This window comes from Mesorhizobium sp. LNHC209A00, assembly GCF_000502915.1.
Taxonomy (GTDB): domain Bacteria; phylum Pseudomonadota; class Alphaproteobacteria; order Rhizobiales; family Rhizobiaceae; genus Mesorhizobium.
This window is the reverse complement of record NZ_AYWT01000002.1, coordinates 286,343-400,271: the sequence shown is the minus strand read 5'-3', so window position 1 is coordinate 400,271 and position 113,929 is coordinate 286,343. Positions and strand designations below refer to the sequence as shown.

The 113,929-nt window shown below is 63.6% G+C and carries 104 protein-coding genes, 1 tRNA gene, 6 pseudogenes and 1 riboswitch (2 of these 112 cut by a window edge); of the genes and pseudogenes, 36 read left to right on the top strand and 75 right to left on the bottom strand.

Features of this window, described 5'->3' with window-relative positions; translation table 11 throughout:
- Positions 1-139 carry the 5' end (the start) of an amidase gene (locus X739_RS160685; RefSeq protein WP_023772299.1) on the bottom strand. It extends 1,361 nt beyond the left edge of the window, so only the first 139 of its 1,500 coding nucleotides appear in the window; the start codon lies at positions 137-139; the stop codon falls past the left edge of the window.
- Positions 140-276: 137 nt separating this feature from the next.
- Between X739_RS160685 and X739_RS160690 the strand changes: the two genes are divergently transcribed.
- The 4 genes from X739_RS160690 (at position 277) to msrB (ending at position 3,041) form a co-directional block, all read left to right on the top strand.
- Positions 277-816 carry a sigma-70 family RNA polymerase sigma factor gene (locus X739_RS160690; protein WP_023772300.1) on the top strand — a complete coding sequence of 180 codons (540 nt, stop codon included), beginning with the start codon at positions 277-279 and terminating at the stop codon, positions 814-816.
- On the top strand, positions 813-1,535 hold the full coding sequence (locus X739_RS160695) for an anti-sigma factor (protein ID WP_023772301.1): 723 nt from the start codon (positions 813-815) through the stop codon (positions 1,533-1,535). Before X739_RS160690 ends, X739_RS160695 begins: the two co-directional genes overlap by 4 nt.
- Before the next feature lie 219 nt (positions 1,536-1,754).
- Positions 1,755-2,312, top strand: coding sequence for a fasciclin domain-containing protein (locus X739_RS160700; protein ID WP_023772302.1), 558 nt, complete (start codon positions 1,755-1,757; stop codon positions 2,310-2,312).
- A gap of 225 nt (positions 2,313-2,537) precedes the next feature.
- Entirely contained in the window at positions 2,538-3,041 is a 504-nt protein-coding gene (gene msrB / locus X739_RS160705; protein ID WP_023781801.1) for a peptide-methionine (R)-S-oxide reductase MsrB, read from the top strand.
- 117 nt (positions 3,042-3,158) lie between these two features.
- On the opposite strand, the gene X739_RS160710 is transcribed toward msrB, so the two are convergent.
- Both X739_RS160710 and X739_RS160715 read right to left on the bottom strand, forming a co-directional pair.
- A complete protein-coding gene (locus tag X739_RS160710) occupies positions 3,159-4,715 on the bottom strand; it encodes a DHA2 family efflux MFS transporter permease subunit (RefSeq protein WP_245273793.1) in 1,557 nt (518 codons plus the stop codon).
- Between the two features lie 125 nt (positions 4,716-4,840).
- Positions 4,841-6,031 carry an HlyD family secretion protein gene (locus tag X739_RS160715; RefSeq protein ID WP_023793114.1) on the bottom strand — a complete coding sequence of 397 codons (1,191 nt, stop codon included), beginning with the start codon at positions 6,029-6,031 and terminating at the stop codon, positions 4,841-4,843.
- Between the two features lie 127 nt (positions 6,032-6,158).
- Here X739_RS160715 and X739_RS160720 point away from each other — a divergent pair, with 127 nt between their 5' ends.
- Together X739_RS160720 and X739_RS160725 are read left to right on the top strand one after the other, a co-directional pair.
- Positions 6,159-6,878 (top strand): TetR/AcrR family transcriptional regulator, encoded by a 720-nt coding sequence (locus X739_RS160720; protein WP_023793113.1) that lies wholly within the window; start codon positions 6,159-6,161, stop codon positions 6,876-6,878.
- 12 nt (positions 6,879-6,890) lie between these two features.
- Entirely contained in the window at positions 6,891-7,703 is an 813-nt protein-coding gene (locus X739_RS160725) for a tetratricopeptide repeat protein (RefSeq protein WP_023793110.1), read from the top strand.
- 18 nt (positions 7,704-7,721) lie between these two features.
- Here X739_RS160725 and X739_RS160730 read toward each other — a convergent pair whose 3' ends face one another.
- From X739_RS160730 to rpmH, 10 genes are all read right to left on the bottom strand, one after another.
- Entirely contained in the window at positions 7,722-8,423 is a 702-nt protein-coding gene (locus X739_RS160730) for a hypothetical protein (RefSeq protein ID WP_023772308.1), read from the bottom strand.
- A gap of 186 nt (positions 8,424-8,609) precedes the next feature.
- A complete protein-coding gene (gene yihA / locus X739_RS160735) occupies positions 8,610-9,269 on the bottom strand; it encodes a ribosome biogenesis GTP-binding protein YihA/YsxC (protein ID WP_023772309.1) in 660 nt (219 codons plus the stop codon).
- Entirely contained in the window at positions 9,266-9,904 is a 639-nt protein-coding gene (locus X739_RS160740) for a CatB-related O-acetyltransferase (RefSeq protein ID WP_023793107.1), read from the bottom strand. Before X739_RS160740 ends, yihA begins: the two co-directional genes overlap by 4 nt.
- Positions 9,905-10,025: 121 nt before the next feature.
- Positions 10,026-10,328, bottom strand: a complete 303-nt coding sequence (locus X739_RS1000000169905) for a hypothetical protein (RefSeq protein WP_023793104.1) — start codon at positions 10,326-10,328, stop codon at positions 10,026-10,028.
- Between the two features lie 171 nt (positions 10,329-10,499).
- Complete coding sequence (locus tag X739_RS160745; RefSeq protein ID WP_023772312.1) at positions 10,500-11,060, bottom strand: fasciclin domain-containing protein; 561 nt, start codon at positions 11,058-11,060, stop codon at positions 10,500-10,502.
- 196 nt (positions 11,061-11,256) lie between these two features.
- Positions 11,257-13,227, bottom strand: coding sequence for a protein-L-isoaspartate(D-aspartate) O-methyltransferase (locus tag X739_RS160750; RefSeq protein ID WP_023793102.1), 1,971 nt, complete (start codon positions 13,225-13,227; stop codon positions 11,257-11,259).
- Between the two features lie 134 nt (positions 13,228-13,361).
- Positions 13,362-13,580, bottom strand: a complete 219-nt coding sequence (locus tag X739_RS160755) for a hypothetical protein (protein ID WP_023772314.1) — start codon at positions 13,578-13,580, stop codon at positions 13,362-13,364.
- Positions 13,581-13,948: 368 nt separating this feature from the next.
- Complete coding sequence (yidC, locus tag X739_RS160760) at positions 13,949-15,769, bottom strand: membrane protein insertase YidC (protein ID WP_023793099.1); 1,821 nt, start codon at positions 15,767-15,769, stop codon at positions 13,949-13,951.
- 14 nt (positions 15,770-15,783) lie between these two features.
- Positions 15,784-16,137 carry a ribonuclease P protein component gene (gene rnpA / locus X739_RS160765; protein WP_015314390.1) on the bottom strand — a complete coding sequence of 118 codons (354 nt, stop codon included), beginning with the start codon at positions 16,135-16,137 and terminating at the stop codon, positions 15,784-15,786.
- A gap of 14 nt (positions 16,138-16,151) precedes the next feature.
- Positions 16,152-16,286, bottom strand: a complete 135-nt coding sequence (gene rpmH / locus X739_RS160770) for a 50S ribosomal protein L34 (RefSeq protein WP_008833937.1) — start codon at positions 16,284-16,286, stop codon at positions 16,152-16,154.
- A gap of 277 nt (positions 16,287-16,563) precedes the next feature.
- Here rpmH and X739_RS160775 point away from each other — a divergent pair, with 277 nt between their 5' ends.
- The gene (locus X739_RS160775) at positions 16,564-18,051 is read left to right on the top strand and encodes a HAMP domain-containing sensor histidine kinase (RefSeq protein ID WP_023781793.1); all 1,488 of its coding nucleotides are present in this window, start codon (positions 16,564-16,566) and stop codon (positions 18,049-18,051) included.
- 252 nt (positions 18,052-18,303) lie between these two features.
- Positions 18,304-18,380 (top strand) — tRNA-Arg (locus X739_RS160780).
- Between the two features lie 80 nt (positions 18,381-18,460).
- On the opposite strand, the gene X739_RS160785 is transcribed toward X739_RS160780, so the two are convergent.
- The 5 genes from X739_RS160785 to X739_RS160805 form a co-directional block, all read right to left on the bottom strand.
- The gene (locus X739_RS160785; RefSeq protein ID WP_023793096.1) at positions 18,461-20,119 is read right to left on the bottom strand and encodes an FAD-binding dehydrogenase; all 1,659 of its coding nucleotides are present in this window, start codon (positions 20,117-20,119) and stop codon (positions 18,461-18,463) included.
- Positions 20,120-20,158: 39 nt separating this feature from the next.
- Positions 20,159-21,145: a Gfo/Idh/MocA family oxidoreductase gene (locus tag X739_RS160790; RefSeq protein ID WP_023793093.1), complete on the bottom strand. Its 987-nt coding sequence runs from the start codon at positions 21,143-21,145 to the stop codon at positions 20,159-20,161.
- A gap of 122 nt (positions 21,146-21,267) precedes the next feature.
- A complete protein-coding gene (locus X739_RS160795; protein ID WP_023793092.1) occupies positions 21,268-21,843 on the bottom strand; it encodes a YceI family protein in 576 nt (191 codons plus the stop codon).
- Between the two features lie 69 nt (positions 21,844-21,912).
- Positions 21,913-22,485: a cytochrome b gene (locus tag X739_RS160800; protein ID WP_023793089.1), complete on the bottom strand. Its 573-nt coding sequence runs from the start codon at positions 22,483-22,485 to the stop codon at positions 21,913-21,915.
- A gap of 59 nt (positions 22,486-22,544) precedes the next feature.
- Positions 22,545-23,435 (bottom strand): LysR family transcriptional regulator, encoded by an 891-nt coding sequence (locus tag X739_RS160805; RefSeq protein ID WP_023772321.1) that lies wholly within the window; start codon positions 23,433-23,435, stop codon positions 22,545-22,547.
- A 96-nt stretch (positions 23,436-23,531) separates the two neighbouring features.
- On the opposite strand from X739_RS160805, the gene X739_RS0133790 reads away from it, so the two are divergent.
- Positions 23,532-24,785, top strand: a complete 1,254-nt coding sequence (locus X739_RS0133790; protein ID WP_023793086.1) for an aldo/keto reductase — start codon at positions 23,532-23,534, stop codon at positions 24,783-24,785.
- Positions 24,786-24,875: 90 nt separating this feature from the next.
- On the opposite strand, the gene X739_RS160810 is transcribed toward X739_RS0133790, so the two are convergent.
- The 7 genes from X739_RS160810 to infC all read right to left on the bottom strand — a co-directional run bounded on the left by X739_RS160810 (position 24,876) and on the right by infC (position 31,366).
- On the bottom strand, positions 24,876-25,478 hold the full coding sequence (locus X739_RS160810; RefSeq protein ID WP_023793084.1) for a nucleotidyltransferase family protein: 603 nt from the start codon (positions 25,476-25,478) through the stop codon (positions 24,876-24,878).
- A 38-nt stretch (positions 25,479-25,516) separates the two neighbouring features.
- Entirely contained in the window at positions 25,517-27,925 is a 2,409-nt protein-coding gene (gene pheT / locus X739_RS160815; protein WP_023793082.1) for a phenylalanine--tRNA ligase subunit beta, read from the bottom strand.
- A 43-nt stretch (positions 27,926-27,968) separates the two neighbouring features.
- Entirely contained in the window at positions 27,969-29,081 is a 1,113-nt protein-coding gene (pheS, locus tag X739_RS160820; protein WP_051410561.1) for a phenylalanine--tRNA ligase subunit alpha, read from the bottom strand.
- A gap of 129 nt (positions 29,082-29,210) precedes the next feature.
- A complete protein-coding gene (rplT, locus tag X739_RS160825; protein WP_006201247.1) occupies positions 29,211-29,612 on the bottom strand; it encodes a 50S ribosomal protein L20 in 402 nt (133 codons plus the stop codon).
- A gap of 20 nt (positions 29,613-29,632) precedes the next feature.
- Entirely contained in the window at positions 29,633-29,836 is a 204-nt protein-coding gene (gene rpmI, locus X739_RS160830) for a 50S ribosomal protein L35 (RefSeq protein WP_006201248.1), read from the bottom strand.
- A gap of 183 nt (positions 29,837-30,019) precedes the next feature.
- Positions 30,020-30,667: an isoprenylcysteine carboxylmethyltransferase family protein gene (locus X739_RS160835; protein ID WP_023793079.1), complete on the bottom strand. Its 648-nt coding sequence runs from the start codon at positions 30,665-30,667 to the stop codon at positions 30,020-30,022.
- A gap of 162 nt (positions 30,668-30,829) precedes the next feature.
- On the bottom strand, positions 30,830-31,366 hold the full coding sequence (gene infC, locus X739_RS160840) for a translation initiation factor IF-3 (RefSeq protein WP_023772325.1): 537 nt from the start codon (positions 31,364-31,366) through the stop codon (positions 30,830-30,832).
- 220 nt (positions 31,367-31,586) lie between these two features.
- Here infC and X739_RS160845 point away from each other — a divergent pair, with 220 nt between their 5' ends.
- The 4 genes and pseudogenes from X739_RS160845 (at position 31,587) to X739_RS160855 (ending at position 34,979) form a co-directional block, all read left to right on the top strand.
- Positions 31,587-32,372, top strand: coding sequence for an alpha/beta hydrolase (locus X739_RS160845; protein ID WP_023793076.1), 786 nt, complete (start codon positions 31,587-31,589; stop codon positions 32,370-32,372).
- Positions 32,373-32,374: 2 nt separating this feature from the next.
- Positions 32,375-33,517 carry a benzoate/H(+) symporter BenE family transporter gene (locus X739_RS160850; protein WP_023793073.1) on the top strand — a complete coding sequence of 381 codons (1,143 nt, stop codon included), beginning with the start codon at positions 32,375-32,377 and terminating at the stop codon, positions 33,515-33,517.
- A 117-nt stretch (positions 33,518-33,634) separates the two neighbouring features.
- A pseudogene (locus X739_RS24540) lies at positions 33,635-34,121 on the top strand (DUF2852 domain-containing protein).
- A 99-nt stretch (positions 34,122-34,220) separates the two neighbouring features.
- Complete coding sequence (locus X739_RS160855; RefSeq protein WP_023781769.1) at positions 34,221-34,979, top strand: M48 family metallopeptidase; 759 nt, start codon at positions 34,221-34,223, stop codon at positions 34,977-34,979.
- Between the two features lie 6 nt (positions 34,980-34,985).
- Here X739_RS160855 and X739_RS160860 read toward each other — a convergent pair whose 3' ends face one another.
- Positions 34,986-35,204, bottom strand: coding sequence for a hypothetical protein (locus tag X739_RS160860; protein ID WP_023772330.1), 219 nt, complete (start codon positions 35,202-35,204; stop codon positions 34,986-34,988).
- A 111-nt stretch (positions 35,205-35,315) separates the two neighbouring features.
- Between X739_RS160860 and X739_RS160865 the strand changes: the two genes are divergently transcribed.
- The 5 genes from X739_RS160865 to X739_RS160885 all read left to right on the top strand — a co-directional run bounded on the left by X739_RS160865 (position 35,316) and on the right by X739_RS160885 (position 40,626).
- Positions 35,316-35,975 carry a phosphoribosylanthranilate isomerase gene (locus tag X739_RS160865; protein WP_023781768.1) on the top strand — a complete coding sequence of 220 codons (660 nt, stop codon included), beginning with the start codon at positions 35,316-35,318 and terminating at the stop codon, positions 35,973-35,975.
- Between the two features lie 33 nt (positions 35,976-36,008).
- Positions 36,009-37,259 (top strand): tryptophan synthase subunit beta, encoded by a 1,251-nt coding sequence (trpB, locus tag X739_RS160870; RefSeq protein WP_023772332.1) that lies wholly within the window; start codon positions 36,009-36,011, stop codon positions 37,257-37,259.
- 61 nt (positions 37,260-37,320) lie between these two features.
- The gene (gene trpA / locus X739_RS160875) at positions 37,321-38,160 is read left to right on the top strand and encodes a tryptophan synthase subunit alpha (RefSeq protein WP_023772333.1); all 840 of its coding nucleotides are present in this window, start codon (positions 37,321-37,323) and stop codon (positions 38,158-38,160) included.
- Positions 38,161-38,208: 48 nt separating this feature from the next.
- Positions 38,209-39,135, top strand: a complete 927-nt coding sequence (gene accD / locus X739_RS160880) for an acetyl-CoA carboxylase, carboxyltransferase subunit beta (RefSeq protein WP_023772334.1) — start codon at positions 38,209-38,211, stop codon at positions 39,133-39,135.
- A 165-nt stretch (positions 39,136-39,300) separates the two neighbouring features.
- On the top strand, positions 39,301-40,626 hold the full coding sequence (locus tag X739_RS160885; protein ID WP_023772335.1) for a folylpolyglutamate synthase/dihydrofolate synthase family protein: 1,326 nt from the start codon (positions 39,301-39,303) through the stop codon (positions 40,624-40,626).
- Between the two features lie 224 nt (positions 40,627-40,850).
- Here X739_RS160885 and X739_RS160890 read toward each other — a convergent pair whose 3' ends face one another.
- From X739_RS160890 to X739_RS160945, 13 genes and pseudogenes are all read right to left on the bottom strand, one after another.
- Positions 40,851-41,132 carry a cupin domain-containing protein gene (locus X739_RS160890; RefSeq protein ID WP_023781767.1) on the bottom strand — a complete coding sequence of 94 codons (282 nt, stop codon included), beginning with the start codon at positions 41,130-41,132 and terminating at the stop codon, positions 40,851-40,853.
- A gap of 132 nt (positions 41,133-41,264) precedes the next feature.
- Entirely contained in the window at positions 41,265-41,588 is a 324-nt protein-coding gene (trxA, locus tag X739_RS160895) for a thioredoxin (protein WP_015314366.1), read from the bottom strand.
- Positions 41,589-41,662: 74 nt separating this feature from the next.
- Entirely contained in the window at positions 41,663-45,169 is a 3,507-nt protein-coding gene (addA, locus tag X739_RS160900) for a double-strand break repair helicase AddA (protein ID WP_023793064.1), read from the bottom strand.
- Positions 45,166-48,300 (bottom strand): double-strand break repair protein AddB, encoded by a 3,135-nt coding sequence (addB, locus tag X739_RS160905; RefSeq protein WP_023772339.1) that lies wholly within the window; start codon positions 48,298-48,300, stop codon positions 45,166-45,168. The genes addA and addB overlap by 4 nt, the downstream gene beginning before the upstream one ends.
- Complete coding sequence (locus X739_RS160910; protein WP_023793061.1) at positions 48,297-49,025, bottom strand: nucleotidyltransferase family protein; 729 nt, start codon at positions 49,023-49,025, stop codon at positions 48,297-48,299. Before X739_RS160910 ends, addB begins: the two co-directional genes overlap by 4 nt.
- Positions 49,022-50,533, bottom strand: a complete 1,512-nt coding sequence (gene tsaE, locus X739_RS160915) for a tRNA (adenosine(37)-N6)-threonylcarbamoyltransferase complex ATPase subunit type 1 TsaE (RefSeq protein WP_023772341.1) — start codon at positions 50,531-50,533, stop codon at positions 49,022-49,024. Before tsaE ends, X739_RS160910 begins: the two co-directional genes overlap by 4 nt.
- 8 nt (positions 50,534-50,541) lie before the next feature.
- The gene (locus X739_RS160920) at positions 50,542-53,085 is read right to left on the bottom strand and encodes a PAS domain-containing sensor histidine kinase (protein WP_023793058.1); all 2,544 of its coding nucleotides are present in this window, start codon (positions 53,083-53,085) and stop codon (positions 50,542-50,544) included.
- Between the two features lie 187 nt (positions 53,086-53,272).
- Complete coding sequence (gene ahcY / locus X739_RS160925) at positions 53,273-54,673, bottom strand: adenosylhomocysteinase (RefSeq protein WP_015314360.1); 1,401 nt, start codon at positions 54,671-54,673, stop codon at positions 53,273-53,275.
- A 191-nt stretch (positions 54,674-54,864) separates the two neighbouring features.
- Entirely contained in the window at positions 54,865-55,161 is a 297-nt protein-coding gene (locus tag X739_RS160930) for an HPr family phosphocarrier protein (RefSeq protein ID WP_015314359.1), read from the bottom strand.
- On the bottom strand, positions 55,158-55,559 hold the full coding sequence (locus X739_RS160935) for a PTS sugar transporter subunit IIA (RefSeq protein ID WP_010912939.1): 402 nt from the start codon (positions 55,557-55,559) through the stop codon (positions 55,158-55,160). The genes X739_RS160930 and X739_RS160935 overlap by 4 nt, the downstream gene beginning before the upstream one ends.
- A 164-nt stretch (positions 55,560-55,723) precedes the next feature.
- A complete protein-coding gene (locus X739_RS160940; protein WP_023772344.1) occupies positions 55,724-56,170 on the bottom strand; it encodes an HPr kinase in 447 nt (148 codons plus the stop codon).
- Positions 56,171-56,194: 24 nt separating this feature from the next.
- A pseudogene (locus X739_RS01000000165805) lies at positions 56,195-58,055 on the bottom strand (sensor histidine kinase).
- 82 nt (positions 58,056-58,137) lie between these two features.
- Positions 58,138-58,839 carry a response regulator transcription factor gene (locus X739_RS160945; protein WP_010912942.1) on the bottom strand — a complete coding sequence of 234 codons (702 nt, stop codon included), beginning with the start codon at positions 58,837-58,839 and terminating at the stop codon, positions 58,138-58,140.
- A 343-nt stretch (positions 58,840-59,182) separates the two neighbouring features.
- Between X739_RS160945 and X739_RS160950 the strand changes: the two genes are divergently transcribed.
- The 3 genes from X739_RS160950 to X739_RS160960 all read left to right on the top strand — a co-directional run bounded on the left by X739_RS160950 (position 59,183) and on the right by X739_RS160960 (position 62,419).
- Positions 59,183-60,793 (top strand): phosphoenolpyruvate carboxykinase, encoded by a 1,611-nt coding sequence (locus X739_RS160950; protein WP_023772346.1) that lies wholly within the window; start codon positions 59,183-59,185, stop codon positions 60,791-60,793.
- Positions 60,794-60,878: 85 nt separating this feature from the next.
- On the top strand, positions 60,879-61,316 hold the full coding sequence (arfB, locus tag X739_RS160955) for an alternative ribosome rescue aminoacyl-tRNA hydrolase ArfB (RefSeq protein WP_023772347.1): 438 nt from the start codon (positions 60,879-60,881) through the stop codon (positions 61,314-61,316).
- Between the two features lie 473 nt (positions 61,317-61,789).
- A complete protein-coding gene (locus X739_RS160960) occupies positions 61,790-62,419 on the top strand; it encodes an alpha-ketoglutarate-dependent dioxygenase AlkB (protein WP_023772349.1) in 630 nt (209 codons plus the stop codon).
- Between the two features lie 59 nt (positions 62,420-62,478).
- Here X739_RS160960 and X739_RS160965 read toward each other — a convergent pair whose 3' ends face one another.
- From X739_RS160965 to X739_RS160995, 7 genes are all read right to left on the bottom strand, one after another.
- Positions 62,479-63,963, bottom strand: coding sequence for a nucleotidyltransferase family protein (locus tag X739_RS160965; protein ID WP_023772350.1), 1,485 nt, complete (start codon positions 63,961-63,963; stop codon positions 62,479-62,481).
- Positions 63,963-64,640, bottom strand: coding sequence for a glycosyltransferase family A protein (locus X739_RS160970; protein ID WP_023772351.1), 678 nt, complete (start codon positions 64,638-64,640; stop codon positions 63,963-63,965). The genes X739_RS160965 and X739_RS160970 overlap by 1 nt, the downstream gene beginning before the upstream one ends.
- A 1-nt stretch (position 64,641) precedes the next feature.
- Positions 64,642-65,394 (bottom strand): glycosyltransferase family A protein, encoded by a 753-nt coding sequence (locus X739_RS160975; RefSeq protein WP_023772352.1) that lies wholly within the window; start codon positions 65,392-65,394, stop codon positions 64,642-64,644.
- Entirely contained in the window at positions 65,391-66,437 is a 1,047-nt protein-coding gene (locus X739_RS160980) for a hypothetical protein (RefSeq protein WP_023793050.1), read from the bottom strand. The genes X739_RS160975 and X739_RS160980 overlap by 4 nt, the downstream gene beginning before the upstream one ends.
- 32 nt (positions 66,438-66,469) lie before the next feature.
- Positions 66,470-66,901: a PqqD family peptide modification chaperone gene (locus tag X739_RS160985; protein WP_023793048.1), complete on the bottom strand. Its 432-nt coding sequence runs from the start codon at positions 66,899-66,901 to the stop codon at positions 66,470-66,472.
- Positions 66,902-67,042: 141 nt separating this feature from the next.
- The gene (locus tag X739_RS160990) at positions 67,043-68,143 is read right to left on the bottom strand and encodes a hybrid-cluster NAD(P)-dependent oxidoreductase (RefSeq protein ID WP_023772355.1); all 1,101 of its coding nucleotides are present in this window, start codon (positions 68,141-68,143) and stop codon (positions 67,043-67,045) included.
- A gap of 78 nt (positions 68,144-68,221) precedes the next feature.
- Entirely contained in the window at positions 68,222-69,469 is a 1,248-nt protein-coding gene (locus X739_RS160995) for an aromatic ring-hydroxylating dioxygenase subunit alpha (RefSeq protein WP_023793045.1), read from the bottom strand.
- 112 nt (positions 69,470-69,581) lie between these two features.
- Positions 69,582-69,784: riboswitch (cobalamin riboswitch) on the bottom strand.
- A 494-nt stretch (positions 69,785-70,278) separates the two neighbouring features.
- Between X739_RS160995 and X739_RS161000 the strand changes: the two genes are divergently transcribed.
- The 4 genes and pseudogenes from X739_RS161000 to X739_RS161010 all read left to right on the top strand — a co-directional run bounded on the left by X739_RS161000 (position 70,279) and on the right by X739_RS161010 (position 71,163).
- A complete protein-coding gene (locus tag X739_RS161000; RefSeq protein WP_023793043.1) occupies positions 70,279-70,479 on the top strand; it encodes a DUF680 domain-containing protein in 201 nt (66 codons plus the stop codon).
- Positions 70,480-70,547: 68 nt separating this feature from the next.
- Positions 70,548-70,655 (top strand): annotated as a pseudogene (locus X739_RS1000000171330) (DUF680 domain-containing protein); the annotation flags it as partial.
- Between the two features lie 15 nt (positions 70,656-70,670).
- Complete coding sequence (locus X739_RS1000000171325; RefSeq protein WP_245273792.1) at positions 70,671-70,844, top strand: DUF680 domain-containing protein; 174 nt, start codon at positions 70,671-70,673, stop codon at positions 70,842-70,844.
- Between the two features lie 70 nt (positions 70,845-70,914).
- The gene (locus tag X739_RS161010; protein WP_023793039.1) at positions 70,915-71,163 is read left to right on the top strand and encodes a DUF680 domain-containing protein; all 249 of its coding nucleotides are present in this window, start codon (positions 70,915-70,917) and stop codon (positions 71,161-71,163) included.
- A gap of 78 nt (positions 71,164-71,241) precedes the next feature.
- Here X739_RS161010 and ugpC read toward each other — a convergent pair whose 3' ends face one another.
- The 5 genes from ugpC to X739_RS161035 form a co-directional block, all read right to left on the bottom strand.
- Positions 71,242-72,354 carry a sn-glycerol-3-phosphate ABC transporter ATP-binding protein UgpC gene (gene ugpC, locus X739_RS161015; RefSeq protein WP_023772360.1) on the bottom strand — a complete coding sequence of 371 codons (1,113 nt, stop codon included), beginning with the start codon at positions 72,352-72,354 and terminating at the stop codon, positions 71,242-71,244.
- 29 nt (positions 72,355-72,383) lie between these two features.
- Complete coding sequence (locus X739_RS161020; protein ID WP_031251946.1) at positions 72,384-74,048, bottom strand: alpha-glucosidase; 1,665 nt, start codon at positions 74,046-74,048, stop codon at positions 72,384-72,386.
- A gap of 4 nt (positions 74,049-74,052) precedes the next feature.
- Positions 74,053-75,207 (bottom strand): carbohydrate ABC transporter permease, encoded by a 1,155-nt coding sequence (locus X739_RS161025; RefSeq protein ID WP_023772362.1) that lies wholly within the window; start codon positions 75,205-75,207, stop codon positions 74,053-74,055.
- A 1-nt stretch (position 75,208) separates the two neighbouring features.
- Entirely contained in the window at positions 75,209-76,222 is a 1,014-nt protein-coding gene (locus X739_RS161030) for a sugar ABC transporter permease (protein WP_015314337.1), read from the bottom strand.
- A gap of 173 nt (positions 76,223-76,395) precedes the next feature.
- Positions 76,396-77,751, bottom strand: a complete 1,356-nt coding sequence (locus X739_RS161035) for an ABC transporter substrate-binding protein (protein ID WP_023781746.1) — start codon at positions 77,749-77,751, stop codon at positions 76,396-76,398.
- A gap of 363 nt (positions 77,752-78,114) precedes the next feature.
- On the opposite strand from X739_RS161035, the gene X739_RS161040 reads away from it, so the two are divergent.
- Entirely contained in the window at positions 78,115-79,137 is a 1,023-nt protein-coding gene (locus tag X739_RS161040) for a substrate-binding domain-containing protein (protein WP_023793031.1), read from the top strand.
- A 45-nt stretch (positions 79,138-79,182) separates the two neighbouring features.
- Here the strand turns inward: X739_RS161040 and X739_RS161045 are convergent, their stop codons facing one another.
- Entirely contained in the window at positions 79,183-80,103 is a 921-nt protein-coding gene (locus X739_RS161045) for a LysR family transcriptional regulator (RefSeq protein WP_023793029.1), read from the bottom strand.
- 99 nt (positions 80,104-80,202) lie between these two features.
- Between X739_RS161045 and X739_RS161050 the strand changes: the two genes are divergently transcribed.
- The gene (locus X739_RS161050) at positions 80,203-80,736 is read left to right on the top strand and encodes a membrane protein (protein ID WP_023793027.1); all 534 of its coding nucleotides are present in this window, start codon (positions 80,203-80,205) and stop codon (positions 80,734-80,736) included.
- Here the strand turns inward: X739_RS161050 and X739_RS161055 are convergent.
- The 16 genes and pseudogenes from X739_RS161055 to puuE form a co-directional block, all read right to left on the bottom strand.
- Positions 80,708-82,147: a S8 family serine peptidase gene (locus X739_RS161055; RefSeq protein WP_023793024.1), complete on the bottom strand. Its 1,440-nt coding sequence runs from the start codon at positions 82,145-82,147 to the stop codon at positions 80,708-80,710. The two genes, X739_RS161050 and X739_RS161055, sit on opposite strands and share 29 nt — an antisense overlap.
- On the bottom strand, positions 82,137-82,805 hold the full coding sequence (locus tag X739_RS161060) for a hypothetical protein (protein WP_023793022.1): 669 nt from the start codon (positions 82,803-82,805) through the stop codon (positions 82,137-82,139). Before X739_RS161060 ends, X739_RS161055 begins: the two co-directional genes overlap by 11 nt.
- Positions 82,802-83,368 (bottom strand): sigma-70 family RNA polymerase sigma factor, encoded by a 567-nt coding sequence (locus X739_RS161065; protein WP_023772366.1) that lies wholly within the window; start codon positions 83,366-83,368, stop codon positions 82,802-82,804. Before X739_RS161065 ends, X739_RS161060 begins: the two co-directional genes overlap by 4 nt.
- A gap of 181 nt (positions 83,369-83,549) precedes the next feature.
- A complete protein-coding gene (locus tag X739_RS161070; protein ID WP_084056131.1) occupies positions 83,550-84,389 on the bottom strand; it encodes an alkaline phosphatase family protein in 840 nt (279 codons plus the stop codon).
- An 81-nt stretch (positions 84,390-84,470) separates the two neighbouring features.
- Positions 84,471-84,721: pseudogene (locus X739_RS1000000167635) on the bottom strand (peptide ABC transporter substrate-binding protein); the annotation flags it as partial.
- Between the two features lie 8 nt (positions 84,722-84,729).
- Complete coding sequence (locus X739_RS161075; RefSeq protein WP_023772370.1) at positions 84,730-86,385, bottom strand: ABC transporter ATP-binding protein; 1,656 nt, start codon at positions 86,383-86,385, stop codon at positions 84,730-84,732.
- On the bottom strand, positions 86,385-87,209 hold the full coding sequence (locus X739_RS161080; protein WP_023772371.1) for an ABC transporter permease: 825 nt from the start codon (positions 87,207-87,209) through the stop codon (positions 86,385-86,387). Before X739_RS161080 ends, X739_RS161075 begins: the two co-directional genes overlap by 1 nt.
- 10 nt (positions 87,210-87,219) lie before the next feature.
- A complete protein-coding gene (locus X739_RS161085) occupies positions 87,220-88,179 on the bottom strand; it encodes an ABC transporter permease (RefSeq protein WP_023772372.1) in 960 nt (319 codons plus the stop codon).
- 16 nt (positions 88,180-88,195) lie between these two features.
- The gene (locus X739_RS161090) at positions 88,196-89,782 is read right to left on the bottom strand and encodes an ABC transporter substrate-binding protein (RefSeq protein ID WP_023772373.1); all 1,587 of its coding nucleotides are present in this window, start codon (positions 89,780-89,782) and stop codon (positions 88,196-88,198) included.
- A gap of 154 nt (positions 89,783-89,936) precedes the next feature.
- Positions 89,937-91,922, bottom strand: a complete 1,986-nt coding sequence (locus tag X739_RS161095) for a CocE/NonD family hydrolase (RefSeq protein WP_023793017.1) — start codon at positions 91,920-91,922, stop codon at positions 89,937-89,939.
- Between the two features lie 32 nt (positions 91,923-91,954).
- On the bottom strand, positions 91,955-92,248 hold the full coding sequence (locus X739_RS1000000167050) for a type II toxin-antitoxin system MqsA family antitoxin (RefSeq protein ID WP_245273781.1): 294 nt from the start codon (positions 92,246-92,248) through the stop codon (positions 91,955-91,957).
- A 44-nt stretch (positions 92,249-92,292) separates the two neighbouring features.
- Positions 92,293-92,601, bottom strand: coding sequence for a type II toxin-antitoxin system MqsR family toxin (locus X739_RS161100; protein ID WP_023793014.1), 309 nt, complete (start codon positions 92,599-92,601; stop codon positions 92,293-92,295).
- Between the two features lie 39 nt (positions 92,602-92,640).
- Complete coding sequence (locus X739_RS161105) at positions 92,641-93,234, bottom strand: nucleoside deaminase (RefSeq protein ID WP_023793012.1); 594 nt, start codon at positions 93,232-93,234, stop codon at positions 92,641-92,643.
- Positions 93,234-93,737 carry an ureidoglycolate lyase gene (locus X739_RS161110; protein WP_023772376.1) on the bottom strand — a complete coding sequence of 168 codons (504 nt, stop codon included), beginning with the start codon at positions 93,735-93,737 and terminating at the stop codon, positions 93,234-93,236. Before X739_RS161110 ends, X739_RS161105 begins: the two co-directional genes overlap by 1 nt.
- Entirely contained in the window at positions 93,734-94,597 is an 864-nt protein-coding gene (locus X739_RS161115) for a bifunctional allantoicase/(S)-ureidoglycine aminohydrolase (protein WP_023772377.1), read from the bottom strand. Before X739_RS161115 ends, X739_RS161110 begins: the two co-directional genes overlap by 4 nt.
- Before the next feature lie 9 nt (positions 94,598-94,606).
- Positions 94,607-96,025 carry an allantoinase PuuE gene (gene puuE, locus X739_RS161120; RefSeq protein ID WP_023793009.1) on the bottom strand — a complete coding sequence of 473 codons (1,419 nt, stop codon included), beginning with the start codon at positions 96,023-96,025 and terminating at the stop codon, positions 94,607-94,609.
- A gap of 202 nt (positions 96,026-96,227) precedes the next feature.
- Here puuE and uraH point away from each other — a divergent pair, with 202 nt between their 5' ends.
- The 4 genes from uraH to xdhC all read left to right on the top strand — a co-directional run bounded on the left by uraH (position 96,228) and on the right by xdhC (position 101,422).
- The gene (gene uraH / locus X739_RS161125) at positions 96,228-96,602 is read left to right on the top strand and encodes a hydroxyisourate hydrolase (RefSeq protein ID WP_023772379.1); all 375 of its coding nucleotides are present in this window, start codon (positions 96,228-96,230) and stop codon (positions 96,600-96,602) included.
- 3 nt (positions 96,603-96,605) lie between these two features.
- A complete protein-coding gene (gene xdhA / locus X739_RS161130) occupies positions 96,606-98,087 on the top strand; it encodes a xanthine dehydrogenase small subunit (RefSeq protein WP_023793006.1) in 1,482 nt (493 codons plus the stop codon).
- On the top strand, positions 98,087-100,450 hold the full coding sequence (gene xdhB, locus X739_RS161135) for a xanthine dehydrogenase molybdopterin binding subunit (RefSeq protein ID WP_023793004.1): 2,364 nt from the start codon (positions 98,087-98,089) through the stop codon (positions 100,448-100,450). The genes xdhA and xdhB overlap by 1 nt, the downstream gene beginning before the upstream one ends.
- 63 nt (positions 100,451-100,513) lie before the next feature.
- Positions 100,514-101,422 carry a xanthine dehydrogenase accessory protein XdhC gene (gene xdhC / locus X739_RS161140; RefSeq protein ID WP_023793001.1) on the top strand — a complete coding sequence of 303 codons (909 nt, stop codon included), beginning with the start codon at positions 100,514-100,516 and terminating at the stop codon, positions 101,420-101,422.
- Here the strand turns inward: xdhC and X739_RS161145 are convergent.
- The 3 genes from X739_RS161145 to X739_RS161150 all read right to left on the bottom strand — a co-directional run bounded on the left by X739_RS161145 (position 101,419) and on the right by X739_RS161150 (position 104,649).
- Positions 101,419-102,666 carry an LLM class flavin-dependent oxidoreductase gene (locus tag X739_RS161145; protein WP_023772382.1) on the bottom strand — a complete coding sequence of 416 codons (1,248 nt, stop codon included), beginning with the start codon at positions 102,664-102,666 and terminating at the stop codon, positions 101,419-101,421. The genes xdhC and X739_RS161145 overlap by 4 nt on opposite strands.
- Complete coding sequence (locus X739_RS01000000165795; RefSeq protein ID WP_348625744.1) at positions 102,663-103,535, bottom strand: LLM class flavin-dependent oxidoreductase; 873 nt, start codon at positions 103,533-103,535, stop codon at positions 102,663-102,665. The genes X739_RS161145 and X739_RS01000000165795 overlap by 4 nt, the downstream gene beginning before the upstream one ends.
- Positions 103,536-103,728: 193 nt before the next feature.
- Positions 103,729-104,649: a LysR family transcriptional regulator gene (locus tag X739_RS161150; protein ID WP_023772384.1), complete on the bottom strand. Its 921-nt coding sequence runs from the start codon at positions 104,647-104,649 to the stop codon at positions 103,729-103,731.
- Positions 104,650-104,781: 132 nt separating this feature from the next.
- Here X739_RS161150 and X739_RS161155 point away from each other — a divergent pair, with 132 nt between their 5' ends.
- The 5 genes and pseudogenes from X739_RS161155 to X739_RS1000000171315 all read left to right on the top strand — a co-directional run.
- A complete protein-coding gene (locus tag X739_RS161155; RefSeq protein ID WP_023792998.1) occupies positions 104,782-105,999 on the top strand; it encodes a urate hydroxylase PuuD in 1,218 nt (405 codons plus the stop codon).
- A gap of 2 nt (positions 106,000-106,001) precedes the next feature.
- Entirely contained in the window at positions 106,002-107,315 is a 1,314-nt protein-coding gene (gene guaD / locus X739_RS161160; RefSeq protein WP_023792995.1) for a guanine deaminase, read from the top strand.
- Positions 107,316-107,391: 76 nt separating this feature from the next.
- Positions 107,392-107,895, top strand: a complete 504-nt coding sequence (locus tag X739_RS161165; protein ID WP_023772387.1) for a heme-degrading domain-containing protein — start codon at positions 107,392-107,394, stop codon at positions 107,893-107,895.
- Positions 107,892-108,518: pseudogene (locus X739_RS1000000171320) on the top strand (DUF4147 domain-containing protein); the annotation flags it as partial. The gene X739_RS161165 and the pseudogene X739_RS1000000171320, both read left to right, overlap by 4 nt.
- Positions 108,519-108,867: 349 nt before the next feature.
- A pseudogene (locus tag X739_RS1000000171315) lies at positions 108,868-109,272 on the top strand (MOFRL family protein); the annotation flags it as partial.
- Between the two features lie 9 nt (positions 109,273-109,281).
- On the opposite strand, the gene X739_RS161170 reads toward X739_RS1000000171315, so the two are convergent.
- The 4 genes from X739_RS161170 to X739_RS161185 all read right to left on the bottom strand — a co-directional run.
- Positions 109,282-110,826, bottom strand: coding sequence for a UdgX family uracil-DNA binding protein (locus X739_RS161170; RefSeq protein WP_023792993.1), 1,545 nt, complete (start codon positions 110,824-110,826; stop codon positions 109,282-109,284).
- Positions 110,827-110,828: 2 nt separating this feature from the next.
- Complete coding sequence (locus X739_RS161175; protein WP_023772390.1) at positions 110,829-112,064, bottom strand: putative DNA modification/repair radical SAM protein; 1,236 nt, start codon at positions 112,062-112,064, stop codon at positions 110,829-110,831.
- A gap of 85 nt (positions 112,065-112,149) precedes the next feature.
- Positions 112,150-113,535, bottom strand: coding sequence for a glutamine synthetase family protein (locus X739_RS161180; RefSeq protein WP_023792990.1), 1,386 nt, complete (start codon positions 113,533-113,535; stop codon positions 112,150-112,152).
- A gap of 31 nt (positions 113,536-113,566) precedes the next feature.
- Positions 113,567-113,929, bottom strand: partial view of an aspartate aminotransferase family protein gene (locus X739_RS161185; protein WP_023792988.1) — the final stretch only. 1,017 nt of this gene lie beyond the right edge of the window; 363 of the gene's 1,380 nt are visible here — the last part of the coding sequence; its start codon lies off the right edge, out of view; its stop codon occupies positions 113,567-113,569.

The window sequence follows — 113,929 nt, the reverse complement described above, 5'->3', positions numbered from 1 at the left end:
TGGCATTGATTTCGGGGCGGGTCGCCTCGGCGCGGGCGATTGCCGCTTCGGTCACCTCGATCGCCGACAGTTCCCCCTTGCGCACCAGACCTGCAAGGCCGGTTGCGTCTTCTTCCCAAAGGATTCGTTCAACCGACATGCGCGCTCCCCATTGCCCGCCAAGCTAGTCAGCGGCAATTCCCTTGGCAATCGCAGCCTGCGCCTGGACGCCGAACTTTAGGTGCACAGCATATTTCCGGCGTTGCAAATACAGCGCAATTGCCTAATTTGGCGCGCATGACGCCGCAGGACATTACCAAGCTGATCGTCCGGACTTCGATGAAGGATCGGGCAGCGTTCGATCTGCTTTACCGGCACACCAGTGCGAAACTTTTCGGCGTATGCCTTCGTGTATTGAACGACCGGGGAGATGCTGAAGAAGCGCTGCAGGAAGTCTTCGTCAAGATATGGACCAAGGCGGATCGCTTTGCTGTCTCCGATCTGAGCCCGATCTCCTGGCTGGTGGCAATCGCGCGCAATCATGCGATCGATCGCATCCGAGCGCGGCGCAAGCCGGCCGTCGATATCGATGCCGCGCTCGACGTGGCCGATCCGGCGCCGGGACCTGAAGCGATGGTGGTGGCGGGCGACGAATCCGAGCGGATCCATCATTGTCTCGATGAGTTGGAGAAAGACCGGGCGGCGGCCGTCCGGGGTGCTTACCTCAAGGGCGAAAGCTATGCCGAGCTGGCGGAACGCCACGGCGTGCCGTTGAACACGATGCGTACCTGGCTGCGCCGCAGCCTGATGAAGCTCAGGGAATGTCTGGAAAGATGACGCTGGCAGAGGACAACGGACCGGAACGAGGAGGCGACGACCTGTTCGCAGCCGAATACGTTCTTGGCGTGCTGCCGGACGAAGAGCGGCAGATCGCTTCCAGGCGCATCGAAGCCGAGACCGATTTCGCACGGCTTGTCGACGGCTGGGAAGTTCACCTCTCGCCGATGGCATCAGCCTATCCGGAAATCGAGCCCGCCGCTTCGGTGAAGCCGGCGATCGACCGCCGGTTGTTTTCGTCGGCATCGGCAACGTCAACTGAAGCACGCGCCAGCCTCTGGTCCAGCCTCGCCTTCTGGCGCGGCCTTGCTGTGGCGGCTGTTGCCGCGCTGGCGCTCTACGTCGCCGTTCCCTATGTCAACCGGCCGGCTGAACAGCCGCAGGCTCGGCTGGTCGCTTCGCTGGCCGCCGACGGCAGTGACGTCAAATATCTCGCCGTCTATGATTCCGAACGGCATGAAGTCAGCCTCTCGCATGTTTCCGGCGCGCTCGCCGCCGGCAAGGACTTCGAACTCTGGATGATCGAGGGCAAGAACGCGCCGATCTCGATGGGCGTCATCCCGGCTGGTGGGACGGCGCATATTGGCGTCTCGCCTACCACGCAGCGGAAACTCGCGCAGGGCGCCGTGCTGGCCGTTAGTCTCGAACCGGCCGGCGGCTCGCCGACCGGGCAGCCCACCGGGCCGGTGGTTGCCGCGGGCGATTTGAAGGGCATCTGATCGAGCTTTCGCACTGGGGCGCCAATAGAACATGCTCAGTCTATCTTCCATCCGCATATGTCCAAATGACCCAGTAGGCCGGTGAATTGCCGTGCCAAAGTTTTTTCCACAGCGAAACAAATCAAAAATCAGCGAAATATTCTGAAACTCACGCATCTGTGTTCCGTATCTCCTTGCGTCCCCAAAAATGGGAAGAGAAACCCAAGGAGTTTTGATACAATGCGCAGATTCGCCACCCTTTTGCTCGCCGGCACGATCGCTGTCTCCGCCCTTGCCACGGCTGCTTATGCTGAAAACCCGATGGTCGGCGGCGCCGCCATGTTTGCCAACAAGACCATCGTCGACAATGCCGTCAATTCGAAGGATCACACGACGCTGGTCGCCGCCGTCAAGGCGGCCGGTCTTGTCGAGACCCTGCAGGGCGGCGGCCCGTTCACCGTCTTCGCGCCGACCAATGAAGCCTTCGCCGCGCTGCCTGCCGGCACGGTCGAGACGCTGCTCAAGCCCGAAAACAAGGACAAGCTCGTCAAGATCCTGACCTGCCATGTGATCGGCGCCAAGGCGATGGCGGCGGATGTGATGTCCATGGCCAAGGCCGATGGCGGCACGCACAAGGTCAAGACGGTCGGCGGCTGCGAGCTGTCGCTGAAGGCCGACGGTGGCAAGGTCACCGTCACCGACGAGAACGGCAATGTCGCCAATGTGACCATCGCCGATGTCGAACAGTCCAACGGCGTCATCCACGTCATCGACAAGGTTCTGCTCCCGAAGATGTGATCGGGCGGAAGATGTAACGAGGCGCTTGCCGCGGGCGAACCTGCTGCAAGAGCTCTCCGTTGATTGCGTTTTCTCGCTCACGTGATCCGCAATCGACACGCGTGCTCCGCGCCGTCCACGATCAAAAGTGGACGACGCGGAGTGTCGTTTGGGGCAACCGTCACCGGCTTTTGACTTTCGGGCGGCGGCATAGTTTGGCAAAACAGACGACAGGAGGAACTGGTCATGAATCGTCGCGACTTTCTTTTGAGCGGCGCCGCCGCCATCGGCGCCATTGGGGCCGCGGCGGCAATGCTGCGCATGGGCAGCCCGCAGGCCGCGCAGGCCGCCGAAAAATTCGAGGTCACCAAGACCGACGATGAGTGGAAAGCCATCCTGTCGCCGGCCGCCTTCAACGTGCTGCGCAAGGAAGGCACTGAATATCCAGGCACCAGCCCGCTGCTCAACGAACACCGCAAGGGCATCTTCGCCTGCGCCGGCTGCGACCTGCCGGTTTATCCCTCTGAGACGAAATTCGACTCCGGTACCGGCTGGCCGAGTTTCTGGCAAGAGATCGCCAATGGCATCGGCAAGACCGAGGACCGGTCGCTGGGCATGACCCGCACCGAAGTGCATTGCCGCCGTTGCGGCGGCCATCTCGGCCATGTCTTCGACGACGGTCCGGCGCCGACCGGCTTGCGCCACTGCATCAATGGGGTGGCGCTGACCTTCAAGCCCGCCACCGCCTGACGACCCAAGGCAATAAAAAACTCCGGGCTTTGCGGCCCGGAGTTTTTTGCGTGGTCAGGGCTTTTCGGGCGTGGACTGGAGGAGCTTCCCGAAAACCGTTGCCACGATTCCTTTGCTTCAGTGCCCGCCGCCTCCGCCACCACCTGGCGCGGCCGGCTTCTTGATCAGCATGGTGAAGAAACCCAGCGTCCCGAACAGCACGGTCAGCAGATAGAACACGTCCATGAAGGACAGCAGCGCCGCCTGTTGCTGGACCATGCCCGACAGCTTGGAGATCGCGGCACTGGTGGCGTCGAGGCCGGTGGTCTGCTCGAAATTCAGCGTCATGTTCTGCAGCTTGGTCTGCGCGGCGGCACTGCCCCACTGCACATGCTCGGAGAGCCGGGCATAGTGGAAGGCATTGCGGTCGATCAGCACCGTGTTGATGACGGCGAGGCCGACGGCGCCGCCGAGGTTGCGGGTCAGATTGAACAGTCCCGACGCATTCTTCAACCGGTCCGGCGGCAAGGTGCCGAGCGCGATGTTGTTGATCGGCACCATGCACAGCATCATCGAACAGCCGCGCAGGATCTGCGGAATGAGCAGCTCGTAGAAATCCCAGTCCGCGGTCAGGTGCGTCATCCACCAGGTACCGGTGGCGAAGCCGAACAGGCCGATCATCATCATCAGCCGCAGGTCCATCTTGCTCGACAGGATGCCGGATATGGGCGCGGTGACGAACATGGCCAGGCCGCTGACGAACAGCGCTTCGCCGATCATCATCGAGTCGTAACCGCGGATGCGACCAAGAAAAACCGGATAGAGATAGGTCAGGCCATAGAGACCGATGCCGATGACAAAGGAAAACAGCGAGCCGAAGGCGAAGTTGATGTTGCTGAACGCCCTGAGATCGACGATCGGCTCCTCGGCGGTGAAGACGCGCCAGAAGAAGATCACCGCGCCGATGGTCATGACGATGGCGCAGATGAAGACGCCCTGGTCCTGCAGCCAGTCATTGTTCGGGCCTTCTTCAAGCACGTATTCCATGCAGCCGAGGAAGGCGGCCATGCCGGCAAGGCCCCACCAATCGAACTTCGAGAACAGCTTGAGATTGGGCTTGTCGAAATCGATCAGCGACCAGGCCGCGGTCGCTACCAGGATGCCAGGCACGACATTGACCAGGAACAGCCAGTGCCAGGAAAAGGCGTGGCTGATATAGCCGCCGACGGTCGGGCCGATGGTCGGCGCCAGCGTCGCCACCAGGCCGATCATCGGCGAGACGATGGCGCGGCGCGAGGGCGGGAAGATGGTGAAGGCCGCGGCGAAAACGCTCGGGATCATGCCGCCGCCGATGAAGCCCTGCACGGCGCGGTAGACGATCATCTGGTCGATGTTGGTGGCGGTCGCGGCAAGGGCGCTCGCCGCGGTGAAGCCCGCCGCCGCGACGGTGAACAGCACGCGCGTCGACAGCATCCGGCTGAGGAAGCCCGACAGCGGGATCATGACCACCTCCGCGATCAGATAGGCCGTCTGCACCCACGGGATCTCGTCGGAGCTGGCGCTGAGACCGGCCTGGATCTCGGCCAGCGAGGCCGAAACGATCTGGATGTCGAGGATCGCCATGAACATGCCGAACACCATCGCCAGGAAGGCGATGACGCGGCGTGTCGAGATCGTGTCGGGGGCAGCCGGCATTGCCGGCGGCGATCCTGCGGTGATGGTTGCGGTTGCCATTTCCTGGCCCTCCTTGGGGCCTCGTTGAGAGCAGACCGGGCGGCTCGGTGCATCAGTCAGCCACCAAGCCGCCCTCCGAAAAGCGATCAGTTACTGGTGACGGCAGGCGCGGTACGGCTGTCGACGGCGACGACGACGCTCAAGCCCGCGCGCAGCTTGCCCGTCTTCAGCGCATCGGCCGGCACGTCGATGCGGACCGGGACGCGCTGCACCACCTTGGTGAAGTTGCCGGTGGCGTTTTCCGGCGGCAGCAGCGAGAACACTGCGCCCGAGGCCGGCGCCAGCGAGGAGACAGTCCCTTGGATGGGCTGGCCGTCGATAGCGTCGACCGAGATGTTGACCCTTTCGCCGGGCACGAGCCTAGCAAGCTGCGTCTCCTTGAAGTTGGCGACGATGTATAGCTTGTCCATAGGGACGACCACGGCGAGCTTCTGGCCGGGGCTGACCAGATCGCCCTGTTCTACGGAGCGGTTGCCGACAACGCCGTCATAAGGCGCCTTGAGCACCGTGAAGGAGAGGTCGCGCGCGGCCTTGTCACGACCGAGCTGCAGGGATGCCAGCGTGCTGGCGGATTCCGCGCGCTGTGCCTCGAGCACACCGATATTGGCCTGCGCGGCGGCGATCTGCGCGTCGGCGCCGACGAGCGCGGCATTGGCCTGGTCGAGCGCGGTCTGGGCGTCGTCCAGCTGTGCCTGCGTGCCGACATGGGTCTTGACCAGTTGCGCGGCGCGCTGCTGGGCGCGGCCGGCATTGTCGGCGGCGGCCCGATCTGCGACCTTCTGCGCCTGCGCCTGCTGCAGGGAGGCCTGCGCGGCCTTGGTCTGCGCGTCGATGCGGTCGAGTGTCTTGGCCAGCGTGGCGATCTGCGCCTCGGCCTGGGCAACGGCGATCTTGTAGTCGCCGGCGTCGATCGTCAGAAGCGGATCGCCGGCCTTGACCTTCTGGTTCTCGCTGACCAGGACCTGGTCGACATACCCGGAAATCTTGGGCGAGACGAACGCCATGTCGGCCTGGACATAAGCGTCATCCGTCGAGATCATGAAGCGGCCCGAGATCCAGTAGTCATAGCCATACCAGGCGCCGCCGCTCAGAAGGGCAAGGCCGATGATCGGCAGCAGGAAAGAGCGCACCGAGCGCTTCTTCTTGGCCGGAGCTTCTTCCGCCGGCGGCGGTGCGATGACCGGCCGGAGGGGAATTTCAGGGGCTTCCGTCGCCGGCGCGACCTTGGCATGGGGGAAAGGGCGGACTTCTGCTGATGTTGGCGCGGTCGAGGACATGACAACTCTCTAAAGTTATAATACTGAACCGTTCGGTTCGATCAGGCCGTTGACATAGCGCGTAAAGAAGACCATATCAAGGGGCAATCGAACCGGTTGGTTCGAATTATTTCGAGGTCTGACTTTTATGGTTGAGATTGTGCGCAACACCGAAACCGATCCGTGCGAAGACCTGCTGGACGGTCTGCGCCGCGGCCGCCCGGCCGCGGGACAGGATCCGGCCAAGCGCAGCCAGATCATCGATGGCGCCCGTCGTGTCTTCATCGAAAAGGGCTTCGAGGCCGCCTCGATGAACGATATCACCCGCGAGGCCGGCGTCTCGAAGGGCACCATCTACGTCTACTTCGCCAACAAGGAAGAGCTGTTCGAAGCGCTGATCGAGGAAGAGCGCGGCACCATCTTCAAGAACATGTACGACATGCTCGATCGCGCCGACGACTTGCGCCAGACGCTGGTGAAGTTCGGCAAGGTTCTGTCGATGAAGATCACCTCGGCCAGGGTCATCCAGGCGCAGCGTACGGTGATCGGCGCCTCCGACAGGATACCCGACATGGGCGCTCGCTTTTACGAACGCGGACCCAAGCGCGGCCATGACAAGGTGGTGACGTTTCTCAACGCCGCCATCGAGCGCGGCCTGCTAGAGATCGACGACGTCGACCTCGCCGCCTATCAGTTCACCGAACTGTGCCTTGCCGGTCTTTTCCGGCAGTGCATCTTCGCCTATCGCACCAAGGCCCCGACCCAGGACGAGATCGACCACATCGTCAGGTCGGGCGTCGACATGTTCCTGAAAGCCTACGGCACCCAAAGGCTCGTCGAGGACGAAAAAGCCGTGCCGCAGGCGTGAAGGCGGATCGGTATGGGCGATCCTAAGCTTCAGGATCAGATGCGGCGCATCGTGACGGACTTCAACGCCGGCCGCCACGAGCAGGCGCGGCTGCTTTGCGAGGAAGCTCTTGGCCGGACCGCGGACGACCCGGCTCTCAACCACCTTATGGCTGCACTTCTTTTCGCCAAGGGAGAGATATCGGGAGCCCGCATCCATATTCATGCAAGTCTGGCGGTCAGGACGGACAACGCATCCGCTCAATTGCTCGCCGGCCGCTTGGCGCGGGCGGCACGGGATTTTGACGAGGCGCTGTCCCATCTTTCACGTGCGGCGGCATTGGCGCCTGACGCTGCCGTGCTTGTCGAGCGGGCTCGAACGCTCGATGAGGCGGGCGACCGGATGCGGGCGCTCGAGGCGTGGCGGCAGGTGACACTTGCCGATCCCTTGTCGGCGGAAGCGGCGGCGCGTCTGGGCCGCATGCTGTTCGAGGACGGAATGCCTGCCGATGCGGCACCTTTGCTGGAGCGGGCCGTAAACGGCGACGCGCCGGCATCGGCATGGTTCGATCTCGCCCTTGTCAGGCAGGATCTGCATGATCATGTGGGGGCAGCGGCCGCCTATCGCCAAGCCTTGGAGATACGTCCCGACGACCCCGAGGCGGCGGTCAACCTTGGGGTGGCGCTGCAGGAGACGGGCGATATGGACGCCGCGATGGAGGCCTATCGATCGGCCTACGAGCAGCGCGCCACGACATTCGGCATTATCGCGATGGCCCTGACGTCAGCGCCGCAGGGCAAGCTTTGGATCGACCGCGAAACGTTGAAGGGCTTGCTTGGCGGCTAGAGAGCTCCAGGAAAAGTTCTAGCGGGCGCGCTTTACGCGAAACTGCTTCCGGTAGACGCCGGGCTCGGCAAGAACATCGGCGACCGTCTTTTCGTAGGAAGCCTTGCGCACGGCGTCGAAGCTTTCGAAAACGAGTTCGGGCGCGGCGCGTGGCACGGGAAAGCATTGCGCAACCGGCGTGCCCTTCGCCAGTACGCCCGAGAAACCCTGGTCGGTCCAAATTGCCGGGAAGTTGATGCCGGCGTCCTGGAAATGGTCAGCATCCACAACACCAGTCACCAGTCGGAAAGGAAGATCATCGCGGTTGACTGGATGAGTGGCGAAGAGGGACCAGCCTTCCTCCAGTTCGATCGTCCAGAAACTGTTGAACTTTATGGCCGCAAGCCCATTCGAGAGCGGTGCTCCGGCGAGCTGTTCGGCGACATGGAAGCTGAGCGGCGAACGCGGATGACCCTTCGTTGACGGCTCGGCGATGTCCCATCGCCATTCAAAGGCGCCGTTCTCCACTGTCACATCGCATGGCAGCAGGATCATGAAGCCATGTGTCATGGCATCGACGAAGGGCGGGCACTGCTTTACCGTCCGGATTTCTCGCCCATGGATTTCCGAAAAGGCTTTTGGAGGCATCTTGCGCAGCCAGTCAGGCAGCAGGCCGCGCGCCGGAACCGGCCGGGGCAGCGTTTCGGCAAGCGCGGGATCACAACGAAAAACGATACGCATCCGAATGCCCTCAAACGACGCTGCGATGCTGACGAATTGCCAAGGCCCGGTCAACGGATGCGCGCACCACGATTAGAACATAGTGCCAAAAAGTTTGAAGCGCTTTTCGGAAGACGTCATGCTCTATATCTTTGATTTAGACACGGATTCGAATTTCAGGCCGACTTGACCTTGAATCATGCGGCTCTAGCCGCCATTGGCGGCGAGCACGATCGCGGCCTGCAAATCCTCCAGGCCTTCGCCTTTTTCCGACGACGTCGCCAGCACGAACGGGAACGCCGCGGGACGTTTCTTGATCTTGGCCAGCGTCTCCTCGATCAGCCGCGGCACGCCGGCGGCCTTGATCTTGTCGGTCTTGGTCAGCACGACCTGGTAGGACACCGCCGCCTTGTCGAGCAGCGACAGCACTTCGTCGTCCTTGGCCTTGATGCCGTGGCGGGCATCGATCAGCACATAAACCCGCTTCAGCGTGACCCGGCCCTTGAGATAGTCGAAGACCAGCTTCGTCCACTCGTCGACCTTCTCCTTGGGCGCGGTGGCATAGCCGTAGCCCGGCATGTCGACCAGCGCCATTGGCGGCAGGTCGGCGCCCTCACCCGAAAATCCATCCGGCACGAAATAGTTGAGCTCCTGCGTGCGCCCCGGCGTATTGGAGGTGCGCGCCAGGCCCTTCTGGTTGACCAGGGCATTGATCAGCGACGACTTGCCGACATTGGAGCGGCCGGCAAAGGCAATCTCGGGCGGCCCCTCCGGCGGCAGGAACTTCATGGCCGGCACGCCGCGGATGAAGATCCACCCGCGCGTGAACAGGTCGGTGCCGATCGCGGTGCTGTTGGGAACGTTCAAGCTGCTGCCTCCAGAAGAGAAATATCGGCGCCCCTGATGGCGTCGAGGTTGCGGCCGATCTTGTCCACGGGCCAATCCCACCATGCCACTGCCAGCAGCCGCCGGATCGTCCTGTCGTTGAAACGCATCTTGACCACTTTCGCCGCGTTGCCGGCGACGATCGCATAGGGCGGCACATCGTGCGTCACCACCGATTTGGCGGCGACGATGGCGCCATGGCCGATTTCCACGCCGGGCAGGATCACAGCCTCCATGCCGATCCAGACATCGCTGCCGACCTTCGTGTCGCCGCGCACTTCCTTCGACCACGTGGCCGGGTCAAAACCGTTTTCCCAACCATGACCGAAGATGTTGAACGGATAGGTCGAAAAGCCGGACATGGCGTGGTTGGCGCCGTTCATGATGAAGCGCGCGCCTTCGGCTATGGCGCAGAACTTGCCGATGATGAGCTTGTCGCCGATGAATGGATAGTGATGCAGCACGCATTTTTCGGCGAACTTGTCCGGCCCGTCGGGGTCGTCATAATAGGTGAAGTCGCGGATCTCGATATTCGGCACTGTCACCAGAGGCTTCAGGAAGCCGACGCGCGTGTGCATCGGGATCGGGTGCTTGATGCCGGGGTTGGGTCCGTCCATGTCGAAGTCCGTCCAGGAAGTGACAGCCACGCCGATCCGCAATCCGCGCGCCTGGTCAAAATAACGTGATCCGCCCTATAGCATCAATCGGCTGACGAGCGAGCCTTCCTTGCTCGACTGCTCATTTGTTGCCGCGGCAGATCACGATCGGATTGGACAGCGCGCTGTCGAACCCACTGCCCTGATAGACTTGCACGTTCGACGCTCCGGGCGGCAGCATGAAGCTGCCTCCGACGACCTTCTGATCGCCGGCCATCGTGTGGAGATCCCAGCTAAACGTGCAGAACTGCGGCGGCTGATCCTCTCGCTGGCTGCCATCCCGCTGGGTGCTCCTGCTACGCAAACCGGAACGCCGGCCAAGATCGACCACAGCGCTGCCATGGAATGACGCGGTGGAAGCGGTCGGAAATTGAGCGCCGCTCACGCCTATTCGTCCTCACAGGGCGTAAAAAGAAACCGGGGTCCCGTGAGGGACGACAGGACCCCGGCCTCGCCGATACGGCTTCCCAAGAAACATGGCACCTCGTCGCGAGGCGGGGATGGCGGACCGAGAAAGCCCCAACGGCCTGCCAACGCCCCCTTTCGCCGGAAGCCGTTACTTCGGCAACAGCACCTTGTTGACGACGTGAATGACGCCGTTCGATTGGTTGACGTCGGCGATCGTCACCTTCGCCTCGCCGCCGGACTCGTCCATGATGTAGAGCTTGCCTTTCTTGATCTCGGCGGTGAGCGTGTCGCCGGAGACGGTCTTCATCTCGTATTTGCCGCCCATCGCCTTCGCCTTCTTCATCATCTCGGCGCCTGAAATCTTGCCAGCCACGACATGCGCGGTCAGCACCTTGGTGAGCTTGTCCTTGTTCTCGGGCTTCAGCAACGTATCGACGGTGCCGGCGGGCAGTACCGCGAAAGCTTCGTTGGTCGGGGCGAACACGGTGAACGGGCCCGCGCTTTGCAACGTGTCGACCAGGCCGGCGGCCTTCACGGCGGCGACCAGCGTCGTGTGATCCTTCGACTTGACCGCGTTCTGCACGATGTTCTTGGTGGCGTACATCGGCGCGCCGCCGACATTCGGGTTCTTGGCGTAGGCTGGGGCGGCAATCGCCATGCCGGCTACAAGGGCTGATACGGCGATGGTCCTGAATGTGGGCAAGCGCATGTGGTCTTCCTCCGGTGAGGGCTGATCGGAATTGATAGCCTTTGGAAACGCACAAGCAGTCACGCCCCGCGAGTGCTCGCAGTTTCGCCGATCACGGGAACGTGAACGAAGGCCTGCTCTAGACGCACCAAGCTTTTTCCACGGGCTGCGCATTGAGCAGGCCGACCCGTCAGGCACTGGAATTAAGTCCGGACATTCAGATCCCGAAGGGGAATGTATCCGGTACCTTGCCGATTCTGCCAGCCGGCTTGCTGAGCGGCGTGACCGCGGACGTTCGATCGAACCAGACGAAGGCGTCGAACTGGCGGGAGACGGACGAGTCCATGTAATGGCTGAGCCGTTCAGTCTCCGGCCTGTAGATGACGCCGATATAACGTTCCGGTCTCGGGGCCGCCAGATCGTCGCCGAGATGGCAATGGCGCCCAAAATCCAGCAGGAACGACGATTTGCCGCTCTCGTGACACAGCCGCTCGAAGCTGCCCGGCAGCGATGGATTCAGGTCCTTTACCTCCATCCCACAGTCCCAATCCGAGGCACAGGCGACAGTACCGGTATCCGTCCCGAAGCCGATCAGCGCCGTCTGGTCACCGAAGCGCTCCCGGCAGAGCTGACCGACGTTCAGCTCGTCACGGACAGTGCCCATGTCGGTATGCCGCGCGTCCCCGATATGCGAGTTATGCGCCCACACCACGGCCTTCGAGTCCGGCCCATGCGCGTCGAGAAGCTGACCAAGCGTTTCGAACATGTGCCGATCGCGGAGGTTCCAGATCTCGGCGCCACCATAATACATCACGCGGTAGTAGCGCTCGGCCGATGCGACCAGACGTGCACTCTGCTTGGCGTCGAGGAGATCGCCGTCGTCCTCCGTCATGGATCGCTCGAACAGGTCCATGCACTGTCGCACCACGGCCTCTTCGCAGGTTCTGTAGCCCGGCCGCAGCGCCGCGCGTCCGTAGGTGGTGGGCTCGTTCTGCCAGGGCATCAGACAGCCATAGCGCTCGCGGGCGACGGCGGCCGCTTCGGGGTCGACCTTGTCCAGGTAGGCAAGCACCGTGGCGATCGAGCCGCTCATATTGTAGAGATCGAGCCCATAGAAGCCTGCTTTCCGCGCATGATCGAATACATTCCGGTTGTATTCACGCAGCCAGCCGATGAATTCGGACACCTCGGTGTTGCGCCACATCCAGGTCGGGAAGCGCCGGAAGGGCGGCTGCGCATCCGACTGCCGCTCCCCTCCGCGAACATACCGGTTGATCTGCGCCGCATCCGGCCAATCCGCCTCGACAGCCACGATGGTGAAGCCGTGTCGCTGGAGGAGGCGTCGGGTGACAGCCGCACGGGCACGATAAAATTCCGAAGTGCCGTGGCTCGCTTCCCCGAGCAGGACGACGCGCCGGCTGCCGAACCGATCGAACATTGCGCCGAAGGCCGGATCGTCGATCTGCGGCAAATCTTCGGCCGCCCGCGCAATTCCCTGCGGCAATGGAGGAGAGCGTACCTCGCGCACCGAAGCGTTTTCGTCGTGCCCGCTATGCTCGCCGATCAGCGGCACGAACATGACACCACCGAGGTCCTCTTCCTCGAATTTGTTTGCAGCAATCCGCGTGACGCGAATGAGCCGCTGGGAGTAGAGGTCTTCACCGACCGGGATGATCAGCCTGCCGCCGATCTCCAACTGCTCCTGCAAGCCGAGGGGGATGGACGTTCCGGCGGCCGCGACGACGATGGCGTCAAAGGGTGCCTTTTCCTGCCAGCCCTTTGTGCCGTCGCCGACCCTGACCTCGATATTTCGATACCCGGCGGCATTGAGCCGCCGCTCCGCCCGCTGCGCGAGCGATCGATGCCGCTCGATGGTGAAGACGTGTTCAGCAAGTTCGGCCAGCACGGCCGCCGCGTAGCCCGAGCCGGTGCCGATTTCCAGCACGCGATCGGTCGCCTCGATCTCGGCCGTCTCCGCCATTTTCGCCACGATGAAGGGTTGCGAGATCGTCTGTCCGCTGCCGATCGGCAGCGGGCTGTCCTTATAGGCGAATTCCTCGAAACCCTCGTCGACGAATTGCTCTCGCGCAACCCGGCGCACCGCATTCAGAACCCGCTTGTCATGCACTCCACGGCGCGCGATGTGCGCCTCCACCATCCGATGCCTGGCGTGCTCGAAATCCAGCATGAGAGTCTCCAATCAGGCGATTGATCGGATCGACGTCATCTCAAGAGCGAAGTCGTTTTCGGTGGCATTCGCACTCCCGGCTCCCGGGCACGGACATCCTATCTTCCACGGCAGCCCACGCCGATCGCGCAGGCTTATCGGTTGGTTCGCCCGGTCTGTCGGGGATTGACGCCGCCTTGCGGCGTGGTGCCGTTATCGACATCTCCCTTGAAAGTGTTCTCGCCGTCCAGTTCCTCGTCCTCGTCCAGAAGATTGCCTCCCTTGATCGTGCCCCTGGAGGCGCCGATTCCGGGATTCTGCTTCAAATCCTTGTTGGTGGGCTTGGCTGTCTTTGGGTGAATGTTGCTGCTCATCGGAATGCCTCTCTGCAAGTAGCATGTGATGAGGTCGATTCTTTGCAGTGCCTTGGAGGGGCGCGCCGACCTGATCCTCCCACGGGAGCTTAGGAAGCCTTTTGCGCGAACTCTTGAACGCAGGTTATGTTCCATGCGGGGCAATCCGGCAGCGGCGAGGTTCGGCTGATTTGCCGCAATGACGGAGACCAGGAATATGCCGGCCCGGTCCCTGTTCTTATCGCGTGCCGGGCCGCCGCATCGCTGAAACGAAAAAGCTGAGTCCTGTAGATCACAGGACCCAGCCGTCAAATCTGCTTGCTTGCCGAGACCGCCCAACTTTATGGCTCAGCCGGCCGGGGCGGGCTCTCTTGCCAAAGAGGCGCCGGCTATTCCGCCGGCGAAGGTTTCTTGCGGAACAGCGCAACCAGATTGTCCCACAGCTCGATCTTGGCGCCTTGCCGCTTCATGATCACGCCCTGCTGCAGGATCGACAGCGTGTTGTTCCAGGCCCAGTAGATGACGAGACCTGCCGGGAAACCAGCCATCATGAAGGTGAAGATGACCGGCATCCAGGTGAAGATCGCAGCCTGCGTCGGGTCCGGCGGGGTCGGGTTCATGCGCATCTGCAGGAACATGGTGACACCCATGATCAGCGGCCACACGCCGATCATCAGCATATGCGGCAGCGTGACCGGAACGAGCCCGAACAGATTGAAGATCGAGGTCGGATCGGGCGCTGCCAGATCCTGGATCCAGCCGAAGAACGGCGCGTGCCGCATCTCGATGGTGATGTAGAGCACCTTGTAGAGAGAGAAGAAGACCGGGATCTGCAGTGCCACCGGCCAGCAGCCGGCGAGCGGATTGATCTTCTCGGTCTTGTACAGCTCCATCATGGCCTGCTGCTGCTTCATCTTGTCGTCCGCGTATTTCTCGCGGATCTCGAGCATCTTGGGCTGCACCTTCTTCATGTTCGCCATCGACGCGTAGGACTTGTTGGCGAGCGGGAAGAAAATGGCCTTCACGATGACGGTGGTGGCCAGGATCGCCAGGCCGAAATTGCCGAGGAACTTGTACAGCGTGTCGATCAGCCAGAACATCGGCTTGGTGATGAAGTGGAACCAGCCCCAGTCGATCAAAAGGTCGAACCGCTTGATATGGCGGTCTTCGGCATAGGCGTTGATCTTGCCGACTTCCTTGGCGCCGGCGAAGACCTCGGTCTCGACGGTCGCCGACTGGCCGGCCTCGACATTGATCGGGTCGGTCAGGAAGTCGGACTGGTAACGGTGACGGCCATCCTCGAAATAGGCATAGCGCGGCTGGAACGGCTGCTTTTCGGTCGGCACCAGCGTGACGGCCCAATATTTGTCGGTGATGCCGAGCCAGCCGTCTGTCGACTTGCCGGGCTGGTACTGCTTGTCCTTCTCGACCGAGGCGTATTTGTGTTCCTGCAGGCCTTCCGTGCCGGTGAAGCCGATGAGGCCTTCATGCAGCACATAGGTGCTGGCGACGGCCGGCTTGTCATAGCGCGTGACACGGCCATAATTGAACAGCGAAACCGCGCTCGAGCCGGAATTCTGCACCGTGTCCGACACGGTGAACATGTAATTTGCGTCGACGGAGAAGGTGCGCTTGAAGGTCAGGCCCTTGTCATTGGTGTAGGTGAGCGTCACCGGCGTGGACGGGGTCAGCGTCGGATTGCCGTCCACGCTCCACGCCGTTTCGGCACCCGGCACCGCGCCGGTCTTGTCGTTGCCGACAAAGCCGATCTCGGCGAAATAGCCGGTGGGCAGCGCCTGCGGGTTGAGCAGCTCGATCTCGGGCGAATTCTTGTCGACGGTCTCGGTGTAGTGCTTGAGCTTGAGGTCGTCGAGCCGCGCGCCGGTCAAATTGATCGAGCCCTCAAGGCTCGGCGTGTCGATCTTGACGCGCTTGGATGCCGCCAGCGCCTGATCGCGGCCGGCCACGGTAACCACGTCACCGCCAGGGGCGTTGGGAATGGCGCCGGGGGCGGTCGTGCCTGGGGCCGGTGTCGATGCGCCCGGATTGGCCGCATCGGCCGCCTTCTTCTGTTCCTCGACGCGCTGCTGCTCGATCTTGGCGGCCTCGCGCTGCGCCTCGCTGCGCGGCAGCACGTAGAAGTACTGCCATACCGCCAGGATCAGCACCGACAGGGCGATGGTGATGAAGAAGTTCCGGTTGTTTTCCATCGAGAGCCCTTGGCCTATCGTGTTCCGCGAAGTCGGCGGGAGAGTTCGGCCTTCAACTGGCCGAAAGGGGCGCGCAGCGCATCGTCGCGCCCGACGATGACATAATCATTGCCGGGCACCATGTCATCTGCGGCATGGACGCGGACGGCTTCTTTCAGCCGCCGCCTGACGCGGTTGCGCACAACGGCGTTGCCGACCTTCTTGGTGACGGTGTAGCCGACGCGCGGCACCCCGCCGTCGCCGCGGTCGAGGACCTCGACGAGGAAAAACCGTCCGCGTCGCTTTTCACCACGACGGACGGCCAGGAATTCCGCGCGTTTCAGAAGCCGCTCGGGATTTTGCCCCACTGGCTTGCCGGTTGCGGGCAACGATCTCGTCTCGCTTAGGCGCTGAGCCGCTTGCGGCCGCGGTTGCGGCGAGCTGCGACGACGCCACGGCCACCCTTGGTGGCCATGCGGGCACGGAAGCCGTGCCGGCGTTTGCGGACGAGTTTGGACGGTTGGTAGGTACGCTTCATTTGTTTTAATACCGCGGGGTGCGGCCCTTCTTGATTCTGTCACTTTGTAACAGGAGCTTTGCCGGGCCGGTTTTGGCGCGATCGAAACCGCGCCGGGACGAATGGCCCGAGCGTGAGCGGGCTTATAGAAAGAAGGGTTTTGGAAGTCAATCCGGCGTCGGCGCCCTAAGGACGCACCTGTTTTGGAGCATCTATTTTTCCGACCAAGGGAGAAATTGGCAAAAAAGCCGTAATCGCCTAATCTTGGCTGATCAAGTGATTGTGAAGATCGAGTCGCATGAGCGAAGCCAGCCAAGCAGGGGAAGGGACCGGACCGGCGTCAGCCGCTGTCCGCACGGTACCACTGTCGCGCGGTCTGTCGACGAAGCTGCTGCTGCTCACCATCGTTTTCGTGCTGCTGGCCGAAGTGCTCATCTTCCTGCCCTGGATCGCGAGCTACCGGCTGAGCTGGCTCAAGGAGAGGCTGAGCACGGCCGCAGCCGTGTCGATCGTGCTGGTGCAGGGCGAGTCGACCTCGTTGTCGCGTACGGCCCAGAATGACGTGCTGATGGCGATCGGCGCCAAGGCGATCGCGGTTCGCGACGGCGGCGTATCGCGGCTTCTGGTGGTGGCCGACATGCCGCCGCAGGTCGATGAACACATCGATCTCGCCAGCGTCGGCATGGTCAAGGGCATGACCGGCGCGCTGGATACGCTGTTTTTCGGTGGCGACAGGATGCTGCGCGTCTTCGGACCCGTCGGCGACAGTGACAAGGAGTTCGAGCTGATCATGCCGGACTACTCGCTCCGCAAGGCCATGCTCATCTATTCGCGCAACGTGGCTTTCGTCTCGCTATTGATCTCGCTGTTCACGGCCATGCTGGTGTATGCGGCGATCGACCTGATCATGATCGGGCCGATCCGCACCATGACGCGCTCGATGCTCTCCTTCTCGGAAGCTCCCGACGACCCTGGACGGATCATCCGCCCCGCCGCCCGTTCCGACGAGATCGGGGTGGCCGAGCGCGAACTGTCGCAGATGCAGGAGCGGCTGCAAAAGATGCTGGCCGAGCAGAAGCATCTGGCCGACCTCGGTCTCGCCGTGTCGAAGATCAACCACGACATGCGCAACATCCTGGCCTCCGCCCAGCTAATGTCGGACCGCCTTCGCCTGATCAAGGATCCGACCGTCCAGGCCTTCGCGCCGAAACTGTTGCGCGCGCTCGACCGCGCCGTGTCCTATTCGGAGGGCGTGCTTCATTACGGCCGCACGCAGGAGCCGCCGCCGTCGCGCCGCAGAGTTAGGCTGCGCCAACTGGTCGAGGACGTGCACGGCCTCCTCGACATCGAGCAGGGCATCGAGTTCATCAACGCCGTCGAGATGGCGTTCGAGGTGGATGCCGATTCCGACCAGCTCTTCCGTGTGCTCACCAATCTTTGCCGCAACTCGGTGCAGGCGATGGCGGCCGATACCGAAAGCGCCGTGGTGCGGCGGCTGGCGGTCTCGGCCGAGCGCATGGGCAGCGTCAGCCGGATCGCAGTCACCGATACCGGCCCCGGCCTGCCGCCGAAGGCGCGCGAAAACCTGTTCGCGGCCTTCCGCGGCTCGGCGCGCAGCGGCGGCACCGGCCTTGGCCTGGCGATCGCGCATGAACTGATCAGGGCGCACGGCGGCACGGTGGAATTGGTCGAATCGATCGGCGGGCGCACCACATTCGCCGTCACCATCCCCGACCAGCCGGTGCGGCTCGACCAGGCCCGTGGCAGCCTGCGCCGCCCGGCCTGACGGCTCCGTGCCGTTCCCGGGATTACCCCTTCCTGACGCCGCTTTCCTCAACAGTTCCCGAACATCTGGATCAGGCCGGTCACAGCGGCTCGAAGTGCCGGAATCGGCGCCGGCATCGCCGCATGACAGGCTTGCGACAAAACTTTGCCGGATCGGCTTGCTTTTCGCAAATTCAGTCGTTAGGGAACTGCACACATTCGTGGCCGGTCTTTCGGACCGGATCGCGGGGCCGTCGAAAACATGGCCTGATGCGCGCCCGTAGCTCAGCTGGATAGAGCACCAGACTACGAATCTGGGGGTCAGGAGTTCGAATCTCTTCGGGCGCGCCAAATTTCCTAAGCTGCGGTTTATTGGTTGCACGGCCGATGGCAGCGGCTCAGCCAAGTGCCGGCAACGCGCCGTTGCCGCCTCACCCCACCGAGCGTGCCGCCGCCCGGCCGGCGCTGCGGCCCGAGAAGATACAGCCGCCCAGGAATGTGCCTTCGAGCGCAGCGTAGCCATGCACGCCGCCGCCGCCGAAGCCTGCCACTTCACCGACCGCATAGAGGCCAGGCACCGGCTGGCCGTCGGCATCGAGCACGCGGCTGTCGAGATCGGTCTGCAGGCCGCCGAGCGTCTTGCGGGTCAGGATGTTGAGGCGCACCGCGATCAGCGGACCGTTCACCGGGTCGAGCATCTTGTGCGGCTTTGCCGTGCGGATCAGGCGGTCGCCAAGATAGGCGCGCGCGCCGCGCAACGCGGTGACCTGCATGTCCTTGGAGAAGGGATTGTCGAGTTGCATGTCGCGGGCGCGAATCTCGCGCTCGACCATTGCGACGTCTAGCAGCGGTTCGCCGCCGGCCAGCGCGTTCATGCGCGCGACCAGCTTCGAAAGATCGGACTCGACGATGAAGTCCTCGCCCTTTTCCATGAACGCCTTGACCGGAGCCGGGATGCCCGACGTGGCGCGACCGAGTACCTGGCGCCAGCTTTTTCCGGTCAGATCCGGGTTCTGCTCCGAGCCCGACAGCGCGAATTCCTTCTGGATGATCTTTTTCGTCAGGATGAACCAGGAATAGTCGAAGCCGGTGCCCATGATGTGGCTAAGCGTGCCCAGCGTGTCGAAGCCCGGATAGAGTGGCACCGGCAGGCGTTTTCCCCGGGCATCGAGCCACAGCGAGGATGGGCCGGGCAGGATGCGGATCGCATGGTCCGTCCAGATGGGCGCCCAGTTCTTGATGCCCTCGACATAGTGCCACATGCGGTCGCGGTTGATGAGCTTGCCGCCGGCTTGTTCTGATATGGCCAGCATGCGGCCATCGACATGGTCCGGCACGCCGGTGATCATGCGCTGCGGCGCGTTGCCCAGCCGCTTGGGCCAGTTTTCCCGCACCAGCTGATGGTTGGCGCCAATGCCGCCGGAGGCGACGATCACCGCCTGAGCTTGCAACGCGAAATCGCCTGAGACGTCGCGCGGGCTCTTGTGGCCGCGCTCGACAGGACTCGGTTGCAGGATGTCCCCCTGTACGCCGGTCACGGCCGCACCCGTCCGTGTCAGGGCATTGACTCGGTGACGAAACCTGAAGTCGATCAATCCACGCTTTTGCGCCTCGCGCACGCGCAGCACGAAAGGTTCGAGCACGCCAGGACCGGTGCCCCAGGCTATGTGGAAGCGCGGCACCGAATTGCCGTGGCCGATGGCGTTACCGCCGCCGCGCTCGGCCCAGCCGACGACAGGAAAGAATTTCAGCCCGCGCTCGATCAGCCAGGAGCGCTTCTCGCCGGCGGCAAAGCCGACATAGGCCTCGGCCCATTTGCGTGGCCAGTGGTCTTCCGGCCGGTCGAAAGCAGCGGTGCCCATCCAGTCCTCGAGCGCCAGGTCATGGGAGTCGCGGATGCGCATGCGCCGCTGCTCCTGTGAATCGACGAGGAAAAGCCCGCCGAATGACCAGAACGCCTGGCCGCCCAGCGATTGCTCCGGCTCCTGGTCGACGATGATGATTTTCTTGCCCGCTTCCGCAAGCTCGGCGGCGGCAACCAGTCCGGCAAGGCCGGCGCCGACAATGATCACATCCGCGTCGTCAGCCATTTTTCTTCCCCAGAATTAGCCGGCTATGTAAGGCGGGTTTCAGACGGTTTCCCAGCCGCCTGTGTCGCCGGCGCGGAAGATGGCGTCGATGACCTTCTGGTTGAGCACGGATTCCTCCAGCGTGAACACCCGCTCCTTGCCGCCAAGTGCTGCCCGCGCGAAGGTCTCGACTTCCAGCCGGTATTGCTGCGTGCCGGGAAAGCGGAACACCTGCGCCTCGGTGTGGTTCTGGTTGTGCAACTCGACGCGGTGATGGTCGTAGAGCCCGGCATTGAAGGGCGAGAACAGTTCGATGAAACCCTTCTCGCCGTGGAACACCATCACCTGCCGCGCCGCCATCTGCGTCGACAGGTAGAAGGACAGTTCGAAATCGCCGAAATCGGCGCGGATCGATGAATAGATGTCGGTGCCGAATGTCTTATCGCGCTCGATCGTCGCCTGTACGCGCAGCGGCTCCTTGCCGGTCGAAAAGCGCGTCGACACGGTCGGGTAGACGCCGATATCGGGCAGCGCGCCGCCGCCGAGATCGAGCTTGTTGCGCATGTTGTTGGGGTCGACATTGTAGTAGGAGAAGGCGCTCTGCACATGGCGCAGCCGGCCGATGGCGCCGCTGGCGATGAGATCACGTACCTTGATCCATTGCGGATGGTAGATGACCATGAAGGCTTCGCAGACCAGCACCTTCTTCTGGTCGCGCAGCTTGATGAGGGGGGCGATGTCCTTGGCATCGAGTGCCAGCGGCTTTTCAACCAGCACATGCTTGCCTGCTTCGATGGCTTTTTCAGTCCATTCGACATGCTGCGAAGTCGGCAACGGGATGTAGACGCCGTCAACCTCGTTGGAAGCGAGCAACTCCTCATAGGAGCCGAACGCATGGCGCGCGCCAAAGCGGTCGCCCAATGCCTTGGCCTTCGACAGGTCGCGGCTGGCGATCGCCGACAGGACGCCGTTCTCCGCTTCGACGATTGCCGGCAACAGCTGCTCGCGGCCGATCTTGGCCGTCGACAACACACCCCATCGGAACATCACGCTTCTCCATGTCGATTACAGGCAATGAGGTTTGCCTGAAATCGGCGGAAAAGCCAATGCGGGTCGCTCGGTTCCTCGCCCATGAAAGCGGGCAGGGACACAGGTACCTCAGCCGCGCGCTAGCCCCTTTTCCCGGTCAGCGTCATGTCGAAATCGACGACGTTGGAATACAGCGGCGTGCCGACATCCATGCCGTAACGCGAGCGCAGCACCTTGCCGGTGACATGGAATTTGATCGTCCCGCCCTTCAACCCGTCGAGCTCGGCGGTGAATTTTTCCGGAAACGTCTTGCCGCGCGCCGTCAGCCTGCCGGAGACAAGGGCCGACGTGTCGCCGGTGCGGGTCACACTGGTCGAGCGGAACTGGATTTCGGGACTGTTGGCCGCGTCGAACACCGCGTCGGAGCGCAGGAACGCATCGATGCGGCCTTGGCCGGTGCCGACGCTTTCGGGATAGATGGTGAGGTCGACCTTCGAACGGCTGACATCATTGTTGTCGATGCGGATCATGCCCTTGAAACGGGCAAAGGCGCCGTCGAACCCGCCTCCCCCGGCCTTGCCGATGGTGAAGCGGATCGCGGACCTAGTTTGGCTGATTGTATAGCTGCCGGCGGCATCGCCGAGCACGACCGCCGCGTAAACAGGCATGGCCAGGCAGGCGGCGGCAGCCGCCAATCCAAGGATTCGCGCACGCATTGGGGTGTTCCTTGTTAGGAGGCAGCGCTCTCTGGCGTCCTCACCCCACAAACGAGACCAAGGCGCGTTCTATTCCCCGGTTGACGAAGGCGTGATCATACGCGTGAGCACCCCGTCGCGAAGCAGGAAATGGTGGCGCAGGGCCGCCGCGACATGCAGGGCGACAAGCGCCGCGCCGGTATAGGCGAGATACCAGTGTGCCGACGTCCAAAAGCTTTCGGCGGCATCGGATTCGGCGAGCGGCAGGTTAGGCATCACGAACAAGTTGAACGGCATGCTGGGAATCTCCAGCGTCGAGACCGACACCAGCGCCCAGCCTGACAGGGGCAGGGCGATCTGGAAGGCATAGAGCGCCAGATGCGCCAGCGGCGCCGAGCGGCGCTCCAGGGCGCGGACAGAAGGCGGCAAGGGCGGTGCCGCATTGCCGAGCCGCCAGGCGATACGCAGGATGATGAGCCCAAGCAGCAGAAAGCCCAGGGATTTGTGCAGCTGGATCAATTCGAAGGCCGTGCGTTGGCTCGGGGTCCTGACCATAACGAAGCCGAGCATGAACTGGCCGATGAAAATAATCCCGATCAGCCAGTGGAGGACGATGGTTGCCCATCCATAGCGGGTCGCGGTGTTGGTGATTGAAGCCTGCATGCGAGGCGAACGTTGGCGCGGTCAGCTTTCTTCCCCTTGCCGACGAGGAGGAGAGTTGCCTACCCGCTCACCTTGAAGAAATCGACGAAAGCCCTCAGCGCCGGCCGCATCTGGCGGCGGCTTGGGTAATAGACGAAGAATCCGTCGAAGGGTGGGCACCAGTCCTCCAGCACGCGGATCAGCCGTCCGTCGGCAAGCGGCGCGCGGACATAGTCCTCGAAAACGAAGGCGAGCCCGGCGCCGTCGACCGCGGCCTGAGCGATCAGATGGTCCTCGTCGAGGATCAGCGGCCCTTGCACCGCGATCTCGACCTCCTCGCCGTCCTTTTCGAATTCCCAGCGGTAGAGAATGCCGCTGGAGAAGCGGAAGCGGATGCAGCGATGCTCGGCGAGGTCGCGCGGATGGCGCGGCCGGGGCATGGCCTCGAAATAGGATGGGGCGCCCACCACCGCGCCGCGAATGTCCGGCCCGATGCGCACCGCGATCATGTCGCGCTGCAGGCTCTCGCCGAGCCTGACACCAGCATCGAAACCGCCTGCCACCACGTCGGTGAAGCGATCCTCGATGATGATCTCCAGCACGATGTCGGGATAGGCTGACGCAAAGGCGCTGAGCCGTGGCGTCAGCACCAGATGCGCTGACGTGCGCGGCACGCTGAGCCGCAAGTTCCCGGCGGGCCGGTCGCGGGCCTCGACGGCCGTCTCCAGCGCCAGGTCGATCTCGGAAAGCGCCGGGCGCAATCGCTCCAGCAATTGCGCGCCTTCCTCGGTCGGAGCGACACTGCGCGTGCTGCGCGCCAAAAGGCGCACGCCAAGCCGTGCCTCCAGGCTGGAGACCGCGTGGCTCACCGCGGAGGGAGCTATCGCCAGTTCCCTGGCCGCGCCGCGAAAACTGCCGCATTGGGCAACGGTCGCCAGCACCGCAAGCTGTGAGAGATGTGCTCGGTTCATTGATCTATTTCATGGAACGACCCGTACGAAGAAGAGCCGATTATCGAACGGGCGGCAAGGCGTTATTTCCTGGGCATCACAACAAGGAGATGCGTGATGAAAACCCGCAAGCTAGGAACTGAACTTGAAGTCTTCCCGGTCGGCCTCGGTTGCATGGGCATGAGCTTTGCCTATGGCGGCCAGCCGGAAGCCGAGGCGATCGCTACCTTGCACCGCGCCGTCGAGATCGGTGTCAACTTCTTCGACACGGCGGAAGTCTACGGCCCCTTCGAGAACGAGATCCTGCTCGGCAAGGCGCTGAAGTCGGTGCGCAACAAGGTGACAATCGCGACCAAGTTCGGCTTCAAGATCCTGGAAGAAGGCACCGGCATCGATCGCATGGCCGGCGTCGACAGCCGTCCCGACCACGTCAAGGCCGAGATCGGAAGAGCACANGGCCAGCCGGAAGCCGAGGCGATCGCTACCTTGCACCGCGCCGTCGAGATCGGTGTCAACTTCTTCGACACGGCCGAGGTCTACGGCCCCTTCGAAAACGAGATCCTGCTGGGCAAGGCGCTGAGATCGGTTCGCGATAAGGTGACGATCGCGACCAAATTCGGCTTCAAGATACTGGAGGAGGGCACCGGCATGGATCGCATGGCCGGTGTGGACAGCCGTCCCGAGCACGTCAAGGCCGTCGCCGAGGCGTCGTTGAAGCGGCTCGGAACCGATGTCATCGACCTCTACTACCAGCACCGCGTCGACCCGGAGGTGCCGATCGAGGATACGGTCGGCGCCATGGCCGAGCTGGTGCGCGAGGGCAAGGTGCGGGCGCTTGGCCTGTCGGAGGCGAGTGCCGGCACCATCCGCCGGGCACACGCCGTGCACCCGATCGCCGCGGTGCAGAGCGAATATTCGCTGTGGAGCCGCGACCCGGAAGACGAGATATTCGCCGTCTGCCGCGAGTTGGGCATTGGCTTCGTGCCCTACAGCCCGCTCGGCCGCGGCCTGCTCACCGGCACCATCGCAAAGCCGGACACCCTGAGCGACGACGATTGGCGCCGCACCTTGCCGCGCTTCCAGGCCGACGCCATGGAAGCCAATGCCAAGGTGATCGCCACGCTGGAAAGGATGGCGGTGGAGAAGGGCGTCACCTCGGCGCAGCTGGCGCTGGCCTGGGTGCTGCACCAAGGCGACTTCATCGTGCCGATCCCGGGTGCGCGAAAAATCCGCCATTTGGAGCAGAATACGGCGGCGGCTGACATAGTGATGAGCGCGGCAGAGGTCGCGACGATCGGCGATGCGCTGTCCCCCGACAAGGTAATGGGCAAGCGCTATACCGAAGAATTGCTGGTGCTGGTGAATGGGTGAGCACACAAGCTGAAAAGCGGCGCTTCGGCGCCGCTTTTGTCGCATGGCATAGACAGTTGGACGCGCTGGCCCGCCGACATCTCAAATTTGCTACCACGGCACCACCGTAATCTCCGGCCAATACGCCCGCGCTCGCGCGCCCTTCTCCTCATGCGTTTTCCGGTTGTCCATCAGCCGGCTGGGCGTAATTCGAAACGAGAAGAGATCGTCGAGCCCGAACGGCGCCACGAGGTCCAGCTGCCCGTCCGCATCATATCGAACCCCGACCGCATGGGTCTTCGAGGCAAAATAGCTGACGGATTCACTGGCACTCGCATAGCGCGGGCAGGGCCGGCCGAGCTTTTGCGGATACCACAGGTGCACTCGCGCCTGGTTGCGCACCTCGACCGGCAGCGGCAATCCTTCGAAATGCCTGGCCGCCCGTTGGATCACCGCGTCTTCGGCCTCGTAGGACAGGTCGGAGTCGTCGAAATAAAACAGGTCGACATCCTTGATGCCGTAGCCGGATGGCTTGCCGGTCAGGTGGTTCCAGACGCTGTTGTAAAGCACGCCGGAAACCACCAGCCAATCCGGCAGCGCAAGCATGCCGACCCTCGCCAGCGTTTCGGCCAGCAGCGGGTCGGCAGCGACGATGCCGAGAAAAGCCGTACGCTGTTTCTCGAAGGAGAGCCCAGAATAGCGCAGATGGTCCATCGCCCTTTGGAGAGCGATTCGCCATTCCCTCGCAAGTCTCAGCCGCGCAACACGCCGCCAGTCTGCTTGCCGACATTCTCGACGATGCGCTTGGCCAGCGCCTCGAAATCCTCGTCCGTCAGCGTCTTCTCGGTCGGCTGGATCGACACTTCGATGGCGATCGACTTCTTGCCTTCGCCCAGCGACGCGCCTTCGAACACGTCGAAGACCGAGACAGCAGTGATCAGCTTCTTGTCGGCGGCGAGCGCGGCACGTACCAGCGTGCCGGCCTCGACCGCTTTGTCGACGACGAAGGCGAAGTCGCGCTTCACCGCCTGGAAGGCGGACAGGTCCAGTCTGGGCTTGGTCTTGGTAGGCTTGGCCTTCGGCTCCGGCACGGCGTCGACGAACACCTCGAAGCCGCAGAGCGGCCCCGAGACATCGAGCCCTTCCAGCGTCTTCGGGTGGAACTCGCCGAATGTGCCAAGTACGGTCTTCGGACCGAGCTTGATCGTTCCGGAACGGCCGGGATGGTACCAGGCCGGGCCGCCCGCCTCGATCTGCAGCCGGTCGACCGGCGCACCGCAGGCTTCGAGCGCGGCGATCGCGTCGGCCTTGGCGTCGAATACGCCGACCGGGCCCGAATTGCCGGCCCAGTTGCGGCCGGAGCCGTCGAGCTTTGCCGTGCCGCGACGCACGCCGGCGGCGACGCGCCGCTGCTGGTCGGCGCCGTCGCCCTCATAGGTGCCCGAGACCTCGAACAGCGCCACGTCGCCAATGCCCTTGTCGGCGTTGCGCTGCGCGGCCGAAATCAGCCCCGGCAGCAGCGAGGGCCGCATGTCGGACATGTCGGCGGCGATCGGGTTGGCAAGCTTCAGCGCCGTCTGGCCGCCGCCGAAGAGTTGGGCGTGTTTGGCCGGGATGAACGACCAGGTAACGGCCTCCATCATGCCGCGCACGGCAAGCGAACGCTTGGCGGCACGCGTGCGGATCTGCAGCGTCGTCAGGATCTTGCCGTTGACCACGTCATGCGCGCCGAGCGGCTGCGGGGCGATGTTGTCGACGCCATGGATGCGCATGATCTCCTCGACCAGATCGGCCTTGCCGTCGACATCGGGGCGCCAGGAGGGCACCGTGACGTCGGCGACGTCGCCCGATCCCTGCGCGTGGAAGCCCAGACGCGACAGGATGTCGAGGCTCTCCGCCTTCGGCACCTCGATACCGGTCAGCCGCTTCACTTCCGACAACGGAAGGGAAACGATTTTGGGTTGATGTCCGGCATAGCCGGCCACCTCGGTCTCGGTCGGCGTGCCGCCGCAGAAATCGATCACCAGCTTGGTCGCCAGTTCGAGGCCCGGCACCATGAATTCAGGGTCGACACCGCGCTCGAAGCGATAGCGCGCGTCGGTGATGATGCCGAGCGTGCGGCCGGTGCGGGCCGTGGTGATCGGGTCCCAAAGAGCGGATTCGATCAGCACGTTCGTCGTGTTCTCGTCACAGCCGGAGTGTTCGCCACCCATGATGCCGGCAATGGACTCGACGCCATTGTCGTCCGCGATCACGCACATCTCCGGCGTCAGCGTGTATTCGCGCCCGTCGAGCGCATGCACCTTTTCACCGTCGCGGGCGCGGCGCACCACGAGGTTGCCGGCGACCTTGGCGGCATCGAAGACATGCAGCGGCCGTCCGCGGTCGAAGGTGACGTAATTGGTGATGTCGACCAGCGCGCTGATCGGCCTCAGCCCAATGGCGATCAGCCGCTGCTGAAGCCATTTCGGCGACGGGCCATTCCTGACATCCTTGACCAGCCTGAGTGCGAAGCCGGGGCAAAGCTCCGGCGCTTCGATGGTCACTTTCACCGGGCACATGCCGTTGCCGACATGCGGCATGATCGCCCCGCCGACAAGGCGGCCAAGCCCGCTCGCCGCCAGATCCCGCGCGATGCCGTAGACGCTGGTGGCATCGGGCCGGTTCGGCGTCAGATTGATCTCGATGACCGGATCGTCGAGATGCGCATAGGACGCAAAGCTGGTGCCGACCGGCGCATCCTCGGGCAGGTCGATGATACCATTATGCTCGTCGGACAGTTCCAACTCGCGCTCGGAACACATCATGCCATGGCTTTCGACGCCTCGGATCTTGCCGACCGTCAGCGTCACGTCGATGCCGGGCACATAGGTGCCGGGCGCGGCAAAGGCGCCGATCAGGCCGGCCCGGGCGTTCGGCGCGCCACACACCACTTGCACAGGCGGCTTGCCGTCGCCGGTATCGACGGTCAGCACCCGCAGCCGGTCGGCATCGGGGTGCTGCACCGCCGTCAGCACCTTGGCGATAACGAAGGGTTTCAGCCCCGCCTTATCGTCGACATGCTCGACCTCGAGGCCGATCGAGGTCAGCCGCTCGACGATCTCGTCAAGCGTGGCGTCGGTTTCAAGGTGATCCTTGAGCCAGGAGAGGGTGAATTTCATTGGGCTGTTCCGTAATAGCTGGCAGCAGGAGTCTTCAGGACGGTCACGCGCTCAGGCCTCCGAACAGCGTCGGCATGTCGAGCGGCCGGAAGCCGTAATGCGATAGCCAGCGGACGTCGGCGTCGAAGAAGGCGCGCAGGTCGGGCATGCCGTATTTCAGCATGGCGATGCGGTCGATGCCCATGCCCCAGGCAAAGCCCTGATACTCGTCGGGATCGAGCCCGCCGGCGCGCAACACGTTGGGGTGCACCATGCCGCAGCCGAGGATCTCCAACCAGTCGGAGCCTTCGCCGAAGCGCACTTCGCCGGGTCGCGAGCGGTCGCACTGGATATCGACCTCGAGGCTTGGCTCGGTGAACGGGAAGAAGGACGGGCGAAAGCGCATCTTGAGCTGCTGCACTTCGAAGAAGGCCTTGCAGAACTCTTCCAGTACCCACTTCATGTTGGCGACGTTGGCCGATTTGTCGATCACCAGCCCCTCGACCTGATGGAACATCGGCGAGTGGGTGGCGTCGGAATCCTGGCGATAGGTCTTGCCCGGAATGACGATGCGGATCGGCGGCTTCTGCTTCTCCATGGTGCGGATCTGCACCGGCGAGGTGTGAGTGCGCAAAAGCTTGCGCTCGCCCTTCTCGTCCGGCTGGAAGAAGAACGTGTCGTGCATCTCGCGCGCCGGATGGCCTTCCGGGAAATTCAGCGCGGTGAAATTATAGTAGTCGGTCTCGATATCGGGACCTTCGGCGATGGCGAAGCCGAGATCGCCGAAGATCGCGGCGATCTCGTCGATGACCTGGCTGATCGGATGGATGCGGCCGCGCTCGGCCGGTGACTGCCGCACCGGCAGCGTCACGTCGACCTTCTCGGCCGCCAGACGGGCGGCGATCGCCACATCCTTCAGTTCAGCCTTGCGGGCCGTCAGCGCCTCGGTGACACGGTTCTTGAGGCCGTTGATGGCCGGGCCCTTCACCTGCCGGTCCTCGGCGCTCATCGCGCCAAGCGTTTTCAGCATCTCGGACACGGTGCCCTTCTTGCCGAAGGCAGCGATGCGCACGGCCTCGATGGCCGGCTCGTCGACGGCCGATGCGATGTCGGCCAGAAGCGAATCTTCCAGGGCTTCAAGATTTCCAGCGGTGGCGTTCACGGCGAAGCTCTCCATCGGCGATCGACACCATATTGGTTCGTCTGTCGCCATTTTGGTTACATCAGGCATAAGAAAAACCCGCGCCAGCCGTGCCAGCGCGGGTTCCCCATAATCAGAATTGCGAATGTTTGGGAAGCGCTGGTCTTAGGCGACAGCGCTTTCAAAAGCATTCGGCGTGGTGTTCTTCAGATATTCGAGCGCGACCTTGGCCTTGGCCACCAGGGCGGCGAAAGCCTGCGGCTCGTGGATGGCCATGTCGGACAGGATCTTGCGATCGATCTCGATGCCGGCCTTGTTCAAGCCGTCGATGAAGCGGCCATAGGTCAGGCCATGCTCGTGCGTCGCCGCGTTGATGCGCTGGATCCACAGCGCGCGGAACGAGCGCTTGCGGTTCTTGCGGTCGCGGTAAGCGTACTGCAGCGACTTTTCCACCGCCTGCTTGGCGATGCGGATGGTGTTCTTGCGGCGGCCGTAGAAGCCTTTCGCGGCTTTCAGGACCTTCTTGTGCTTGGCGTGCGAGGTGACGCCTCTTTTTACGCGTGCCATGTCATGATCTCCTTAAAAACTTAAAGGCCGTTCGGAAGAAAATTCTTGATGACCTTCTTGCCATCCGGTTCAGCCAGAACCATCGTGCCGCGGGCATTTCGAATGAACTTGTTGGAACGCTTGATCATGCCGTGACGCTTGCCGGCCGCAGCCGACAGGACTTTACCCGTACCTGTGATCTTGAACCGCTTCTTGGCGGCCGATTTGGTCTTCATCTTGGGCATTTTGCTACTCCGTATTGTTGGCGCACGATCGCGCTTCTTGTTCGCTCCGGGCCGACCAAAGCCCGAAAAGCAAATGAAACCGCCACGGCATGCCCTGCCGGGCGGTTTTCTTGGAACGGCGGTGCTATAGATCAAAGATGGCGCGGGCGCAACACCTCGGCACCCTGGACGCACTGTCCCCGGTCACGGCAGCCTAAACCAGACCGGCAACATGCCTGACAATTGCGCGCCGTCGATCAGTTCGAAAGCCGGCAGCGCGATCAGGAACACCAGCCCGTCGAGCAGTGTGGTCAAAAGCAGGCGCGGCTTGAAGCTGCCGGTGTCGCCTTCCTGGTAGAGCGAAAGCTTGGGGAAGAAGCGCGGCACGCGTGCCAGATAGGCGGCATAGGTTACACCGAGCGCTTCCTTGAGGAATTTCTCCTCGCGCAGGATGACGATATGGAAGGCGCCGGCGCACAGAACCGCGAAAAGGATGATGCCGGAGAACGAGCCGATCTGCGCGCCGACACCGGCGGCGGCGACGGTCGAGAACACGTAGAGCGGGTTGCGGGTGATCGAATAGGGGCCGCCGGTCACCACCTCGGAGGATTTGCGCCCGCCTATATAGAGCGTCGCCCAGAGGCGCCCGACGATGCCGAGGAAAATCAAGAGCACGCCGAACATCTCGATCGTTTCGTGCACCGGCGTGTCCGGCGGGAAGGTCGACTGGCCGAACAGCAGCGCCAGAAACAGCACCAGGACGAGCACGGCAAGCACCAGCCGGCGCATCTGCTGGTAGTTGCCCAGCCCGTGTTTGACGTCCTTGACGTCCAAAACCTTTTCGTTGGCCATGCGGGATCCGATCGTCGAAGAGCTTTGCCGGCGATCGCGGCTTTGATCTAAGAAATAGAGCGTCCCGCCGATCGCCGGGACGCCCTGTAGCACAATTCGGGCGGATTTAGAGCGCGATGTCCGGGCCTGACGTCATCGTGATCCACGTGGGTTCCGCAAACTTTAGCGCGGGGCCAGCACCATCATCATCTGGCGGCCTTCGAGCTTCGGCTCGGCTTCCACCTTGGCAATGGTCGCCACCTCCTCGCGCACCTTGTTCAGAAGCTGCATGCCGAGTTCCATATGCGCCATCTCGCGGCCGCGGAAGCGCAGCGTCAACTTGACCTTGTCGCCTTCCTCGAAGAAGCGGCGCACCGCCTTCATCTTGGTCTCGTAGTCATGGCTGTCGATGTTCGGGCGCATCTTGATCTCCTTGATCTCGATGACCTTCTGGTTCTTGCGCGCCTCGGCCGCCTTCTTCTGGTTGGCGTATTTCAACTTGCCGAGATCGAGGATTTTTACGACGGGGGGGACCGCGTTGGGCGATATTTCGACGAGATCGAGCCCGGCCTCTTCGGCGAGCAGCAATGCGTCGTTGATGGAAATATCGCCGCGATTCTGGCCGTCGGCGTCGATAAGCTGGACCCGGGGAACCCGGATGTCACGATTGGAGCGCGGCCCATCCTTGGTCGGCGCCGCTGCTTTGAAAGGTCTGCGAATGGTCGTGGTCTCCTTGGCCGTTTCGTTCGGGATTTGTCGTCTTGATACGTGGACGCGCCAATGTGGTGAGCGCGCGGGCGGAGTCAATAGCACAGCATTGACAGAAAATCACCCTGATCGCCGGCCTGCACCAAACAAAGAAACAGCGCGAGTACTTTTCGCCACGCCTCCGGCTGTGCCACAAGGGCCGCGTGCCAAAAGACGGGCCTGAGGAAAAGCCATGATCGCCACGCCTCCATCCTCTCTGGCTCCAGTTTTTCTGGATGTCGACGGATCTGATATCGCGGTGCGCCATTCAGACGGCTCGACGCCCGGCATCGTCTGGCTCGGCGGCTACAAGTCGGACATGCTGGGCACGAAGGCCGAGACGCTGTCGGACTGGGCGGCAACTGAAGGCCGGGCCTTCCTGCGGCACGATTATTCGGGCCATGGCGAATCCGGTGGCGCCTTCGCCGACGGTACGATCTCGAAATGGCTTGCGCAAAGCCTTGCCGTCTTCCGGCATTTCGCCAAAGGCGATCAGATCCTGGTCGGCTCGTCGATGGGCGCCTGGATCGCGCTGCGCATGGTACAGGAATTGCGCAAGGCGGGCGACGCAGCCGTCGTCGGCCTGGTGCTGCTGGCCCCGGCGCCGGATTTTACAAGCGACCTGATCGAGCCGGTGCTGACCAAGGCGCAGAAGCGCGATCTCGCCGAAAAGGGCTTCTTCGCGGAACCCTCGGATTATTCCGCCGAGCCTTACGTCTACACCCGCGCCCTGATCGAGGATGGGCGCAATAACCGGGTAATGACCGGGCCGATCGACACGCATTGCCCGGTTCACATCTTGCAGGGGCTGGCCGACGCGGACGTGCCGTCGAGCCACGCCTTGAGGCTGGTCAGCCTGCTGCCTGCCGACGATGTAACGCTGTCGCTGATCCCCGATGGTGACCATCGCCTGTCGCGGCCCCAGGATCTCGACATGCTGGTGCGGGCGGTCGGCGACCTGGCCAAGCGAGGCCAGTGACGATGCGCCTGTCCATCCCGATCTCCGCTTTCGTCGCGGCCATCGTCGGTTTCGGCGGCACGCTGGCCATCGTCATTGCCGCCGCCAAGGCGGTCGGCGCGACGCAGGTCGAGACTGCGAGCGGGGTGACGGCGATCTGCCTGGCCATGACCGCCGAGTGCCTGTGGCTGTCATGGCGCACGAAAATGCCTGTCATCACCGCCTGGTCGACGCCGGGCCTTGCACTGGTCGCCGCCTCGAGCGGCTTTTCGATGGGCGAGGCCGTCGGCGCCTATATCGTCACGGGCGTGCTGCTGGTCGCGACCGGCCTGTTTGGGCCGCTCACCCGGCTGATATCGAGAATACCGGCTTCGGTCGCCTCCGGCATGCTGGCCGGCATCGTCGTCACCTTCGCCATCAATGCCATGAAGGCCATTCCGGCGGACCCTTGGCTCATCCTGCCGCTGATCGCGGCATTCTTCGTCATCCGGCTGTTCAATCCGGCGCTGTCGGTGCTGGCGGTGCTGGTTGGCGGTGGCCTTGCCGCCTTCCTCACGGGCCGTGTCGGCGGCCTGCCCGCGCCCGAACTATCGACACTGACGGTTATCGCTCCCCATTTCACCGCCATGGCGATCATCGGCCTGGCGCTGCCGCTCTACCTCGTCACCATGGCTTCGCAGAACCTGTCGGGGCTCGCGGTACTGCGGGCGGCCGGCTACCACCCCGAACCTGGCCCGCTGATCGGCGTCACTGGCCTGTTTTCGCTCCTGTCGGCACCATTCGGTGCCGGAACCACCAATCTGGCGGCGATCTCGGCGGCCATCTGCACCGGGCCTGACGTCCATCCCGATCCCGCCGAGCGCTGGAAGACCGGGCCGTTCTACGCGCTTGCCTACCTCGTCTTCGCCATCTTCGGCGCTTCGCTGGTGGCGATCTTCGCCGTCCTGCCGCAGAGCCTGATCGTGCTGGTGGCGGGACTTGCACTGATGGGATCGCTCGCCAACGCGCTGGCGATCGCGCTCAAGGACGAGGGCGAGCGCATGGCCGCAACCGTCACCTTCGTCGTCACCGCCTCCGGGCTGACGCTGTTCGGTGTCGGCGCCGCATTTTGGGGCCTGATCGCCGGGTTGGTCGTGCTTTTCCTCGATATGCTCAAAAAGCGATAATCATTTCAGGCCCTTGTTCGGTTTTGGCGGACATTGTCTTGAATCGCCGTTTTCGCCTTCCCATTTCGATTCCACGCAGCCGGTTCTGGCTGTCTCCAACCGAAGGAATGGGAGAAAATGAACACATCTGCATTGATCCGCCCGGCCTGGACGCCGGCGACCATCGCGTTGATGGTGATCGGTTTCATGGTGTTCTGGCCGCTCGGCTTCGCCATGCTCGCCTACATCATCTGGGGCGACCGGCTCGAGGGCTTCAAGCGTGACGTCAACCGCGCGACCGACGGCATCTTCGCCGGTTGTCGCCGTGGCTCCGACAAGGCCACGCGCTGGGGCAACGGCTCCGCCCGCACCGGCAACGTCGCTTTCGACGACTGGCGCGAAAAGGAGCTTGAGCGCCTGGACGAAGAGCGCCGCAAGCTCGACGAGATGCTGACGCAGTTCGACGAGTATGCCCGCGAATTGCGCCGCGCCAAGGATCAGGACGAGTTCGACCGCTTCATGGCCAACCGCAACAAGTCGACNCGATCCGAGCACCAAGACCGATCCGAGCACCGGAGCGACCCCCACCAAGCGTGGCAAAGGCTCGAACCTGCTCGACGACTGAAGCCCGGCGACAGGGCCAAGGTATGATGACGGCGTCGCGCGAGCGGCGCCGTTTCTTTTTTGTTCTATTCGTTCGCCTCGAATCGCGTATCGTCCCGCCATGACCATCGGGTTCTTCCGCAATCTGACAAAGCCCAAACCCACGCCTGTCGTGGAGCGAGAATATTGCGTCGCCGGCCGCACGCTGCCGCTCAAGATCGTCGAGAGCGCCAGGGCAAAGCGTCTGACGCTGCGCATCGAGTCCGGCGGACAGGGCCTGCGCATCACCGTGCCGCCGGGCCTGCGCCGCGGCGAAGTGGACAGGTTCCTCGACCGCCACCAGGACTGGCTGGAACAGCGGCTGGCCAAGGTGCCGACGCGGCCGCAGGTGCGTCCGGGCATAAGGATTCCGGTACGCGGCGTGGCCCACCGTATCGTGCATGAGCCGTCAAAGCGAGGCACTGTCACCATATCGCGCGACGACCGCGGCCCGCTGCTGATCGTGCATGGCGACCGCATCCATCTGCCGCGCCGCATCGCCGATTTTTTGAAGCGCGAGGCCAAGAAAGAGATCGAGAAGCTGGTCGTCAAGCATACGGAGGCGCTTGGCAAGCGCGCCAAGGCGATCCGCTACAAGGACACCTCCAGCCGCTGGGGCTCCTGCACTTCGGAAGGCAATCTGTCCTTTTCCTGGCGCATCATGATGGCGCCGCAGCCTGTCATAAATTACCTCGTCGCGCATGAGGTGGCGCATCTCAAGGAGATGAACCACGGGCCGAAATTCTGGAAACTGTGCGAAAAGCTCTGCCCCGACACCGACCGCTGCAAGGACTGGCTGAAGCGCAATGGCGGCGCCCTGCAGGCGATTGTGTTCGAGTAGGGCGCCTCAGTCATCGTTCGCCGCATTGAGCTCATCCGGCCGCAACCCTTCGTCAGCATGCTGCGGCCAGGGTAGAAAGTTCCGATCGAAAGCTTCGCCGCCGAAATAATCCAGCGCCCGATGCGCCTCGGCGCCGTTGAAGGCGGCCCTGTCCATGAGGTGCGCTATGACCTCACGCGCCTGCGCGATCTTTTGCTTCAGTTCGGCAACGGTCTGGTCGTCCATGGCTGTGCTCCCGCCTTGCATGCTGTCCGTCCATAGGTAGCGCCTTTGGCCTTGCCGGCAAACAGCATGCTTTTTCTCGACTCTCGGCGCTTTTCGTGCCAATTCCGCGCCATGGCGCTCGACATCAAGATCTGCGGCTTGAAGACCGACCAGGCAATGGCCGCGGCCCTGGCCGGCGGCGCCAGCCATGTCGGGTTCATCTTCTTTCCAAAAAGCCCGCGTTATGTTGAGCCGGCCGAAGCCGGCCGTCTGCGCGAAGCGGCTCGTGGCAAGGCCTTGGCGGTCGCCGTCACCGTCGATGCCAGAGACGCCTTCCTCGACGAAATCGTCGAAAAGCTGCAGCCCGACATGCTGCAACTGCACGGCTCCGAAACCCCCGAGCGAGTGGCTGAACTGAAAGCCCGCCATGGGCTGCCGGTGATGAAGGCGTTGCCGCTCAGCGAGGCCGCCGATCTCGAACGGACAAAGCCGTTTGTCGGCATCGCCGACCGGTTCCTGTTCGACGCCAAGCCGCCAAAGGGCTCGGAGCTGCCGGGCGGCAATGGCGTCGCCTTCGACTGGCGCATTCTCGCCGGCCTTGACGCCGGGATCGATTACATGCTTTCCGGTGGGCTCAACGCCGCCAACATCGGCGATGCCCTTCGGCTTGCCAATCCGCCCGCGATAGACATTTCCTCGGGCGTGGAAAGCGCCCCGGGCGTCAAGGATCCGGCGCTGATCGAACAGTTTTTCCGAGCCGTCCGGGCAGCACGCGATGATCGCGCCGCCTGAGCGTACTCCCAATCAAGATGCAGGAGATCGGCGATGAACAAGCCGGCGACACCCAATTCCTTCCGCACCGGACCCGACGAACAGGGCATGTTCGGCATTTTCGGCGGTCGGTTCGTTGCCGAAACGCTGATGCCGCTGATCCTCGACCTGGAGAAAAACTGGAACGAGGTCAAGAACGATCCGGATTTCAGGGCTGAACTGACCGGTCTTTCGACCCATTATGCCGGCCGGCCGTCGAAGCTCTACTTCGCCGAGGGCCTGACCAGACATCTTCGTGAGGTTTCCTCGGCGAAGGGCCTCGGGGGCGGCGCGAAAGTCTATTTTAAGCGCGAGGATTTGAACCACACCGGTTCGCACAAGATCAACAACTGCCTCGGACAGATCCTGCTGGCCAAGCGCATGGGCAAGAAGCGCATCATCGCGGAGACCGGTGCCGGCCAGCATGGCGTGGCGTCCGCCACGGTCGCCGCCCGCTTCGGCTTTCCCTGCGTCGTCTATATGGGCGCGACAGACGTCGCCCGCCAGAGCCCCAACGTCTTCCGCATGAAGCTGCTCGGCGCCGAAGTGCGGCCCGTTACCGCCGGTCACGGTACGCTGAAGGACGCCATGAACGAAGCCCTTCGTGATTGGGTGACCAATGTCGAGGACACCTATTATTTGATCGGCACCGCCGCCGGTCCGCACCCCTATCCCGAACTGGTGCGCGATTTCCAGTCGGTAATCGGAACCGAGGCGCGCGCGCAGATCCTCGAACAGGAAGGGCGGCTGCCCGACACCATCATCGCCGCCGTCGGCGGCGGGTCCAACGCCATCGGCATGTTCCATCCCTTCCTCGATGACAAGGAGGTTCGTATCATCGGCATCGAAGCCGGCGGGCGCGGCCTCGACGGCATCGAGCATTGCGCCTCGATGAATGCCGGCTCCCCCGGTGTGCTGCACGGCAACCGCACCTATCTCCTGCAGAATGCCGACGGCCAGATCATGGACGGCCATTCGATTTCGGCCGGCCTCGATTATCCCGGCGTCGGCCCGGAGCATTCGTGGCTGCGCGACTCCGGCCGTGTCGAATATGTGCCGATCCTTGACGACGAGGCGCTCGAAGCCTTCAAGCTGACGACGCGCGTCGAAGGCATTATCCCGGCGCTGGAATCCGCGCACGCCATCGCCCATGCGGTCAAGATCGTGCCCGCCATGGACAAGGACCAGATCGTCATCGTCAACCTGTCCGGCCGTGGCGACAAGGACGTCCACACGGTGGCCTCGATGCTGGGCATGGAGATCTAGGCCCTTTGGACCGTTCGACTTGGGAGTTGATTATGAACAAAATTCGTCCAAAGGGCCTGACATGACAACCCGCATCGACCGCCGCATGGCGAAGCTCAAGGCCGAGGGCCGCCCGGCGCTCGTCACCTATTTCATGGGTGGCGACCCCGACTATGCAACCTCGCTGTCGATCATGAAGGCGCTGCCCGGCGCCGGCTCCGACGTCATCGAGCTCGGCATGCCGTTTTCCGACCCGATGGCCGACGGCCCGGCGATCCAGGCGGCGGGCCTCAGGGCGCTCAAAGGCGGCCAGACGCTGGTCAAGACGCTGAAGATGGCGTCCGACTTCCGCGCCGGCGACGATGAAACGCCGATCGTGCTGATGGGCTACTACAACCCGATCTACATCTACGGCGTCGACCGTTTCCTGAAGGACGCGATCGCCAGCGGCATCGACGGGCTGATCGTCGTCGACCTGCCGCCGGAGATGGATGAGGAACTCTGCATCCCGGCGCTGAAGGCCGGCATCAATTTCATCCGGCTGGCGACGCCGACCACCGACGACAAGCGCCTGCCCAAGGTGCTGCAGAACACATCCGGCTTCGTTTACTACGTGTCCATGACCGGCATCACCGGCTCGGCGCTTGCCGACACCGGCAAGGTCGCCACGGCGGTCCAGCGCATCAAGGGTCACACCAACCTGCCGGTCTGCGTCGGGTTCGGCGTCAAGACCGCCGAACAGGCGCGCGTGATCGGCGCCAACGCCGACGGCGTGGTCGTCGGCACGGCGATCGTCAACGCGGTCGCGAACGTGCTGGGGCCGAAGGGTGAAAAGACCGCCGATCCGGCGGAGGCAGTCGCCACACTGGTGAGCGGCCTTGCGCAAGGCGTGCGCTCGGCCCGCCTTGCTGCCGCCGAATAGTTTCCCTACGTCTTTGCCCAACTCTTCGTCAGGACAGGAGCCGAAGCGATGAACTGGATCACCAACTACGTTCGCCCGAAGATCAATTCGATGCTCGGCCGGCGCACCGACATGCCCGAGAATCTCTGGATCAAGGATCCCGAGACCGGCGAGATGGTGTTCCACAAGGACCTGGAATCCAACCAGTTCGTCATCCCGTCTTCCGGCCATCATATGAAGATCTCGGCCAAGGAGCGGCTGAAATTCTTCTTCGATGACGGCAAGTACGAGACCCTGGACAATCCCAAGGTCATGCAGGATCCGCTGAAGTTCCGCGACGAGAAACGCTATGTCGACCGGCTGAAGGACGCCAAGGCCAAGACCGGCCTGGAAGATGCCATCATCAATGCGCTGGGGACCGTCGAGGGCTTGCCGGTGGTGGTGACGGTGCAGGATTTCGCTTTCATGGGCGGCTCGCTCGGCATGGCCGCGGGTGATGCCATCGTGCGTGGCTTCGAGGTCGCCTTGCAGCGCAAGCGGCCGTTGATCCTGTTCGCCGCCTCCGGGGGCGCGCGCATGCAGGAAGGTATTCTGTCCCTCATGCAATTGCCGCGCACTACGGTTGGTGTCGACCGGCTGAAGGAAGCCGGCCTGCCCTACATCGTCGTGCTGACCAACCCGACCACCGGCGGCGTCACCGCCTCCTATGCCATGCTGGGCGACGTGCACATCGCCGAGCCCGGCGCGCTGATCGGTTTTGCCGGGCCGCGTGTCATCGAACAGACCATCCGCGAGAAATTGCCGGACGGCTTCCAGCGCTCCGAATATCTGATGGAGCACGGCATGGTCGACATGGTGGTGTCGCGGCTGGAGCTGCGGGAGACCATCGCCCGCCTGTTGAAGATGCTGCTCAAGATGCCGGAAGAGCAAAAGCCTCTGGAACCGGAAATCCTGCCGCCGGCCGTGGTCGCCGCCGAGGTCCGGCCGCAAGCTTGACGCTACACTGGCCTGACGCGAGACTGGCCTGACGTGAGACTGGCCTGACGCGACATTGGCCGCCGCGAACAGCGATTGCGCGGCATCCGTTGCGCGCTGTAGCCTTTTGATAGCCGTGGTCTTTGCGGGAGCGATTCTGGCTCCAGGCCATGCACGGGATTTGCCATGACGACGCTTGCCGCGGACCGTGAAATCGAAGCCCTGATGGCGCTTCACCCGAAGGGCTTCGACCTTTCGCTCGACCGCATCTCGCGGCTGTTGGAGCGATTGGGCAATCCGCAGGACCTGCTGCCGCCGGTCATCCACATCGCTGGCACCAACGGCAAGGGTTCCTGCGCCGCCTTCTCACGGGCGCTGCTGGAAGCCTCCGGCCGGCTCGTCCATGTCCACACCTCGCCGCATCTGGTCAGCTGGCACGAGCGCTACAGGCTGGCCGCCGAAGGCGGCGGCAGGCTGGTCGACGACGACATATTCGCGGAGGCCATTGCCCGCGTTGCGAAGGCCAATGCAGGCCAGAAGATCACCGTCTTCGAAATTCTCACCGCCGTCACCTTCATTCTGTTTTCGGAACATCCGGCCGATGTCGCGATCATCGAGGTCGGTCTTGGCGGCCGTTTCGACGCCACCAATGTCATCGCGCGGCCGGCCGTGTCGGTGATCATGCCGGTGTCGATGGACCATGAGGCCTATCTCGGCGATCGCGTCGAACTGATCGCGGCCGAAAAGGCCGGGATCATGAAGCGTGGCTGCCCGGTGGTCGTCGGCGCGCAGGAAAGCGAGACGGCGCTACAGGTGCTGATCGACGCGGCCGAGCGGCTGGAATGCCCGACCCTCGTCTACGGGCAGGATTTTCTCGCTTTCGAGGAGAACGGCCGCATGGTCTACCAGGACGATGATGGGTTGATGGATCTGCCGGCGCCGCGCCTGCCCGGTCGCCACCAGTTCGCCAATGCGGCCGCCGCGATCGCCGCCGTCAAGGCGGCCGGCTTCGAGATCGCCCACCGCGCCGCCGAGAAGGCAATGACCAACGTCGCCTGGCCCGGCCGCATGCAGAAGCTGGCGCAGGGCCGGCTGGCGGAACTGGCGCCGAAGGGCGCCGACATCTGGCTCGACGGCGGCCATAATCCCGGTGCCGGCGTCGTCGTCGCCGAAGCGCTGGCCGAGCAGGAAGAAAAAAACCCGCGTCCGCTCTTCCTCATTTCGGGCATGATCAACACCAAGGACCAGGCCGGCTATTTCCGCGCCTTCAAGGGCCTCGTCCGGCATGTCTACACCGTGCCCGTGAGCATGAGCGATGCCGGTGTGCCGAATGACGAACTGGCGATCCGTGCCACGGAAGCCGGGCTGACGGCCGAGCCGGTAAGCTCCGTCGCCAGCGCCCTGATGCTGCTGCGCGACACCTGGGACGGCCCAACGCCGCGCATCCTGATCGGCGGGTCGCTGTACCTGGCCGGCACGGTTCTCGCCGAGAACGGCACGCCCCCGACCTGAGGCCGTCCATTGCCTGGTTATCTCAGGGCGTAGCGACGCAGCGCAGACGCCAGGACCCATGCCGCGACTTCAAAGCGCCGCAGCGGTACAGAATTTTCCTTCCGCTGTATTCGTCGATGGCCGTCACGGCATGGATACTTGGGTCTTCCCGACGGAGCTTCGCACCTGCTTCGCCCTGGTATGGACGAAGTTGGGGAGGTTTCGGTCAACGTCAGCGGTGCCGCTTACTTCAGCTCGATCTCGATAAAAGCGTACTCACCCTCATTGGCGCTGACGACGTCGTGTTCCACTCCCTCCTTGCGGAAATACGGCGCGCCTTTCTTCATCTCGGCGAAGGTTTCGCCCTCCTTGGTCACCAGCTTCAGCTTGCCGTCCATCAGTGGCACGACGACGTAGTCGTGGCCGTGGCGATGCCAGCCGGTATTGTCGCCCGGTTGGAAGCGGTATTCGGTGACGATGACGCGCTCGTTGTCGATGAAGACGGTGGCCTTGGCGGATCCGGTCATTTTTCTCTCCCTGCTTCTGCTGCCAACAGAGGACATGGAGTGCCCCGATGTGAGGGCCAGAGCGGCGCACCGATGACGCCAACAAAAAGCCCGGCGCGATGGCCGGGCTTTTTGCTTCGAATTCAGATGGGATCAGGCAAGATTGCCATTGACCCAGTGCGACAGTGCGGTCTTGGGCGCGGCGCCCACCTTGATGTCGGCCACTTCGCCGCCCTTGAAGATCATCAGCGTCGGGATCGAACGCACGCCAAACTGGGCGGCAAGCTCGGGATTCTCGTCGATGTTCAATTTAGCGATCTTGACCTTGGCGCCGAGCTCGGTGGCAATGTCCTCAAGCGCCGGTGCGATCATCTTGCAAGGACCACACCATTCCGCCCAGAAATCAACCACAACCGGCACCTGGGCATTAAGCACGTCAGCCTGGAAATTGTTCTTGTCGACCTTGACGGTGGTCATGCGGAAATCCTTTCGAAATTTTTCGTCCCACCAAATGTGGTGGTTGTCGCGCCCTTCTTCAAGCAGTTCTTGTGTCACGCTCCCGTGAGTCGGGCAAGGGCGTCGTCCATGGCCCGGGACGGCAGTTCGATCAGTCTTGGCGCTTCGGTGAACAGCAGGGCTGCCTTGACCTCCCGCCCGGGATAAAGCGGCTGCAGCAGGGCGCGATAGAGCGCGAGCTGAAGCAGATAGGCCGGCGGGACTTCCGCCAGGGAGGCGGGTGCGGGCCGGTTGGTCTTGTAGTCGACGATCGAGACCGCATTCGGGGCCACCGCCAGCCGATCGATCTTGCCGGAAATGGAGCGGATTTTGCCCTTGACCTCCAGGCTGCCCATGATCGCGACCTCGGCGCGCGAGGAGGGCACGAACAGTTGGCCGAGGCCGGAGTCGGAAAGGATGGCGATGACCGATGCCAGGGCCTTTTCACGCTCGCCCTCAGGCCACGCCGCACCCGTTCGGGAGAGATAACGCTTCGCAGCGTCCTCCCGTGCGTCCTCGGCGATGCCGGGCAGCATCTGCAGCAGTTTGTGTAGGGCGAGCCCGCGCAGCACGGCAAAACCTGGCTCGGCAGCGGCGTCCAACACCGGCGACGCCTTGTCGACAACCCCTTCCTTGCCTTCGTCGATCAGCGCCGAGGCGCCCGACGGTGACAGGGGGCGCGGCAGGTCCTCGAAAGGCGGCAAGGGCCTGAACAGGGTCGCCGGCAAGGGGCCGAAAGCATCGGTCTGCCGCGCCTGTTCGCCCGGACTTGGCGCGACCGGCGGCAGTTTGGTGACGTGGAAACGGTAGACAGGCTCCCCGTCGGCAGGATGCGGACGCTGTTCGCTTTCGGGCGCGGCGCTCAGCGCGCGGCTGACGATAGAATGCCAGGTGCCGGCGTTCGGCGCCCGCTTGCCGTGATAGCCGCAGACGATAAGCCGGTCCTCGGCACGCGTCATGCCGACATAGAGCAGCCGGCGGTACTCGTCGTCGGCGAGTTCGCGGGCGCGAGCGGCGGCCGTCTTCGAGAAGCCGTTGGCGACGTCGCTGGCCGAACGCCAAAGATAACCCCTGCCGTCCCAATGTCGGCCTGAGCCGTCGAAAGGCATCAGGCGCGGCAAATGCTGGTCGCTGAACGGGGCGGAACCGCCGTCGACCAGGAACACCACGGGCGCCTCGAGGCCCTTGGCCGCGTGCACGGTCATGACCCGGACCTCGTCACGGGTCTGGTCCATCTCGCGCTTGATCTCTGGGCCGGCGTTTTCCAGTGTCGACAGGAAGGCTTCCAACCCGGGCAGGCCGGTCCGCTCTTCGGCAAGACAGAAGCTCAGGAACTCATCGAGAATATCGCCGGCTTCCGGCCCGAGCCGCGCAATCATCTTGCCGCGTACGCCATCGCGCGCCAGCAGGGCAGCATAGAATTCGAACACCGGCTTGAAGGCGGCCTCGTCAGCCCAGGCGTCGAGTCGCGCGACGACGGCCGCGAGCGTTTCGCTTTCGCCGGCGTGCTGGCGTAGCGATGCCGCCAGCGACACGCCGGGCGGCCGTTGCGCGGCGAGCGTGAACAGTGTCTCTTCCGGCAGGTCGAAGACCGGGCTGCGCAGCAGAGCGGCGAGCGACAAGTCGTCCTGCGGCTGCATCAAAAGATGGCCGAGCGCGATCAGGTCCTTGACCGCAATATGGCCCGACAGGCTCAGCCGGTCGGCGCCGGCAACCGGGATGTCGCGGCGCTTGAGCGCGCGGGTCAGCGCGTGGACGAAGCTGTCGCGCTTGCGCACCAGCACCAGCACGTCGCCCGGCCGCAGCCGCTTGCCACGGCCCTCGATGATTTCGCCCTTGCCGATCCAGCCGGCAATGGTGGCCGCGACATTCTCGGCGACGCGTACCGCCGGCGCATGGGCATGGTCGATCGCTTGCGCCCAGTCGTCGGGCTCGTCGACGGCCTCGGCACCGATCGACGGCCAGACCTCGACATAGCCCGGCGCATCGGTGCGGATCGCCTTGTGGTTCAGCGGATCGGGATCGTGGCTGATGCCGCGCCGCACGATGGGATCGGCAAAGACCCGGTCGACGGCGGCCAGCACATCGTCCGTGGAGCGGAACGACCAGGTCAGCTTGAGGTCGGCGAAGGACGCTTCGGCATCGCGCACACGCCCGGCGAACAACAACCGGCTGTCGGCGAAGGAGTCGGGTGCCGCACCCTGGAAGGAGTAGATCGACTGCTTCTCGTCGCCGACGGCAAAGACCGTGCGGTGGACCCGGTCGCGGCCACCGAAGCCGGCAAAGAATTCTTCCGCCAGCCGCTTCACCACCTCCCATTGATCCGGGCTGGTGTCCTGCGCCTCGTCGAGCAGGATGTGATCTATGCCCTGGTCGAGCTTGTATTGCACCCATGGGCCGGCATCGGGCCGCGCCAAAAGGTTCACCGTGCGGGTGATCAGGTCGTTGAAATCGAGAAAGCCGCGGCCGCGCTTCAGCACTTCGTAGCGTGCGATCAGCCAGCCGGCGATGGTCAGGGCCGCACATGTGCCCTCCAGCATCCGGAATAGCGCCAGCCGGTCGACAGTCTCCATGATGGCGGTGGCGGCCGACACATAGCGCTCGGCTAGGTCAGGCAGCCGGTCGGTGAGCGCCTTTTTGAACGCCTTTGCCGGATCATAAGGATCGCCATCGGTCTTGAGGAAGGCTCTTGCAAGCAACTGCAGCCGGCGGACAGGGTCGCTCTCCGCGAAGGCCTGGCGCGCATAGGGCAGGATGTTGTTCAACACCGACCTGGCGTCGGTGGCTTCGGTTGCCTGGGCAAAGCCGGCAAAATAGTCCGGCAGGAAGCCAGGCAGCGGCCATACAGATGCCGCTATGCCTTCGGCGGTCTGGCCGGGCTGGAAATGGAATTCATCGAACAAGGGCTGGAAGCTGTCACGCCCGACAGCATCGAGGAAATCGCGCAATCCCTCACGCTTGCGTACGATCTCGCCGAGCAAGGCATCGAGACCGCCTTCACCGCCGCGTTCCAGGATAGCGGCGAAGGCCTCCGCCAAAGTCCTGTCGCCGGCGGCGGAGATCATCTCGCGGCGCGCGGCGGCAAAAAGCGAGGCCTCCATCTGGCTGTCGAGCATTTCGAAATGGGCGGGGATGTTGGCTTCCAGGGGGAACTGATGCAGAACGGATTCGCAGAAGGCGTGGATGGTTTGGATTTTCAACCCGCCAGGCGTCTCCAGCGCCTCGGCGAACAGGCGGCGGGCGCGGCGCATGGTGTCGCGATCGGCCCGGCGCCCTTCCAGCGCCTCTATTCTGGCGGCCAACTCCAGATCAGCCAGCGATGTCCATTCCGACAGCGTGGAGAAAACCCGGTTCGACATGTTGGCGGCCGCGGCGCGCGTATAGGTCAGGCACAATATCTTCGAGGGATCGGTGCCGTTGAGCAGCAGCCGGATGACGCGCTGGGCCAGCACGTGCGTCTTGCCCGATCCCGCATTGGCCGACACCCAGGCCGAATTGCCGGGATCGGCGGCCCGGGCCTGGCTCGAAGCCGTATCGCTCGGGATCGGATAGGTTTTTTTCATGCCTCCCCTCCCTCATCCCCGGCGTCGCCGCCGGCGGACCATTCGAGCACGCGGGCGAGGTGGTCGTAATCGCCATCGGTTTCACCTTCGCGAAACGGCAGCGCGCGCGACAGATATCCGGTCGCCGGGTCGGCATAATGGATCAGCAGTTTTTCCAGCCGCGCCCAGGCCTCTTCGGCAAGATCGGCGGCGGTGCGTGGTTGGCGGTTGTGTTCCAGTATGGACTCTTCGAACACCTCGCCATTCGGCTTCAACCTGATGAAGGCCAGTTGCGACGGTTCGCGCGCGCCCAAATCCTTGAATGCGCCACGCCTGAGCAGCGCCCCTTCCAACGCCAGTTGCGGCGCCAGTAGCGTGTGGGCCTGTGCCTTGGAAGGCGAGGAACCCGTCTTGTAGTCCAGAATGTCCGCCATGCCGCCGGCCAGCAGGTCGACACGGTCGGCATAGCCGGACAGCGTTACGCCGGACTGTCCGACCACAGTCTTGCCGGCGCGCTCCTCGGCATGCCGCTGGATCACCGCGTCGGCGCGCGTTCGCTCCCATTCGATGATGTTGGCGGCGAGCTTTTCGAACCGCGGCCACCACACCGCCTCGACATCCGCCGGAAGCACCGCCTCGGCAAAACAGGCGCGGCCGGCGGCGATGAGCCCGGCCAATGCGTCCGGCGCGCGCGGGTCGGCCACCTCGGACGAAAAGAGATGCAGGATGGCGTGAAACAGCGTGCCGCGCTCCGCCGCACCCGGATCGCGGACGAGCGGATCGAGCGGCGTCAGGCCAAGGATCCTCCGGGCATACACGGCGTAGGGGTCGCGGCGCAGCGTCTCGATCTCGGTGACGGAGAAATGTGTCGGGCGGACCGAGAGCGGCGGCTTCGGCTGCGGCCGTGGCGCGAAATCCCGCTTCGGCCCTGTGTCGAGCGCACGCGCCCAGGCGAGCAGCTCATCGCCGCGCCGGCGCAGTGCCGCCGCCTGATCGTTGCCGATGAAGGTGAGCAGCCGCTGCAACCAGCGCGACGGCACGGCCGGCGCGTCGCCGGCACGCGCCGAGCGGGCCAGCACCACACGTCTCGCGCCCATGGCCATCTGGAAATCATGCGCGGCAAGCCCGATGCGCCGCTCCGGCGGTTCGAGGTCGATGCCGGTCTTCATCAGCCGCGACATGAAGCGGTCGCTCTCCGGCTTGCGCGGCCAGACCCCTTCGTTGAGTCCGCCGATGATCAGCGTATCGACATCCTGCAGCCGCGCCTCCAACGCGCCCCAGATGGCAATGTTCCTGTCGGTGCCTTGCGCCGGCTTGACGGTCTCGGGCGCGATCAGCGCCTCCATCACATCGGGCCATTCGATTGCCGCGAACGACAGCGGCGCCGAAGCCGCGACCAGCCCGCGCAGCAGTTCGGCGAGCTTTTCGCCGGCATCGCCGGCGTAGAGTTCGCCAAGACCACCGTCGGCCGAACGGCCGAGATTTTCCAGGGCAGCGACGCTGGCCTCGACCAGCGCGGCAAGGCCGGCCTCCGCCTGGCCGCGAAAGGTCGAAAGCGGCGCCAGCGCGTCCGCCAGGCGTGCGAGAAGGGTCCGCGCGACCTCAATGGAGCGCACGGTCAGGCGGGCAAACCAGAACGGCGGCCGGCTGCCGTCGCCTAGCCCGGTGAGGCGGGCCTCGAAAAGATTCGGCAGCGAAGCGATGTCGGGGCGGCCGGTGCCGCCGCGCAGCGCCACCAGTTCGACCAATTCCGCCGCGTGGCGCACGTTGACCCGTTCCAGACCCAGGCCAAGCAGGGGATGCTTGAGCAGCGACAACAGGGCGACCGGATCGCCTGGCCGGAACACCGCTTCGAGCGCCAGTCTGAGCAGGCTGGCCGCCGGCGTGTTGGACAGCGGCGTGCCGCCGGAATCGTCGGCAATGACACCGAAGCGCTTGAGCTCGACCGAGACGCGGCGTGCCAGCGCGCGGTCACCAGTGACAAGCGCCGCTCTCTGGCCTGGCTCTTCGACCGCGCGCTTGAGCGCGACGGCGATCGCGACGGCTTCGTCGCGCTCGCTTGCCGTCTCCAGCAGCGTCACGTCGGCGAAGGCGCCAGCGATATCGGACGCTGAAAACCCGTTTCGTGTTTCCGCCCACAATTCCGTGGTCTCGGCCGGCCGCAGCGCCTCGCCGACAAGGGCGGCGCGGAGCGCGAGCTTCGGCGCGGACGCACCGATCTCCTCGACATCGCCGCGCAGCACGCCGATCTTGCCGATCAGCTTTGCCAGGCCGTATTGCGGATGGCCCAGCACCGCTGGACGCGCGCCGGGAGCGACGAGAGCCTGGAAGGAGGCTTCGTCGAGCATCTGGTCCAGCCCGGGCAGCACGATGGCACCGCCGTACAGGCCGGCGATGGTCGCAAGCAGTTCCGCCGTGGCGGGTATGGAGCCGGTGGACCCCGCGGCTATGACCGGCCCGGCGGGTGGATTGCGCCGCAGCCGCGCGGCCTCGGCACGGATCAGGGCGCTGCGGTGCGCGGCTGGGTTGGAGCGGTCGCTCTCTGCGAGGAATTTCGGCCAGGCATCGGTGACGATGCCGAGGAATTCGAGCGTGACCTGCCACCATCCGGCAAGGTTGCCGCTGACGAGGCCGGCAAGTTTAGCCCAATCGGTGCCTTCCGTCTCGATCTCGTCCATCAGCCCGGCCAGATCGCGCGCCAGCCAGATCGCGTCGGCGGTGGAGGCTGGGACGACGATCTCCTCGGCGAAGAGGGCCGCGACATGGGCGGGCAACCGGCGTTTCCACGCCCGCACCAGTGGCGTCAGCAGCAACAGGCGCTCGGTGGCGGCGATCGCGGGCGCGAGATCGATTGCCGCCGTTGGATCGGCCTCGAATGCGGCCTCATCCTCGTCGAATTCGCCGAGCGGCCGGATCACCGGCAGGATCGCGGAACCGCCGCCCCCACGCGCCTTCAGGCTGTCGACAAACACGCCGCGCAAGGCACGTGCGGCCCGGCGCGTCGGCACATAGATGGTAACGTCGGCCAAAGCGAGGGGGTCACCGTCGAACCGAAACCCGGGGACAAGGCGGCCGTCAAGCAGCGCCTCGGCCAGCGTCGGCAGAAACGGCGCTCCGGAGGGAATGGAGAAAACGCGGCTCGAGCCGCTCATTGCGATCCGATGTGTGCGGCGGCCACTGCGTCTTCGGCGAGCGGAATGGCATCGGGCGTGCCGACGGTTATCCAGTGGCCATGCATCGGCATGCCGAACAGGCGGCCGGCGGCAATCGCCTTGTCGAAATAAGCATTGAGCGAATGCGGTTCGGCGGGTGCGTTTTTGAACAGGCGCGGATGGATGATCGCGGCGCCAGCATAGATCAGGCCAGCGGAGTCGCCTTTTGAACGCCGCAGGGCGCCATCCGGCGCAACCAGGAAATCGGTGCCGCCACAGTGCCCTGTCGCCTGATGGAGATCCGCCAGCATCAGCAGAATATCCATTTTCGCGGCGTCCCATGCAAGGGCAAGCCGCCCGAGATTGAGCGGGCCGTGGTCGATCCAGAATGTGTCGGCGTTGAGGATGTAGAACGGCCCCTGGCCGAGCTCCGGCAGCGCCTTGACGATGCCGCCGGCGGAATCGAGCAGCCGGTCGCTCTCATCGGAAATAACGATGCGCGGCGCGCGGCGCGCGGCGACATGAGCGACGATCTGTTCGGGAAGATAATGGACATTGACCACCGCCTTGCCGACCCCGGCCGCGGCCAGGCTGTCGAGGCCCCAGTCGAGCAGCGTCTTGCCGGCGATGCGGACCAGCGGCTTGGGGATGGCGTCGGTGATCGGCCGCATGCGCTTGCCGAGCCCGGCGGCAAGGACGATGGCGGTGTCCGGCTTCGTTGTCACAGCGCTCGTTCCTCCAGCAGCCCGTGCGCGCTATGGAAATTCCGCAAATCGGCGAGCGCGGGATGTGCCAGCGCCCGCTTGAGATAGTCGCGGATGCGCGGCAGGTGCCTGAGATAATAGGGCTTGCCGTCACGTTTTTCGAGGCGCACGAAAATGCCCAGAATTTTGGAATTGCGCTGCGCGGCCATGATTGCATAGGCTTCGAGGAAGCCTTCTTCGTCGAAGCCGCCCGCAGCATGACGCGCGGCGACATAGGCGTCGAGCGTCCGCTTCTCGATCTCAGGTGCCATGGTGACGCGGGCGTCCATGGCGAGCGAGGCGACGTCATAGGCGCAAGGCCCGATCAGCGCGTCCTGGACGTCGACGATGCCGAGCCGGTCGAGGCCGGACCGCTCGCCGCGCCAGATGATGTTGGGCGAGTGGAAGTCGCGCAGCATCAGCGTGTATTCGCTGCCTTGCAGCCGCTCGAGAAGCGCGTTCCATATCTTGTGATAGCCGGAACGCAGCGCCTCGCTTGCCGGCTCGCCCGATATCGCCGGCACGTACCAGTCGATCAGCAGGTCCGCCTCGATCAGCATGGCGTCGCGATCGAAGGGCGGCACGTCATGGACGATGCCGGGAGCCGCCTCCATGCGGTGAGGCCAGGCCTTGCCGTGCATCATGGCAAGCAGTTGCGCCGCCGCCTCGTACCGTTCGGCGACCGGCTCGCCATTGCCGTCGAGGAAACCTTCCGAGCCCAGATGCTCGAGCAGCAGGAAACCCTGGTCGAGATCTTGCGCGTCGATCCTGGGCACCGCGACCCCGGCGGCCAGCAGCGCACGGTCGATCGCGACGAAGGCGGACACCGACTGCGCCGTATGGGCGATCACGGCGTAGGGTTTGCCGTCGCGCACGGGCGGGCCGAGCACCAGCCGCGGCGAGTTCATCAGCACGCGTGGCGCCTCGCCGGCAAGCGTTACGATCTCGTAGGAGCGGGCCGAGGCATCGCCGATGAAATGTCGGCGCTGCGCTTGCCCCCAGCCGGCGCTCTCCAGAAAGCCGCGCATGGCCAGCGAGCGCGCGATACGGTCGAAGGTAACGCCTTGCCCCGACAGTCGGGCCAGCCGGCCCTCGCCATGTTGGACGAGTTCGATCAGCACCGTCGCCTTGGGCAGATAGCCGTCAGCCCGTTCGGGCCATTCGATCAGGGCGGCACCTTGCGCCAGCGCCTCCTCGAAGCCGAGTTCGTCGAGCTCGGCCGCTGAGGTCAGGCGGTAGAGATCGAAATGGTGAACCGGCACGCGGGTATCGTAGCTCTGTACCAGCGTGAAGGTCGGGCTCGGCACTTCGAGACCGGCATCGTCGGCCAGCGCCCGGATCAGTGCCCTTGCCAGCGTCGACTTGCCGGCGCCGAGATCGCCCTTGAGCGCCAGCACGTCGCCCGCGCGCAGCGCCAAAGCCAGATCCTCGCCCAGCCGCGCTGTCTGGGTCTCGTCGGCGAGCAAACGCTCCAGCACCGGTTCCGTCATCGAGCGCGCTACTCGGCCGCTGCGCGGATACCCGGCACGTCGGGAAAGGTGCAGATGACGGTCGTGCCCTTGTCCTTGCCGGTTTCGATGCGAACGGCGCCGCCATGCAGTTCGACAAAGCTCTTGACGATCGACAGGCCGAGGCCGGCGCCGCGCCGGCGGCCGCCATTGGCGCGCGGCTCGAAGCGGCGGAACACCGAATCGAGCACATCCGGCGGCATGCCGGGCCCGTCGTCGTGAACCGAGAACTCGACCCCGTCCGCCAGCTGGCGACAGGCCAGCCGGATGGTGCTGGCCTCCGGCGCGTAGTTGGCGGCGTTGCTGAGCAGATTGTAAAGGATCTGGCGGATGCGCGTTTCGTCGCCATGGAATGTCTTCGGCGCGGCGGCGGCATCGACCGCGAGCCGTATCGAATGCTCCTCCAGCCGGTCGGCGACAAGCTCGGCGGCAGCCGCGATGGTGCGGTCGACATGCACCTCGGAAATGTCGAGCTGCATGATGCCGGCATCGACGGTCGCCAGGTCGAGTATGTCGTTGACGATGGTCAGCAGCACCGAGGAGGACGAGCCGACATGTTCGACATATTCGCGCTGCTTCTGCGTCAGCGGGCCGGTCGCCGGCAGCGACAGCAACTCGGTGAAGCCGATGATGTTGGTCAGCGGCGAACGCAGTTCGTAGGACACATGCTGCACGAAGTCGTTCTTGAGCTGGTCTGATTTTTCTAGCGCCTCGTTCCTGTCCTTGAGCGCGCGTTCGACATGGACGCTGTCCGTGACGTCGACGAAGGTCATCATCACTTGCCCGTTGGGCAGGGGAATCACGGCATAACGCAGCACGGTGCCGTTGTTGAGCTCGGTCTGGCCGTGGCGCTCGCTGCGCTCGTCGTCGAAGCCGGTGATGGCGGCGACGAAGCCGGGCCAGGGGCTCTCGATCGCCTGCCGATCGCTGAGCTCGCGTATGATGGATACGTGTACATTGGGCTTGGCGGCTTCCGTGCCCAACCCCCACAGCGTGGCAAAGGCTGGGTTCGACAGCCGCAGCCGGCCGTCGGGGCCGAACACCGCCACGCCTTCGGCCAGATTGTCGAGCGTTTCGCCCTGGACCCGGACCGCGGTGCGGTAGCGGCTTTCGAGATCCATCTTCTCGGTCAGGTTCTCGAACACCCAGGTGACGCCCCCCTTGGGTTGCGGGTTGGCAACGACGCGAATGGTCTTGCCGTCCGGCAGGTGCCACCAGTGTTCCTGCGATTCGACCGCACGATAGGCGCCGAGCAGGCCCTCCTTCCAGCGGCGCCATTCCGGCTGTTCGGCGATCTTGCCCTCGCTGCGCAGCCGGTCGAGTAAAAGGGCGTTGTCGGGCGCGCTGTGCAGGAAGCCGCTGTCGAGCCCCCACAGTTTCTGGAAAGCCTGGTTGAAGAAGCGCAGCTTCTCGTTCGTGTCGAAGATGGCGACTGCCGTGTTGAGCTGGTCGAGCGTATCGGCATGGCTGCGCACGGTCCGCTCATATTCGGCGCGGATGGCCTCGATGGCGCTGGTGTCGCAGGCAAGGCCGGCCGAACCGTCGGCGCCGGCAAAGTCGGTCACGGCAAACACGCGGCGGTCGCCTTCGATCACCGTCGAAAGCGATTGCTCGAACACCGGATGCGACTTGTGCTGGGTGGCGATGGCCTCGCGCGCCTGGCCGCCGAGGAACTCCTGGGCGTCACGCACGGCGGCTTCAGCGTTCTCGGCTTCGACCGCGTCGGCATAGGCCCGGTTCACCCATTTCAGCCGGCCGTGCTCGTCGCGCAGCCATGCCGGCATCTTCAGCGCCTCGAGCAGGCCGATCATCGTGTCATGGTCGGCGGCTAGCCGCTGGTTGTCGATTTTGAGCCGGGCCTGGCTGCGCTGTGTCTCGGACAGCGAGACAAAGCGCACCAGCACATGGGCCGCGCTCTTGCGACCATGCACTTCCAACGGAGCGCCGGCCTGCGATTCCACCACCAGGTCGAAAGGCCTGCCTTTTTCTCGCAAACCCGTCACGGCATGTTCAAGTGCCGCCGCCGAGCGCGGCATCAGCCAGCGCCCAAAGGCGAGGAATGCCGCCCGTTCCTCTGGCGCGCCGCTTTCGGTCGGCAATGTGCCGATGAGTTCGGGTTTCTTGTTTTCCGAGGCCCAGACGACCACGCGCTGGTCGCGCAGATTGAGCAGTGCTTCCGAACGTCGCAACGCCGCGCTGATATCGGTGACGCGGCCTCTCAGCTCGACATTTTCCGCCGAGATGCGCGCGCGTTCGCGAATGAGAACGATGGCCGATAGGAATGCCGCTCCCATCACACCGGCAAAGACGGCAAGCTGCATGACCTCGATCGTGCTGACCGAAAGGCCGGCAGCCACTTCGGCGCCCTGGGCGCATGCAACCCCGCCAAGCAGCGGACCGGCAAGTATGGAGCCGGCAAGCAACAGCCCCGCGCGGCCACGCCACCGTGCCCGGGTGGCGGAGCCAGTGGTCCCCGAATCCTGATGGCCGCCGGAAACGGCCTGTCCCGCGTGAAGCGGGTTTTCCCCCGGCATGTCTTGGTCCTCTTCGCCGCCTGAATGCAAGACCGCCCTGACGCGTCCGCCGGTCCTCGCCCCCGGACCCGCGAATCACAACAATAGCGCCTGCTGGAATCGGCGTGAAGAATCATTCGGCGCAAAAATAATGCCGGGCAAAAGTCAATCGCCCGGCATCAATATCTTGTAGCGAATTCGGCTTTGGTTAATAGCGGTAGTGTTCCGGCTTGAACGGCCCCTGCGGCGTGACGCCGATATAGGCGGCCTGCTCGCCCGACAGCTCGGTCAGGCGGGCGCCGAGCTTGTCGAGATGCAGGCGTGCGACCTTCTCGTCGAGATGCTTGGGCAGCACATAGACCTGGTTCTGGTACTGCTCGCCCTTTGTGAACAACTCGATCTGTGCCAGCACCTGGTTGGTGAAGGAGGCCGACATGACGAAGCTCGGGTGGCCGGTGGCGTTGCCGAGATTGAGCAGACGGCCTTCCGAAAGGAGTATCATGCGCTTGCCGTCCGGGAAGGTGATCATGTCGACCTGCGGCTTGACGTTGGTCCACTTCAGATTGCGCAGCGATGCAACCTGGATCTCGTTGTCGAAATGGCCGATGTTGCCGACGATCACCATGTCCTTCATCGAGCGCATGTGGTCGAGGGTAACCACATCCTTGTTGCCGGTGGTGGTGATGACGATGTCGGCGGTTGGTGCCGCATCTTCCAGCGTGACCACTTCAAAGCCGTCCATCGCCGCCTGCAGCGCGCAGATCGGATCGACTTCGGTCACCTTGACGCGGGCGCCCGCGCCCTTGAGCGAGGCGGACGAACCCTTGCCGACGTCGCCATAACCGCAGACGACCGCGACCTTGCCGGCCATCATCGTGTCGGTGCCGCGGCGGATACCGTCGACCAGCGATTCCTTGCAGCCATATTTGTTGTCGAATTTCGACTTGGTGACCGAATCGTTGACGTTGATGGCCGGGAAGGGCAGCAGGCCCTTCTTCTGCAACTGGTAGAGCCGGTTGACGCCGGTCGTCGTCTCTTCGGTGACGCCGCGGATCGCTTCCTTCTGTTTGGTGAAGAAGCCCGGCGAAGCCTTCAGGCGCTTCTTGACCTGGGCGTAGAAATATTCCTCTTCCTCGCTCTGCGGATTGGACAGCACGTCCTCGCCGGCTTCGGCACGGGCGCCGATCAGGATGTACATGGTGGCGTCGCCGCCGTCATCGAGGATCATGTTGGAGAGGCCGCCATCGGCCCACTGGAAGATCCTGTCGGTGTAGTCCCAGTACTGTTCGAGGCTCTCGCCCTTGACGGCGAAGACCGGAATACCGGTCTCGGCGATGGCCGCGGCGGCGTGGTCCTGGGTCGAGAAGATGTTGCAGGAAGCCCAGCGGATATCGGCGCCGAGCGCCTTCAGCGTCTCGATCAGCACCGCCGTCTGGATTGTCATGTGCAGCGAGCCGGTGATGCGCGCGCCCTTGAGCGGCTTCTTGGCGCCGAATTCCTCGCGGCAGGCCATCAGGCCCGGCATTTCGGTTTCGGCGATATCGAGTTCCTTGCGGCCCCAGCCGGCAAGAGAGATGTCGGCGACCACATAATCCTTGCTACCCGTCATGGCAGTGCTCCGATGCGAATTGTCTTGCTGTGAATTGATCGTTTGGCTTGCGAATTGGTTGCGGATGCACCCGCGCCGGTCGGCGCGTCGAAGGGCGCGAATTGCCGGCCTGACTAGCAGATCGGGCTTCGCACGACAATGGGATATAAAGAAATCTTTATTCGTGCATGTCTCGGAGGCTGACTTCCTGGTCAGCACTCCTCGCCGAAACGGGAGGCGACGAGCTGCTCCAGCGCGTCCATGACCTCGAGCGCCTCCGGACCGCTGGCGGTGACGCGGATCGAGTATCCAGGGCTGGCCGCCAGCATCATCAGGCCCATGATCGAAGTGCCGCCGACCTTGACGCCGTCCTTCTCGACATGGACCGAAGCGTTGAAACCGCTGGCAAGCTGGACGAATTTCGCCGAGGCGCGCGCATGCAGGCCGCGCTGGTTGACGATCGGAAACTCCCTGACGATCTGGTCCTTGTCAGGCGACAGCGTACTCATTTGCTGCTCAAAAGCTGGCTGGCGACGTTGATATATTTGCGGCCCGCGGCTTGCGCTTCATCGAGCGCGGCCGCCATGTTGTCGCCCTTGCGGATCGACGACAGTTTGATCAGCATCGGCAGGTTCATGCCGGCGATCACCTCGGTGCGGCCGGACTCCATTACCGATATGGCAAGGTTGGAGGGCGTGCCGCCGAACATGTCGGTCAACACGATCACACCCGCCCCCGTATCGACACGGGCGACGGCGTCGACGATGTCGCGGCGACGCTGCTCCATATCGTCGTCGGCACCGATCGCCACGGTTTCGAAATTGTCTTGTGGCCCGACGACATGTTCGACGGCATGTCTGAACTCGGTGGCCAGTTGACCGTGCGTTACAAGCACGAGTCCGATCATTCTTTGGTGGCTCCCGTCATCGCCGCTTCACAGGCGCATTTTATGCTCGCCAGCCAATCCAGGCGGCGGGAGCGCTATCTTGTCGACGCGCGGCCCGTTGACAAGCCCAAAATTGCGCCGGCCCACGCCATTTTGACGCATTGCAGCAAAAAACCCAGCGCGGATCATAGAAAAGGCGGGATCGACAGCCGCGCCATCACTGCGAGCGAGGCGGCCGCGACATTGCGCTCTGCCAAATCGATGCGCGCCACCGCGCAGCCGGCGATGTCGTCGCTTGCATCCTCCTGGAAGCGTGCGATTTCGCCGGCCGGCAACAGGCGCACATGCAGATCGACGACGCAGGCCGGTTCGAACGGCAGGGACCGTGGCCCATGTCCCGGCACCTCGGCAAGGCCCTCGATGGTGGCGGGCGCACGGCACACCAGCCGCCCGGCGTGGGCTTCGACGAAAAGCTGATCGTCGCCGACGAGCCGCGAGAACAATCCGCGCTGCAGGCAATGGCTGATCAGCGTCAGGGCCAGCGTTGTCTTGCCCGACCCGGATGAGCCGCTGATGAGAATGCCGCTCTCGCCGATCAGCAGCGCCGTGGCGTGTATGTTGTCAGGCTGCACGTCGCGATCCTTGGCGATTGGCGGTCATCCCTCGGCCGGGAGCGTCACCACGAAGCGTGCGCCCTTGATCTCGCCGGGCTTGATGCCTGGTATGTTTTCGGCGGTCAACGTACCGCCATGGGCCTCGACGATCTGCCTGGAGATGGACAGGCCAAGGCCGGAATTCTGGCCGAACGCCTCGCCGGCGGGCCGGTCGGTGTAAAAACGTTCGAAGATGCGGTCGATGGCGTCGGCGCGGATGCCAGGACCGTTGTCGTCGACGGTCAGGATGTTGAACTTGCCGGCGCGCGCCAGCGACAGACTGATTTGGCCATGGTCCTCGGGAACGAAGGAACGAGCGTTTTCGATCAGATTGGTGATGACCTGGCCGATGCGCAGATCGTGACCGACGACGACATAGCCCTTGGCGCCCTGCGGCAGCTTGGCGACCTTGAGCTCGATCTCGACCGCCTTCTTGTTGCGCGTGGTTTCACGCGAAACAGCGACAAGGTCGGTGACGAACTTCTTCAGGTCGACGGTGCCGGCATCTTCGCGCGCCAATTCCGCGTCGAGGCGCGAGGCGTCGGAAATGTCGGTGATGAGGCGGTCCAGCCGTTTCACGTCATGCTGGATGATCTCCATCAGGCGCGCACGGGAGGTGTCATTCTTCGCCAGCGGCAATGTTTCGACAGCACTGCGCAACGACGTCAGCGGGTTCTTCAATTCATGCGAGACATCGGCCGCGAAGCTTTCTATCGCCTCGATGCGCGCATAGAGCGCGTTGGTCATGTCGCGCACGGCAATCGACAGATTGCCGATCTCGTCCTGGCGGTCGGAAAAGTCGGGGATTTCCTCGCGGCTCTTGACGCCGCGACGAACCCGTACGGCCGCCGCCGACAGCCGGCGCAGCGGGTTGGCTATGGTGGATGCCAAAAGCATCGACAGGATGGCTGTGACGAGCGCCGCGATGCCGAAGACGCGCAGGATCGCCTTGCGTTCGGCGGCGACGATCTTGTCGATATCGCCGCCTTCGGTCGACAGCANTGCCGAAGACGCGCAGGATCGCCTTGCGTTCGGCGGCGACGATCTTGTCGATATCGCCGCCTTCGGTCGACAGCATCAGCACACCGAGCACGGCGCGAAAACGCTGGATTGGCACCGCCACCGAGACGATCTGCTCGCCCTGTTCCGAGACGCGCACAATGGTCGACGGACTGCCCGTCAACGCCTTGACCACTTCCGGGAAGGCGGCGCCGTTGCCGCCGGGCTGTTCGTGATAGACCGGCAGGTCGGTGTTGCGGAAGAAGTCGAAGATGAACTTCTGGACGCGCTCGACAAGGTCGGGCTCCTCTTCCTCGACCGGCGGCAGATCGTAGCGCAGGATCTGACCGCGCGAATAGAGATGGCGCGAATCGAGCAGCAAATTGGCGTCGCGGTCATAGATGCGGGCTCGGGTGCGAGTCGGCGAGATCAGCCGCCGTAGCACCGGCGCCACGCGCTCTGGATTGATCGGAAAATCCAGATTGTCGAGTTGGTCCGAGCCAGGCCCCAGGCTTTCGCCGGCCTGCAGCTCAAGCAGTTTTTCCGGGTCGATGCTGATCGAATCCGTCTCGACCGTCGCCGAGGCCGCAATCGCGCCAGCGATGATTTCGCCTTGCGTCATCAGGCTTTCGACCCGCGCGTCGATCAGCCCGTCGCGGAAGGTGTTGAGATAGAGGATGCCGGTGACGAGCACCGCCAGCCCGGCGAGATTGAGGAAAAGGATACGCCGCGTCAGGCTGGAAAAGATATGGTGGCCGAGGAAGCGGCGCATCGGCACGGTGATTTTCGACACGAAGGAAGGCATGATGCGCGACGGCCGCCTGGCGGCGCCCGCCGGTCTTGTTCGCTGTGCTTCCACTGCCATCGAATAGCAGCTCCCGCTAGTCCCAGGTTTGAAGTATGTCGCAGCCCCAGCTAGGGACCGCTTTCGCTCGACATACATCAAATTACGCTTCGCGGAACCGATATCCGACTCCGTAAAGGGTTTCGATCATCTCGAAGTCGTCGTCGACAGCCTTGAACTTCTTGCGCAGCCGCTTGATGTGGCTGTCGATCGTGCGGTCATCGACATAGACCTGCTCATCATAGGCCGAATCCATCAAAGCATCACGGCTTTTTACCACGCCGGGACGCTGCGCCAGCGAATGCAGGATCAAGAACTCCGTGACGGTAAGCGTCACCGGCTCGCCCTTCCAGGTGCAGGTATGGCGTTCCTGGTCCATGACGAGTTGGCCACGTTCGAGCGAGCGGGCCTGCTGGCTCGGCGCTTTTGCCGCGGCCTCGCGGGCACTGGCACGGCGCAGCACGGCGCGCACCCGCTCCACCAGCAGGCGCTGCGAGAACGGCTTGCGGATAAAATCGTCGGCGCCCATCTTGAGACCGAACAATTCATCGATCTCGTCGTCCTTGGAGGTCAGGAAGATCACCGGCAAGTCGGATTTCTGACGCATCCGGCGCAGGAGCTCCATGCCGTCCATGCGCGGCATCTTGATATCGAGGATGGCGAGATTCGGCGGCCTGGCGGCCAGGCCTTCCAGCGCGGACGCACCATCCGTGTAGGTTTCGACACGATACCCCTCGGATTCAAGGGCGATCGACACCGACGTCAGAATGTTGCGGTCGTCATCGACAAGCGCGATTGTAGCCATTTCAAGCGGCTCCCTCATGGGCTGTCCCTTCTGTCGTAGAGAAGGGGCTTTTGCAGGACAAATTAGGTACAAAATGTGGCATAGGCCGTAACCGCTGTCACGCGCGGGGTGCCGCCGGCCACAATCCGACCTTGACACGGATTGGACGAACGAACCTCGCAACCCTTTGGGCAACCGTGAAAGTTTTCGCATATATAAACGATTTAAACAACTTTCAAAATATTTAAATCGATTAATGATTTGATATCATTTGGCTTTTCTGGTTCTGACCATCATAGCCTGCTTAGTGGGTGTGCCGGAAATACGCCGGCAAAGATGCGGCAAATCTTGAGAAGGGTCACCAATGTCGGAAGTCGGCAAACGCAATCCTGCCTGCGCGATCGATCGTATCGATCTGAAAACCTCCGGGACGGTGCGCTACAATTTCGGCGCGGCCGCGCTCTACGAGGAAGCGATCCGGCGCGGTGAAGCCCGGCTGACCGCGAATGGCGCGCTGCTCGCCGAGACCGGCCAGCACACTGGTCGCTCGCCCAAGGACAAGTTCATCGTCCGCGACGCCGCCACCGAGCCGCAAGTCTGGTGGGACAACAACAAGGCGATCTCGCCCGCACAGTTCGACGCCTTGCTCGCCGATTTCCAGGCTCACGCCGCGGACAAGGACCTCTATGTGCAGGATCTGGTCGGCGGTGCCGACGCGGAGCTCAAGCTGCCCACCAGGGTGATCACCGAACTTGCCTGGCACTCCTTGTTCATCCGCAACCTGCTCATCCGTCCCGAGGCGGCCGAACTCGAACACTTCGTGCCTGGGATGACGATCATCGACCTGCCGTCCTTCCGCGCCGATCCCGCCCGTCACGGGAGCCGCACCGAGACGGTGATCGCCGTCGACCTGACGCGCAAGATCGTGCTGATCGGGGGCACCTCCTATGCCGGCGAGATGAAGAAGTCGGTGTTCACCATGCTCAACTACCTCCTGCCGGAGAAAGGCGTGATGCCGATGCACTGCTCGGCCAATGAGGGACCGGCCGGCGATGCCGCCATCTTCTTCGGCCTGTCGGGAACCGGCAAGACCACGCTGTCGGCCGATCCGTCCCGCACCTTGATCGGCGATGACGAGCACGGCTGGGGTCCGCACGGCATCTTCAATTTCGAAGGCGGCTGCTACGCCAAGACGATCAAGCTGTCGGCGGAAGCCGAGCCGGAGATCTTCGCCACCACGCAGCGCTTCGGCACCGTGCTGGAAAACGTCGTACTCGACGCCGATGGCGTGCCGGATTTCAATGACGGCCGGCTCACCGAAAACACACGCTGCGCCTATCCGCTCGACTTCATACCCAATGCCTCGAAGACCGGGCGCGCCAGTCACCCGAAGAACATCATCATGCTGACCGCCGACGCTTTCGGCGTGATGCCGCCGATCGCCCGGCTGACGCCGGCGCAGGCGATGTATCATTTCCTTTCCGGCTACACGGCCAAGGTAGCCGGAACGGAAAGGGGCGTGACCGAGCCGGAAGCGACTTTCTCGACCTGTTTCGGCGCGCCGTTCATGCCGCGCCATCCGTCGGAATACGGCAATCTTCTGCGCGAGCTCATTGCTCGCCACGGCGCCGATTGCTGGCTGGTCAACACCGGCTGGACCGGCGGCGCCCATGGCACCGGCAAGCGCATGCCGATCAAGGCGACGCGCGCCTTGCTCGCCGCCGCCCTCGACGGCTCGCTGCAGGCAGGCGCTTTCCGCACCGACGCCAATTTCGGCTTCGAGGTGCCGGTGGCGGCGCCTGGTGTCGATAGCGCCATCCTCGATCCGCGCTCCACCTGGATGGACAAGGCTGCCTATGACCGGCAGGCGGCAAGGCTGGTGGGCATGTTCGCCGTCAACTTCGAGAAGTTCGAAAGCCATGTCGACGCCGTCGTGCTGGGCGCAGCGCCCCGCATGCAGGAAGCTGCGGAGTAATCGTCAAGGCATCGTTGTGGCCAGGCAGGAGGCCGGGTTTCGATCGGGCCTTTTCTTTTTCGGCTCGCCGCGCCATGACTGCGGCATGCCGATCGACGACGACCTCATCATATCTGGCGAAGCCGTGATCCACCCGGGCGACCTGCACGAGGATTTCATCCGCTCGTCCGGTCCCGGCGGCCAGAACGTCAACAAGGTGGCGACGGCGGTGCAGCTTCGCTTCGACGCGCGGAACGCCGAGGGCCTGTCGGACCGCGTACGCGAGCGGACCATAAAATTTGCCGGCCAGCGCGCCACCAAGGATGGTGTCATCATCATCGAGGCCGGACGCTTTCGCACGCAGGAGCAGAACCGCGCCGATGCGCGGGCGAGGCTGACGGCACTGGTCGCCAAGGCCGCCGAACCGCCGCCGCCGCCGCGCAAGAAGACACGGCCCTCGAAAGGCGCGGTCGAGCGTCGGCTGAAGAGCAAGGCCGGGCGCGGTACGATCAAGAAGCTGCGCGGTCGCGTGGAGAACGACTAAGCAACACGCAAATCGTGCCCGCAAAACCACTTTCAATTTTGCATTGCGGATGTGAGGTTTCCCTTCCGTCGGCAACACGCCGCGCGTCCGAAAGGTGCTGGCGTTGCCTTTACCAGAGACGCTTCAGCGAAGCCGTGATGTTGCGGCCCTGGTCCTGTAGCTATAACCCGAGTTGCACACCGTCGCGCGGTCGTCGGCAATGTCGCGGACGGCGAAAGCGGCCGAGACACCTTCCTACCTCTTGTCGGTGGCGCCGAGATCGTAGGAGGCCGAGGCATCGAGATAGACGGCGGCATCGTTCTTGGCGGTGTTTGACGTGTCGGTATGTTAGTCATCTTTATTCGTCAACCGCCCATCTGGCCAAGACGAATTCATCGCTGCCCTCCCTGGTAAAAACCACCACCGCTTTCGGGTCGCCGTTTTCGTCTGGCGGTGGCATGCTGAGGCTCCGAACCATTCTCATGAGCCAACCCATGCTCGTTCTGCCCAAAGGCATCCGTCACATTCCGGCCCATCTGTCGCGCGCCGTCCAGGAGACGCTGGTCGAGGAGGTGAGAAGCATTGTCCAGCAGGCGCCGCTGTTCGTGCCGGCCATGCCTCGGACCGGCAAGGAGATGAGCGTGCGCATGACCAATTGCGGTCCGCTCGGCTGGGTCACCGACAAGGAACGCGGCTATCGCTACCAGCCGACGCATCCGCTGACCGGAGAGCCGTGGCCGCCTATCCCCGACAGTCTGCTCGACCTGTGGCGGCAGGTGTCGGGCTATCCCAATCCCCCGCAGGCCTGCCTGGTCAATTTCTACACGCCGGAAGCCAAGATGGGCCTGCATCAGGATCGCGACGAGGCCGATTTCTCAGCACCGGTCGTCTCCGTCTCGCTGGGTGACGATTGCCTGTTCAGGGTCGGCCAGACAACCCGCGATGGCGCCACCAAATCGTTCAGGCTCAAAAGCGGCGATGTCGTCGTGCTTGGCGGCGAGGGCCGTCTTGCCTTCCATGGCGTCGACCGCATCTACCCTTCGACCTCGGCGCTGCTCAAGAACGGCGGCAGGATCAATCTGACGTTGCGGCGGGTGACGAAGCCCGACAAGGGCGCCGTATAGGCGAGGGTTCGCGCCCCGCACGGCGCCGCCGACCTTTGGGCGACCAGCGATAGTTCAGTTCAGCGCAGCGGTGAAAAAATCGCCGAGACCAGATGGAAGGGCAATGCGCCGTAGGCGGCGACCGTCGCCTGATCGTCCCATTGGCGGAACTGCCGGGACGGCCGCGCCTCCAGCGTCAGGGCATGCTGTCGGCCGTCGAACGTAACCTTGCCGCGAAAGCGCAGCACCCGCTCTCCACCAGACCGGCTGATGGCCATCGCACGCAGACGCGCGACGTGGTCGTCGCCCACATTGATCTCCATTTCGATGCGGCGCCGGACCGGCGGGACGCTGATCCTGATCGTGATGTCCAGCATCATCTCCCCTGCCGTCGCGGGGCACGGTATGGTCTGCGAGAAGGCCGGGGGCGACTGTCCTTCCAGCGGTTCGCGAGGTGCCTGCCTGCCGCGCCATGCTCTGCCGCGCCATGCCCTGGCGGGCGGCTCCTGCCGCAGCCGCCCGCTCTTGCGTCTCAGCCGCAACTGCTTGGCGAAGCCGCGCGACAGCCAGGTCAGCCTGCCGAAGTCGGTTCGCGGCTTGGCCTGCAGCAATGCCGACCAGCGTGCAAGGCCGGTGCGGTCGGCCATGACCAGCACGCGCGCCAGCACCCTGTCAGGCACCGTCACGCCAACATCGAGCGCAAGGTAGGAAAGCGCCACCGCCGCGGCAACGGCAAGGCCACGCCTGGCGACGACATCGAGGAACACGTCCCAGTCGACGCCGCCGGCGCGAATGGCCACCGCGCAATCGACCAGCCAATCGCTGTGGGTGTGGGCATCGAGCCCGCCATGCGCGATGGCGAGCGCGATGCGATCCGCAGGCGACGGCACCAGCACGCCGACACCGCTGAATTCGGCCGCCGCCGCGCGCTGCCAGATCGCCTGGTCATCCTCGTCGCTTTGCTGCGAACCGTCATAGGCAAGCTGGTGCAGGTCGATATCGCCATAACTGCCCTTGAAAAAATTCATCGAGCGTAGCGACGCCAGTCTTGTCCTCAGATACTGTGGGCTTACCCCGGTGGCGATCTGCCAGTCGCGGTCGCGCAGCACGCCGAACGCCGCCGATATATCCTGCGGCCGCACCAATATGTCGATGTCGTGCGCCACCCGGCCACGCTGCGCCGAGGCGTTCAAGGCAATGCGGCTGGCACCCTTGATCAGCATCACCAGGCAGCCGGAATCCGTCATCGCCTGCAGCGCCGGTTCGGCCTCGCGCATCGCCATGCGCGACTTGGTCCACAGCATCTTTTGCAGGCCGATAAGGCGCGGATAGGCGGAATGGCCGGCCAATTTCCGCCCGAACCGGTCGCAGATCGCGGCCAGCAGCCGATGTTCCCTGAAGGAGACGAGGTCTATGTCGTTCGCGCTTAGCCACTGCAAGGCGCAACCGGCGGCCGCGTCCTCATCGGCAAGAAGCGCGGCCTTGAGCAGTTGGTCGAGCCCGCCCGTCGGCCAGGACCAGCCATAGTCCGGGAAACGTCGGCTGATGCGGCGGATGCCCGCCATCAGCCCGCGCCGGCCTTGTTCCGGGCCCGTCGCAGCATGGCGAGCCGCGCCACTTCGAGATAGCCGCGGTCGCGCGCGGCATCGCGCCCGTAGGACAGGCTGCCGGGCCTGATGCGACGCAGCGCCAGCACCTCTTCCACCATGTCGAGGGCAAGGCCCGCCTCGCGTGCCCGCGCGATCCAGTCGATCATTTCGCCGCGGCCGCCCGGCGGATCGACGACTGGTCCGACGGTCTCGGCGACCTCGCGCCGGATCAGCATCGTGGTCCGGGACCAACCGGGTACGATCGCGTCCTCGGGAGCGTCGGGCCGGTCATTGCGGAAGTTTCGCAAATGACAGAAGACGCCCGACGTTCCGGGATGTCTTTCGAGATGCGCGAGCTGTGTTTCGACCTTGCTCGGCAGCCACAGATCGTCGGCATCGAGCGTCGCAATGAGCGGCGTCGACAAGGCGGCGATGCCCCTGGTCGTGGCGCTGCCAGGTCCGGCATTTGCCTGGCGCAGCAATTGCAGCGGCAGGTCCGTTCCGCCGATCGCCGCCGCGAGATCGTCGTTGGATCCATCGTCGACGATCACCACCAGCTCGGGCCGCACTGTCTGCGCCGCGACCGATCGCAGCGTCTCGGCGATGGTGCCGCTGGCGTTGAAGGCCGGTATGACGACGCCATAGTTCCGCATGCTACATGAAGCGCCAGTTGGCGAGTTCTTTTACATCGAATATGCCTTCGATCCCGCGCAGTGAAGGGTCGGCCTTGCGCCGTTTCATCGATTTGTGGATGGCCCGCAAGAATTCCCGAAGGGATGTGTCGACTTGCTTCGTCATGTTGCCGGGATGACGTCGGTAGTAAAGCGATACGGTATCCGGCAGGACGAATCTGGGGCCGCTTTCAAAGGTGCGCAGCAAGTAGTCGGTGTCTTCGGCCTGGCCGAAGGCCTCGTCGAAGCCGCCGATCCGTTCAATGAGCTTACGCGAGAAAATGCCCGACGACAGATGAATTCCCCGCACGGTCATGCAATGGCTGCCGGGGCAGGGTTCCAGCAGATCGTCGTCGATGTGTTCGACCATCATCATCAGGGAATAGGTAAGCTCCAGAGCGGGGTCGGCGTCAAAGCATGCAATATCGGCCTTGAATCGTCCCGCGGGCGAGACATCGTCCGAATCGAGGAACGACACGAGCTCGGTTTCCGGCGTGAGCAGTCTGAGACCAGCGTTGCGGGCCCGCGTCACGCCCATGTTCTCTTGCCGGAAAAGGCGAATGCAGGCGTTCTCGGCCCTCATTGAACGCACGGCCTCCGCCGACCCGTCGGTCGAGCCGTCGTCGATCACGATGATGTCGAGATCGGCGGCATCGTGCTGCCGCACGAGCGAGCGCAGCGCCGAGACGACATAGCGCTCGCGATTGTACACAGGCATGATCACGCTGAGCTTCACCGGGCGCCTCGTGTCAGGAAATCCTCGATTGTGCCAGCGATTTCTGCCGGGTCGGTGCCGAGGGACAATCGGAAGCACGGCAGGTGGCGCGCCAATTCGCTGAAGAAGCGAAAGCCGCTTTCGCGCTCGCCCGGCATCTGGGCGATGCCGGACGGCGCCAAGGCAATCATGGCATCCTTGCGCGACATCGGCATAATCGAACTTGCTCCGCCTCCGCTGATATGTGGCACCACCAGCGCGACGATGTCCAGCATGGCGGGCACCGGCCGAGGCGCGACATCATGAATATGGAACGTGTGCTTGCCTTGCCAGTTCAGCGGGCCTTGCGTCAGCCGCTGCCGCAGGCCCAGCCGAGCGAAACCTTCCGTGTCCTGCTTCAACGTCGAAAAAAGGGGGCGCGCGGTCACGCCGTCGGTGAGATCGATCAGCACATAGTCGTCGCCGACACTGTCGAGCCCGTTAAGCAGGCCGGCGACGACGGTGCCGGATTTCCCGGCCCCGCCCGAGCCGGCAAGCAGAATACCCTTGCCGTCGATGCCGAGCGTGCCGGCATGGGTCAGCCGCATGCCGCGCGCGGCATATTCCCAGTGCAGGAAGGCGCGCAGCGGTGCTCCAGGCTCCCAGGGCGGAAAGGCATCGGCCGAGGCCATCAGCTGCACGCCGACGCGGCGGTGCGGATCGTAGACTTGCCAGAAATCCAGGTCGTGGAAATGGTGCCCGCGCAAACCGGCTTCGGCGAGCTGTTTGGCAAAACCGTGCTCGGTGAAATGGGCATCGCCCCAGTGCGCCGGCTCCGGGATGCCGTCAATGCCGGGATGCGCGATGAAGATGCGACCCGTGGACGGTGCCGGCTGATCATGCCCGGCCTCGACAAAAGCATGGTCCAATGCATCGGCAAGCACGCCGTGACCGAGATGCGCGGTCAGTTCAAGCCACGGCAGGCGAACCTTTCGCATGGTCGGATAGCACGCGGCCGCGCCTTCAGCGGCGGCGATGAGATACCGGGCGTAATCCGGCAAGGTTTCGAGCGTGACGCGCGGCATCAATCGCCTTCCATCACGCTGCGGCCTCCCCGTCAGGAAGCCTGCTTGACCGCCGGCCAGCCGAGAGGCTCCTCGACCTCGTGGATGGGATCAACGACGATCAGGTCGGCGAGGTCGTCGTGAATGCTCACATTGAGCGGCTCGTTCGTGGCGGCAAGCTCGGCAGGCAAATCGCCCGGCAAAGGCCGCGCCGCCGCGTCCAAGCGCACCAGCAAACCCAATTCGAGCAATTGCGATATGAAGTGTTCGAGTTCGGCCCGGCCTATTGTCGAGCCGCCGGCGCTCAGTCCGACCAGGGCCTGGGCGTCCGCGCCGGATGAAAGCGCCTGCCACACCTTGCTGCCGGAATCGGAAAAGCCGAAATATTTGCCATTGGCAAGATTGAGCACCACGGCCTCGCCATCGAAAGATTCGAAAACGATATCCCGGCTCGCTACCGCATAGGCGTGGGAATCATGCGTCATTGTTGCCCCGTCCTGCATTTCCTGCCCGCCAGCAGGACCGCTTCCACCGACAACGCCTGTAAACTTTCAGGTCTTCCTTGGCAAGGTAACCTTTGCCGGCAACGCGGGACCATTTCCGGGATCAGTCGAAAGCGGGGCGGATCAAGCCTCGATTTCAAGCGGCGACAATGGCTTGGAACAACAGGCCAGGATGAAGCCATCATCGATCTCATGATCGAGGATGCCGCCATTGTGGCTCATCTCGACGCTGCCGGAGACTTTCTTCACCTTGCAAGTTCCGCACAGGCCGAATTCGCAGGCAGCCGGTATTCGCACGCCCGAGGCGCGCGCCGTCTGCAGCACGGTCTGGCCGGCGACACAATCGGCGTCGACATCCGAAAGCGCGAAGCGGATCGGCGTCGCGGCTTCGACGCAAATCGCCCCGCCGTCTTCAGCCGGCGAGGCAAACGGCGCCGGGATTTCCTCCACCGCCGGCGCGGCAAAGCTCTCCTGATGGTACTTTGCCATGTCGAACCCGGCGGCCTCCAGCATGCCGCGCACGGCGCGCATGAAGGGATCGGGGCCGCAGCAGAAGATTTCGCGTTCGCGGAAATCGGGCGCCAGGAGCGGCAGCCGGATGGCGTCGATGCGGCCCATATGGCCGTACCAGCCCTCGCGGCTCGACCGCTCCTCGATCATGAAGCCGAGCGACAGGCCCGGCATATGGCCGCCGAGCAGTTCGAGTTCCTTGCGAAAGATGATCTCTTCAGGGCGCCGCGCGCAATTGACGAATCCGACATCGGTCCATGGCGCGCAGTCATTCAGCCAGCGCAGCATCGACATCATCGGCGTCACGCCCGAACCGGCCGAGATGAACAGGTATTTCGCCGCCGGGTGGCTGTGCAGCGAAAAGTCGCCGCCCGGTCCATAGGCCTTGACGTGCGAGCCGGGCGTCAGGTGATCGAACATCCAGCGTGTGCCGACGCTGCCCGCCTGCGCCTTCACCGTCACCGCGATCGAGAATGGTCGCGACGGCGATGATGACAGCGTGTAGGTGCGCATCAGCGGGCCGTCCGGTGTCGGCAATTCCAGCGTCACGAACTGGCCCGGCTTGTAGCGGAACCAGGTCTGGTTGTCCGAGCGGAAGGTGAAGGTCTTGACGTCGGGCGCCTCGTCGCTGACGCCGATCACTTCCAGCACCTGCAGCCTGTCGTTCCACGGCGCCATCTGGTCGAGATGGCGATAGAGGCCAAGATCAGTCATGGCGTTCATCCCTGCATACCTTTTCATTTTGCGCATGTCGTGATCCCAAAACCGCTGCACGGTTTTGGGCGAGATGCGCTAGGCGACACTGCGCAGAGCGGGCCGGCCGTCTTCGGAAAGCCGTGGGCCGATAAAGCGCGCGTACCAGTCGACGAACTGGATGACGCCGCCCTCGTGCAGCTCCGAATAGGGACCGGGCTCGTAGGCCGGCGACAGGATGCCGAAGGCGTTTTCCTCGACGATGCGGCGGTCCTGGTCGTTGGTCTCGGTCCAGACATGGGTGAGCTCGGGCAGATCGTAGTCGACGCCTTCCACCGCATCCTTGTGGACCAGCCATTTGGTCGTCACCGCTGTTTCCGTGGCGCTGACCGGCAGCACGCGGAACGTCACCGCATGATCCACGAGGATATGGTTCCAGGTTGTCGGGTAGTGGTAGTGCATCAGCGTGCCGATCCGGTCGGCCGAGACGCTGTCGGACAGGTTCCTCTTCACGGCCCGCTTGCCGGTCATCGTGTAGCTCTGGGCATCGCGCAGCAGCGGCGCGCGGGTGGCGCGGTATTGTCCGGCCGGGTCGATCCGAAACTTGCTGGGCAGGCCAACAGCTTCGCACTTCGCCCAGTGGGCCAGCATCTCCGGGTCGCTGTCGACGCCTTGCACGCCAGTCACGGTCGGCGCTTCCGGGAAGGTCTTGCACAGCTCAGGGTGGTTGCCCGCGCAATGGTAGCATTCGCGGTTGTTTTCCCAGACCAGCTTCCAGTTGCCCTTCTCGATGATCGTGCTCTCGAAGGCGATCTTGGCCTCGCTCAGCCGGTGCGGCTGGAGATAGGGCTCGATCATCGCCCGCATCGGCGCGAAGTCGGCGGGCTCCTTGGCCAGGCAGATGAAGACATAGCCGGCGACGCTTTCGCAGGCGACCGGCTTGAGCCCGAACTGGCTCTTGTCGAACCCATCGGCCATCTGGCGGGCGAACAGCAGCCGGCCGTCGAGTTCGTAGGTCCACTGGTGATAGGGACACACCAGCTTGGCGGCCATGCCCTTGTCGGTGTTGCAGACGCGGCTGCCGCGATGGCGGCAGGAATTGTGGAAGGCGTTGATATTGCCCTGCTGATCGCGCACCAGCACGACCGGATAATCGCCGATCTGCACGGTGATGAAGCTGCCCGGCTTGGGCAACTCGCAATCATGGCCGATGAACAGCCAGTCGCGATACCAGATCAGCTCCATGTCCAGCTTGAAGTAGTCCGGGTCGGTATAGAAGGGCTGTTCCAGCGAAAGGCCCTGTCTGCGGCCGTTCAAAAGCCTCAGCATGTCGTTGCGCGCGTCCATGTCCTGTCCTCATTTTCAAGGACTGAACTGGTGGTGATGGAGGAAGGACTGGGCGCAAGCCGGCGAAAGCCGGACAACACCATCCGCCCCTTGACCGCCCACCGCGATCAGTCGAGTTCTAGCGATCTCGGGCTGGTTTCCGGGCTCTGGAGTGGTCCTGGCGGACCGTCGCGACACCTTCCCAGGCTTTCGCCCAGTGGTCTCCCGTTGCGACTTGAACTCCACCACCGTTGCGGGGGCAGCGCCGGAATCTGACCGGCTTCCCAATTCTCCGCTCCGTCGTCACGCAGCGGCACCTGAGATGGCTTGATCTAATCACGACAGGGTTTGCGACATCGGCACGAAAGCGACATCGCATCCATGCGGCGCGACACGCATGCGGGATCGTCCCGGCATGGTTGCCGCAGGGGGAATCGCCTCTTCTCGCCAGGCGCACGCGGGCACCGTTTTCGACCCTCAGCCGGCCGGAAAAGGGTTAACGGTTTCGAAAAGTGACTATTAGCACAGTCTAAAATCGAACCGAACGGTTCGTTTCTGTTGACGGTGCGTGCAGGACGGTGTGAACGCCCAGCCCTCCGACACAGTTGGTGATCGGGTCGCCATCTTAGTCAACTACTTGATATCGAACAGAAAAATAAGACATGTAGAAGGCGTTGGTACAATTTCAAGTAGCAGAGTCATGGTCCACGCTGAACAACTTCGTGATTGGAAACGGCAAGGGGGCTCTCCCACATCGGGGCGGTCCGAACGACGCGATTTAATCCCAAGACACGCCGCTAGACGGACGGGAAAAATACTGGAGTACAAAAATGAAAAAGATCATGCTCACTGCCGCCGCCCTCCTGGCTATTTCCGGCAGCGCCTTCGCTAGTAGCGACCATTATGGTTCGAACGCCGCGACCCCCGCGGCCACTGTCGACAGTTCCTACACCGCTTCGACCAAGAAGTCGGAGCCGGCTGCCCAGACGCCTGTGACGGGCGCCGACCACAACCTCTTCGGCAACAATTAATAACCATCCCCGGCACGCGGCGGGTGAACCTGCCGCGCCGGTGGACCCTACAATTCAGGAGTATTAAAATGAACAAGATCCTCTTTGCTGCCGCCGCCGTTCTGGCTCTCTCAGGCAGCGCTTTCGCCGGCAGCGACAACTATGGCTCCAACGGCGCCAACCAGCCCACTGCTTCGTCGACTGTCNCCGTTCTGGCTCTCTCAGGCAGCGCTTTCGCCGGCAGCGACAACTATGGCTCCAACGGCGCCAACCAGGCTGCTGCTGCCTCCACCGACAATCCAAACACCGCGTCGATCGGCAAGTCGGCTCCGGCCACCTCGGCGCCTGTCCAGCAGGGCAGCGACCGCAACCTCTTCGGCCATTAATGGCCTCCCACGGCCGGTGGGCTTTTGCCCGCCGGTCCGCGGGACTTCCAAAATTCAGGAGTTACCTAAAATGAACAAGATCCTCATTGCCGCCGCCGCCGTTCTGGCCGTCTCCGGCAGCGCTTTCGCCGGCAGCGACAACTATGGCTCCAACGGCGCCAACCAGCCCACTGCTTCGTCGACTGTCAATGTCGATACGTCGCATACGGGTGCGATCCGCAACAGCGATTCGCCTGTCTACAAGCTGCTCAATTCGACTGGCGACGTGCAGAAGCCGGCCCATCAGGGTGCCGATCGCAATCTCTTCGGCAACAACTAACCAGCCTGTGCAGACAAAAAGAGCGGCGGGCCATGCCCGCCGCTGCTTTTGTTTTTTGCGTTACCGGAACGGCCGTCTTCAGGCCGCCTTTGCTTCCGCTTCGTGGAGGGCAAAGGAGCGACCCTCCGCATCGAAGATATGGAGGTCGCCGGCATTGGCGGTCAGCCGCAGCGTCGAGCCGCGCTTGACCTCGACATTGCCCGGCAGCTTGGTCACCAGCGGCAGGTCGGCCCGGCCAATATCGACATAGACCAGCTGGACCTCGCCAAGCTGTTCGAGATAATCGACGCTCCCCTCGAACAGATAATCCGCACCGCTGGCGATCGCGAGATCTTCCGGCCGTACGCCGAAGCTGACCGCCGCTCCCTTTGCCGAAGCAGGTGTCGCGATCGGCACCGTCGCCTTTCGGCCGCCGACATGGCTGACGATGGTCGGGTTGCCCGTCTTGTCGACCGTCGCCGGCAGGATGTTCATGGCCGGCGAGCCGATGAACTGGGCGACGAAGAGGTTGCCTGGGTTCTTGTAGAGTTCCATGGGCGTGCCGACCTGCTCGATGTGCCCGTCCTTCAGCACGACGATCCGGTCGGCCAGCGTCATCGCCTCGACTTGGTCGTGCGTGACGTAGATCATGGTCGTGTTGGGCATCGATTCCTTGAGCTTGGCGATCTCGATGCGGGTGGCGACGCGCAATGCGGCGTCAAGGTTCGACAGCGGTTCGTCGAACAGGAACACCTTCGGATTGCGCACGATGGCGCGGCCGATGGCGACGCGCTGCCGCTGGCCGCCCGACATCGCCTTGGGCAGACGGTCCAGATATTTGGTCAGCTGCAGGATCTCGGCGGCTTGCCGAACCCTTTTGTCGATCTCGGCCTTGCTTTCCTTACCGATCTTCATCGAGAAGGCCATGTTGTCGTAGACGGTCATGTGCGGGTAGAGCGCATAGGACTGGAACACCATGGCGATGCCGCGCTTCGAGGGTGGCACGTCGTTGACCACCTGGCCGTCGATCTTGAGTTCACCCGACGTGATTTCCTCGAGCCCCGCGATCGAGCGCAGCAAGGTCGACTTGCCGCAGCCCGACGGGCCGACGAAGACGATGAACTCGCCCGATTTGATGTCGAGGTCGATGCCGTGGAGAATGTTGAGATTGCCATAGGACTTCTTCACTTGTCTCAAATTGACATCGGCCATTGGTTTCCTCCAGTGATTCCTCGGATGTTTCAGCCTATTCGTCCGAACCAGGCGCCATAGCCGCCGAGTTCGACCGACCCGGTGCTCGCCTGCCCGGAGAACCCGTGTCCCGGCAAAGGTTGCAGGGTTCGGTTGCCGAGGTCAACCTTCGCGGGCCTTGCGCCCAGATTGAAGACGCAGACGATCTCATCATTACCCGACCGGCGGGTGAAGGCGACCGTGTCGCCCTGGCTTTCGATGAAGGCGATGTCCCCCTTGGCTAGCGCCGGATTGGCGCGGCGGAAGGCAAGAAAGCGCCGGTAATGTTCAAGCAGGGAGGTTTCGTCGCCTTGCTGCACGTTGACCGCCTGCCGCAGATGCGCGGCCGGCACCGGCAGCCAGGGTTTTGCCTGGGAGAAGCCGCCATTCCTGGCACTGCCATCCCACACCATGGGCGTGCGGCAGCCGTCGCGGCCCTTGAATTCAGGCCAGAAACGGATCCCGTAGGGATCCTGCAGATCCTCGAAGCGCAGATCGGCCTCGCCGAGGCCGAGTTCTTCGCCCTGGTAGATGCAGACCGAACCGCGCAGCGACATCAGCAATGCCGAGATGACCTTGAGATAGGCCGACGGGTCGGCCTCGTTGGCGGCCCAGCGCGAGGCCGGTCGCATCACGTCATGGTTGGAAAACGCCCAGCACGACCAGCCGTCGCTGGCCACCCGGCCAAAAGCTTCCAGCACCGAGCGGACCTTGGCGGCACTGATCTTTTCCGGGGCCAGGAAGTCGAAAGAATAGCACATATGCACGCGCTTGCCGCCGGCGGTATAGGCGGCGACCACGTCCAGCCCGCGTTGCGAATCGCCGACTTCGCCGACCGCCGCGGTCGCCGGGTACTCGTCGAGCAGCGCCCGGAAGCGCTCGAGGAAGGCGAGGTTTTCCGGTCGGCTCTTGTCGTAGATATGGTCCTGGTAGTTGTAGGGATTGACCGCCGGTGCGGTCTGGTCGTTGCGCTGTTCCGGCGGCAGCGGCGGGTTGTTTTCCAGCCCCTGGCTGTGGAAGTAAAAATTGATGGTGTCGAGGCGAAAGCCGTCGACGTCGCGCTCCAGCCAGAAGCGGGTGACGTCGAGCAGCGCGTCCTGGACCTGGCGATTATGGAAGTTGAGGTCCGGCTGCTCGGCCAGGAAATTATGCAGGTAGTATTGCTGGCGGCTGGTGTCCCATTGCCAGGCCGAGCCGCCAAAGATCGACAGCCAGTTGTTGGGCGGCGTGCCATCGGGTCTTGCATCCGCCCAGACATACCAGTCGGCCTTAGGATTAGTGCGGCTCGAGCGGCTTTCCTTGAACCAGGGGTGGATATCGGCGGTATGCGACAGCACCTCGTCGATCATCACCTTGAGGCCCAGTCGGTGCGCCTCCGCCGTCAGTGCATCGAAATCCGCCAGCGTGCCGAACATCGGGTCGACGTCACAATAATCCGAGACGTCATAGCCGAAATCCTTCATTGGCGATTTGAAGAAAGGCGAGATCCAGATGGCATCCGCGCCAAGCGCGGCAATGTAGGGCAGCCTGCCGATGATGCCCTTGAGGTCGCCGATGCCATCGCCATTGGAATCCTGATAGCTGCGTGGATAGATCTGGTAGATCACCGCGCCTCGCCACCAGTCGCGGTCGATGGCGGGGTCTGGTTTCGAAGTCGCCTTCAAAGCCGATTGCATGGTCTCAACCTCCTTTCACCGAGCCGGCCAGCAGCCCGCGGACGAAATAACGCTGCAGCGAGAAGAAGACGATCAGCGGCACGATGATCGTGATGAAGGCCGATGTCGTCAGGATCTCCCAGTTGCCGCCACGCGAGCCAAGCAGCGCATTGAGCTTGGCCGTCAGCACGATCTGATCGGGCGCCGTTCCGAGGAAAACCATTGCCACCAGGAGATCGTTCCATACCCACAGGAATTGGAAGATGGCGAAGGAGGCAAGCACCGGGAAGGACAGCGGGAGCACGATCTTGACGAAGATCTCGAAATCGCTGGCGCCGTCGATGCGCGCCGATTCCATGATCTCGCGCGGTAGCCCGGCAATATAGCTTCGCAAGAGATAGATGGCGAAGGGCAGGCCGAAGCCGGTATGCGCCAGCCAGATGCCGAGATAGGTCTTGGACGGCACGCCGAAGAACGTGCCGACGCCGTTGTAGAGCTTCAGGAGCGGAATGAGCGACATCTGCAGCGGCACCACCAGCAGGCCGATGACGACGGCGATCAGGAGCGCGCGGCCTGGAAAGCGCATCCAGGCCAGTGCGTAGGCCGCAAAGGCCGCGATCAGGATCGGGATGACGGTCGCCGGGATGGTGACCGTTAGCGAATTCATGAAGGAGCGGCCGATGCCTTCGGAAAACAGCACGGTCTGATAATTGTCGGTGGTGAATTTCGGCGGCGCCGACGAAGCGTAGTAGACGCGCTGGCCCCGGTCGCCCTCGAACGCCTTTGGCGAGGCCATGACGAAGCTGCCGTCCGCGTTGAGCCGCAGGGTCACCCCGTCACCGAGATCGGCTGATGTGCCGGCAGGATATTGCGTCGGTGCCGCCGCCTTGACGCCGAAGGCGCTTATCGCGCGCTTGGCCCCGTCGCCGAAGATGTTGCCCTGGAGAACGAACTTGCCGTCCTTTTCTACTTGTGTGGAGGCGGCCGGCAGTCGCCCGGCTTCTGTCTGGCTGGAACTGGCGAAGGAATTCCACCAACCCGAGGCGATGATCTGGTCCTTGTCGCGCAGCGACGAGACGAGGATGCCGAGCGTGGGGATGGTCCAGATCACCACGAAGACGAGCACCGCGATATGGACGCCGAAACGGCTGGCGAAGGAATTTCCGGTCGCGACGGCCATCTCAGTGCCCTCCCGTCTCTTTGTTGGCCTGGCGGATGTTCCAGACCATGATCGGAATGACGGCAATCATGATGATGATGGCGATGGTCGCGCCGCGGCCGAAATCGCCGCCGCCGCGGAACATCCAGTCGAACATCAGATTGGCCAGCACCTGACTGTTCCATTGACCGTTGGTCATGGTCAGGACGATGTCGAACACTTTCAGCACCAGGATGGTGATGGTGGTCCATACCACCGCGATGGTGCCCCAGATCTGTGGCACCATGATCTTCCAGAAGATCTGGAACGGGTTGGCGCCGTCTATGACCGCGGCTTCCAGTGTTTCTTCGGGGATGCCGCGCAACGCCGAGGACAGGATGACCATGGCGAAGCCGGTCTGGATCCAGATCAGGATGACCATCAGGAAGAAGTTGTTCCAGAACGGCAGTGATATCCAGACCTGCGGTTGGCCGCCGAAATACTGGATGATGGCGTTGAGAAGGCCGATCTGGATCTGGCCTTGGCCACGATATTCGTAGATGAACTTCCAGATCACGCTGGCGCCGACGAAGGAGATGGCCAACGGCAGGAAGATCAGGCTCTTGGCGATCGTTCCCCACCATATCTTGTCCGTGAGCACGGCGATGATCAAGCCGAGGAAGGTGCAGGCCGCCGGCACCACCGCCAGCCACAATATGTTGTTGCGGATGGCGTTTCGCAGATCCGGATCGCGCAACGCCCATTCATAGTTGGCGAATCCCACGAAACTCGTGCCGCCGCGATCGAAGAAGGACAGCCACAGCGTCGCGATTACCGGATAGACCAGGTAGATGGTCAGGATGATCAGCGCCGGACCCACGAACAACCAAGGCCGCACCAATCCCTGCCGGCGCAGATTGTTGACGGCGGCCGTTCCGGACACCCCGCGCGCGGGGAAGATCAGGTCAAGCAGTTTGTTGGCGCCCCAGAAATAGGCGACGCAGCCGCCGACGCCGATGATGATGACGAATATTGCCGAGAAAATCTGAGCCGCCATGGGTCCCTCTCCCTGCGCATGACCGGCCAGCGATGCTGGCGACCGATGCACCGACTTTCAGTTATTCGGAACAATCGAAACGCGAAGCTTCCGGCGTGCCCCGCCGGTCGGATCCGGGCCGTAGCCCGGATCCAGTAGCAAGATGAGGAAGGATTAGGTCGCGCCGGAGCGGCCTATTTGATGGCGTCCCAGCTCTTCTGGATGTCGGTGGCGACGTCCTGCGCGGACTTGCCGCCGACCAGGTCGATCATGCCGGTCCAGAACGAGCCGGCGCCGACTTTGCCGGGCATCAGGTCGGAGCCGTCGAAGCGCACCGTCGTGGCGCCGACCAGGATCTCGCCCTGCTTCTTCAGCGCATCGCTGCCATAGGCGTCCTTGTTGGCCCCCTTGAAGGGCGTGACGAAGCTCTTCTGTGCCATCCACAATTCATGCGCGAGCGGCATCTGCAGGAACTTGATGAATTCGCGCGATGCCTTGGAATCCTTGGTGATCATTACCAGCGTTCCGGCGACTTCCAGCGGCGTTCCGAGCTCCGGCTTGGCGGCGTAGGGCGGGTAGGGGAAGAAGTCGGCATCCTGGCCAAGCTTCACGCCCTCCGGGAAGAAGGAGGGGATGAACGACGCCTGATGGTGCATGTAGCATTTCGGCGGTACGGTAAAGAGGCCCTTCGGGCTGTCGCGGAAGTCGGTCGCCGCGACGGCCTTGGCGCCGCCGTCGACCATCTTGTCGTCCGTGGCGATCTTGCCGAAGATGTCGATGGCGTTGACCACGGCCGGGTCGTTGAACGGAATCTCGTTCTTCACCCACTTGTCGTAGACTTCGGGAGTCTGCGTGCGCAGCATGATGTCCTCGACCCAGTCGGTCGCCGGCCAGCCCGTCGCGCCGCCTGAACCAAGCCCGATGCACCACGGCTTGCCGCCATCGGCGATGATCTTCTTCTCGAGCTCGGCAAGTTCTTCCTGCGTCTTCGGCACCTTGTAGCCGGCTTCCTCGAAATTGTCGGGCGAGTACCAGACCAGCCCCTTCACGTCGATCTTGTAGGGAAAGGCATAGAAGCCTGGCTTGCCGTCCTTGCCGTTGTAAGTGCCGAGCTTGGCCCAGGAGTCGCCGGCGGCGTAATTCTCCTTGACCCAGGCTGCGACGTCGTCGCCGAGCGGGGTCAGCACGCCCTTGGAAGCAAGGTCCTGGATGAGGCCAGGCTGCGGCAGGACCGCGATGTTGGGCGGGCTGCCGGCCTGCGTGTCGATGACAATCTGCTGCTCGTAATTCTCGGACGAGGAATATTTGACCTCCGCGCCGGTGGCTTCGGAGAAATAATCGAGTACCGACCGGACAAGCGTCTCGTCCTCGCCACGCCACGGTCCGAAGATGGTCAGCGTCTCGCCCTTGAGATCGACTTTCTTGAGGTCCTCGTAATTCGCCCAGTTGAAGCGCTTGTCCTCGCCCGGCTTGAACTTCAGTTCGGCATGCGCGGGCGCGCTCAGGGCGAATGCGGCAGACGCAACACCCAGCAAAAGCATTCTCTTCATCGGTATTCCTCCCAGTGGGTCATACACACCGGACGGAACCTCCATTCCGCCCCGCCGACGCCGCGGGACTGTGACTCAGTCGCAAGGGAACCGCAACCTTTAGTACAGTCTTCCAAAGCGCTTTGGCTTTGTTGATCTCGCCACTGAATCGGGCGAGAGTCAAGGGGGAGCAGGAACTAATCGATTTAGTCGCCGCCCGCCATGGCCCAAGATTTGCACCGCAACATGCTTTTTCGGCACTGCAGCAGCAATTTTCGTTTCAAACCGGGCCCCGGCACGCTTATGGTCCTGGCGGCATTCGCCATGCACTTGTGGCGTTGGGTCGATTCAATTTAAAAGCGCTTTGAGGCAGGGAGGCCTCTCGTGAACCTCAAGCAACTCGCGCATATGCTGGCGCTTTCCCAGACCACGGTAAGCCGGGCGCTGAACGGCTATCCCGAAGTCAACGAGGAAACCCGCGGGCGTGTCATGGACGCCGCCAAGCGCCACGGCTATCGACCCAATCCGAGTGCGCGCCGGCTGGCCACCGGCAAGTCCGGAATGATCGGCTACGTCCTGCCGACGGGTGCGGCCGTCGACATCGATCCCCATTTCGTCGAATTCCTGTCGGGTCTTGGCGACTATGCCCGATCACATGAGCTCGATCTTGTCCTGTCACCGACCGATGCCGATGACCAGGAAACGACCTACCGCCGCATCGTCGCCAACCGGCAGGTCGATGCCGTCTACATCTCTTCGCCAAGGCCGCAGGACAGCCGCGTGGCGCTGGTCAATACGCTCGGCATTCCTTTCATCGTCCATGGCCGAAGCGAAGGTTTCGATTTCGACTATCCCTATCTCGACATCGACAATGAAGGCGCCTTCCACGAGGCCGCGCGGCTGCTCGTCCAGCTTGGCCACCGGCGGCTGGCGCTGATCAATGGCGACGACCGCGAGACCTTTGCCATCCACCGCGAGCGCGGCCTGCGCCGGGCGCTGGCCGCGAGTGGCCTGGCATTGGACGATCGCCATGTCTGCTCACTCGTCATGACCGAGGAGAACGGCTATCGCGCCGCCCGGCGCCTGCTCGAACAGGACGGCGCGCCGACGGCAATCGCCTGCTCCAGCCTGATCATGGCGCTCGGCGTCGTGCGCGCGGTGCGCGACCTTGGCCTCAGCATTCCCGGCGACGTCTCGCTGATTGCCCATGACGACGTTTTTCCCTGGCTGAAGCCGGAGAATTTTTCCGTGCCGCTGTCGACGACGCGGTCGTCGATCCGGTTGGCCGGCGCACGCATCGCCGAGCGGCTCGCGGCACGGATATCGGGACTTGAGGAGGGCGCGCGCGGCGAGGTCTGGCCGGTCGACCTGGTGGTCAGGGGATCGGTCGCCGGCGCGCCGGCCTGACCACCGCCAGTAGGGTCAATTGCTGGAACGACTTCTTCGCTGCCTCTACCCATTGTCTCGGCCCGCGGGCTTAAGATGATCGATGAAGGCGCGCAGCTTCGGCAGGACCTGGCGCTTGCCAGGATGATAAAGGAAGACGCCCGGTGTCGCGCCGGCAAAGTCCTCCAGCACCGGTTTGAGTTTTCCCTGTTCTATTGCGTCGTCGGCGACGGGCCGAGGCGTCTGCGCCAGGCCGACGCCTTGGATCGCGGCCCCTAGCAAGGTTGGATAGTCATGCGCGATCAGCGGGCCCGAGACGACCGCCTCGATAGCCCCGTTGCCGTCGACGAAGGACCAGGGCGCGACGGCGCCGTTCGCGCGGCGCAGGCGCAGGCAGGCGTGGTGGCGCAGATCGGTAATCTGTTCGGGCTGGCCGTGGCGCTCGAGATAGTCCGGGCTGCCGACGACCACGAAGGAGAATGGCGGCGTCAGCCGCACCGCGATCATGTCGGGCGCGATGAACTGGCCTAGCCGGACGCCGGCATCGAATCCGCCGGCGGCGAGATCGACCATCTCGTCGCTGGCGGCGATCTCCAGTTCGATCTCGGGATAGGTCCGGCAGAACGACGCGATCATCGGTTCCAGGATCAGCGGCACGACCGCGCGGGGCACGGACAGTCGCAAAAGCCCGGTCGGCCGCTGGCCGACATCGCGGGCGACCTCGCCCGCGGCCATGATCTCTTCGAAGGCAGGTCCGGCTCGGTCGAGGAACCGCTGGCCAGCCTCGGTAAGGCCGACGCTTCGGGTCGTGCGGGCAAACAGGGCCGCACCAATGCGTGCTTCCAGCGCGCGGACCGCCTGGCTCACCGCGGACGGCGTCACCGCCAGCTCGGCCGCGGCACGGCGGAAGCTACGATGCCGCGCGACGGCCAGGAACACCTCGACCCCGTCTAACGCACCGTGCCGGATTGTGTAGCTCTGCTTCATAGGCTGTTCTGATTACAGCGGATGGCCGAACCATGAAAGCAGTCTTAGCTAACGATCGAAGTGCGCAGGACCGCACGGCCACCTGTTGAGAGGAAACCGATGTCAACGCAGATGCTGTTCCAGATCCAGCTCGTCCTGGGCTATGTCGCATGGCTGCTTTGCTTCGGTGCTTATGGCCTGCCATGGCTGGACTCGCTGGATCGGATGGCGACGCAACGCGCCATTGCCACGCTGCACAGTTTCCGCTTCTTCGGGCTCGTCTTCCTGCTTCCGGGAGTCGTCGGCCCCAATCTGCCTGCCGGCTTCGCCATGTTCGCCGCCTATGGAGACTTCGCCACCGGAGTGCTGGCCATACTGGCATTGCTGACAGTCAGAGTTCGCCCGCTCTTCTGGGCATTCATCGTCGCCTTCAATCTCGTCGGAATGGCCGACCTCGTTGTCGACTATTACCACGCCATCCAGGCCGGACTTCCCGAGCACGCGGAGCAGTTGGGAGCCACCTATGCGATCCCGATCATCTACGTGCCGCTGCTGATGATTACGCACATCGCCGCGTTCTGGTTCCTGCTTCGTCCCAGCAAAGCGCGGCCTGAGCCGTCGCGGGCTATTCCTTCGCCGTCCCCGCAGCCTTGAGGTCCAGCAGGCCGTAGCCGAAATCATTGTCGCGCCCCTTAAGCCCGAGATCCTTCGCGGTCGCCGCAAGCGCCTTCTCGATGTCGTCGGCCGAGCGGTCGGGCGTGGCATGGATGAGGTTGGCGATGGCGCCGCTGACGATTGCCGCGGCAAACGAGGTGCCGGTGACGACGTCCGAGCCGCCGCCGCTCGGCGCCACCATCTCGACGCCCGGCGCCGAGATGAACACATAGGCGCCGCGATTGGCCTGCGGCATCAGGCCGTCCTTGGCATCCGTGGCCGTCACGGCGATGACGCCGTCAAAGGCGGCCGGATAGCCATAGGGCGCTTTCGGCCCGTTATTGCCGGCCGCCGCCACCAACACCATGCCAAGCGCCCGTGCATTGCGGCAGGCAGTACCGAGCAGGTCGTTCTTCGGCCCGACGAAGCTCATATTGATGATGCTGACATTCTGGTCCGCCGCCCAGTCGAGCGCCGACAAGATGACGTCCATGGTCGACTTGCCGCCCTCGAAGGCGCGCGCATGGTAAATCCTGGCGCCCGGCGCCATGCCTTCCAGCTGGCCGACGCCGGCAATCAGACCGTCGATCGAAGTGCCGTGGTCGCGCTTTTCGATCGGCACGTCCGGCATGGCATCGAACTGCGCGGCAATGACCCCGGCAAGCGCCGGATTGCTATCGTCGATGCCGGTATCGATGACGGCGACGCGCACGTTCTCGCCGCTGGCCTGTTTGGCGTCGAGCGCGATGCGGTCGAAGGCATAGTTGACGATGCCGGCCGCCTGCTGCAGCGAGTAGATGTGGTTGGGCTCGCGGCGCCGCGTGCGGCCGTCGCCGGCTAGCTGCGCCAGCACCACGCCGACAGGGCGGCCATCGGGAATGCCGAAACGCACCAAAGTGGCGCCAAGCAGCCGGGACTGGCGCTGCGAGCGCACTTCTAGGCCGAAGGAAGCGGCGATCTGCTGCACGGCGCCGGCATCGCCATCGACCGTCACCAGCACCTCGTCCGGCACGAAGTCCCCGGTCACGGCGCGCCGAGACTGGACGGCGATGAGATCGGTCGGCGAGACGATCGGTCCACTTGCTGGCGGGCCGGCCTGGTTGCCCCCGGGGGAAGTCGCGGGCTTCGGCCGCGGTGTCGGCACCGGCGCGGGAGGGGCGGCCGGATTGGGGAAAAGGTCGACGATCAAGGCGGGCAGAAAAACGGCGCTGGCCTGGGCCGTGCCCGCCCCGTTTTCGGTGGCGCCGCCGTCCTTGAGGCAGTCGGCCGCCGTTGCATTGGCCTCGTTGCTGCAATCGATTATGGCCCGCTCGGGATTACCGTCGTTGGTCTGCGCCGACGCAGGCACGGCGGCGATTGTCATCGCCGCCGCAAGGATAGCCGCAAATCGAATGACCGCCTCAGCCGCCATCAACAGGTTTCCTTCCCTCGATCACAGTCTCGGCGAAAGGCTGGGCGGCAATAAGGCTGCGCGCCCTCTCGTAGTCGGCGGCTGTCGTCGCCGGAATGGCGAGCCTGAAGACGCCGTCGGCGGTCGGTCCGCCGATGATCTTGAGCTTGTTGGCGTCGAGGAAGACGGCAATGTCGGCCATCCTGGCTTCCGGCTTGAACTTGACCAGCGCAAACGGCAATTTGGCCAGATCGTCTTGTGCGCCGGCGATCTCGAAATTGCCGCCCTTGCCGCCGGGCTGCACCAGCGACTGCACCGCGATCAACGCCAGCAGAACCGCGGCCGCCGCCCAGGCGACGCCGACCGGCACCGCCATGAAACGGCCCCAGGCCTGCGCCAGCCAGGACGATCCTGCCGGCCCGCGTGCAGGCCCGGCCTCCGCGTCCAGCGCCTTGGCGAAGCGGCTGAGCGCATCGGCCGGCGGGCGGATCGCTTCATTGGCCGCCGACGTGCCGGAGAACTCGGCTTCCGCCTCGCCAAGCGCGGCAAGTGCCGAGGGATCGTTGGCCAGCCATTCTTCGACGGCTTCCAGATCCGAACCTTCCAGCGAGCCGTTCAGGTAGAACGGCAGCAGCGTTTCCATTTCGTCGCGGCGCGACATCTTTTCAGCGGCGCTCATGGCCACCCCCTGTCGTAACCGGCGGCCTTCAGGGCTTCGCCGAGTTTCTTGCGGGCGTAGAACATGCGGGTCTTGACGGTCGCGACCGGAATGTCGAGCACCTCGGCGATCTCGGTCACCGATTGGCCCTGATAATAAGCGAGGTCGATCACCGTGCGGTGCTCCTCGGGCAGGGCGTCAATCAGGCGGCGCAAGGCGGCGGCCTTATCCTCCTTCATGGTGACGACCTCGGGCGTGTCGGCGCTATCGGGCACCGCGGCGGCGGCCTCGTCGTCGATCCAGTCTTCCTTCTTCTTGCGCAGCAATGACAGCGCCTTGAAGCGGGCGATGCCGAGCAGCCATGTCGAGACTTCGGACCGCCCTTCGAAACCCGGCGCCTGGCGCCACAGTTCGAGAAACACCTCGTTCGCGATATCGTCAGCCATCATTTCCGATCCTGTCTGGCGCGCCACGAAGCGGTAGACCCGCGCGTGGTGACGCATGAACAGGAGCCGCACGGCGGCCCGGTCGCCCTTCGCGACCCGGTCGACAAGCGCGCGATCGGTCTCCGTCGCCGCTGTCATGGCCGGTCGAGCCGCCTGGCTCCTGTCTGCTCTGTCGCCGATCGGTCCAAAAAGGTTCATCCTCCGCCAAGGAATTTTGCGAGGCTAACCGAAGATCTGGGCGGTTGCCAGAGCATCCCTTCGTCCCGCTTACGCGAAGAAGGTGCCGGCAGGCGGATGAGGGTAGGCGCCAGCCGCTCGATCAGGTGAGAAAAGCCTTCGCCTTCATGGTCGCCGGCACCGGCACGCCCAGCCGGCTCAACACCGTCGGCGCCAGTTGCAACTGGTCGAGCAGCGTATCGGCTTCCGGCCCTTTGCCCTGTCCGAAATGATACAACGCGAAATCCTGCATCTCGTCGTCATGGCCGCCATGGTGGCCGCGGTCGGTCTGGCCATGGTCGGCGGTGACCATGACCTCGTAGCCGGCTTCGATCCAGCCCGGCAGGAAGGCCGCCAGCATGCCGTCCATGGCGTAGCAGGCTTGGTCCATCTCGTGGCAGTCATGACCGAAGCGGTGGCCCATCGAGTCCAGCGTGCAAGTGTGCAGGATGCCGTAGTCGATGCGGTGGCGCCGGGTGAGCATGGTCAGCGTCGCGAACAGGTCGACATCGCTCGGCGTCATCTGGTTCTTGAGATTGTAGCCGGTCATGGTGTGGAAGCGGCCATGCGTGATCGGTCCGCCGGGCTCGTCATATTCCATGTCCTCGATGAGGTCGAACGGGTAGGAGCGGAAGAATTCCGACCAGTAGGAGTGGGTGACCGCGCCGGTCCTGCCGCCGGCCTTGCTGACTTCCGAGAAGATATCGGGCTGTCCGACGCGGAACCGGTTCTCGTTGGACAGGATCCCGTGCACCTGCGGCGACACGCCGGTGTGGATCGAGGCATAGCAACAGGCAGAGGTCGACGGCAGCACCGAGCGCATCTTCCACACCCGCGCCTCGCCCGATTGCACCCAGCCCTCGAGATTGCCCATCAGCCGGCGCCAGTTGCGGTAGGGAACGCCATCGAGGATGATCAGCAGAAGCTTGGATTGGATCGCCACGGGGTGCTCCATGCGATTGTCTGTTGAAACGATGCGCCGCGTGTCGTTCGACACGCGGCGCTTTTCAATATGAGACAGATGTCAGGCGTTCAGCCACCATTCTCCCAGCGCATACCCATCCATCATTTCGCCGATCGGGTTCTTGACCCAGCCGCTGATCTTGTTGGTGGCGGCCGCGTCGATGAACTGGTTGAAGAAGGGCACGATCCGGCCCCTTCGTCGCGCATCATGACCGCCATGTCGTGGTGGATCGCCTTACGCTTGTCCTGGTCCAGCTCGCCGCGCGCGGTGAACAGCATCTTGTCGAATCCCGGCCGCTTAAAGCGCGTGTCGAACTGCGCTAGTTCCCCGCGCTGGCCATGCGCCGCCCCTTGATCGCCTTTTCCAGCCAGCCGATCTCCATCTCCGGGACCGATGACAAGAGAAGGTCGGTATAGTCATCGAAGGGGGGCGTCAGCACCTTGCTTTTCGAACCATAGCGCACCACCTCGCCGCGATACATCACAGCGATCGAATCCGCGATCGACTTCACCGTCGCCAGATCGTGGGTGATGAACAGATAGGCGACGTTCTCCTCCTTCTGCAGTTCAAGCAGAAGCTTCAGGATGCCGTGCGCCACCAAGGGGTCAAGCGCCGAGGTCACCTCGTCACAAATGATCAGCTTGGGTTTTGCCGCAAGCGAGCGGGCGATGCAGACACGCTGTTTCTGGCCGCCGGAAAGCTCGGCCGGGTAACGGTCGACAAAGCCCTTGCCCATTTCGATCTTGTCGAGCAGTTCGGCGACGCGGGCATCGCGCTGTTTGCCGCGCATGCCGAAATAGAATTCGAGCGGCCGGCCGATGATGGTGCCGACGGTCTGGCGCGGGTTCATCGCCACATCGGCCATCTGATAGATCATCTGCAGCTGGCGCAAGTCCTCCTTCGGCCGGTCGGCAAGCCGGTTGGCCAAGGGGCGTCCGTCGAACGTGACGGTGCCTTGCTCGGGTGGCAAAAGTCCGGTTATGGCGCGCGCCAGCGTCGACTTTCCGGAGCCGGATTCGCCAACCACCGCCAGTGTCTGGCCGGGATAGATATCGACCGAAACGTTCTTCAGCACCTTGACTTGGCCGCCGCCATAGGCGGCGGTGACGTTCTTGACCGACAGGAATGGTGTGGTGCCGGGGTTCTGCTCGGCATGTTCGATCTCGTGCACCGAAACCAGCGCATTGGTGTATTCCTGGCGCGGTTCCTTGATGATCTGGCGGGTGCCGCCCCATTCGACCAGCCGGCCGTGACGCAGCACCATGATCTCGTCCGAGACCTGGGCGACGACGGCCAAATCATGCGTGATGTAGAGCGCCGCCACATGGGTGTCGCGGATGGCGTCCTTGATCGCCGCCAGCACGTCGATCTGAGTCGTCACGTCGAGCGCCGTGGTCGGCTCGTCGAAGACGATCAGGTCAGGCTCCGAGCATAGCGCCATCGCTGTCATGACACGCTGCAGCTGGCCGCCTGACACCTGGTGCGGAAAGCGTTCGCCGATGGCTTCCGGGTTCGGCAGGCTGAGCTTCTTGAACAGCGCGACCGCGCGTTTCTCGGCCTCCGCCCGTGTCGCCGTCCCGTGCAGCAGCGTGGCTTCCACCACCTGGTCCATCAGCCTGTGCGCCGGGTTGAAAGCGGCCGCCGCCGACTGCGCGACATAGCAGACCTCGCGGCCACGCAGCTTGCGGAAACCTTCCTTGCCGCCCTTCAGGATGTCGCGGCCGTTGAGCAGCACCTCGCCACCGGTGATGCGCACGCCGCCACGGCCATAGCCCATGGACGACAGGCCGATGGTCGACTTGCCGGCTCCGGATTCGCCGATCAGGCCGAGCACCTTGCCCTTCTCCAGCGTCAGCGAGACATCGTGCACAAGCACGATGTTCTTCGGCGCCTCACCTGGCGGATAGACCGTCGCCTCGATGCGCAAATTGCGGATGTCGAGCAGAGGGGTGGACTTTGCCTTGCCGTCGGCCATTATCCGCGTCCTCCCTTCAGGCTTGTCGTGCGGTTCAGGACCCAGTCGGCCACAAGATTGACCGAGATCGCCAGCGCTGCGATCGCGGCTGCGGGAATGAGCGCGGCGCCGATACCGAACACGATGCCGTCCTTGTTCTCCTTCACCATGCCGCCCCAGTCGGCGTCCGGCGGCTGCACGCCGAGGCCGAGAAAGGACAACGTCGACAGGAACAGCACCGCATAGATGAAACGCAGGCCGAGCTCGGAGATCAGCGGCGACAGCGCGTTGGGGAGGATTTCGCGGAAGATGATCCAGGCGCTGCCTTCGCCGCGCAGCTTGGCGGCCTCGACATAGTCCATGACGTTGATGTCGACGGCGACCGCCCGCGACAGGCGATAGACGCGCGTCGAGTCGAGAATGCCCATCACCAGGATCAGCGTCACCAGATTGGTTGGCAGCACTGAGAGCACCACCAGGCCCATGATCAGTGTCGGGATCGACATCAGGAGATCGACGAGGCGCGACAGGATCGTATCGAACCAGCCGCCGAACACGGCCGCCGAAAAGCCAAGTATGGCGCCGAGCGAGAACGACAGCGCGGTGGCCAGCACCGCGATAAAAAGGGTGATGCGGGCGCCATAAATCATCCGGGACAACAAATCGCGGCCGAGATTGTCGGTGCCCAGCCAATGCGCCCCCGACATCGGCTCCCAGACATCGCCGACAATTTCGGCGTTGTCATGCGGTGAGATCCAAGGCGCGAAGATCGCCGCCAGCACGAACAGTGCCGTCAGGACAATGCCGATCAGCGCAGGGATGGGGATGCGTTTGATATCGAGCATATCAGCCCCCCTATTTCGGATGGCGGAGACGCGGATTGGCGACGATCGCCGCTATGTCCGCGATGATGTTGAGACTGATGTAGACGGCGGCGAAGATCAGGCCGACGGCCTGTACCACCGGCACGTCACGCTTGGTGACGTGATCGACGAGATATTGTCCCATGCCGGGATAGACGAAAATCACCTCGACCACGACGACGCCGACGATGAGATAGGCGAGGTTGAGCATGACGACGTTGATGATCGGCGCGATGGCATTGGGGAAGGCGTGCTTGCGGATGACGTTGAACGCCGACAGGCCCTTCAGTTCCGCCGTCTCGACATAGGCCGACTGCATGACATTGAGGATCGCCGCTCGCGTCATGCGCATCATGTGGGCGAGCACCACCAGCGTCAGCGCCGTCGCCGGCAGCGCGATCGCCTGCATCCGCTCACCGAAGGGCATGCCTTCGTAGACAGTCGAGATGCCGGGAAAAATCTGCCACTTCACGGCGAAGAAATAGACCAGCACATAGCCGATGAAGAATTCGGGGAAGGAGGTCGAGGCCAGAGCCAGCCCGGAGATCAGCTTGTCGACCCAGCCATTGCGGTAGCGCACCGCGATCAGGCCCAGGACGATGGCCAGCGGTACGGCCACGATCGCCGCCCAGAAGGCGAGGAACAGCGTGTTCCACAAGCGCGACTTGATCGAGGTCGCGATATCCTGCCCGCTCGACATCGCCGTGCCGAGGTCGCCTGTCAAAACGCCGCCGAGCCAGTGGAAATACCTGACATAGGCCGGGTCGTTCAGCCCGAGTTGCTCGCGCAGATTGGCGAGCGATTCCGGCGTCGCGGATTGTCCCAGAATGGCTTGCGCGACATCGCCTGGCAGAATCTGCGTGCCGGCGAAGATCAGGACCGAAATGGCCAACAGAAGGAGGATGCCCAGCGCAATGCGCTGGGCAATGAGTTTCAGGATGGGTGAAGACATCTCTGCAAAGCCGGACTCAGGCCTGCAGCCAGCACTTCGCCAGGGCGTAGCCGTTCATCAGTTCCTGGTGCGGATCATCCACCCAGCCATCGACCTTGGCGCCGGTGGCGTCGATGAACTGGTTGAACATCGGCAGGATCAGGCCGCCGTCGTCGCGGACCATGACAGCCATGTCATGGTACATCTGCTTGCGCTTGGCCTCGTCGAGTTCGGCGCGCGCCGCCAGCACCATCTTGTCGAAGTCCGGGCGCTTGAAACGCGTGTCGTTCCAGTCTGCCGTAGACAGATAAGCGGTCGAGTACATCTGGTCCTGCGTCGAGCGGCCGCCCCAATAGGAGGCGCAGAAGGGCTGCTTGTTCCAGACCTCGTTCCAGTAGCCGTCGCCGGGCTCTCGCTTGAGCTCGATCTTGATGCCGGCCTTGGCCGCGCTCTGCTGGAACAGCTGGGACGCATCGACGGCGCCGGGGAAGGCCACGTCCGAGGTCCTGAGCAGCACGGTGCCGTCATGGCCTGATTTCTTGTAGTGAAACTTGGCCTTGTCGGGATCGTACTTGCGCTGCTCGATCTCGCTGAACAGCGGATAGGACGCGTTTATCGGGAAGTCGTTGCCGAGCGAGCCGTAGCCGCGCAGCACCTTGGTCAGCATCTCCTCGCGGTCGATCGCCAGCTTCAGCGCCATCCTGAGGTCATTGTTGTCGAACGGCGCCGTGTTGCAATGCATGATGAACACGTAGTGGCCGGGACCGGCGTGGTTGCGGATGGTCACGCCCGGCACGCGCTTGATCAGGTCGACGATCTTCGGCTCGACGCGGTTGATCATGTTGACCTGGCCGCCCTGCAACGCTGCCGTGCGGGCGGTCGCGTCATTGATGACGATGACCTCGATCTGGTCGGCATGGCCCATCTTGTCGCCCTGCCAGTAATTGGCGAAGCGCTCTGCGCCATGGCGCACGCCAGGCTCATTGGTCTTGACCACGTACGGCCCTGCCGAGATGCCGGCATCGGGCTTGTCCTTGCCGCCATTGGGCTGGACGATCAGGTGATAGTCGCTGAGCAGATAGGGAAGGTCGGCATTGGCCTCCTTCAGCGTCAGCACCACTTCCTTGCCGCTGGCCTTGATGGTGTCGATGCCTTTCATGTAGCCGAGCGCACCGGATTTCGACTTCTCGTCCGAATGGCGCTCCAGCGTGGCGGCCACGTCCTCCGCCGTCACCGTCTTGCCGTTGTGGAATTCGACGCCGTCGCGAATCTTCAGCGTCCAGGTCTTGGCGTCCTTGGACGAGCCGATGTCTTCAGCGATGCGATTCTCGAGCTTGCCTTCCGGCGACAGCTCGACGATCATTTCGCCCCAGCACTTGCCGAAGGCGAACGGCACCTGCGTCATCATCAGCGCCGGGTCGAGGCTGTTGGTGGATTCACCGCCGACCAGGCCGGCCTTCAGCGTACCGCCCTTGACCGGACCCGCCGCCCGCGCCGCGCTCGAAAGCAGCGCGTTGGCGAAGGGTGCGGTGATGCCGAGCGCTGCCGCCCGGCCGAGAAAATCACGACGGCTCAGTTTGCCGGACGCAACCCGCCGGCTAAGGAATTCCAGTTCGTTTGACATTTGAGTTCCTCACTCTGTTGGTTCGACTCTACGGTCGATTTTCTTGCTTCTTGTTAAAGGCAATAATGACCGCAAGGGAAAGCGGTAAGCAAGACCGAATGCGACATGCCGTGGCGTAAATCGCACGTCGCATTTGGATCAATGATTTCAACGCTCAAACAAGCGCACGCGGGACCTTTTCGTCGAAATTGCGCTCGAAGACGAGTTTTTCGCCCTCATAGGCTTCGATTCGGGCGCTGACGATGAAGTTTTGCGTGTCCGACCGCATCCGCGCCCATGTCTCGGTGCGGACCGACCATCCATTTCGCGACAGGGTCTGCGTCCAGTGTGTTTTTCCCGAGGCTGACAGGGGATCGTCAGGTTGGATGGTCCAGGTTTCGCGGGCGATGCTGCCGTTGACCAATCCGTGGTCGAGATCGCGCACTTCGCCGAAGTCGTCCGTAATCGACAGCGTGACAATCCCGGTCTTTTCGTCGTGGTCGACATGGCGTTCGGAATTGGCGGGCCGAACCGTCTCGGTCGCCCACGGCGTAGCCCCTTCCGGCTCGGCGAAAACGGCTTCGTCGCCTGTTGCCAGCAGGCGCAATGGCAGCGATAGCGTGGCTGCCGACACGGTCAGTCGTACCGGCTCGGGCGAGGGCCAGATAGCGGGCCAGTAGGCGGTCGAAACGGCGACGCGCAGACGATGGCCGGCCGGCACGCGGTAGGCGCATTGATCGAGCACGACACGTACCGAAATCGTCTCCCCGGGGACCAGCGCCTCGGGGAATTCATGCGAGTTGCGGTGCGTCAGATTGAGCACGCCATAAGAGATCAGTTCCGAGGCGCCATCGGGATGGACGTCGCAAAGCCGGACAGCGATGTTGGCCTGGGGCCGATCCGAGGCAAGCTGGACCTCAAGCTCCGGCGCGCCGACGATCTCGATCGGCTTGGTGAGCTCAGGCTGGTCGAAACAGGCCGATAGCCCATCGTCAGGCCGCTGATCGCCCGGCAGTTCCGGTCCGAAGGTGAACGGAAAGTATTCGCCGCCGGCAAGCCCACAGGTTTGCGGCGAAGCGACGGTTGAAGATCCTGCACGCGGGGCCATGAGCTCGAGCGCTTCAATCGTTATGTTGGAGGATGGCCACTCCTGCTCGGCTATCCAGCGGCCGGGCCGCTCCGGATGCCAGCGCGCGGGACGCACGCTGTCCATGACATAGGCGCGGTAGTCGGGATCGGCCTCGACGCCGGTCTCCGACCCCTTCAGCCAGCGATCCCACCAGCGCAGCGCTTCCTGCAGGAAGCCGATGGCTGGTTTGGGGCCGGCATAGTGTGGGTATTTGTGGATCCATGGCCCGACGATGCCCTTGACCGGCGCCTCGATGTTGGTGACGAGGTGCGAGATCGTGTTGCGGTAGCCGTCGTGCCAGCCGCCGATCGACAGCACAGCCGCCTTGACGGCAGAGAAATCCTCGCAAATCGAACCGCGTTTCCAATAGCCGTCGCGATGCTGATGGCTGAGCCACAGCGGCAAGAGGAACGACTGGTTCTCCAGCCGGGTCATCCAGAGGTCGCGCCATCTGTTGTCGCCGGCAATCAGCGGATCCGGCGGCCGCGACGAATAGGACAGCATGGTCGAGGCCCAGCCGAAATTCTCGTTCAAAAGGCAGCCGCCCTTGTAGTGGATGTCGTCGGCATAGCGGTCGACGGTCGAGCATAGGCTGATCACCGCCTTGAGCGCCGGCGGCTGTTTGGCCGCCACTTGCAGGCAGTTGAAGCCGCCCCAGGAAATACCCATCATGCCGACATTGCCGTTGCACCAGGGCTGGGCCGCCGCCCAGGCGATGACATCACAGGCGTCCTGCAGTTCCTGCTCGGAATATTCGTCGTCCATCAGCCCTTCGGAATCGCCATTGCCGCGCATGTCGACGCGGATCGAGGCATAGCCGTGGCCGGCGAAATAGGGATGGGTAAGCTGATCGCGAAAGATCGTGCCGTCGCGCTTGCGGTAGGGCAGGTGCTCGAGGATGGCAGGCACCGGATCGTCGCCCGCATCCTCCGGCATCCACACCCGAGCCGACAGCCGGCAGCCATCGGGCATGACGATGCCCATATCGGGAAATTCGACGACCTTGCGGGGAAATTCGGTGATGATTTTCATGGCATGCATAACGCTCCGCGCCACAAGAACTTTCAATCGCCATTCGCGACTGGAGCAGTGAAATATGCGACCTGTGCCGCTACCGCAATTCGTCGAGCAGTCCGGGATGTTTCCAGCAATGTCATCAATTGAATGGTCGGGCCACTCGGTTCGATCAAGCCTCTTTCATACTTGTCGAAGGCGTTCTCGCCGACCTTGAACAAGGATCCGGCCTCGCGCTGCGACAGCTTGAGCTTCGTGCGTATGCGGCGGATGGTTGACGGGGCCGGCCCCGCCGTCGCCGCAGCGCGGCATGAACGGCGGCCATTCGTCGCCGATATGGACACCCTCGCCATCCGATGGCGGATAGGTCGACGATCATGCTTCGCCCTTATAGGTCACGGTGAATGGACGGACTCCGCGCATCAACGTTTCTCCGGTTTCGGGGGAGACCATCACGCGCTGGCACGTGATAGACATTCTGCCACACTCGATGATCCGCGAAAGTCGTCATCAACTTCACAAACATCTTCCGCGTCAGGCTGTCGATCACCTCGATCACCTCGATCACACCGGCGCGATCGAAGCCCAGCCCAACAGCATCCCGCAGTGCGGACGTTGTGATCGCCAGCGTGTCGACAGACCCAAACGTCGTCTTGATTGCATCAAGATCGTATGTGGGTCTGCGTTTCGCCCCCATAAAGGGGGTAACCCAAGCGGCGATTGTCGAGACGGAAGCTCAGTTCAGCGGAATGTCGTTCTCAGCCTTGCCCGCCTGGTAGTCACCCGACAGCTCATCGTAGCGCGCCGAGATTTTCCCGATCCGCTCCTCCAGCCGCTGGCGTTCGGCCCCGGGCAGCGCCCTCACCAACCCGCGGATCGAAAAACTTTTCCAATAGGCATTCTCGGCATTGTAGCCGCCGGGATCGAGGGTGAAGACCTCTTTCAGAATTTTGAGATCATGCGGGATGGCAAAACTGTCGCGCGAATCCTCGTGGCTGAACAAATAGTAGAAATTGTCGAAGCCGGCCCAGGTGATCGCCGACAGGCAGAGCGAGCATGGCTCGTGTGTGGCGAGAAAGATGGCGTCCTTGGTGTCGACACGCTCGGCCCTGGGCATCTCGTAAAAGCGCTTCAGGCAGTGCACCTCGCCATGCCAAAGCGGGTTTTCCATCTCGTTGTTGGTCTCGGCCAGTACCAGCGAATGGGTATCCTTGCGCAGGATCGCCGCGCCGAACAGCTTGTTGCCGTGGGCGACGCCTTCTGCCGTCTTCGGCACGATGTCGTGCTCGATGACCTCGAGCAGGCGATCGATCAGGGAAATGTCGGTCATCACGAGTTCTCGTTGGGGAGATGGATTTCGTAGGCGTGCGAGAAGTGGAATTCCTCGAGGTTGGAGCCGTCGCCGCCACGGTCGACGATCAAAAAGTCTTGAGGCTCTCCGAGCGGCGTCAGCACGCCGTGCCAGAGATTGCGGAAATAGTTGATGCCTTGCCCCGGTGCGGTGACGAAGGCATGCGGCTCGCCAGGCCCGTCCCTGCCGTCAGGGCAGACGACGACCAGGAACGGACGCGGCGACAGCGGTATGAAAGCCTGGCTGCCCAAGGGGTGGCGCTCCACCATGGTCAGCTTCAGCGGCATGTCATAGGGCGTGCCGCGCACCATCGAGATCAGCACGCGCGCATTCGGCCCCGTGGCTTGCGCGGTGGCGAGGTCATGGTAGCGCTCGGCCTTGCCGCCATTGATCGGATAGTGGTTGTCTCCGCCCATGTCGATGACATCGCCGAATTCGGCGAAGGCCTCACGGGTCAACGTCCGCGCGACAATGCGGCTCATGACGTCCGCTTCGCGATGCCGGCCCCGCCGAGCTTGGCGTGCCGGTTGACGTCCTTGTAGAGCAGATAGCGGAATTTGCCGGGGCCGCCGGCATAGCAGGCCTGCGGGCAGAAGGCACGCAGCCACATATAGTCGCCGGCCTCGACCTCGACCCAGTCCTGGTTGAGCCGATAGACAGCCTTGCCTTCGAGCACATAGAGCCCATGCTCCATGACATGCGTTTCGGCGAAAGGAATGACTGCGCCAGGCTCAAGCGTGACGATGGTCATGTGCATGTCGTGGCGCAGATCGGCGGGATCGACGAACCGCGTCGTTGCCCAGCGGCCCTCTGTGCCGGGCATCGGCGTCGGCGCGATCTCCTGTTCGTTGGTGAAGAAGGCCTTGGGAATCTCGAGGCCATCGACGACCTCATAAGCCTTGCGTATCCAGTGGAAGCGGACAGCCGCCTTGCCTTGGTTGCGGACTGTCCAGCCGCTGGCCGGCGGCAGGAAGGCAAAACCGCCGGGGCGCAACACATGTTTCATGCCGTCGAGCAGAACCGTGAGTTCGCCCTCGACCACGAACAGGGCGCCTTCGGCGCCGGCATCGGGCTCCGGCCGCTCGCTACCGCCGCCGGGCGCGACCTCTACGATGTATTGCGAAAACGTCTCGGCGAAGCCGGACAGCGGCCGCGACAGGATCCAGACACGCGTCTCGTCCCAGAACGGCAGGGCGCTGGTGACGATATCCTGCATCACGCCCTTGGGGATGACCGCATAGGCCTCGGTGAAGACGGCGCGGCCGGTCAGAAGTTCGCTCTGGCCGGAATGGCCGCCCTTTGGGGCATAATAGGTGCGCTCGGGCATCCTGATCGTATCCATTTTTCAAACCTATTGTGGAAGCATGTCCTTGAGGCGCAGCAGTGCGATGCGCTCGACCTGTTTGCATGCGGTTTCGAATTCGACGCCGCGGCTGTTGCCGATGCGGGCTTCGAATTCGGCGAGGATTTCCTCTTTTGTCTTGCCTTTCACCGCGATGATGAACGGAAAGCCGAAGGTGGTGACGTAGGCCGCGTTGAGCTTGGAAAACAGTTCGCGTTCCTTGTCGGTCAGCGCGTCGAGACCGGCGGAAGCCTGTTCCCTGGTCGATTCCGCCGTCAGTCGCTTGGCCTTGGCCAGCTTGCCGGCGAGGTCGGGATGGGCGTTGAGCACGCCGAGCCGTTCGGTCTCGCTGGCGGAACGGAAGATGCGGCAAAGCGCATTGTGGAGGCCGCCCGCCGTGTCGTGCGCTGGGCCGAGCTCCAGCTCGTAGGCCCGCTCGGCGATCCAGGGCGAATGTTCGAAAACGCCGCCGAAGGCGTGAACGAACGTCTCGAATTCCATCTTCGAGGGGCGCAGGGCGGCCGGCTGATAGGGGTGGTTTTCCTGCCAGTGCCTGGCGATGTCGATGCGCCGTGCCAGCCAGACCTTGTCGTGTGATTTGACATAATCGACGAAGCGTTTAAGCGCCGCCACCCGGCCCGGCCGCCCGACCAGGCGGCAATGCAGGCCGATGTTCATCATGCGCGGCCGGCCGGCCTTGCCCTCGGCATAGAGCGTATCGAAACTGTCCTTCAAATAAGCAAAGAACTGGTCGCCCGAGTTGAAGCCTTGCGGTGTGGCAAAGCGCATGTCGTTGGCGTCGAGCGTGTAGGGGATGATGAGCTGCGTGCCGTCCTCATGCTCGAACCAGTAGGGCAGTTCGTCGTCATAGGTGTCCGAGACGTAGTCGAAGCCGCCTTCCTCTGCCACCAGCCGCACCGTGTTGATCGACGTTCGGCCCGTATACCAGCCTGTCGGGCGCTGGCCGGTCACCTCGTAGTGCAGCTTGATCGCCGCTTCGAGGTCGCGGCGCTCGTCCTCGGCATCGTGGTCGCGGTAGTCGATCCATCTCAACCCGTGCGAGGCGATTTCCCAGCCGGCTTCCTGCATCGCCGTGGCCTGGTCGGGTGAGCGCGCGAGCGCCGTGGCGACGCCATAGCAGGTGACGGGCACTTGCTCGTCGCTGAACAGGCGCAGCAGCCGCCAGAAGCCGGCCCGCGCCCCATACTCGTAGATCGATTCCATGTTCCAGTGGCGCTGGCCCACCCAGGGCGCCGCGCCGACGATCTCGGACAGGAAGGCTTCAGAAGCCTTGTCGCCGTGGAGCACGCAGTTCTCGCCGCCCTCTTCGTAGTTGACGACGAACTGCACGGCGACATGCGCGCCGCCAGGCCATTTCGGATCCGGCGGATTGGCTCCGTAGCCCCGCATGTCCCTGGTGTAACGCATCGTCCCTCCGCCCGGCATCACCGGAAGTATGATCAGGATATCGAAAGGGTGCTTCTCGCATTCCCCTCAAAATTTTTGAAAGTGTTTTTGTCGCACTCCGCTCGACCGGGACTTATGCATCGCCTTTAATTGGCGCACAATTCATCTGTAGTGTTCGATTGTACCGGCCAATTTGTTCGTATTGGAAAATGGGAGGCGGCCAATGGCAGAGACATCGAAAACCGATGGCGGGCGTCTGACGACCCATGTCCTGGATACCGCGACCGGCAGGCCGGCGGCGGGGCTCTCCATCGCGCTCTACCGCCTCGAGGGTTTGGCCCGCACGCTTTTGAAGACGGTCGTCACCAATGCCGACGGCCGCTGCGATGCGCCGCTGCTGGCCGGTGCCGACTTCCGCACCGGCGAATACGAACTGGTGTTCGCGGCCGGCGACTATCTGCGCGGCCAAGGAACGAAGCTGCCCGAGCCGGCCTTCCTCGATAGCGTGCCGATCCGCTTCGGCATGGCGCAGGCGCTGCACTATCATGTACCATTGCTGATCTCGCCTTACGGCTATTCCACCTACAGGGGGAGCTGAGGCATGGCCAAGGTCAATATCCGTAACGAAATCCGCTTCATTCTGAATGGCAGGGATGTCGCGCTGTCATCCGTGGCGCCTGACGCGACCCTGCTCGACTGGCTGCGGCTCGACCGTTCGCTGCGCGGCACCAAGGAAGGCTGCGCCGAGGGCGATTGCGGCGCCTGCACGGTGCTCATCGGCAGACTTTCGGCCGCCGGACTGGTCTATGAAAGCGTCAATGCCTGCATTCGCTTTCTCGGCTCGCTCGACGGCACCCATGTCGTGACGGTCGAGCACCTGCGCGGCGAAGCAGCCCAGTTGCATCCTGTCCAGCAGGCTATGGTCGATTTCCATGGCTCGCAATGCGGCTTCTGCACGCCGGGTTTCGTCATGTCGCTCTACGGCTTGTGGATGAAGTCACCGGACCCTTCGGACGCGGCCATCGAAAAAGCCTTGCAAGGCAATCTTTGCCGCTGCACCGGCTATGAGGCGATCATGCGCGCCGCGCACGCCATATCGAGCTACGGCAAGGTGGCGAAGGACCCCTTGGCGGCGGAGCGCCGGGAAGTCACCACACGGCTACAGGCATTGCGCGACGGCGCCAGGGTCGAGATCGGCGCCGGCGGGACGCGGCTGGTTGTGCCGGCCGACGCCGACGATTTCGCGACTGTCTTCGAAAAACAACCGACCGCCACCGTCGTCGCGGGTGCGACCGACGTTGGCCTGTGGGTGACCAAGCAGATGCGGGATATCTCGCCGGCGATCTTCATCGGCAATCTGCCCGGGCTTTGCACCATCACGGAAGACAATGGGGTCATATCGATTGGCGCCGGCGTCACCTACACCGAAGCCTTTTCGACGCTGTCGAAACGCATCCCGGCATTGGGGCCGTTGTTCGACCGCATAGGCGGCGAACAGGTCCGCAACATGGGCACGATCGGCGGCAACGTCGCCAATGGCTCGCCGATCGGCGACACGCCGCCACCGTTCATCGCGCTCGGTGCACGGCTGACATTGCGCAGGGGCAAGACACGGCGCATGATCCCGTTGCAGGATTTCTTCATCGCCTATGGCAAGCAGGACCGTCAGCCAGGCGAGTTCGTCGAGGCCGTGCATGTGCCGGTGCCGGCAAAGGGGACAAAGTTCGCCGTCTACAAGGTCACCAAACGCCGCGACGAGGACATCACCGCGACCCTTGGCGCCTTTTATCTGGCCTTGGCCAACGACGGCACGGTAGCCGATATCCGCATCGCCTATGGCGGCATGGCGGCAACGCCGAAGCGGGCGTCCTCTGTCGAGAAGGCGCTGCTCGGCAAGGCCTGGAACGAAGTGACGGTAGAAGCGGCTATGGCCTGCTATGCCAGCGATTTCACCCCACTGACCGATATGCGCGCAACCGCCGAATACCGAGCATTGGCGGCGAAGAACCTTCTGTTGCGCTTTTACGTGGAAACCACCGGCACCAAGGCGCCGTTCCAGGTCTCACGCAGCGAGGCGGCCTGATGAACAAGCACGCACCATCAAACCTCAAGGCCGAGAAGATCGTCGGCGGCGTCGCCACCGACCAGCGGCACGATTCCGCCCACAAGCACGTCAGCGGCGGCGCCATCTATATCGACGACATGCCGGAGCCGGCCGGCACGCTGCATGTCGGTCTTGGCCTGTCCAAGGTGGCGCATGGCGTCCTGAAGAGTGTCGATCTCTCGACGGTGCGCGCGGCCCCTGGCGTCGTCGACGTGCTGACCTATGCCGACGTGCCGGGCGAGAACGATATTTCGCCCAGCAACATGCATGACGATCCGGTGCTGGCGGAAGGCAAGGTGCAGTTCTTCGGCCAGCCGATCTTCGCGGTCGTTGCCGAGACGCGCGAGGCGGCGCGGCGCGCCGTGCACCTGGCTGGGATCGAGTATGACGAGCTTCCCGCCGTCATCGACATTTGGGACCTCGATCCGGCCAAGGACAAGCAGGTCACCACGCCGCTGATCCTGAAGCGTGGCGATGCGGCCGCCGCAATCGAGGCCGCCCCCCGCCGCATCAAGAACCGCATGTGGCTTGGCGGCCAGGACCATTTCTACCTCGAAGGCCAAGTGTCGCTCGCCATCCCCGGCGAGGACGACGAGGTGATCGTCTACTGTTCGACGCAAGGGCCGAGCGAGACGCAGCATCTGGTCGCCCACACGCTCGGCGTGCCGAGCAACGCGGTGACGGTGGAGGTGCGCCGCATGGGCGGCGGCTTCGGCGGCAAGGAAACGCAGGCCAACCAGTGCGCCGCGATCGCCGCCATCGCCGCCAAGAAGCTGAAGCGGGCGGTCAAGGTCCGGCTCGACCGCGACGAGGACATGACCGCCACCGGCAAGCGGCACGATTTCGCCATCGACTATGAAGTCGGCTTCGACGACGAGGGCAACATCCTCGGCGTCGACTTCACCTATGCCTTGCGCTGCGGCTTTTCCGCCGACCTGTCCGGCCCGGTCGGCGACCGCGCGCTGTTCCACTGCGACAACGCGTATTTCTATCCCGCGGTGTTGGCCAAGTCGGCGCCGCTCTACACCAACACCGTCTCCAACACCGCCTTCCGCGGCTTCGGTGGCCCGCAAGGCATGATCGGCGCCGAGCGGGTCATCGACGAGGTCGCCTTCGCCGTCGGCAAGGATTCGCTTGAGATCCGCAAGCTGAATTTCTACGACCCCATGGAGGCGATCGGCGGCCGCTGCGTCACGCCCTATCACCAGAAGGTCGAGGACTGCATCATCCAGCGCATCGTGGCGGAACTGGAAGAGAGCGCCAGCTATGCGCGCCGCCGTCGCGAGATTTCCGCGTTCAACGCCAACAGCCGATTCGTCAAGCGCGGCCTGGCGCTGACGCCCGTCAAGTTTGGCATCTCCTTCACCAAGACCGAGTCCAACCAGGCCGGGGCGCTGGTCCATGTCTATGCCGATGGTTCGGTGCACATGAACCATGGCGGCACTGAAATGGGGCAGGGCCTGCACCTCAAGGTGGCGCAGGTCGTGGCCGAGGAGTTCCAGATCGACCTCGACCGCGTGAAGATCACCGCCACCACCACCGCCAAGGTGCCCAACACCGCGCCGACGGCGGCGTCCTCGGGCGCCGACCTCAACGGCATGGCGGCGCAGAACGCGGCGCGCCAGATCCGCCAGCGGCTGACCGACTTCGCCGCCGAGAGATACCAGATTCCTGTCGACCAAGTGGTGTTCCTGCCCAACCGGGTGCGCGTCGGCAACCAGGAAGTCAGCTTCAACGATTTGGTCAAGCAGGCCTATATCGCGCGTGTGCAGCTCTCGGCCGCCGGCTTCTACAAGACGCCGAAGATTCACTGGGACCGCGGCAAGGGCCAAGGCCACGCCTTCTACTACTACGCCTATGGCGCGGCCTGCGCCGAAGTGTCGGTCGACGCGTTGACCGGCGAGTATGTCGTCGAGCGCGCTGATATCCTGCACGACTGTGGCCGTTCGCTGAACCGGGCCATCGACCTCGGCCAGGTCGAGGGCGGCTTCATCCAGGGCATGGGCTGGCTGACCACCGAGGAACTGTGGTGGGACGACAAGGGCCGGCTGCGCACCCATGCGCCCTCGACCTACAAGATCCCGCTGGCCTCGGATCGGCCGAAGGTCTTCAACGTCGCGCTGACCGACTGGTCGCAGGCCTATGAGCCGACCATCCATCGCTCCAAGGCGGTCGGCGAGCCGCCGCTGCCGCATGGCATGGCGGTGCTGCACGCGTTGTCGGATGCCGTTGCCAGCGTCGCCGACCACAAGATCTGCCCGCGTCTCGACGCGCCGGCCACACCCGAACGCGTGCTGATGGCGATCGAGCGGCTCAAGAAAGAGGCCAAGGCTGTCACCTGAAGGTCGGCAAACGTGCAATCCCAGCCGAAAAAGCCTATATTTTGCATCTGGGAACCGTGAACCATGAACTCGAACGTGCAAAGCCTGAAAACCTTTCTCGGCAGCGCCGCGCGACTTGCCCTGGTCGAAGTGGCCGGTACCAAAGGCTCGACGCCGCGCGAGAAGGGCGCCTTCATGCTTGTTTCGTCGGCGGCGATCTTTGGCACGATCGGCGGGGGTCAGCTCGAATACATGGCCATCGACAAGGCGCGGCGGATGGTGGCGCCATCGGGTGGATCGAACCGCCTGCGGTCGGCGTCCCGCGTCGAGGCCGACGAAGTCTGCGCCTCGCTTGACGTCCCGCTCGGCCCCGAAATTGGCCAGTGCTGTGGCGGACGGGTCGAGGTGCTGATCCGGCTGGTCAATGCGGCGCTGGCCGCCGAACTGGTTGCGGCGGCGGAAGCCGAGGAGGCGCAGCTGCCGCATGTCTATATCTTCGGCGGCGGCCATGTCGGCCAGGCGCTCGCGTCCACGGTAGCGCTTCTTCCCGTACACTGTGTCGTCATCGAGACGCGGGCGGAGGCGCTGGAAGGCATGCCGGAAACCATCGAGACGCGGCTGACGCCGATGCCGGAAGCCGAGGTGCGCAACGCCCCGGCCGGCACCGCCTTCGCCATCCTCACCCATGACCACGCGCTCGATTTCCTGATCGTCGCGGAGGCGCTTAAACGCGGTGACGCGGCCTATGTCGGCATGATCGGCTCGAAGACCAAGAAGGCGACATTCAGAAACTGGTTCCTGAAATCGGCGGACGGCGCGGACGCTGAATTCGCCCGCCTCGTCTCGCCGATCGGCGGCGCCGCCATCAGGGACAAGCGCCCGCCCGTTATTGCCGCACTGGCGGCCGCCGAGATCATGACGGCGCTAATTGTTCATAACGCGGCCTCGAACTCAGTGCATCACGCTCCGCAGGGCAACGCGATGGCCGGCTAGCTCGGTCGCTTCAGGCCCAGATGCGCACGCAGCGTGGTGCCTTCATACTCCATGCGGAACAGGCCACGCCGCTGCAGTTCCGGCACCACCAGCGTGGCAAAGGCATCGAGCTCGCCAGGGAAATAAGCCGGCATGACGTTGAAACCGTCGGCGGCACCGCCTTCGAACCGCGCCTGCAACTCGTCCGCGACCTGGGTCGCTGTCCCGACGATGCGCCAATGCCCGCGCGCCCCGGCGAAATGCCGCGCAAGCTGACGAATGGAAAGACCGTCGCGGCGCGATTGCTCGACGACCAGGGCCTGGCGGCTTTTCATGCCCTCGCTCTCGGGCAGTTCGGGCAGCGGTCCGTCGATCGGATAGCGCCAGAGGTCGGAGATGCTGAGATAGCTGGACAGCAGCGCTACGCCGACGTCGTCCGGGATCAATTCCTGCAATTCCTCGAATTTCTCGCGCGCTTCGGCCTCGGTCTCCGCCACCACGGGCGCGACGCCGGGCATGATCTTGATGTCGTCGGGCTCGCGCCCATGGGCCGCCATGCGCCCCTTGAGGTCGTCGTAGAAGGCCTTCGCCTCCTCGAAGGTCTGTGCGGCCGTAAACACCACGTCGGCGGTGCGGGCGGCAAGATCACGGCCGACATCCGAGGCGCCGGCCTGGACCATGACAGGCGCGCCCTGTGGCGAAGGCGGCAGGTCGAGCGGGTCGCGCACCGAAAAACTCTGGCCGACATGGCCTGATACCTTGCCGTGCCACAGCCCGGTGACAACCTCGGCGAACTCACGCGCCCGCTCATAGCGGTCGGCGTGAGGCTTGAGGCCCGTCGCACCGAAATTGGCGGCTTCGATCGAGCTGGCCGACGTGACCAGATTCCAGCCCGCCCGGCCGCCGCTCAGATGGTCGAGCGACAGGAAGGTCCGCGCTAGGCCGTAAGGCTCGTTGTAGCTGGTCGATGCCGTGGACACGAGGCCGATGCGGCTGGTCTGGACGGCCAGCGCCGAAAGCAGGCTGATCGGCTCGAAGCCGATCGAGCGCGACGTCTGGCTGGCGATGCCGACATCGGCTTCGCGCAGGCCGGCGGCGTCCTCGCAGAAGATCATGTCGAACTTGGCGGCTTCCGCCGTGCGCGCCAGTGCGATGTAGTGATCGATGTCGATGCCAGCGGTCACATGCGTCTTGGGATGGCGCCAGGCGGCGATGTGATGGCCCGTCGCCCACAGGAAGGCGCCGAGCTTCATGCGCGCGCTCATCGGTCACCTCCGCTGGCAAGGCCGAGATGCGCGCGCAGGGTTGTTCCGACATGGTTCTCTCGAAACAGGCCGCGTCGCCGCAGTTCCGGCAAAACGCGATGGACGAAATCATCGAGCACCGCAGGCTCCGGTGACATCACGATGTTGAACCCATCACAGCTTTTCGCCCGAAATTGTTCCTCCAGCCTGTCGGCCAGCCCGGTGATGCCTTCGCTGGGAAGCAATATGCAGGTCAGCACCTTCAAGGTATCTGGTTCGCTCCCGCACATGGAAACGCGGCGCCGGAAGTCGTCATAGCGTGCCTTACTCTCTGCCGCCGGCCATTCGTCGCATACTATGACGTCCGCGGTGCGGGCGGCGATGTCGAAGTCGGCCTCCGACAGGCCGGACAGCACCAGCACCGGCGTGTGCTGCGGCGAGCGCGCGACGTTCAGCGGGCCGCGCACGGAAAAGAATTCGCCCTTGTGGTCGAGCAGGTGCATCTTTTCGGGGTCGTGGAAGCGGCCGCCGCTCTTGTCGAACAGGAGCGCGTCCGAATCCCAGCCGTTCCACAAGCGCCGGACGACGGCGACATATTCCTCGGCGCGGCGGCGAAAATCGTCATCGGAGAACTCTTCCGGTCGGCTGAAATTGTCCGCTTCGTCTGGCGCTTGCGTCATGGTCGCATTCCAGCCGGCGCGGCCATGGCTGATGATGTCAAGCGAAGCAAAACGGCGCGCCAGATTGTACGGCTGGTGAGCAACGGTCGAAGCCGCGGCGACAAGGCCGATCTTTTCGGTCACGGTCGCCAGCGCGGCGACGAGGGTGGTTGCTTCGAACGGGCTGGTCGACCGCTCGCCGTCCGGCAAGGAATCCGAGATCATGACCATCNGTCGTCGCCTCTGTGCGCATGACGCGCATAGCGGCCGGGGCCGGCCTGCCCTGCGACAGAAGCAATATCGAGCGAAACGGCGAAATGCATCTTGCGGCCTATCTGGCTGCCAGCGACATCGCACAGCCATCCGGCTCCAACCTAGGCCGGCTTTCGGGCAAGGCAACCGGATGCGATGGGCCAGGAGCCCGTCACTTGCCGGCCAGGATGTCCTTGATCAGCCGCTGGCAGCGCTCCGCCATGAAGTCGAGCAGCAGGCGCACCTTGGGGTCCTGCAGCTTCTTGTGCGGATATACGGCGGCGAATTGCACCGGCGTAGGCGGAGTGCTGGCGAGAATGACCTTCAGCCGCCGGTCGCGGATGAACGGCTCGACCTCGAAGCGCGGCTTGTTGATGATACCGCGTCCCGACAGAGCCCAACCGGTCAGCACGTCGCCGTCATCGGTGTCGTAGGGCCCGTGCACTTCGAATTTTTGCTGGCCGGCCGGCGTTTGCAAGGTCCAGACATATTCGCGTGCGCCGGAATAGCGCAGCATCAGGCAGTCATGTTTTCTGGCGATCAATTCCTGCGGATCCATGGGCTCGCCGCGCGCCTCAAGATATTTGGGTGCGGCGACCAGCACACGTTCGCATTCCATGATGCCGCGCATCCGAAGGCTGGAGTCCTCGATGATGCCGAGCCGGAAGGCGACGTCGATGCCTTCTTTCATGATGTCGACATTGTGGTCCGAGAGCCTGAGCCGCACCTCGATATCAGGGTATTTGTCGTGAAAATCGGGAATGCCCGAGGCCACCAGCCGGCGCCCGAGCCCGAGCGGCGCCGTCACCTTGATGGTGCCGCGCGGCTGGCCCGACAGCGCCGAGACAGCCGCCTCCGCTTCGGTGATCGCCTCGAGAACCTGCTTGGCGCCCGAGTAGAACACGGTGCCGTGTTCGGTCGGCATCAACTGCCGCGTCGTGCGGTTGAACAGCCGGACGCCGAGATGCTTCTCCAGTTCCTTGATACGATTGGAGGCGACCGCCGGCGAAATGCGCATGTCGCGCCCGGCCGCCGACAGATTGCCGAGCTCGACGACGCGGACGAAGACGGCGATGTTGTCGAGATAGGCCATGCGGAGCACCTTCGCCGGTTTGCGGCGATCAGCCTAGTATTTTCCAATTTTTTTTGAAAGTCATCGCACACCTCGCCTCTTTCCGTTTACGCGCCACACCTTAAAGTCGCGTCATCGGCAGGGACGACTTCAATGATGGATTTCGCGATTTTCTGGGATTGGCTGAGCTTCGCCGTGCGCTGGCTGCACGTCGTCACCGGCATAGCCTGGATCGGCTCGTCCTTCTATTTCGTCGCGCTCGATCTGGGCCTGCGCCAGCGACCAGGCATGCCCGTCGGCGCCTTCGGCGAGGAATGGCAGGTGCATGGCGGTGGCTTCTATCACATCCAGAAATATCTGGTGGCGCCGGCCGAGATGCCCGAGCATCTGACCTGGTTCAAGTGGGAATCCTACGCCACCTGGCTGTCAGGTTTCGCCATGCTGTGCGTGGTTTATTACGCCGGAGCCGACCTGTTCCTGATCGATCCCAATGTGCTGCCGATGTCGGTGCCAATAGGCATCCTGCTGTCGATGGCGACGATCGGCGTCGGCTGGGTGGTCTATGATCTCCTGTGCCGCTCGCCGCTCGGCAAAAGCGACACCGGCCTGATGCTGGTGCTCTATTGCGTGCTGGTGTTCATAGCCTGGGGGCTGACGCATCTGTTCACCGGCCGCGCCGCCTTCCTGCATCTTGGCGCCATCACCGCGACGATCATGTCGGCCAATGTCTTCATGATCATCATTCCGAACCAGAAGATCGTCGTCGCCGACCTCATCGCAGGACGCAAGCCGGATCCGAAGTACGGCAAGATCGCCAAGCAGCGGTCGCTCCACAACAACTATCTGACGCTGCCCGTGCTGTTCCTGATGCTGTCGAACCACTATCCGCTGGCTTTCGGAACGCAGTTCAACTGGGTCATCGCTTCGCTGGTGTTCATCATCGGTGTCTTGATCCGCCACTATTTCAACAGCGTGCACAAACGTGCCGGCAACCCGCACTGGACCTGGCTGGGCGCCCTTGTCGTGTTCCTCATCATCATCTGGCTGTCGACCGTGCCGAAGGTGCTGACCGGTGAACCCAAGGCCTCCGCCTCGGCGCAAGTCTATATCGCCTCGGCGCATTTCCCGGCGGTGCGCGACACCGTGCTTGGCCGCTGCTCGATGTGCCATGCCGCGGAGCCGGTCTACGAGGGTATCTACCACGCGCCCAAGGGGGTGATGCTGGATACGGACGCGGGCATTGCCGATCATGCCCGCGAGATCTACCTTCAGGCCGGCCGCAGCCACGCCATGCCGCCCGCCAATGTCACAGAGATCACCGACAAGGAGCGGGCGCTGCTGGTCGCCTGGTTCGAAGGCGCGGGGAAATAAGCATGACCTCGACACTTCTGCGCGGCCGCACGCTGTCCTTCGTGCGCTGGCCGCAAGCCATCGACGACCACTCCGCCTGGCGCTACGAGGAAGATGGCGGCCTGCTGATAACCCACGGCAGGATCGTTGCATCGGGCGCCTACCCCGATGTCGAGAAACAGGCGGACGAGTGGACAAAAAAGATCGATCACCGGCCGCATCTGCTGCTGCCGGGCTTCATCGATGCCCATGTGCATTTCCCGCAGATGCAGATCATCGCTTCCTATGGCGCCGAACTGCTCGACTGGCTGAACACCTACACCTTTCCCGAGGAAACAAAATTCGTCAACGCGCAGCATGGCCGCCGGGTCGCGCGCCTGTTCCTTGATGAGACGGTACGCCATGGCACCACGACGGTCGCCGCCTACTGTTCGGTGCACAAGGCGTCGGCGGAAGCCTTCTTCGCCGAGTCGCACGCGCGCGACATGCTCAACATCGCTGGCAAGGTAATGATGGACCGCAATGCGCCCGAAGGCGTGCTCGACACGCCGCAATCCGGCTATGACGACACCAAGGCGCTGATCGCCGAGTGGCACGGCAAGGGCCGCCAGCTTTATGCCATCACGCCACGCTTCGCCATCACCTCCTCACCGGAGCAGATGGAGATGGCCGGCGCGCTGTGCCGAGAACATCCCGACCTGCACATGCAGACGCATCTGTCGGAAAACCACGCCGAGATCGCCTTCACGCAACAGCTCTACCCCTGGTCGCGCGACTACACCGATGTTTACGAACATTACGGGCTGCTTGGCAAAAAGAGCCTGTTCGGCCATTGCATCCATTTGTCGGAGCGTGAGGCGGACGCGCTGTCGGACAGCGGTTCGGTGGCGGTATTCTGCCCGACCTCCAACCTGTTCCTCGGCTCCGGCCTGTTCGACTATCAGCGCTTTCGCCGCCGCGACAAACCATTGCGCATCGCTGCCGCCACCGATGTCGGCGGCGGCACCAACTATTCGATGCTGCGTACCATGGACGAGGGCTACAAGGTCATCGCACTCAATGGCGAGAAGCTCAACCCGTTCCAGTCCTTCTGGCAGATCACGCGCGGCAACGCCGAGGCGCTGTCGGTAGTGGACAGGATCGGGACGCTGGAGGATGGCACCGATGCAGACATCGTCGTGCTCGATGCCAGGGCGACGCCAGCGATGCGGCTTAGGATGGAAACGGTCGAGACGCTGGCGCAGGAACTGTTCCTGCTGCAGACGCTCGGAGACGACCGCGCCGTGCGCGAGGTGTATGTCGCGGGGCGGCCTGCCAGGAGCGACATCGCAATTTAGCGCAGCGGCGTGTTCCCTGCTTGACCCGGCGGCAGCCATCGGTCAAAGCGTGCGGCGAAGTTGACAGGGGAACGACATGGCCGTTGCTGACGACATCGCTCTGATCAAGAGACAGGAAGAGACGCTTGTCTTCACGGCCTTCGACGAGGCTGTCGCCTTCGAGATCGGTTCGGCCATCCGTGGTCGTGCAACAGCCGAGAACCTGCCGATCATAGTCGATATCAGGCTATGGGACCGGCCCCTGTTCTATGCGGCGATGCCTGGTTCGAATGCTTCCAACCCCGACTGGGCGCGGCGCAAGATCAATGTCGTGAAGCGCTATCTCGGAAGCACTTACCGGCTGGTGCTGGAGCAGCAGCGCCCCGACCGCACCTTCAAGATCGGCGAGGGGCTGGATATTGCTGACTATGTGCTGGCCGGCGGCGGCTTCCCGGTCACGGTCAAGGGCGCCGGTGTCATCGGTGTGATCGCGGTGTCCGGCCTGCCGGAGCGGCAGGATCATGGCGTAGTGGTCGATGCGCTGTGCGATCACCTGGACATCGATAGGCTCGGGCTGGCATTGCCTTCAGAGGCCGAATGACCGTGCTCGACCCCAAGTCCTTTCTCACCGATATCTTCAACGCGGCGGTCGCGGCCGCCGATCCCGAGAGAACCATCAGGCATCATTTGCCGGCAAAGCCGAAGGGCCGCACCATCGTCATCGGTGCCGGCAAGGGCTCGGCGCAGATGGCGGCGGCATTCGAGAAGATCTGGGAGGGCACGATCGAGGGCCTGGTCGTCACCCGCTACGGCTATGGCGCCAAATGCGAGCGCATCGAGATCATCGAAGCCGCGCACCCGGTGCCGGACGCCGCCGGGCTCAAGGCCTCGCGGCGCCTGCTGGAAAAAGTGCAAGGGCTGACAGCGGACGATCTGGTCGTGGCGCTGATTTCCGGCGGCGGTTCGGCGCTGCTGCCGTCTCCGGCCGCCGGCCTGACACTGGCCGACGAGATCGCCGTCAACGAGGCGCTGCTCGCCTCCGGCGCGCCGATCGCGGCGATGAATACCATCCGAAAGCACCTCTCCACCATCAAAGGCGGCCGGCTGGCTGCAGCGGCCTGGCCGGCCAAGGTGGTATCGTTGGTGGTCTCCGACATACCCGGCGACAATCCGGCCCTTGTGGCGTCCGGCCCAACCGTTCCCGATGTTGGCGGCCGTGAGAATGCCCTGGCTTCGATAACAGCCTATGGCATGAAGCTGCCGGACGTGGTCATGGCGCATATCCAGTCGCCGGCGGCTGACGCACCCGATCCTGACGATCAGCGCTTTGCGCGCAACGAGGTGCATCTGATCGCATCAGCTGGCGTGTCGCTGGAAGCGGCAGCGGTGGAAGCGAGGCGGCAAGGCATCGAAGCCGTCATTCTTTCCGATGCCATCGAAGGCGAAGCACGCGAGGTCGGCGGCGTCCACGCGGCAATCGCCCGCGAAATGGCGACGCGCAACCGGCCCTTTCAAAAGCCGGTTCTGGTCCTNCTATCTCAGCGACCATGGCCATTGCAGCCTGACGGTTGCCGGCGGCGTCCACGCGGCAATCGCCCGCGAAATGGCGACGCGCAACCGGCCCTTTCAAAAGCCGGTTCTGGTCCTCTCGGGCGGGGAGACCACCGTGACGCTGAGGGCCAAAGGCAAGGGTGGCCGCAATTCGGAATTCCTGCTTGCCTTCGCCATCGGCATCAACGGCGTCGAAGGCATTCACGCCCTTGCCGCAGATACCGACGGCATCGACGGTTCGGAAAACAATGCCGGCGCCTTCGCCGATGGTTCGAGCGTTTCGCGCATGCGCGCGGCAGGTGTGGATGCCAAGGCGATGCTGGCCGGCAACAACGCATGGACGGCCTTCAATGCCGTCGGCGATCTCTTCGTGCCCGGCCCGACCGGCACGAACGTGAATGATCTCCGAGCAATTCTCGTTCGCTAAACCGGTAAATCAAGCTGCCATGAGCTTCTTTACCTGCTTCATGTCCTGAAAAAACCGCTCGCGTTCGGCTTCTTTGTCGGCGTGATCCCGAATGCGCAGGATGAAGGAGGGGTGGATGGTGAGAAAGACACGCAAGCCATCCTCGCGTTCGATCACCTGGCCCCGCATCTTGGTCACCGGGATCGCCTTGCCAAGCAGGGATAGTGCCGCCGTGGCGCCGAGCGCCACCGCGAGGTTCGGCTTGATCAGTTCAAACTCGTGGTCGAGCCACCAGCGGCAGGCTTGGACCTCGCCGACATTCGGCTTGGAGTGGATTCGGCGTTTTCCGCGCGGTTCGAATTTGAAATGCTTGACCGCGTTGGTCACGTAGACTTTCAGCCGGTCGACCCCGGCATCGTCCAATATGGCATCAAAGACCTTGCCCGCCGGGCCGACGAACGGCTGGCCGGCGAGGTCTTCCTGGTCGCCCGGCTGTTCGCCGACGAAAATCACCTTGGCGTTGTCAGGCCCCTCGCCGAATACGGTCTGCGTCGCATCGCGCCAAAGCGGACAGCGGCGGCATCCCTTGGCGGCCTCGCGCAATTCGGAAACCGTGTGCGCGTCACCGTCATCAGGCGTTTCGGCTGGTTGATGCTTCGGCCAGTGCCTCGCCTGCACTTTGGCGTGGTGCGGCGCGGGCGTCGTCGGTATCTTCGCAATCATATCCCTGGCGGCCTTGTCCGCTCCCGCGATCAAGTCAGGAATGAGCGAGGCCTCGGGAAGGTTCCGCCAATATTTTTTCGGCATCTCCTTTTGCATGGCCTTCACCTTGAGGCGTGCCGGATTGAAGATGTTCTCGAAATAAGTCCTCCACAGCGTCTCGGTATCGTCCTTGTCTGGCGCATCCCCCTTGGCCGCGCCGGGCCCGATCGCCAGCCTCTCGCCATCCCAATCGGCGGACGCGTAAGGCGTCAGGATCGTCCAGCGCATGCCGGTAAAACGCCTGACGAAGAAATCCGCATTGCGCTCGACGATGAAATGGTCGGGTTCGAACCAGGCGACATAGCGCTCATCCTCGCCGACGCCGATCTTCCGGAAGCGGACGAAGGCATGCATTTTGTGGCTGTCGCGCCGCACCGCCCTTTCCATGGTTTCAAGCCGTTTGGTGTCGGGATCCGATGCGATCGCCAGCAATTTGGGCTCGATGCGCAACCGCCACAGCAGCCTGTAGAGAAAGGCGAAACGTCCGGGATCGGAATGGCAGAAGGCGGTCTCGGNGATGCGCAACCGCCACAGCAGCCTGTAGAGAAAGGCGAAACGTCCGGGATCGGAATGGCAGAAGGCGGTCTCGGCGTGGCCGATGAAATCGCGCGGCACAATGAGCTCAGCGCCTTGCGGCACGTCAGGCAAGTCGCTTGGCGGCCGGTCGAGACCGGCTACGACACGCCAGCTGACGTCCTCGGGTCTGACCTCATTTAACGCCAGCCGCCGAGCCGCGTCGCGCCAGCCGGCGAAGTCGGTCTGGCTTTCAAGCCAGACGGTGTGGCGGGTGAGGTCGAATTCGGCCGGCCGCATCGTCAAAACAGCGCTAGTTGTTCGCAGGATTGCACGATCTTGCCGCGCAGTGCGGCCTTGTCCGTGAGCGCGCCTGGCGACCAGCCTTCGGCGATGATGAAGGGCCTGAGCTTGGCGATCGAATGGCAGAGCCGGCCGACATCCTCGAGCCGCAATCGCCGGTAGCGGCGGGTTTCGAGAATTTTCGCGACAACCTTGGTTCCCAGGCCAGGCACGCGCAGCAGCGCTTCGCGGTCGGCGCGGTTTACGTCGACGGGGAAGCGTCCCCGGTTGCGCAGCGCCCAGGCAAGTTTCGGATCGATAGCGAGATCAAGCATGCCATCGCTGCTGCCGGCCAAAATTTCAGGCTGCGAAAATCCGTAGAAGCGCATCAGCCAATCGGCCTGGTAGAGCCGGTGTTCGCGCATCAACGGCGGCTTCCGCAACGGCAGCGATGACGAGGAATCGGGGATCGGACTGAAGGCCGAGTAATAGACGCGCCGTAAATGGTAGCTGCCATAAAGCCGGGCGCTAGCATGCAGGATGCCGTCGTCGGTGGTCTTGTCCGCGCCGATGATCATCTGCGTCGACTGGCCGCCCGGCGCGAATCGTTCGCGTTTTTTGGTCCGCAATGTCGGCTCGGCTTTCTCCTCCATTTTCCGACGCAAATTGGCCATCGAAAGCCGGATTGTCTCCGGCCTCTTCTCCGGCGCCAGTTTCTTCACGCCCTCGTCGGTGGGCAACTCGACATTGATCGACAAGCGGTCGGCATAGAGCCCGGCCTTCTCGATCAGCTCCGCCGAACTCTCGGGGATGGTTTTGAGATGGATATAGCCGGAGAATTTTTCTTCCAGCCGCAGCCGCCGCGCCACCTCGACCATCTCGCCCATGGTTTCGTCAGGCGAACGGATGACGCCCGAGGACAGGAAAAGTCCTTCGATATAGTTGCGCCGGTAGAAATCCATGGTCAGCTTCACCACCTCGTCGATGCCGAAGCGGGCGCGCCGGACATTCGAGGACGAGCGGTTGATGCAATAGCTGCAGTCGTAGATGCAGAAATTGGTAAGCAGGATTTTCAACAGCGAAATGCAGCGGCCGTCCGGCGCGTAGGAATGGCAGATGCCCATGCCTTCGGTGGAGCCGATGCCGCCGGATTTCAAAGAATCCTTTTTCGCCGCGCCCGATGAGGCGCAGGAGGCGTCGTATTTGGCGGCGTCGGACAGTATCGCCAGTTTCTCACGAACAGGGAGTGCGCTCATCCGTTCATGATATGTTCTGGAAGGCCAATGCGCCATATCTTTTGATGGTGACGGCGAAAAAAGTGATCGCCGCCGGTCTCAGGCATCAGACCTCGTGCAGATAAAGATGATAGTCCAGCTCGTTCACTGTGCGCGCCACGCGCAGGTACTCGGACTGCTTGATCGCCACAAAGGTGCGGTGCAGGTCATCGCCGAGCGCGCCCTTCAGGAAGCTCGACGCCCTGGCCGCTTCGATGGCGGCCCGCCAATCGGCCGGCATGGTCGTGCGGGTGACGGCCGCTTCATAGCCATTGCCGGTCGTTTCGGGGCCAGGATCGAGCCCTTCGTCGAGGCCTTTGACGATGCCGGCAAGCACCGTCGCGGCAATCAGATACGGATTGGCGTCGACACCTGATGGACGATGCTCGATGCGCCGGTTCTTCGCATCGCCCGCTGGCACGCGCAACGCCACCGAGCGGTTGTTGACGCCCCAGCTCGGGGCCACCGGCGCATAGGATTGCGAGACGAAGCGCCGCCAGGAATTGGCATGCGGCGCAAACACCAGCATTGATTCCGCCATTGTCTGGATCAGCCCACCGAGGCCACGCAGCAGCGGCAGCGACCAGCTCTCGCCGGCGGCTTCCGCAAAGACGTTTCGGCCGACCTTGTCCTGCAGCGAGACATGGAAATGCATACCGGAACCGGCATATTTCTCGATCGGCTTGGCCATGAAGCAGGCGGTAACACCATGGCGGCGCGCCTGCGCCCGCACCAGCCGCTTCAGCATGACCAGATCGTCGGCCGCCCGCATCACGTTCTTGCGGTAATTCAGCGTCAGTTCGTACTGGCCGGGCGCATATTCGGAAATCACCGTCTCGGCCGGAATGCCTTGCGCCTTGGCGGCGGCGTAGATGTCTGAGAACAACGGCTCCATGCCGTGCAGATGGTCGACTGAATAAACTTCGGTCTTGCCCGAGACGCGTCCATCGAGCACCGCGCGCGCCGGCTGCACCTTGCCGTCGGCATCGCGCTCATTGGCCAGCAGAAAAAACTCGAGTTCGAAGGCCCCAGCGGGATAGAGCCCCTTGGCGGCCAATATGTCGACCTGCCGGGCCAGCGCCAGCCGCGGGTCCGAAGACATTGGCTGGCCGTCGAGATGGTACATCGTCATCAGCAGTTGGCCGCGCGGTGGCTTCGTGCCGTAAAGCGGCACCAGCGTGCCCGGAATCGGCCAGGCCCTCAGATCGCCGTCGCCGCTGTCCCAGATCAGCCCGGTTTCGTGTACATCCTCGCCGGTGATGTCGAGGCCCAGAATCGAGATCGGCATATGCCGGCCGCCCTCGAAAATGCTTTTCAGCTCATGCCGGCGCACGATCTTGCCGCGCCCCACACCATTGGCGTCGGTCAGCACGATATCGAAGGCCTCGATCTCGGGATGGGCGTCGAGGAAGGCTTGCGCCTCGGTGGGCGTCGAGCCCGAAGGTGAGGTCATGATCGCACTCGGATTGGCTTGAGCGCTTGTCTCACGCCGCAAGCTTTGCCGCAACCGCGCCAAACGCGGTGATCAGGCGGTTGACCTGGGTGCCTGACGTTGCCGGCGAGATCAGCATCATGTTGTGGAACGGTGCGATCAGCACGCCGCGATTAACCAGCGCGACATGGATGGCAGCCTCCAGTTCCGGCGCATGCGCAACTTCCGCCTCGGCACCATTGCGCAGCGGGCCGGGCGCGCAGATGAACTCGACGCGTGCCCCGACGCGGGAGACATGCCAGGGCAGATTGTAACGATCGATCACGCCGGTCAGTCCGGCATCGAGCCGCCGCGCCAGATGATCCATGCGGTCGTAATTCTCTTGCGTCATCACCTCCTCGAGCGTGGCGCGCAT

Excerpts from the sequence above, each read along its gene's own strand:
- X739_RS160690 (WP_023772300.1), top strand. The coding sequence starts at position 277 with ATGACGCCGCAGGACATTACCAAGCTGATCGTCCGGACTTCGATGAAG.
- X739_RS160695 (WP_023772301.1), top strand. The coding sequence starts at position 813 with ATGACGCTGGCAGAGGACAACGGACCGGAACGAGGAGGCGACGACCTG.
- X739_RS160700 (WP_023772302.1), top strand. The coding sequence starts at position 1,755 with ATGCGCAGATTCGCCACCCTTTTGCTCGCCGGCACGATCGCTGTCTCC.
- msrB (WP_023781801.1), top strand. The coding sequence starts at position 2,538 with ATGAATCGTCGCGACTTTCTTTTGAGCGGCGCCGCCGCCATCGGCGCC.
- X739_RS160710 (WP_245273793.1), bottom strand. The coding sequence starts at position 4,715 with ATGCCGGCTGCCCCCGACACGATCTCGACACGCCGCGTCATCGCCTTC.
- X739_RS160715 (WP_023793114.1), bottom strand. The coding sequence starts at position 6,031 with ATGTCCTCGACCGCGCCAACATCAGCAGAAGTCCGCCCTTTCCCCCAT.
- X739_RS160720 (WP_023793113.1), top strand. The coding sequence starts at position 6,159 with ATGGTTGAGATTGTGCGCAACACCGAAACCGATCCGTGCGAAGACCTG.
- X739_RS160725 (WP_023793110.1), top strand. The coding sequence starts at position 6,891 with ATGGGCGATCCTAAGCTTCAGGATCAGATGCGGCGCATCGTGACGGAC.
- X739_RS160730 (WP_023772308.1), bottom strand. The coding sequence starts at position 8,423 with ATGCGTATCGTTTTTCGTTGTGATCCCGCGCTTGCCGAAACGCTGCCC.
- X739_RS160740 (WP_023793107.1), bottom strand. The coding sequence starts at position 9,904 with ATGGACGGACCCAACCCCGGCATCAAGCACCCGATCCCGATGCACACG.
- X739_RS160745 (WP_023772312.1), bottom strand. The coding sequence starts at position 11,060 with ATGCGCTTGCCCACATTCAGGACCATCGCCGTATCAGCCCTTGTAGCC.
- X739_RS160750 (WP_023793102.1), bottom strand. The coding sequence starts at position 13,227 with ATGCTGGATTTCGAGCACGCCAGGCATCGGATGGTGGAGGCGCACATC.
- X739_RS160755 (WP_023772314.1), bottom strand. The coding sequence starts at position 13,580 with ATGAGCAGCAACATTCACCCAAAGACAGCCAAGCCCACCAACAAGGAT.
- yidC (WP_023793099.1), bottom strand. The coding sequence starts at position 15,769 with ATGGAAAACAACCGGAACTTCTTCATCACCATCGCCCTGTCGGTGCTG.
- rpmH (WP_008833937.1), bottom strand. The coding sequence starts at position 16,286 with ATGAAGCGTACCTACCAACCGTCCAAACTCGTCCGCAAACGCCGGCAC.
- X739_RS160775 (WP_023781793.1), top strand. The coding sequence starts at position 16,564 with ATGAGCGAAGCCAGCCAAGCAGGGGAAGGGACCGGACCGGCGTCAGCC.
- X739_RS160785 (WP_023793096.1), bottom strand. The coding sequence starts at position 20,119 with ATGGCTGACGACGCGGATGTGATCATTGTCGGCGCCGGCCTTGCCGGA.
- X739_RS160790 (WP_023793093.1), bottom strand. The coding sequence starts at position 21,145 with ATGTTCCGATGGGGTGTGTTGTCGACGGCCAAGATCGGCCGCGAGCAG.
- X739_RS160795 (WP_023793092.1), bottom strand. The coding sequence starts at position 21,843 with ATGCGTGCGCGAATCCTTGGATTGGCGGCTGCCGCCGCCTGCCTGGCC.
- X739_RS160800 (WP_023793089.1), bottom strand. The coding sequence starts at position 22,485 with ATGCAGGCTTCAATCACCAACACCGCGACCCGCTATGGATGGGCAACC.
- X739_RS160805 (WP_023772321.1), bottom strand. The coding sequence starts at position 23,435 with ATGAACCGAGCACATCTCTCACAGCTTGCGGTGCTGGCGACCGTTGCC.
- X739_RS160810 (WP_023793084.1), bottom strand. The coding sequence starts at position 25,478 with ATGGACCATCTGCGCTATTCTGGGCTCTCCTTCGAGAAACAGCGTACG.
- pheT (WP_023793082.1), bottom strand. The coding sequence starts at position 27,925 with ATGAAATTCACCCTCTCCTGGCTCAAGGATCACCTTGAAACCGACGCC.
- pheS (WP_051410561.1), bottom strand. The coding sequence starts at position 29,081 with ATGGAGAGCTTCGCCGTGAACGCCACCGCTGGAAATCTTGAAGCCCTG.
- rplT (WP_006201247.1), bottom strand. The coding sequence starts at position 29,612 with ATGGCACGCGTAAAAAGAGGCGTCACCTCGCACGCCAAGCACAAGAAG.
- rpmI (WP_006201248.1), bottom strand. The coding sequence starts at position 29,836 with ATGCCCAAGATGAAGACCAAATCGGCCGCCAAGAAGCGGTTCAAGATC.
- X739_RS160835 (WP_023793079.1), bottom strand. The coding sequence starts at position 30,667 with ATGGCCAACGAAAAGGTTTTGGACGTCAAGGACGTCAAACACGGGCTG.
- X739_RS160845 (WP_023793076.1), top strand. The coding sequence starts at position 31,587 with ATGATCGCCACGCCTCCATCCTCTCTGGCTCCAGTTTTTCTGGATGTC.
- X739_RS160850 (WP_023793073.1), top strand. The coding sequence starts at position 32,375 with ATGCGCCTGTCCATCCCGATCTCCGCTTTCGTCGCGGCCATCGTCGGT.
- X739_RS160855 (WP_023781769.1), top strand. The coding sequence starts at position 34,221 with ATGACCATCGGGTTCTTCCGCAATCTGACAAAGCCCAAACCCACGCCT.
- X739_RS160860 (WP_023772330.1), bottom strand. The coding sequence starts at position 35,204 with ATGGACGACCAGACCGTTGCCGAACTGAAGCAAAAGATCGCGCAGGCG.
- X739_RS160865 (WP_023781768.1), top strand. The coding sequence starts at position 35,316 with ATGGCGCTCGACATCAAGATCTGCGGCTTGAAGACCGACCAGGCAATG.
- trpB (WP_023772332.1), top strand. The coding sequence starts at position 36,009 with ATGAACAAGCCGGCGACACCCAATTCCTTCCGCACCGGACCCGACGAA.
- trpA (WP_023772333.1), top strand. The coding sequence starts at position 37,321 with ATGACAACCCGCATCGACCGCCGCATGGCGAAGCTCAAGGCCGAGGGC.
- accD (WP_023772334.1), top strand. The coding sequence starts at position 38,209 with ATGAACTGGATCACCAACTACGTTCGCCCGAAGATCAATTCGATGCTC.
- X739_RS160885 (WP_023772335.1), top strand. The coding sequence starts at position 39,301 with ATGACGACGCTTGCCGCGGACCGTGAAATCGAAGCCCTGATGGCGCTT.
- X739_RS160890 (WP_023781767.1), bottom strand. The coding sequence starts at position 41,132 with ATGACCGGATCCGCCAAGGCCACCGTCTTCATCGACAACGAGCGCGTC.
- trxA (WP_015314366.1), bottom strand. The coding sequence starts at position 41,588 with ATGACCACCGTCAAGGTCGACAAGAACAATTTCCAGGCTGACGTGCTT.
- addA (WP_023793064.1), bottom strand. The coding sequence starts at position 45,169 with ATGAAAAAAACCTATCCGATCCCGAGCGATACGGCTTCGAGCCAGGCC.
- addB (WP_023772339.1), bottom strand. The coding sequence starts at position 48,300 with ATGAGCGGCTCGAGCCGCGTTTTCTCCATTCCCTCCGGAGCGCCGTTT.
- tsaE (WP_023772341.1), bottom strand. The coding sequence starts at position 50,533 with ATGACGGAACCGGTGCTGGAGCGTTTGCTCGCCGACGAGACCCAGACA.
- X739_RS160920 (WP_023793058.1), bottom strand. The coding sequence starts at position 53,085 with ATGCCGGGGGAAAACCCGCTTCACGCGGGACAGGCCGTTTCCGGCGGC.
- ahcY (WP_015314360.1), bottom strand. The coding sequence starts at position 54,673 with ATGACGGGTAGCAAGGATTATGTGGTCGCCGACATCTCTCTTGCCGGC.
- X739_RS160930 (WP_015314359.1), bottom strand. The coding sequence starts at position 55,161 with ATGAGTACGCTGTCGCCTGACAAGGACCAGATCGTCAGGGAGTTTCCG.
- X739_RS160935 (WP_010912939.1), bottom strand. The coding sequence starts at position 55,559 with ATGATCGGACTCGTGCTTGTAACGCACGGTCAACTGGCCACCGAGTTC.
- X739_RS160945 (WP_010912942.1), bottom strand. The coding sequence starts at position 58,839 with ATGGCTACAATCGCGCTTGTCGATGACGACCGCAACATTCTGACGTCG.
- X739_RS160950 (WP_023772346.1), top strand. The coding sequence starts at position 59,183 with ATGTCGGAAGTCGGCAAACGCAATCCTGCCTGCGCGATCGATCGTATC.
- arfB (WP_023772347.1), top strand. The coding sequence starts at position 60,879 with ATGCCGATCGACGACGACCTCATCATATCTGGCGAAGCCGTGATCCAC.
- X739_RS160960 (WP_023772349.1), top strand. The coding sequence starts at position 61,790 with ATGCTCGTTCTGCCCAAAGGCATCCGTCACATTCCGGCCCATCTGTCG.
- X739_RS160965 (WP_023772350.1), bottom strand. The coding sequence starts at position 63,963 with ATGGCGGGCATCCGCCGCATCAGCCGACGTTTCCCGGACTATGGCTGG.
- X739_RS160970 (WP_023772351.1), bottom strand. The coding sequence starts at position 64,640 with ATGCGGAACTATGGCGTCGTCATACCGGCCTTCAACGCCAGCGGCACC.
- X739_RS160980 (WP_023793050.1), bottom strand. The coding sequence starts at position 66,437 with ATGCCGCGCGTCACGCTCGAAACCTTGCCGGATTACGCCCGGTATCTC.
- X739_RS160985 (WP_023793048.1), bottom strand. The coding sequence starts at position 66,901 with ATGACGCATGATTCCCACGCCTATGCGGTAGCGAGCCGGGATATCGTT.
- X739_RS160990 (WP_023772355.1), bottom strand. The coding sequence starts at position 68,143 with ATGACTGATCTTGGCCTCTATCGCCATCTCGACCAGATGGCGCCGTGG.
- X739_RS160995 (WP_023793045.1), bottom strand. The coding sequence starts at position 69,469 with ATGGACGCGCGCAACGACATGCTGAGGCTTTTGAACGGCCGCAGACAG.
- X739_RS161000 (WP_023793043.1), top strand. The coding sequence starts at position 70,279 with ATGAAAAAGATCATGCTCACTGCCGCCGCCCTCCTGGCTATTTCCGGC.
- X739_RS161010 (WP_023793039.1), top strand. The coding sequence starts at position 70,915 with ATGAACAAGATCCTCATTGCCGCCGCCGCCGTTCTGGCCGTCTCCGGC.
- ugpC (WP_023772360.1), bottom strand. The coding sequence starts at position 72,354 with ATGGCCGATGTCAATTTGAGACAAGTGAAGAAGTCCTATGGCAATCTC.
- X739_RS161020 (WP_031251946.1), bottom strand. The coding sequence starts at position 74,048 with ATGCAATCGGCTTTGAAGGCGACTTCGAAACCAGACCCCGCCATCGAC.
- X739_RS161025 (WP_023772362.1), bottom strand. The coding sequence starts at position 75,207 with ATGGCCGTCGCGACCGGAAATTCCTTCGCCAGCCGTTTCGGCGTCCAT.
- X739_RS161030 (WP_015314337.1), bottom strand. The coding sequence starts at position 76,222 with ATGGCGGCTCAGATTTTCTCGGCAATATTCGTCATCATCATCGGCGTC.
- X739_RS161035 (WP_023781746.1), bottom strand. The coding sequence starts at position 77,751 with ATGAAGAGAATGCTTTTGCTGGGTGTTGCGTCTGCCGCATTCGCCCTG.
- X739_RS161045 (WP_023793029.1), bottom strand. The coding sequence starts at position 80,103 with ATGAAGCAGAGCTACACAATCCGGCACGGTGCGTTAGACGGGGTCGAG.
- X739_RS161050 (WP_023793027.1), top strand. The coding sequence starts at position 80,203 with ATGTCAACGCAGATGCTGTTCCAGATCCAGCTCGTCCTGGGCTATGTC.
- X739_RS161055 (WP_023793024.1), bottom strand. The coding sequence starts at position 82,147 with ATGGCGGCTGAGGCGGTCATTCGATTTGCGGCTATCCTTGCGGCGGCG.
- X739_RS161060 (WP_023793022.1), bottom strand. The coding sequence starts at position 82,805 with ATGAGCGCCGCTGAAAAGATGTCGCGCCGCGACGAAATGGAAACGCTG.
- X739_RS161065 (WP_023772366.1), bottom strand. The coding sequence starts at position 83,368 with ATGACAGCGGCGACGGAGACCGATCGCGCGCTTGTCGACCGGGTCGCG.
- X739_RS161075 (WP_023772370.1), bottom strand. The coding sequence starts at position 86,385 with ATGGCCGACGGCAAGGCAAAGTCCACCCCTCTGCTCGACATCCGCAAT.
- X739_RS161080 (WP_023772371.1), bottom strand. The coding sequence starts at position 87,209 with ATGCTCGATATCAAACGCATCCCCATCCCTGCGCTGATCGGCATTGTC.
- X739_RS161085 (WP_023772372.1), bottom strand. The coding sequence starts at position 88,179 with ATGTCTTCACCCATCCTGAAACTCATTGCCCAGCGCATTGCGCTGGGC.
- X739_RS161090 (WP_023772373.1), bottom strand. The coding sequence starts at position 89,782 with ATGTCAAACGAACTGGAATTCCTTAGCCGGCGGGTTGCGTCCGGCAAA.
- X739_RS161095 (WP_023793017.1), bottom strand. The coding sequence starts at position 91,922 with ATGAAAATCATCACCGAATTTCCCCGCAAGGTCGTCGAATTTCCCGAT.
- X739_RS161100 (WP_023793014.1), bottom strand. The coding sequence starts at position 92,601 with ATGGGGGCGAAACGCAGACCCACATACGATCTTGATGCAATCAAGACG.
- X739_RS161105 (WP_023793012.1), bottom strand. The coding sequence starts at position 93,234 with ATGACCGACATTTCCCTGATCGATCGCCTGCTCGAGGTCATCGAGCAC.
- X739_RS161110 (WP_023772376.1), bottom strand. The coding sequence starts at position 93,737 with ATGAGCCGCATTGTCGCGCGGACGTTGACCCGTGAGGCCTTCGCCGAA.
- X739_RS161115 (WP_023772377.1), bottom strand. The coding sequence starts at position 94,597 with ATGGATACGATCAGGATGCCCGAGCGCACCTATTATGCCCCAAAGGGC.
- puuE (WP_023793009.1), bottom strand. The coding sequence starts at position 96,025 with ATGCGTTACACCAGGGACATGCGGGGCTACGGAGCCAATCCGCCGGAT.
- uraH (WP_023772379.1), top strand. The coding sequence starts at position 96,228 with ATGGCAGAGACATCGAAAACCGATGGCGGGCGTCTGACGACCCATGTC.
- xdhA (WP_023793006.1), top strand. The coding sequence starts at position 96,606 with ATGGCCAAGGTCAATATCCGTAACGAAATCCGCTTCATTCTGAATGGC.
- xdhB (WP_023793004.1), top strand. The coding sequence starts at position 98,087 with ATGAACAAGCACGCACCATCAAACCTCAAGGCCGAGAAGATCGTCGGC.
- xdhC (WP_023793001.1), top strand. The coding sequence starts at position 100,514 with ATGAACTCGAACGTGCAAAGCCTGAAAACCTTTCTCGGCAGCGCCGCG.
- X739_RS161145 (WP_023772382.1), bottom strand. The coding sequence starts at position 102,666 with ATGAGCGCGCGCATGAAGCTCGGCGCCTTCCTGTGGGCGACGGGCCAT.
- X739_RS01000000165795 (WP_348625744.1), bottom strand. The coding sequence starts at position 103,535 with ATGGTCATGATCTCGGATTCCTTGCCGGACGGCGAGCGGTCGACCAGC.
- X739_RS161150 (WP_023772384.1), bottom strand. The coding sequence starts at position 104,649 with ATGGCCTATCTCGACAACATCGCCGTCTTCGTCCGCGTCGTCGAGCTC.
- X739_RS161155 (WP_023792998.1), top strand. The coding sequence starts at position 104,782 with ATGATGGATTTCGCGATTTTCTGGGATTGGCTGAGCTTCGCCGTGCGC.
- guaD (WP_023792995.1), top strand. The coding sequence starts at position 106,002 with ATGACCTCGACACTTCTGCGCGGCCGCACGCTGTCCTTCGTGCGCTGG.
- X739_RS161165 (WP_023772387.1), top strand. The coding sequence starts at position 107,392 with ATGGCCGTTGCTGACGACATCGCTCTGATCAAGAGACAGGAAGAGACG.
- X739_RS161175 (WP_023772390.1), bottom strand. The coding sequence starts at position 112,064 with ATGAGCGCACTCCCTGTTCGTGAGAAACTGGCGATACTGTCCGACGCC.
- X739_RS161180 (WP_023792990.1), bottom strand. The coding sequence starts at position 113,535 with ATGACCTCACCTTCGGGCTCGACGCCCACCGAGGCGCAAGCCTTCCTC.